Annotated in this window: 67 protein-coding genes and 41 pseudogenes (2 of these 108 cut by a window edge); 49 read left to right on the plus strand and 59 right to left on the minus strand. The window is 60.0% G+C overall.

Features of this window, described 5'->3' with window-relative positions:
* Window positions 1-159, plus strand: a pseudogene (locus HB777_37260) (hypothetical protein) (it extends 42 nt beyond the left edge of the window).
* A gap of 289 nt (window positions 160-448) precedes the next feature.
* Here the strand turns inward: HB777_37260 and HB777_37265 are convergent.
* Window positions 449-967 (minus strand): IS110 family transposase, encoded by a 519-nt coding sequence (locus tag HB777_37265; GenBank protein ID QND69373.1) that lies wholly within the window; start codon window positions 965-967, stop codon window positions 449-451.
* Here HB777_37265 and HB777_37270 point away from each other — a divergent pair.
* The gene (locus HB777_37270) at window positions 909-1,079 is read left to right on the plus strand and encodes a hypothetical protein (protein ID QND69327.1); all 171 of its coding nucleotides are present in this window, start codon (window positions 909-911) and stop codon (window positions 1,077-1,079) included. The two genes, HB777_37265 and HB777_37270, sit on opposite strands and share 59 nt — an antisense overlap.
* A 32-nt stretch (window positions 1,080-1,111) precedes the next feature.
* Here the strand turns inward: HB777_37270 and HB777_37275 are convergent.
* Window positions 1,112-1,578: pseudogene (locus tag HB777_37275) on the minus strand (IS6 family transposase).
* 35 nt (window positions 1,579-1,613) lie between these two features.
* On the opposite strand from HB777_37275, the pseudogene HB777_37280 reads away from it, so the two are divergent.
* Window positions 1,614-2,592: pseudogene (locus HB777_37280) on the plus strand (fumarate reductase/succinate dehydrogenase flavoprotein subunit).
* Between the two features lie 133 nt (window positions 2,593-2,725).
* Window positions 2,726-3,430, plus strand: coding sequence for an IS6 family transposase (locus tag HB777_37285; GenBank protein QND69374.1), 705 nt, complete (start codon window positions 2,726-2,728; stop codon window positions 3,428-3,430).
* Window positions 3,431-3,655: 225 nt separating this feature from the next.
* Here the strand turns inward: HB777_37285 and HB777_37290 are convergent, their stop codons facing one another.
* Window positions 3,656-5,014, minus strand: coding sequence for a dicarboxylate/amino acid:cation symporter (locus HB777_37290; GenBank protein QND69375.1), 1,359 nt, complete (start codon window positions 5,012-5,014; stop codon window positions 3,656-3,658).
* A 367-nt stretch (window positions 5,015-5,381) separates the two neighbouring features.
* Between HB777_37290 and HB777_37295 the strand changes: the two genes are divergently transcribed.
* Window positions 5,382-5,807 (plus strand): hypothetical protein, encoded by a 426-nt coding sequence (locus HB777_37295; GenBank protein ID QND69376.1) that lies wholly within the window; start codon window positions 5,382-5,384, stop codon window positions 5,805-5,807.
* Window positions 5,808-5,922: 115 nt separating this feature from the next.
* On the opposite strand, the pseudogene HB777_37300 reads toward HB777_37295, so the two are convergent.
* Together HB777_37300 and HB777_37305 are read right to left on the minus strand one after the other, a co-directional pair.
* Window positions 5,923-6,346 (minus strand): annotated as a pseudogene (locus HB777_37300) (DUF309 domain-containing protein).
* Window positions 6,347-6,654: 308 nt separating this feature from the next.
* Window positions 6,655-7,041: a hypothetical protein gene (locus HB777_37305; protein QND69739.1), complete on the minus strand. Its 387-nt coding sequence runs from the start codon at window positions 7,039-7,041 to the stop codon at window positions 6,655-6,657.
* 459 nt (window positions 7,042-7,500) lie between these two features.
* Here HB777_37305 and HB777_37310 point away from each other — a divergent pair.
* Window positions 7,501-8,264, plus strand: a protein-coding gene (locus HB777_37310; GenBank protein QND69377.1) for an IS5 family transposase whose coding sequence is annotated in 2 segments (ribosomal slippage) — window positions 7,501-7,836 and window positions 7,839-8,264 — 762 coding nt in all. Because the reading frame shifts where the segments join, the coding sequence is not laid out codon by codon here.
* Here the strand turns inward: HB777_37310 and HB777_37315 are convergent.
* The gene (locus tag HB777_37315; protein ID QND69378.1) at window positions 8,250-8,891 is read right to left on the minus strand and encodes a cold shock domain-containing protein; all 642 of its coding nucleotides are present in this window, start codon (window positions 8,889-8,891) and stop codon (window positions 8,250-8,252) included. The genes HB777_37310 and HB777_37315 overlap by 15 nt on opposite strands.
* Window positions 8,892-9,675: 784 nt before the next feature.
* Between HB777_37315 and HB777_37320 the strand changes: the two genes are divergently transcribed.
* Both HB777_37320 and HB777_37325 read left to right on the plus strand, forming a co-directional pair.
* Window positions 9,676-11,148, plus strand: coding sequence for an IS21 family transposase (locus HB777_37320; GenBank protein ID QND69740.1), 1,473 nt, complete (start codon window positions 9,676-9,678; stop codon window positions 11,146-11,148).
* Window positions 11,145-11,898, plus strand: a pseudogene (locus HB777_37325) (ATP-binding protein). The gene HB777_37320 and the pseudogene HB777_37325 overlap by 4 nt, the downstream one beginning before the upstream one ends.
* 942 nt (window positions 11,899-12,840) lie before the next feature.
* Here HB777_37325 and HB777_37330 read toward each other — a convergent pair.
* From HB777_37330 to HB777_37350, 5 genes are all read right to left on the minus strand, one after another.
* Window positions 12,841-13,437, minus strand: a complete 597-nt coding sequence (locus HB777_37330) for a methyltransferase domain-containing protein (protein ID QND69379.1) — start codon at window positions 13,435-13,437, stop codon at window positions 12,841-12,843.
* A 618-nt stretch (window positions 13,438-14,055) separates the two neighbouring features.
* Complete coding sequence (locus HB777_37335) at window positions 14,056-15,396, minus strand: IS1380 family transposase (protein QND69380.1); 1,341 nt, start codon at window positions 15,394-15,396, stop codon at window positions 14,056-14,058.
* Between the two features lie 101 nt (window positions 15,397-15,497).
* Window positions 15,498-17,456: an EAL domain-containing protein gene (locus tag HB777_37340; protein ID QND69381.1), complete on the minus strand. Its 1,959-nt coding sequence runs from the start codon at window positions 17,454-17,456 to the stop codon at window positions 15,498-15,500.
* A gap of 172 nt (window positions 17,457-17,628) precedes the next feature.
* Window positions 17,629-18,972: an IS1380 family transposase gene (locus HB777_37345; GenBank protein ID QND69382.1), complete on the minus strand. Its 1,344-nt coding sequence runs from the start codon at window positions 18,970-18,972 to the stop codon at window positions 17,629-17,631.
* A gap of 373 nt (window positions 18,973-19,345) precedes the next feature.
* Window positions 19,346-21,766 carry an EAL domain-containing protein gene (locus HB777_37350; GenBank protein ID QND69383.1) on the minus strand — a complete coding sequence of 807 codons (2,421 nt, stop codon included), beginning with the start codon at window positions 21,764-21,766 and terminating at the stop codon, window positions 19,346-19,348.
* 532 nt (window positions 21,767-22,298) lie between these two features.
* Here HB777_37350 and HB777_37355 point away from each other — a divergent pair.
* Genes HB777_37355 through HB777_37365 form a run of 3 tightly spaced genes read left to right on the plus strand, consistent with a single transcriptional unit; the run spans window position 22,299 to window position 24,666 of the window.
* Window positions 22,299-23,948 carry an MFS transporter gene (locus tag HB777_37355; GenBank protein ID QND69384.1) on the plus strand — a complete coding sequence of 550 codons (1,650 nt, stop codon included), beginning with the start codon at window positions 22,299-22,301 and terminating at the stop codon, window positions 23,946-23,948.
* Between the two features lie 39 nt (window positions 23,949-23,987).
* Window positions 23,988-24,236, plus strand: coding sequence for a DUF982 domain-containing protein (locus tag HB777_37360; GenBank protein ID QND69385.1), 249 nt, complete (start codon window positions 23,988-23,990; stop codon window positions 24,234-24,236).
* Between the two features lie 58 nt (window positions 24,237-24,294).
* Window positions 24,295-24,666 carry a hypothetical protein gene (locus HB777_37365; protein QND69386.1) on the plus strand — a complete coding sequence of 124 codons (372 nt, stop codon included), beginning with the start codon at window positions 24,295-24,297 and terminating at the stop codon, window positions 24,664-24,666.
* 674 nt (window positions 24,667-25,340) lie between these two features.
* Here the strand turns inward: HB777_37365 and HB777_37370 are convergent.
* From HB777_37370 to HB777_37385, 4 genes and pseudogenes are all read right to left on the minus strand, one after another.
* Window positions 25,341-25,937: pseudogene (locus tag HB777_37370) on the minus strand (methyltransferase domain-containing protein).
* Window positions 25,938-26,011: 74 nt separating this feature from the next.
* Entirely contained in the window at window positions 26,012-26,902 is an 891-nt protein-coding gene (locus HB777_37375; protein ID QND69387.1) for a pantoate--beta-alanine ligase, read from the minus strand.
* On the minus strand, window positions 26,899-27,393 hold the full coding sequence (locus HB777_37380; GenBank protein ID QND69388.1) for a hypothetical protein: 495 nt from the start codon (window positions 27,391-27,393) through the stop codon (window positions 26,899-26,901). The genes HB777_37375 and HB777_37380 overlap by 4 nt, the downstream gene beginning before the upstream one ends.
* A gap of 136 nt (window positions 27,394-27,529) precedes the next feature.
* Complete coding sequence (locus HB777_37385) at window positions 27,530-28,240, minus strand: hypothetical protein (GenBank protein QND69389.1); 711 nt, start codon at window positions 28,238-28,240, stop codon at window positions 27,530-27,532.
* 523 nt (window positions 28,241-28,763) lie between these two features.
* On the opposite strand from HB777_37385, the gene HB777_37390 reads away from it, so the two are divergent.
* The 3 genes from HB777_37390 (at window position 28,764) to HB777_37400 (ending at window position 31,923) form a co-directional block, all read left to right on the plus strand.
* On the plus strand, window positions 28,764-29,009 hold the full coding sequence (locus HB777_37390; GenBank protein QND69390.1) for a ribbon-helix-helix protein, CopG family: 246 nt from the start codon (window positions 28,764-28,766) through the stop codon (window positions 29,007-29,009).
* Window positions 29,006-29,299: a type II toxin-antitoxin system RelE/ParE family toxin gene (locus HB777_37395; GenBank protein ID QND69391.1), complete on the plus strand. Its 294-nt coding sequence runs from the start codon at window positions 29,006-29,008 to the stop codon at window positions 29,297-29,299. Before HB777_37390 ends, HB777_37395 begins: the two co-directional genes overlap by 4 nt.
* A 914-nt stretch (window positions 29,300-30,213) precedes the next feature.
* On the plus strand, window positions 30,214-31,923 hold the full coding sequence (locus HB777_37400; protein ID QND69392.1) for an ATP-dependent helicase: 1,710 nt from the start codon (window positions 30,214-30,216) through the stop codon (window positions 31,921-31,923).
* Here HB777_37400 and HB777_37405 read toward each other — a convergent pair.
* From HB777_37405 to HB777_37440, 8 genes and pseudogenes are all read right to left on the minus strand, one after another.
* Window positions 31,827-32,606, minus strand: a pseudogene (locus HB777_37405) (IS5 family transposase). The gene HB777_37400 and the pseudogene HB777_37405 sit on opposite strands and share 97 nt — an antisense overlap.
* Before the next feature lie 93 nt (window positions 32,607-32,699).
* A pseudogene (locus HB777_37410) lies at window positions 32,700-34,329 on the minus strand (IS1634 family transposase).
* Between the two features lie 144 nt (window positions 34,330-34,473).
* A pseudogene (locus tag HB777_37415) lies at window positions 34,474-34,707 on the minus strand (IS5/IS1182 family transposase).
* A 325-nt stretch (window positions 34,708-35,032) separates the two neighbouring features.
* Window positions 35,033-36,062: pseudogene (locus tag HB777_37420) on the minus strand (IS110 family transposase).
* A 96-nt stretch (window positions 36,063-36,158) separates the two neighbouring features.
* Window positions 36,159-36,767: a 4'-phosphopantetheinyl transferase superfamily protein gene (locus HB777_37425; protein QND69393.1), complete on the minus strand. Its 609-nt coding sequence runs from the start codon at window positions 36,765-36,767 to the stop codon at window positions 36,159-36,161.
* A gap of 291 nt (window positions 36,768-37,058) precedes the next feature.
* Complete coding sequence (locus HB777_37430) at window positions 37,059-38,411, minus strand: MATE family efflux transporter (protein ID QND69394.1); 1,353 nt, start codon at window positions 38,409-38,411, stop codon at window positions 37,059-37,061.
* Window positions 38,412-38,474: 63 nt separating this feature from the next.
* Window positions 38,475-44,919 (minus strand): annotated as a pseudogene (locus tag HB777_37435) (amino acid adenylation domain-containing protein).
* Between the two features lie 234 nt (window positions 44,920-45,153).
* Window positions 45,154-45,402: a hypothetical protein gene (locus HB777_37440; protein ID QND69395.1), complete on the minus strand. Its 249-nt coding sequence runs from the start codon at window positions 45,400-45,402 to the stop codon at window positions 45,154-45,156.
* Between the two features lie 220 nt (window positions 45,403-45,622).
* On the opposite strand from HB777_37440, the pseudogene HB777_37445 reads away from it, so the two are divergent.
* The 4 pseudogenes from HB777_37445 to HB777_37460 all read left to right on the plus strand — a co-directional run bounded on the left by HB777_37445 (window position 45,623) and on the right by HB777_37460 (window position 48,814).
* Window positions 45,623-46,158 (plus strand): annotated as a pseudogene (locus tag HB777_37445) (Spy/CpxP family protein refolding chaperone).
* A gap of 70 nt (window positions 46,159-46,228) precedes the next feature.
* Window positions 46,229-46,917: pseudogene (locus HB777_37450) on the plus strand (response regulator transcription factor).
* Between the two features lie 3 nt (window positions 46,918-46,920).
* A pseudogene (locus HB777_37455) lies at window positions 46,921-48,128 on the plus strand (HAMP domain-containing protein).
* 295 nt (window positions 48,129-48,423) lie between these two features.
* Window positions 48,424-48,814: pseudogene (locus HB777_37460) on the plus strand (hypothetical protein).
* Window positions 48,815-48,883: 69 nt separating this feature from the next.
* On the opposite strand, the gene HB777_37465 reads toward HB777_37460, so the two are convergent.
* From HB777_37465 to HB777_37475, 3 genes and pseudogenes are all read right to left on the minus strand, one after another.
* A complete protein-coding gene (locus HB777_37465) occupies window positions 48,884-49,795 on the minus strand; it encodes a LysR family transcriptional regulator (protein QND69396.1) in 912 nt (303 codons plus the stop codon).
* A 17-nt stretch (window positions 49,796-49,812) separates the two neighbouring features.
* Window positions 49,813-50,190 (minus strand): annotated as a pseudogene (locus HB777_37470) (3-methyl-2-oxobutanoate hydroxymethyltransferase).
* A 295-nt stretch (window positions 50,191-50,485) separates the two neighbouring features.
* Window positions 50,486-50,714, minus strand: a pseudogene (locus HB777_37475) (fatty acid desaturase).
* A gap of 232 nt (window positions 50,715-50,946) precedes the next feature.
* Between HB777_37475 and HB777_37480 the strand changes: the two are divergent.
* Window positions 50,947-51,978 carry a LacI family transcriptional regulator gene (locus tag HB777_37480; GenBank protein ID QND69741.1) on the plus strand — a complete coding sequence of 344 codons (1,032 nt, stop codon included), beginning with the start codon at window positions 50,947-50,949 and terminating at the stop codon, window positions 51,976-51,978.
* A gap of 84 nt (window positions 51,979-52,062) precedes the next feature.
* Here HB777_37480 and HB777_37485 read toward each other — a convergent pair.
* From HB777_37485 to HB777_37495, 3 genes and pseudogenes are all read right to left on the minus strand, one after another.
* Window positions 52,063-52,404: pseudogene (locus HB777_37485) on the minus strand (IS5/IS1182 family transposase).
* Between the two features lie 48 nt (window positions 52,405-52,452).
* Window positions 52,453-52,953: a PIN domain-containing protein gene (locus HB777_37490; GenBank protein QND69397.1), complete on the minus strand. Its 501-nt coding sequence runs from the start codon at window positions 52,951-52,953 to the stop codon at window positions 52,453-52,455.
* A 3-nt stretch (window positions 52,954-52,956) separates the two neighbouring features.
* Complete coding sequence (locus tag HB777_37495) at window positions 52,957-54,021, minus strand: ImmA/IrrE family metallo-endopeptidase (GenBank protein QND69398.1); 1,065 nt, start codon at window positions 54,019-54,021, stop codon at window positions 52,957-52,959.
* 213 nt (window positions 54,022-54,234) lie between these two features.
* Here HB777_37495 and HB777_37500 point away from each other — a divergent pair, with 213 nt between their 5' ends.
* From HB777_37500 to HB777_37525, 6 genes and pseudogenes are all read left to right on the plus strand, one after another.
* Window positions 54,235-55,179: a nucleotidyltransferase gene (locus tag HB777_37500; GenBank protein QND69742.1), complete on the plus strand. Its 945-nt coding sequence runs from the start codon at window positions 54,235-54,237 to the stop codon at window positions 55,177-55,179.
* Window position 55,180: 1 nt separating this feature from the next.
* Window positions 55,181-55,675 carry a hypothetical protein gene (locus tag HB777_37505; protein ID QND69399.1) on the plus strand — a complete coding sequence of 165 codons (495 nt, stop codon included), beginning with the start codon at window positions 55,181-55,183 and terminating at the stop codon, window positions 55,673-55,675.
* On the plus strand, window positions 55,672-56,568 hold the full coding sequence (locus HB777_37510; protein ID QND69400.1) for an AAA family ATPase: 897 nt from the start codon (window positions 55,672-55,674) through the stop codon (window positions 56,566-56,568). The genes HB777_37505 and HB777_37510 overlap by 4 nt, the downstream gene beginning before the upstream one ends.
* Complete coding sequence (locus HB777_37515; GenBank protein ID QND69401.1) at window positions 56,568-57,734, plus strand: hypothetical protein; 1,167 nt, start codon at window positions 56,568-56,570, stop codon at window positions 57,732-57,734. Before HB777_37510 ends, HB777_37515 begins: the two co-directional genes overlap by 1 nt.
* Window positions 57,731-58,285, plus strand: a complete 555-nt coding sequence (locus HB777_37520) for a 3'-5' exonuclease (protein QND69402.1) — start codon at window positions 57,731-57,733, stop codon at window positions 58,283-58,285. The genes HB777_37515 and HB777_37520 overlap by 4 nt, the downstream gene beginning before the upstream one ends.
* Before the next feature lie 135 nt (window positions 58,286-58,420).
* Window positions 58,421-59,759, plus strand: a pseudogene (locus HB777_37525) (IS1380 family transposase).
* Between the two features lie 170 nt (window positions 59,760-59,929).
* Here the strand turns inward: HB777_37525 and HB777_37530 are convergent.
* From HB777_37530 to HB777_37550, 5 genes and pseudogenes are all read right to left on the minus strand, one after another.
* On the minus strand, window positions 59,930-61,276 hold the full coding sequence (locus HB777_37530) for an alkyl/aryl-sulfatase (protein ID QND69403.1): 1,347 nt from the start codon (window positions 61,274-61,276) through the stop codon (window positions 59,930-59,932).
* Window positions 61,277-61,350: 74 nt separating this feature from the next.
* Window positions 61,351-61,610: pseudogene (locus HB777_37535) on the minus strand (ABC transporter ATP-binding protein).
* Window positions 61,611-62,047: 437 nt separating this feature from the next.
* Window positions 62,048-63,393: pseudogene (locus HB777_37540) on the minus strand (hypothetical protein).
* Window positions 63,394-63,501: 108 nt separating this feature from the next.
* Window positions 63,502-65,021, minus strand: a pseudogene (locus HB777_37545) (malonyl-CoA synthase).
* A gap of 21 nt (window positions 65,022-65,042) precedes the next feature.
* Window positions 65,043-66,437, minus strand: coding sequence for a malonyl-CoA decarboxylase (locus tag HB777_37550; GenBank protein ID QND69404.1), 1,395 nt, complete (start codon window positions 66,435-66,437; stop codon window positions 65,043-65,045).
* 195 nt (window positions 66,438-66,632) lie between these two features.
* On the opposite strand from HB777_37550, the gene HB777_37555 reads away from it, so the two are divergent.
* Entirely contained in the window at window positions 66,633-67,283 is a 651-nt protein-coding gene (locus HB777_37555) for a GntR family transcriptional regulator (protein ID QND69405.1), read from the plus strand.
* Window positions 67,284-67,520: 237 nt separating this feature from the next.
* Here HB777_37555 and HB777_37560 read toward each other — a convergent pair whose 3' ends face one another.
* A complete protein-coding gene (locus HB777_37560) occupies window positions 67,521-68,015 on the minus strand; it encodes a hypothetical protein (protein QND69743.1) in 495 nt (164 codons plus the stop codon).
* A gap of 135 nt (window positions 68,016-68,150) precedes the next feature.
* On the opposite strand from HB777_37560, the gene HB777_37565 reads away from it, so the two are divergent.
* Entirely contained in the window at window positions 68,151-68,354 is a 204-nt protein-coding gene (locus HB777_37565; GenBank protein QND69328.1) for a hypothetical protein, read from the plus strand.
* A 200-nt stretch (window positions 68,355-68,554) separates the two neighbouring features.
* On the opposite strand, the gene HB777_37570 is transcribed toward HB777_37565, so the two are convergent.
* Window positions 68,555-69,693 (minus strand): IS3 family transposase gene (locus HB777_37570; GenBank protein QND69406.1). Its coding sequence is split into 2 segments (ribosomal slippage): window positions 68,555-69,444 and window positions 69,444-69,693, totalling 1,140 coding nucleotides; the frame shifts between segments, so codons are not numbered across the junction.
* 164 nt (window positions 69,694-69,857) lie between these two features.
* Between HB777_37570 and HB777_37575 the strand changes: the two are divergent.
* A pseudogene (locus HB777_37575) lies at window positions 69,858-70,161 on the plus strand (IS6 family transposase).
* Here HB777_37575 and HB777_37580 read toward each other — a convergent pair.
* Together HB777_37580 and HB777_37585 are read right to left on the minus strand one after the other, a co-directional pair.
* Window positions 70,159-70,631 (minus strand): annotated as a pseudogene (locus HB777_37580) (transposase). The pseudogenes HB777_37575 and HB777_37580 sit on opposite strands and share 3 nt — an antisense overlap.
* 151 nt (window positions 70,632-70,782) lie before the next feature.
* Complete coding sequence (locus tag HB777_37585; GenBank protein ID QND69329.1) at window positions 70,783-70,959, minus strand: hypothetical protein; 177 nt, start codon at window positions 70,957-70,959, stop codon at window positions 70,783-70,785.
* Between HB777_37585 and HB777_37590 the strand changes: the two are divergent.
* Window positions 70,894-71,154 (plus strand): annotated as a pseudogene (locus tag HB777_37590) (IS6 family transposase). The gene HB777_37585 and the pseudogene HB777_37590 sit on opposite strands and share 66 nt — an antisense overlap.
* 1,114 nt (window positions 71,155-72,268) lie before the next feature.
* On the opposite strand, the gene HB777_37595 reads toward HB777_37590, so the two are convergent.
* Entirely contained in the window at window positions 72,269-74,188 is a 1,920-nt protein-coding gene (locus tag HB777_37595) for a potassium transporter Kup (protein ID QND69407.1), read from the minus strand.
* A gap of 282 nt (window positions 74,189-74,470) precedes the next feature.
* On the opposite strand from HB777_37595, the gene HB777_37600 reads away from it, so the two are divergent.
* Window positions 74,471-76,078 (plus strand): hypothetical protein, encoded by a 1,608-nt coding sequence (locus HB777_37600; GenBank protein ID QND69408.1) that lies wholly within the window; start codon window positions 74,471-74,473, stop codon window positions 76,076-76,078.
* Window positions 76,078-79,424: pseudogene (locus tag HB777_37605) on the plus strand (hypothetical protein). The gene HB777_37600 and the pseudogene HB777_37605 overlap by 1 nt, the downstream one beginning before the upstream one ends.
* 115 nt (window positions 79,425-79,539) lie before the next feature.
* Here the strand turns inward: HB777_37605 and HB777_37610 are convergent.
* Window positions 79,540-80,484 carry an IS5 family transposase gene (locus HB777_37610; protein QND69409.1) on the minus strand — a complete coding sequence of 315 codons (945 nt, stop codon included), beginning with the start codon at window positions 80,482-80,484 and terminating at the stop codon, window positions 79,540-79,542.
* 130 nt (window positions 80,485-80,614) lie between these two features.
* On the opposite strand from HB777_37610, the pseudogene HB777_37615 reads away from it, so the two are divergent.
* The 7 genes and pseudogenes from HB777_37615 to HB777_37645 all read left to right on the plus strand — a co-directional run bounded on the left by HB777_37615 (window position 80,615) and on the right by HB777_37645 (window position 84,852).
* Window positions 80,615-80,866, plus strand: a pseudogene (locus HB777_37615) (transposase).
* A gap of 41 nt (window positions 80,867-80,907) precedes the next feature.
* Window positions 80,908-81,204 (plus strand): hypothetical protein, encoded by a 297-nt coding sequence (locus tag HB777_37620; GenBank protein ID QND69410.1) that lies wholly within the window; start codon window positions 80,908-80,910, stop codon window positions 81,202-81,204.
* On the plus strand, window positions 81,204-81,434 hold the full coding sequence (locus tag HB777_37625; GenBank protein ID QND69411.1) for a hypothetical protein: 231 nt from the start codon (window positions 81,204-81,206) through the stop codon (window positions 81,432-81,434). Before HB777_37620 ends, HB777_37625 begins: the two co-directional genes overlap by 1 nt.
* A gap of 463 nt (window positions 81,435-81,897) precedes the next feature.
* Window positions 81,898-82,194 (plus strand): DUF2604 domain-containing protein, encoded by a 297-nt coding sequence (locus tag HB777_37630; protein QND69412.1) that lies wholly within the window; start codon window positions 81,898-81,900, stop codon window positions 82,192-82,194.
* Window positions 82,187-82,804, plus strand: a complete 618-nt coding sequence (locus HB777_37635) for a hypothetical protein (GenBank protein QND69413.1) — start codon at window positions 82,187-82,189, stop codon at window positions 82,802-82,804. Before HB777_37630 ends, HB777_37635 begins: the two co-directional genes overlap by 8 nt.
* A complete protein-coding gene (locus HB777_37640) occupies window positions 82,801-83,289 on the plus strand; it encodes a hypothetical protein (GenBank protein ID QND69414.1) in 489 nt (162 codons plus the stop codon). The genes HB777_37635 and HB777_37640 overlap by 4 nt, the downstream gene beginning before the upstream one ends.
* A gap of 3 nt (window positions 83,290-83,292) precedes the next feature.
* Window positions 83,293-84,852, plus strand: a complete 1,560-nt coding sequence (locus tag HB777_37645) for an E2 ligase fold family C protein (GenBank protein QND69415.1) — start codon at window positions 83,293-83,295, stop codon at window positions 84,850-84,852.
* 63 nt (window positions 84,853-84,915) lie between these two features.
* Here the strand turns inward: HB777_37645 and HB777_37650 are convergent.
* Window positions 84,916-86,886 (minus strand): annotated as a pseudogene (locus HB777_37650) (relaxase/mobilization nuclease and DUF3363 domain-containing protein).
* 5 nt (window positions 86,887-86,891) lie between these two features.
* On the opposite strand from HB777_37650, the pseudogene HB777_37655 reads away from it, so the two are divergent.
* Window positions 86,892-87,161 (plus strand): annotated as a pseudogene (locus HB777_37655) (DNA-binding protein).
* Window positions 87,162-87,276: 115 nt separating this feature from the next.
* Here HB777_37655 and HB777_37660 read toward each other — a convergent pair.
* The 7 genes and pseudogenes from HB777_37660 to HB777_37690 all read right to left on the minus strand — a co-directional run bounded on the left by HB777_37660 (window position 87,277) and on the right by HB777_37690 (window position 93,527).
* Window positions 87,277-88,266, minus strand: a complete 990-nt coding sequence (locus tag HB777_37660) for an IS5 family transposase (GenBank protein ID QND69416.1) — start codon at window positions 88,264-88,266, stop codon at window positions 87,277-87,279.
* A 325-nt stretch (window positions 88,267-88,591) separates the two neighbouring features.
* The gene (locus HB777_37665) at window positions 88,592-89,617 is read right to left on the minus strand and encodes an IS110 family transposase (GenBank protein ID QND69417.1); all 1,026 of its coding nucleotides are present in this window, start codon (window positions 89,615-89,617) and stop codon (window positions 88,592-88,594) included.
* Between the two features lie 589 nt (window positions 89,618-90,206).
* A pseudogene (locus tag HB777_37670) lies at window positions 90,207-90,936 on the minus strand (isopentenyl transferase).
* Window positions 90,933-91,532, minus strand: coding sequence for an isopentenyl-diphosphate Delta-isomerase (idi, locus tag HB777_37675; protein QND69744.1), 600 nt, complete (start codon window positions 91,530-91,532; stop codon window positions 90,933-90,935). Before idi ends, HB777_37670 begins: the two are co-directional and overlap by 4 nt.
* Before the next feature lie 250 nt (window positions 91,533-91,782).
* Window positions 91,783-92,080 (minus strand): annotated as a pseudogene (locus HB777_37680) (hypothetical protein).
* 33 nt (window positions 92,081-92,113) lie between these two features.
* Window positions 92,114-92,446, minus strand: a pseudogene (locus tag HB777_37685) (group II intron reverse transcriptase/maturase).
* A gap of 380 nt (window positions 92,447-92,826) precedes the next feature.
* Window positions 92,827-93,527: pseudogene (locus tag HB777_37690) on the minus strand (IS6 family transposase).
* 628 nt (window positions 93,528-94,155) lie between these two features.
* Between HB777_37690 and HB777_37695 the strand changes: the two are divergent.
* The 4 genes and pseudogenes from HB777_37695 to HB777_37710 all read left to right on the plus strand — a co-directional run bounded on the left by HB777_37695 (window position 94,156) and on the right by HB777_37710 (window position 97,140).
* Entirely contained in the window at window positions 94,156-94,671 is a 516-nt protein-coding gene (locus tag HB777_37695; protein ID QND69418.1) for a DUF2285 domain-containing protein, read from the plus strand.
* Between the two features lie 628 nt (window positions 94,672-95,299).
* Window positions 95,300-95,944 (plus strand): hypothetical protein, encoded by a 645-nt coding sequence (locus HB777_37700; GenBank protein QND69419.1) that lies wholly within the window; start codon window positions 95,300-95,302, stop codon window positions 95,942-95,944.
* A gap of 554 nt (window positions 95,945-96,498) precedes the next feature.
* A pseudogene (locus HB777_37705) lies at window positions 96,499-96,975 on the plus strand (IS256 family transposase).
* 51 nt (window positions 96,976-97,026) lie between these two features.
* A pseudogene (locus HB777_37710) lies at window positions 97,027-97,140 on the plus strand (IS6 family transposase).
* 53 nt (window positions 97,141-97,193) lie between these two features.
* Here HB777_37710 and HB777_37715 read toward each other — a convergent pair.
* Window positions 97,194-97,910: an IS6 family transposase gene (locus tag HB777_37715; protein ID QND69420.1), complete on the minus strand. Its 717-nt coding sequence runs from the start codon at window positions 97,908-97,910 to the stop codon at window positions 97,194-97,196.
* A 42-nt stretch (window positions 97,911-97,952) separates the two neighbouring features.
* On the opposite strand from HB777_37715, the pseudogene HB777_37720 reads away from it, so the two are divergent.
* The 3 genes and pseudogenes from HB777_37720 (at window position 97,953) to HB777_37730 (ending at window position 101,516) form a co-directional block, all read left to right on the plus strand.
* Window positions 97,953-99,074, plus strand: a pseudogene (locus tag HB777_37720) (ISKra4 family transposase).
* Window positions 99,075-99,129: 55 nt separating this feature from the next.
* On the plus strand, window positions 99,130-100,599 hold the full coding sequence (locus HB777_37725) for a hypothetical protein (protein QND69421.1): 1,470 nt from the start codon (window positions 99,130-99,132) through the stop codon (window positions 100,597-100,599).
* A gap of 200 nt (window positions 100,600-100,799) precedes the next feature.
* Window positions 100,800-101,516 (plus strand): IS6 family transposase, encoded by a 717-nt coding sequence (locus HB777_37730; GenBank protein QND69422.1) that lies wholly within the window; start codon window positions 100,800-100,802, stop codon window positions 101,514-101,516.
* 53 nt (window positions 101,517-101,569) lie between these two features.
* Here the strand turns inward: HB777_37730 and HB777_37735 are convergent.
* The 3 genes and pseudogenes from HB777_37735 to HB777_37745 form a co-directional block, all read right to left on the minus strand.
* A pseudogene (locus tag HB777_37735) lies at window positions 101,570-101,747 on the minus strand (IS256 family transposase).
* A 353-nt stretch (window positions 101,748-102,100) separates the two neighbouring features.
* Window positions 102,101-103,159, minus strand: coding sequence for a class I SAM-dependent methyltransferase (locus HB777_37740; protein ID QND69423.1), 1,059 nt, complete (start codon window positions 103,157-103,159; stop codon window positions 102,101-102,103).
* 49 nt (window positions 103,160-103,208) lie between these two features.
* A pseudogene (locus tag HB777_37745) lies at window positions 103,209-103,362 on the minus strand (insulinase family protein).
* Between the two features lie 552 nt (window positions 103,363-103,914).
* On the opposite strand from HB777_37745, the gene HB777_37750 reads away from it, so the two are divergent.
* Window positions 103,915-104,301: a transposase gene (locus HB777_37750; protein ID QND69424.1), complete on the plus strand. Its 387-nt coding sequence runs from the start codon at window positions 103,915-103,917 to the stop codon at window positions 104,299-104,301.
* A 257-nt stretch (window positions 104,302-104,558) separates the two neighbouring features.
* Here the strand turns inward: HB777_37750 and HB777_37755 are convergent.
* The 7 genes and pseudogenes from HB777_37755 to HB777_37785 all read right to left on the minus strand — a co-directional run bounded on the left by HB777_37755 (window position 104,559) and on the right by HB777_37785 (window position 114,051).
* Window positions 104,559-105,071: pseudogene (locus tag HB777_37755) on the minus strand (IS6 family transposase).
* A gap of 133 nt (window positions 105,072-105,204) precedes the next feature.
* On the minus strand, window positions 105,205-105,906 hold the full coding sequence (locus HB777_37760) for an IS6 family transposase (protein QND69425.1): 702 nt from the start codon (window positions 105,904-105,906) through the stop codon (window positions 105,205-105,207).
* A gap of 186 nt (window positions 105,907-106,092) precedes the next feature.
* Entirely contained in the window at window positions 106,093-106,611 is a 519-nt protein-coding gene (locus HB777_37765) for an autotransporter domain-containing protein (protein QND69426.1), read from the minus strand.
* The gene (locus tag HB777_37770) at window positions 106,527-109,424 is read right to left on the minus strand and encodes a S8 family serine peptidase (GenBank protein ID QND69427.1); all 2,898 of its coding nucleotides are present in this window, start codon (window positions 109,422-109,424) and stop codon (window positions 106,527-106,529) included. Before HB777_37770 ends, HB777_37765 begins: the two co-directional genes overlap by 85 nt.
* A gap of 615 nt (window positions 109,425-110,039) precedes the next feature.
* A complete protein-coding gene (locus tag HB777_37775; GenBank protein QND69428.1) occupies window positions 110,040-110,954 on the minus strand; it encodes a transposase in 915 nt (304 codons plus the stop codon).
* Between the two features lie 874 nt (window positions 110,955-111,828).
* Window positions 111,829-112,582: pseudogene (locus HB777_37780) on the minus strand (ATP-binding protein).
* Window positions 112,579-114,051, minus strand: coding sequence for an IS21 family transposase (locus HB777_37785; protein QND69745.1), 1,473 nt, complete (start codon window positions 114,049-114,051; stop codon window positions 112,579-112,581). Before HB777_37785 ends, HB777_37780 begins: the two are co-directional and overlap by 4 nt.
* A gap of 486 nt (window positions 114,052-114,537) precedes the next feature.
* Between HB777_37785 and HB777_37790 the strand changes: the two genes are divergently transcribed.
* Together HB777_37790 and HB777_37795 are read left to right on the plus strand one after the other, a co-directional pair.
* Window positions 114,538-115,125, plus strand: a complete 588-nt coding sequence (locus HB777_37790; GenBank protein ID QND69429.1) for a hypothetical protein — start codon at window positions 114,538-114,540, stop codon at window positions 115,123-115,125.
* Window positions 115,098-115,343 (plus strand): annotated as a pseudogene (locus HB777_37795) (ATP-binding protein); it runs 99 nt beyond the window's last position. The gene HB777_37790 and the pseudogene HB777_37795 overlap by 28 nt, the downstream one beginning before the upstream one ends.

Here is a 115,343-nt window from a genome sequence, read left to right on the forward strand (position 1 = left end):
GATCTCCAGGCCGCCATCAACCGCTTCATCACGGAGCACAACCAAGAGCCGAGGCCCTTCATCTGGAAGGCCGATCCCGACGAAATCATCGCCGCCGTCAGGCGCGCGAACTTCGCGCCAAAACGATCGCCTCAAGCCGCGTCCTGTCCGATGCCGTAACGTCGATGCCGATACCTGTGCGCATCCCGGCAGCCTCGCATGCCACGCTCCAGGATGGAATCCCCGCCGGACTCTTTTGTCTCGATCAATCCACTCTCATGATTGCTGACAATGGCCTTTGATAAGCTGCGGCCAGCCGATCCGATCGGCGGTCGAGGCCCATGTACGGCGGATATGAGGTGCAAGAGGCGGGACTTGAACGTCGGTCAACAATCTCTCATCCGCGGGTCGGGCCCCATGACCTGGTTTCGTTTGGGGCTGCCTCTGTCTAGGTGGCGAGCGTCGAGGCTCATAGTGGAGACGAGGGCTCCCCGGCATTGTCCCACCTCCAGCGCCGCATATCGCGCCGAGGCTGATCTTGGGGTTTGCATCTCCTCTGCTGGCTGTCTGTCAAATAGCGGTCACGCCGCCTTTGGCGCGGCTTGAACCGTGCAGGCGATCGACCAGATGAAGCCCACCATCTCGCGTGCGATGGCGACGGTGACGACGTTGGCGTTCTGCCGCGCGCACTCAGCCGACGGTATCGGGTGCACAGCCGAACCTGCGCTTTCCATCCGATGTCGCGAACGACTTTTGGCAACGCCTCGATCCGGTCGACCTTGTGCCGGCCGATGCGTGCCCTCATCCGGTAAGCCCAGGCGCCTTCGACCAGCGCGCGCCGGGCATGGGTGTTGCCGGTCTTGGTGATGCCGCCGCGCCAGACGGTCTCGCCACTCAATTGCTCACCAGGGACCAGGCCGAAATAGGCCATGAGCTGGCGTGGGCTTGAGAAGCGTGTGAAGTCGCCGACCTCCGCGACCAGCACCACGGCATTGATCAGCGCGATGCCGCATTGCCTGCAAGGCATCAACGACCGGGCGCTGGTCCCATTCTGGGAGCAGGCTGAGTATCTGTTCCTCGGGCGTTGTCACGTTGTTTGAAATGTGGCCGCGTGAGGCCGACACCGCGCTTTTCAGGCAGGCCGTGCACTCACGGCCTCCCACGCGGCCATTGCCTGGCGTCGATGGATTCGAATTGTGCTGCGGAGCGGTTGGTCTGGGATGGGACGAAGAGATTTCGGACGGCGGAGAAGATCGACACGAAATGCTGCAATGAGCCGACCGACCGGAAACCCTGTCGCGTTCGTTCCCGTTTTCGGAACGGCAGATGAGAATTCTCCGCCCGGTTGTTCAAGCCTTTATGCGAGCGGTGTTCCAGGTTCGGCATGAGCTGGCGTTGGGCCGCCCCGTAGGAGCGCAGTTTGTCGGTGATCATACGCTTTGGCGGCAGACCCTGGTTCTTCAGAAGTCGCGTCAGCAGGCGCCTGGCGCCCTTGGTGTTGCGGCGCGTCTGGACAATCTCGTCGAGCACATATCCGTCCTGATCAACCGCTCTCCACAACCAGCATTTCTGACCGTTGATGCGCACCGCGACTTCATCGCCAAATCGCCGATTCTGAGGCTTGAGGAACGAGAATGGATAATTTTGTCGAAGGGCTGTCGGAAGTCACCTGCGATGTGCTGGTGATCGGCGGCGGCACAGCCGGACCGATGGCGGCGCTCAAGGCAAAGCAGAAAAATCCCGCTCTGAGTGTCGTCCTGCTCGAAAGGCCAATGTGAAGCGTTCGGGAGCTATCTGCATGGGCATGGACGGGCTGAACAGCGCCGTCGTCCCGGGATATGCGACGCCCGAGCAATACACCAAGGAGATCACCATCGCCAATGACGGCATCGTCGATCAGGCGCCGGTCTTCAAATATGCCTCGCGCTGCTATGACATCGTCCAGGAACTTGACCGTTTCGGCATCCGTTTCCAGAAGAACGCCAATGGCGATTTCGACCTGAAGAAGGTCCACCATCTGGGAACCTATGTGCTGCCTATGCCGAATGGCGATACCGTCAAGAAGGCGCTCTACCGGCAGATCAAGCGCGAAAGGATATTGGTCTCCAACCGCTTCATGGCAACGCGCCTGTTGACCGCCAACGACGGCAGGATCGCGGGCGCCACTGCTGTGAACACGCGCACGGCTGAATTCCTCGTGCTGCGTGCCAAGACCGTGATCCTGTGCATGGGCGCGGCGGGCCGGCTCGGATTGCCGCATTCCGGCTATCTCTTCGGAACCTATGAGAATCCGACCAATTCCGGGGACGGCTATGCCATGGCCTACCATGCGGGTGCCGCGCTCGTCTCGAATGCTATCAGATCAATCCGCTGATCAAGGACTATAACGGCCCGGCTTGCGCTTACGTGGCCGGTCCGTTCGGAGCCTATACCGCCAACAGTGAAGGCAATCGCTTCATCGAAAGCGACTACTGGTCGGGACAGATGATGCAGGAATTCTACAACGAACTACAGTCCGGCAAGGGGCCAGTGTTCCTGAAGCTCAACCACCTTCATGCCGACACGGTCGGCGAGATCGAAGAGATCCTGCACAAGGTCGAGCGCCCGTCGCGCGGCGGGGCTCTGTCGCAATTCCGGGATGTGGACGGGAAGAGCGTCGCCTGGGAGCATTGATCAGGCGGTGAGCATTTCGAATGGTGGTGTCACATTGATTGAGCGGTAAGGAAATTGAGGTAGCAGCGGGCCCATGACCGTGAGTGCACCGACCTACAAGAACCACCGCTATCCGATCGAAATCGTGGCCCGTGCTGTCTGGCTCTACTTCCGCTTCAATCTGAGCCTGCGCGATGTCGAGGAAATGCTGCTCGATCGCGGGATCGTCGTTTCCTACGAGACCATCCGCCGATGGTGCCGAAAGCACGGCCCTGATTATGCGCGCCGCATACGCCGCAAGGCACCAACGAAAGACGATGTCTGGCATCTGGATGAAGTCGTGGTGCGCATCAACGGTCAGAAGTGCTGGTTGTGGAGAGCGGTTGATCAGGACGGATATGTGCTCGACGAGATTGTCCAGACGCGTCGCAACACCAAGGCCGCCAGGCGCCTGCTGACGCGACTTCTGAAGAAGCAGGGTCTGCCGCCAAAGCGTATGATCACCGACAAATTGCGCTCCTACGGGGCGGCCAAACGCCAGCTCATGCCGAACGTGGAACACCGCTCGCATAAAGGCTTGAACAACCGGGCGGAGAATTCTCACCTGCCGTTCCGAAAACGGGAACGAACGCGACAGGGTTTCCGGTCGGTCGGCTCATTGCAGCATTTCGTGTCGATCTTCTCCGCCGTCCGAAATCTCTTCGTCCCCTCCCAGACCAACCGCTCGGCAGCACAAATTCGAACCCATCGACGCCAAGCCATGGCCGCGTGGGAAGCCGTGAGTGCACGGCCTGCCTGAAAAGCGCGGTGTCGGCCTCACGCGGCCACATTTCAAACAACGTGACAACGCCCTCGGCATGCCCGTGGTCGACATCATTATCGTGGACAGCACTGCGAGCGCGTATCAGAATACGATTCGGTTTGCTTAGGCCACTTATAATATGCACTCACCGCTTTTAACGCTCCTGATGGCATTTAGCGGCCAAGCGCTTTTTCAGGCCAGCGAGGCGATCGTTAGATCTAGTCACGGGCCCGGCCACTTAGCAGGCGCGCTGGGCGCACGATCGATCGGCCGGTTTAATGTCTCCGCAAGCTGATGACCGGAGAAGGCGGCTTCCAACTGCGCTTTGTCCAATTCGCCCTCCCAGCGGGCGATGACGAGCGCTGCCACCGCGTTGCCGACCAAGTTCGTCAGCGCTCGGCACTCCGACATAAAGCGGTCGACGCCAAGGATAAGAGCGAGGCCAGCGACGGGGACACTGGGTACTACGGCGAGCGTAGCAGCAAGCGTGATGAAGCCCGCACCTGTTACGCCTGCAGAACCCTTTGAGGAAAGCATCGCAACGAGCAGCAGGAGCACCTGATCGACGATCGACAGATCCGTGTTCGTCGCTTGTGCTATGAAGAGGGCGGCCAGCGTCATATAAATATTGGTGCCGTCCAAATTGAATGAATATCCTGCCGGGATGACGAGACCCACGACAGAACGTTTGGCGCCAGCCCGCTCAATCTTCTCCATGAGCGAGGGGAGCGCGGCCTCCGAAGAGGACGTTGCCAGAACAAGCAGCAGCTCTTCCTTGATGTAGCGAATGAGAGAAAAGATGGAGAAGCCGTTGTAACGGCAGACCGCGCCGAGCACCCCGAACACGAATAGGAACGCGGTGAGATAGAACGTCGCCACCAGCATGGCGAGGTTGACCATCGAACCGATTCCATATTTGCCGATGGTGAAGGCCATCGCGCCGAAAGCCCCGATCGGTGCGGCCTTCATCAGAATGCCGACCAGCTTGAACACCGGCGCGATGAGCGCCTGGAGCAGAGAAAGCACAGGCTTCCCCGTCTCTCCACCCTTTGCCAGGGCGATGCCGAACAGAACCGAGAAGAACAGGACCTGCAGGATGTCGCCCTCCGCGAAGGCACCGACGACCGTTGACGGGATGATGTTCATCAGGAAGCCGATCACCGACTGCTGGTGCGCCTTTGCGGCATAGGTGCTCACCGCCTGGGCATCGAGCGAGGCCGGATCGATGTTGAGGCCGGCCCCGGGTTGAACGACATTGGCAACTATGAGGCCGACGATCAGTGCCAGCGTCGAGAAGGTTAGGAAATAGAACATCGCCTTCCCGGCGACCCGGCCCAACTTCTGAAGATCGTTCATGCCGGCGATGCCGGTCGCAATTGTCAGGAAGATGACAGGCGCGATGACCATCTTGACGAGCTTGATGAATGCATCTCCGAGCGGCTTCACGCTTTCGCCGATCTCCGGATAGAAATAGCCAAGTGCGACGCCAAGCGCGATTGCGGCAAGCACCTGCACGTAAAGCCGCGCAAAATGGGGTTTATGAGGGCCTGCGTTCGCGCTGCGGATCTCTGGAGCTAACACTGTCTCTCTCCCTGACCGGGTCGGGGCGGGCGCTTCCTCCCTTCCCAGGCTTCTCCCACGCGGCGCCCCGGTCCAGCGCTGCTGCCATCTCGGTCGCAAGTGCCGTGCCAAATGAAAACCTTCGCCAGACGCCCCTCAGGCTTGCGGTTTTGCCAGCAGTTGGATGTGTGATCGTCGTCGATCTTGCTGAGAGCCGGTCAAGAGATCGGGAGCGCGGGCCCGGGCGCCGGCGGTGACCCGCTTGAGTCGTGGCTTGGACGGCGGAAACGTCTCCGAAACCGTTGGAAAATGCGTGGCGGCGGGTGGACAAGGGCGTAGCGATCGGCCTAGACGACGTTCGCAACTCCCTGAAATCCGCGAGAACACTATGAGGCAGCAGAAGCGACCCTTTGTCGTCGAGATCAAACAGAAGCGTGGGCTCGTGAAGCGGCCACAGTCGATCTGGGGCGGCATCGACCTGGCCACCATCTCGAGCGAAGTCGCGGAAGCGAAGACGGAAGATGCGATCGCTGAACCGACGCCGCAGCCGATTTTCCCTGGTGAAGATGTTCGTTCTGAGCCCATGCTCGCCATCGGTGAAGCAGAAAGCGACGTTAAGCACGTGATCACGCCCGACGCGGCGCTTCCCGAGCCGCCAACGGTTGAGGAAGCGCCGGTTCCAGAGGCATCGAATGCACCGGGTGGAGACAGACAGACCCGCAGGAAGAAGCGGTGGCAGGACGATGTGCCTTTGCCGCGAGGTGAACGATGGAAGCGGCGCCTACCATGGGTGCTACGCCAGCGCCGGCGTTAGCGCCAGGATCGACTGCGTCAGGATTGAAGCTGCCTTTATCGAACTGCCTATGACAGGCCGCGAGTGCTACAATGAAATAAGGAAGGGCTTGAAGGGTACGGAAGGGGTTTGCCTATCAGCCGCTCTGGGATTTTGGTGCGAGAATGAAATCGAAAACTGGCTCAGGCTGGCCAAGGCATCGACTCCCGCAAAACAGCCGGGGAAGTTATGGCCGCTTCGGCATATACTGCAAGCGCGGCAGGTTTCATTCTGAGTGCGGCCTCAAAGTCCCGGTTCGGCAAATCAATCACCTGGCGAAAAAGCGCTGCAGCCCTTGCCGCATGGCGCGCGGCAGCGACCCGCTTTGCCTCGCGGATTTTCACCCCGGCCGCGCTAACAGAATCAATCCCTTAAGAGCAGGCGATGCTGAGCGCTTTTTTTCGCAGCGTGCCAAATGGGCTCCCAAGCCTCGTGAGCTTCCCAGTAATACCGTCGTTGAAAAGGTCGATACCCCATCGAAACTCGTTTGAGCTGAGTGCTTCTGTCGTACTGTGACCCAACGGGTCGCGCACAGGATGCGGATGTTTGCCAGGCAGGTATGCGTAGCTCGGGAAATTCTTTTCGGGCAGCAAGCGAGAACGTGACCTAGACCCATAGCTGCGCACGCCCGTTCCACAGGACGTATCTCCCGCGGCGCCCCCTCCTGGCGCTTAAGCTGCGAGATCGAAGCGGTGACATGGTCAGCGAGCACGAAAAACTTGCGGCACGCACGTGGAGATCAAGTCGCAGTTTGGTCGATATACCTCCATCGCGCCCTATAGGAGTCGAGCAGGAATTTGGCCGCCAGGTAAGAGCAGCGCCGGGCCGGCTAGAGACGGCCGAAGTGACCTGAGCGACGAAGCTTCGCTAGCAGGATGCTGGCCGTTCCGGAGTGATCAAGCCTCGCTTGCTCACTCAGCGGAGACGCATTCCAGGCGGCCAATTCTGCTACCAGAAGTGCGGTGTCTCCGTTTATCGATGCGCATCTAAGGTGTCCGTTCTTCTCCATCACTATTATCGCCGTGCCGGTTTCGCCATAGCCAATCGCAGCCATCCGCTGGACCCAGGTATCGCCGTCGACGCGAACATCGAACAGAACCGACCCTGCGGTTTTTTCTGCGGCGTCAGCCACACGATCACAGAAGGGTCGATTGAGGCCCTCGATATTCCCGAGTGACTGCTCAAACAGGGCCAATTCAACATGCTCCGCCACCATGGCTGCGAGAGTGCGCGCCGGCTGGCGCAATCGGCAAGACGCCAACGCTGATTATCCACACACCAGCCGCCTACCCGGCCTTTTTTATAGTCAACAACAGGCGCGCCTCCGCGTAAGCACCGTCTTGCCGGCGACCGAGAGCAATAACCGCTCGACGTGCTCGAAATGGGTCAGGGCCCACGACAATCCCGTCGCGACACTGCGCGCGATCGCGGAAGCTCAGTCTCTCGGATCGGCAACAGGCAGATTGGTGCCCGCGGACATCTGGAAACACAGCGCGACACATCCTCGAGCGATTTTGCGACCAGCTCGCGGGCGTCTGGCGTCGAGACCAACCCGTAAATTGTGTATTGCAATATCTTCGTACGGGCCGTGGCAATGCGCCGTCTAGGACGTGTGGACTCTTGGGATTCCCAAGTGTGAGGGTCTGTGATTCAAAGCTGTCTTTTGGAGGCAGCGATGGGTGTTTTGGACCGTCTGATTCTTCGGGACGATCAGTGGGAGCGGATTTCGCCGCATATTATTGGCGACGAGCGAACGCGTGGCTCGTCTGGCCACGATAACCGGATGTTCGTGGAAGCGGTCTTGTGGATCGTGCGTACCGGATCGCCGTGGCGCGATCTGCCCGATGTCTTCGGCGACTGGAACAGCGTGTTCCGCCGCTTCAGCCGCTGGAGCCATAAGGGTGTCTGGTGGCGCATCTTCGCGGCGATGTCGGACGATCCGGACTTCGAGTATCTGATCGTCGATTCCACGATCATCCGCGCCCATCAACATGCTTCGGGCGCCAAAAAAGGGGGTCTGAAGATCAGGCCCTTGGCCGTTCCCGCGGCGGCCTGAGCACCAAGATCCATATGGCCGTCAGAGGTCTCGGTTGCCCGGTGCGCTTCACCCTGACCGCCGGCCAACGGGGAGATTGCCCACAGGCTTATGCCCTGATCGACGGCTTGCCCGCCAAGGTCGTCATGGCCGACGCTGCCTACGACGCCGATCGCCTGCGTCAGGTGATCGCAGACAAGCACGCCGTGGCTGTCATCCCCAACAACCCGTCGCGGGCTCGAAAATACCCTATCGACAAGCACCTCTACGCGCAGCGCCACCTGATCGAATGCTGCTTCTCAAAACTCAAACAGTTCCGACGCGTCGCAACACGCTTCGAGAAAACAGCGAGGAACTACCTCGCCGTCGTAACCCTCGCCGCTACAATCCTATGGATCAGATAAGTGTCCACAACTCCTAGGGCGAATGCTCCGGACTTCCAAGCCTTTCTTGCCTTGCCCGCATTCGACAAACACCTTTTGTCCCTCCACCAGCACGCTGAGCCCTGAGCGGGTCAGGGTGCTGGCATGAACGAAGACGTCCTTCTCACCGTTGTCAGGGGCTTGGAAGCCGAAACCCTTTTCGGGTTTGTACCACTTGACCGTGCCCCCGCTCTCTAGCTGCGCACCCGTCTCGACCATGGTCCCTCCGGCGACGCGCGTATGTGACGGAGTGTTCGCGATCTCATCGCCGATCTCCAGCACCTGCGCGACTTGATGACCTTTTGGACTTTTTTCGACCGTGACCTTCAGAAGCGTGCCCTCGGCAACATCTCGGCTTCCGGCCGCCTCCAACACTCGGACGCGCAGATAGGCCTCCGTGCCGTCCGACAGTTTGACGAAGCCAAAACCCTTGCTGACTGTGAACCACAATACCTCGGCGTCGACGGGGTGGACGGTCACGGTCGCCGGGCGCTGAAAGTAGCTTGGCTCGGAGGTCCGTTCCGAAAAGGAAACGGGGTCATCGTCATGGCGGTGTCCGCGTGGCTCGCGATGGTCTCGATAATTGCCCATGATCATCTCGACTGGCATGGATGGCGAACTACGCTACCGTCAAGACAATCTCAATCGGGCGACGCGTTTATGTCAAATGGCCGTGATGGCCGCAGCTGTGCCCAGCCTATCGGTCGAACCCTTTGAAACTAGATTCATTTCACCTGAAACAATAGTGCCGGCGAGTCGATTTATTGACTCGCATAGGCTGTGCTGGAGTGCGCGTGCGATGATGGCGGCGCGGGCGAACTGGCAGGGCCTTCAAATTCGGAGAGGTTGCCGGCGCGTTGCGCCATGCGCGAAGCCAAGCTGTTTGTATTCGAGAAGCTCCCGAAGCAGCCATATGACAGCGAATGACCGTTTTGCAGTGGTTTGCCGATCACTCGCAACGGCTGGGCTGGCGACCTCCCTTCGCCAACGAAAGCGAGTTCAAGCGCTTTGCAAGAACCGGAAGGGCTCCCGTTTCCTTTTTCGCGGTCCGCGGAAAGTCTTCAAACACGACTATTGTGGTTCGCCTGTCGTATTTCCCAAGGCCATCGCACGGTAGAGTGACGGCGCTTCGCCGCTCCCGTCTGCGCGGCGACAATTAAGTTGGCCAGTTCGACGACAATTATCTTGGCCGGTTAGGGCGTCCGCCAGCGCCGTTTGAAGGGAGGGGCGGAGCCCCGACCGGAAAGCGGCACTGGCGGACGGCGGCGATTTCAAGCCCCCCTTCAGGGTGGGCCAGCCGTTCGGCGTCGAGGGTGGTATCGCAGCTCAATCAACCAACGATTTGAGCTCGATGCCAAACCTTCATGTGACCGACTGCCAGGTGATGCTCTACATGACCTCCCGTTCCCGACACCAAAGCAAGGATGCCGCCGCAGCCAGCGCCGGCTTTAGCGCGCGCACCGCACGCCGCATAGACAAAGACCCGCGTTTGCCGTCTCAAAAGAAGCAGCCGCGAACCTGGCGAACTCGCACCGACCCACTGACGGACGTCTGGCCCCGGGTATTGGAGATGCTGGGGATACCAGGTGTCATGGCCGTGACGATCTTCGAGGACCTCCAGGATGAACTCGGCCTTGACGCTCTTCCCGACAGCGTCCGCCGCACGCTGGAGCGTCGCATCGCCAAATGGCGCGCCCTTCACGGCGAAGACAAGGAGGTCTTCTTCCCTCAGCGCCATGATCCCGGCCGCCAGGCGCTGTCCGATTTCACCGTCACGGACAGCCTCGGCGTCACCATTGCCGGCGAGCCTTTCCCGCACCGCCTCTATCATTTCCGGCTGGCCTGTAGCGGCTGGGAACATGCGCGAGTCATTCTCGGCGGCGAAAGCTTTTCAGCTGTCGCCGAAGGCCTGCAGGATGCGCTTTGGAAGCTGGGCGGCGTCCCGCGCGAACACCGGACTGACTCGCTGTCGGCTGCTTTCAAAAACCTCGACCGCGACGCCGAACGCGATTTTACCAAGCGTTATGGCGACCTGTGCCGACACTACGGCATGGAGCCCACCCGCAACAATCCCGGCGTCGCCAATGAGAACGGTAGCATCGAAGCCGCCAACGGCCACATCAAGATCCGCCTCGACCAGAGGCTCCGGCGCCGCCGAAGCCGAGATTTCGACAGCCTTGAAGCCTATCGAGCCTTCGTCAGTGGCGTCTGCGATCGTCACAACGCCCGCCGCGCCAAGGCCGTCGCGGCCGAGCGCGAGACGCTCAAAACTCTGCCCAAGCGCCGAACCACCGACTTCGCGATGGTGACGGCGAAGGTGACACGCAACAGCACCATCAATGTCGATCGGATCCTCTATTCCGTTCCGTCCCGGCTCATCGGCAACAAGATCGAAGTGCGTCTCTTCGATGACCGGCTGGAATGCTTCCTCGGCCCCGACCCGGTCATGCGCATGACCCGCGCACGGACCGACCGAGCACGCGGCCACTCGATCGATTATCATCATCTGATCGGTACACTGCGGCGCAAGCCGCAAGCCCTCCGATACCTCGTCTACCGCGAAGCACTCTTCCCGCGCGCAGCCTACGCTCGCGCCTGGACCGCTCTGGACGAAGCCCTGCCGCCCAGAGACGCCTGCCGGTCAATGGTCGCTTTGCTGGCAATGGCCTCGACCTGCGAAGCCATTGAGATCACCTTGGCCGATCGTCTCGACGCAATCCTGGACGCCGGCCGGCTGCCTGACCTCGCCAAACTTGAGATCGAGTTCGCGAGCAAACCGAACTCGTCGAGCGAGGTCGCCATCCCAGAGCCAAATCTTGAAGCCTACGATCGGCTTCTGCCCTCGGCTTGCGAGGTACGGCCATGACCGACGCAGCCCTCCTCTCCTCCTTGCTGACCGAACTGCGCCTGCCCAGCATCGTGCGCAATTGGCGGCGCATCGCCGACACTGCCGACCGCGACGGCTGGCCAGCCCAAAAAACCATCGCTGCGCTGATGGAGATCGAGGTCGCCGAGCGCACCTCACGCCGCATCCAGCGTCATCGCGATCAATCCGAAGCGCCGGCTGGCAAAACCTTCGCCAGCTTCGATTTCGACGCCGCACCAGGCGTGCGCAAACAGCAACTTCTGTCCCTCGGCGCCGGCGGAGACTGGATCAAGAACGGCGAAAAGCGGCACAGGCAAAAGTCACGCTATCGCGGCCATCTGCCATGCTCTTATCGATGCTGGAAAGCGGGCCTTGTTCACGCGTACCATCGACATCGTTCAAAGGCTGCAGACTGCGCGTCGCGACCTTTCCCTGATCGGCGCCCTTGAGAAGCTCGATAAGTTCGACCTCATCGTACTCGACGACCTTTCCTATGTCAGGAAGGATCAAGCCGAGACCAGCGTCCTGTTCGAACTCATCGCGCATCGATACGAACGGCACAGCATCGCCATCACCGCCAATCATGCATTTTCAGCATGGAGCACCGTTTTCCCGGACGCCGCCATGACCGCGGCGGCGGTGGACAGATTGGTCCATCACGCCACGATCATAGAAATGAATGGCGAAAGTTATCGAGAGCGCTCCGCCGCCCGGCGAGCCACCAACGAGGAAACTCCCATCTTGGCTTAGGCTTTAACAGCAACACATCATCGCATGGGCTGTAATCGTCGCTGGGACAATAGCTAGCGACAATTACTCACGCCACTATCATAAACAGCCAGCGACAATTAAAATGATTGTCGCTAAGACTCCCCCTTGTCAAACGACAATTAGAAAGATAGACGTCTTGTCGCTACTCGGCGACTGTCCAAATATGCCAGTTTAATTGTCGATAGACGGACACCGTAATTGTCGCGTTGCAAGCGCGGGCAGGGAATGGCAGAATGCCATGCCAAGCATGGCAAGACGGCGTAGACCGTCACGCTCTTCAAGCAAGAATATTCGCCAGGGGATTGTCATCATTGATCCGGCTGTCGGAAGGCTCGGACGGCTGAAAGAGGGCGATGGCTATGATATGGTCAGGAACGGAATCGCATTGTTTCCGCCAGGTACCTGCGCGGATCACCTCCCAAAAATGGGGGCCGGTCCGGGCACCGTCGCGGGATTTTCGCGGCCGGGGTGGCTGTCTGTCGCCCGCAGGGCGAAGCGCAGCCGATGAGGACCTCCCGGAGACTCAATGCGACCGAACTGTGCATGCTCTATAAGAGACATCGGCTGAGGTTGCCGAGTTTGGCAGCGATGCCGAAAGCGTAGTGCGGCGACCACCGTCTTGCGAGCGAGCTTGTCGAGCTCCCCCTGATCCGTGACGCCGAACCCCCTAGTGATAGATGATTTCGGATGCATGCTGCTCGCGATCCGCCTCGGTTTCGTTCGAAACGCCAGTTTGATCAAATACGCGCCCGAGGAGCGCGATTTCTTCGGGAGTGAGCACCTCCCCGCTAAAGGGCATAGGGCCTCCTCAAAACAGGTGGCAGTGACAAAGGCGCCCTTGATGCGAAGCTATGACGACCACCGTCCTGTCCTTCGGCATGATTTTGCGAAGGCCCGCGGTCTCCCGCGCGTCGGGCGCCGTCAGACTGCTCGTCGATATGTCCAGAGCTGTGCGGGCGGGATATTGCGGACCACGAAATCATAGTGAGACACGACGTAGCGGTCGGGCATTTTGATCACCGGGGACAAAGGTCCGTAGGTGATCTGAATCACAGGTCTGCCAGCAGGAATGCGGGCTAGCAAATCCTCGAGCAAGGCAATGCGCTGTTCCATCGGAAAGCTCAACATCGGCACCGCACTTATGACACAGTCGAATTGCTCCCCGCTCCGCTCGGCAAGCACTTCCCCCAGCGCGAACGCATCGCCCAATCGAAAGTCCACGCCTGGAAAGCCTCGCGTCAAGCGATGATAGAAATCTTTCGAATATTCGACCGAAATCAGCTGATGCGGCTTGATGCCCCTTTCCAGGATAGCCTTGGTGATGACGCCAGTTCCGGCACCAAGTTCCAGAACCGGCAATCCGGATGCTGGGTTAATTACGCTTGCCATACGGCGCGCGGCATGCACGGACGTTGGCATGAGCGCGCCCACTCGTTTCTTGTCCTTCTGCCAGCCCTTGAAGAATTGCACTTCCTCTTCAAACTTCCTGCCGAGCCGCTCCTTCAATCGAAAGACCATATCCACTCCCTGCTACCACTATTTGTCTGGGTCGTGACGACGCACGTTTGTACAAGCGTTGCGGCATTTTCAAGCCCGGGTACGAGGGATTCCCTCTCCTGAGAGCGGCAATTTCTCTAATGAGCTGCCTGTTGGCATAGACTCCGCGGCTCTGCCCTCTCCGCAAAAGCTGGCTCATATGAATGCCGGTCGATCGCGCGACCAAACACTGGCCCCGGCCTCAACGTTGCTGCGACCAGCCGCCCCCCTCTCCTCCCGAGACCAGCTTCGGCGCTGCTCGACCGACGTGATCACCTCGATCAGATGCTTCGTCACAGGGCTACTCCCAGTGCTTGCACTAGGACTTGCAGCCTTCAGCATACCCCAGGAAGGCGGCCGTCACCGTCGGAATACGAGACAACCAGACCATCGCCCCAAAGTGCCGGTTCGGCTATTCAAACACCTAGCCGCCTTGATGCACAGCGATGAGTTGTCGGCGGCCTGAAGCTACGATTTGGTCGCGATGTGGGTGCATTTTGACAAGCCTGGTCGGGCGGCGGGGCTGATCCGTCGGTGATGGGAGGCGGGGTTTGCGGGTTGATGTTGGCGGGTTCGGTTCGGGGCATCTTGGCCCCGTCGCTATGTCACGAGTTGGGGGATGCGATCGAGGACGATGCGCAGAATACGCTGGTCGGGGCAGGATGTCGGCAGGTGCAGGCGGATTTGCGTTTTCATCTCGACCACCCGCGCGGCGATTTTGATGAGGCGCAATCGCAGCGTGTCAAATTGGGCGACGGCAAAGCTCGAGCGCCTCGGCATCGCGGCCCGCAAGCCCCACATCAACCAGTAAGCACCGGCATGCAGGAATAGCCGGAACTGGTTGGCCGTCGCTCTGGTGCAGGATGTGCGGTCGGCGGCAAGATGCGTCTTCCACGACTTGATGTGGTTCTCGGCCGCGCCGCGCCGGCAGTAGACATCCTCGTAGAGCGCCTTGGCCTTCCCACCGGCAAGGTTGGTGACGACGAAGCGGGTATCGGCACCTTGGGCGCCGACCTCGACCCGCGCGATGATGCGCTCGACGCGGCTCCAACTAGCGGCGCCGTCAACGAACTCCTTGAACCTGCGGACCTTGCCTGTCTTGGCCGACACTTCGAAGCGCGCCGTCGTGCTGGCCTCCAGATCCGCGACATGCTTGCGCAGGGTCGTGGTGGGCGCGAGGCCAAAGATGAAGTCGACGTCGTTGGCGCGGCACCAGTCGATGACCTGCGGGCTGCAATAATGGCTATCGCCGCGGAGCAGGATTCGAATGTTCGGCCAGTTGATCCGGATCGCCCGCACCAGACGGCGCAGGTGGGGGCGGATCTCAGCCCCACTCGGCCGCTTGGCCGGTCGCAGGATCGCGCTGACGAACCGTCCCGCACCATCGAACACTACGATCGGCTGGAAGCCGTACTCGTCATGGTGGGCATTGAACAGGCGAAGCTGTTGGCCTCCGTGCACAGCGTCGAAGGTGTCGTCAATGTCGAGTACGATCCGCTTCGGCACCTGCCGGAACGAGGCGCAATAGAGATCGACCATCGCCCGCCCCATCGCAACCAGCTCCCGCACGCCGGGCAGGTTCTCCAGCCGGCACAGCGTCGATTGCGACGCCAGATCCCGACCCGACGGCAGCGCATCCTGGGCCATCTTGAAGACCGGATCGCGGCGCAGCCGGTTGGCGTCGTTGCCGTCCTCGTAGCCGGCGGCAATCATCTTCATGCGAAAGCCGATCATGTCCGCCAGGCTGTGGACGACCTGGTCCGGGCAGCGCGGATCGTCGATGCAACGCGCCAGACGCTCGGCCACCCGCAACCGCTTTTCCACCTCGGCCAAAGCCAGAACGCCGCTGTTGGACGACAGCATGCCGCCGTCGAAACGGGCGACGACGGACTTGCCGCCGACTGATGACAAACCGCTCAGCGGCAGCGTAAGATCGTTCATGGTGGGTGTGGTCTCCGGGAAATGGTTCGGATCGGCTTAAGCAACCAAATCCTAAGTCATTTCAACGGCTTGCGCCACATCCACCAACCCCCATGAATTTTTCAGGCTAGCTCCTGACCAAACTGCTTCGCAGCAATGCCAGGAATGTCGCCGATCCCGACAGGTTTCCCGATTAAATAGCCTTGAGCTTCATCGCATCTGACGCGGCGCAGATAGTCGAGCTGTTCGGGAGTTTCTACGCCTTCGGCCGTTACCTCAATTCGAAGCTCATGCGCCAACTCAACCAATGATCTTACAATCGCGGCGCAGTCCGCATCGGTGAGCATATCCTGGACGAAAGATCGGTCGATCTTGAGCCGCGAAAGAGGCAATTTACGAAGATAAGTGAGTGATGAATAGCCGGTGCCAAAATCGTCAAGAGCAACTGTTACGGATAGAGAACCTAACGATTGTAATAATGAAATCGTTTCTTCAAAATTCGAAATCAGCACAGTTTCTGTGATCTCGACCTCCAGTCTTCGGGGCTCCAAACCGGCTTCAGCCAAGGCCACCACAATTCCATCCAGTAAGGCTTTATTCTTAAGCTGTACTACCGACAAGTTGACGGAGACCCGCAAGTCGTGCGGCCAACGGGCAGCCGCCAAACAAGCCGTTTTGACGACCCAGTGTCCGATGGAGTGAATCAAACCCGTTTCTTCAGCGATAGATATGAACTCCGACGGTGGGATCGCGCCAAGGGTCGGATGGTGCCACCGCAGAAGCGCTTCAAAACCTCGGATGCGATCGCTGCTGAGGTCGAGAAAGGGTTGAAATGCGAGCGAAAGCTGGCCATTGGCCAGCGCAGATGCCAGATCGCGTTCAAGGGCATGGCGCCTTGCAGCAGCTTCATCGTCGCTTCCGCTGAAAAACTGGATGGAGCCCGCCCCCAGCGTCTTAGCCCTGTACAGCGCGGTGTCGACGCACCGCAAGAGTTGGTTGGCATCCAAACCGTCCGTGGGCGCCAAAGCGATACCAATAGAGGCCCTGCAATATATTTCGCGCCCTTCGATCAAGAAAGGCGCGCGCACGGCATCTATGATCTGTTTGGCTAAAGACCCGATTTGATCTGGCCTGATATCGCGCGTAGCGATTATTGCAAATTCGTCGCCCTCCAATCTCGCAATGCCGTCGCTCTCCCGTGTCGATTTCCGAAGTCTCGCAGCCACTTCGACCAAAAGGACATCCGCTATTGCTCGGCCAAAACGATCGTTCACCTCGTCGAAATTGTTAAGATCGAACAAAAGTAGCGCAAAGTGCTGGTCAAACTGCCTTGCGTCCACCAACGCGCTGTCCAGCCGCTCATTGAAGCTGAACCGGTTTGGCAAACTCGTTAGAATGTCCCTGCGAATGGCATTTTCGCTTTCCGCTTGCAGAATGAAGCGTTGGGTAAATTCGAACGCGTGAGCAAGCACTGCACGAAATAGCGTGATGGCGTAGCTTACTATCAGGATTGCGACGGGCAGATTGACGGCGTCTCCCACCCACACAATCGCCACCGCCGAACCGACGAAGATCGGTAGCGTATACGCGACGGCCGCAATAGGAATTGTGGAAAAAGAAGCGGCACCGCCTGCGATCATCCCCGCACTCAGGCAGGTAATGACGACCTGGGCTGCGCTTGTTGCCCCGCTGAAGAACAGAACGGGAAGTGCTCCCCACCAAGTGCCGAACAAGAAGGCGTTGCGCACCAGGTTTTGCGTTGTCCGGCGAGACACTGACCTTGGTTTGACTGACTGAAACGATGATCTCGCTCTTAAGCCTACGACAGCTGAGGCTACGATGATAACACTCGCCCAGAGGACGGCATTCGTTTGGTCGGGCGAGCCCCAAAGCGCCATAACAAAAGTGGCCGCATTGAGTATGTTCGCAACCATGCCAAGAGGCGTGTTGCGAAGAACGAGACTGACCTGCTCCGCCCTGATTCGGCTGGCAAGGGGTTCGATTGTCGAGGGCCCGCCAAAAACTCGCAGGTCTCCCGCCAGAAGGTCACCGAACCTTGCGGCAGAGAGACGCTGCCTCACTCTTTCACTCCCCCGCCCTAGCCCGTCCTATTCACGAGCGGCCTGGTTCCTTGCCGCTTGGCGTTCGGTCATGAAGGTGTGAGGCGTCTTTTTCACCGCAGCTGAGACTGGACTTTGGAACGCGCTGGAGGGTCAAGGTATCGGGTTCGGTGGGGCTTTGATGCCCCGGCGCTCATGGCCCTGCGGGCTGCAGCGTGATGGCGATCGTTCGGAACAGACTTGCTTCGGGACAGGCGGCGGCGAAGGCCAGACGGATGCGCGAGACGGTTTCGGTGACGCGGGCGCCGAGCTTGAGAAGCCTGAGCCGCAGTGTAGAGAACTCGGCGTTGCACAGATGATGGGTCGTGGGCACTGCCTCGCGCAGGGTGAGCATCAACCAGTATGCGGCGGTGTGCAGGACGAGACGGACCTGGTTGGCAATCGGTGAGCGGCAGCTGGTGCGGTCGGAGGCGAGCTGGCTCTTGTGCATCTTGATCAGGTTTTCGGCCTGGCCGCGGGCGCAGTAGATCACATCGTAGACATGCTCGGCGGAGCCTTTGTCGAGATTGGTGACGACGAAGCGGATGTCGAGGCCGAGGGTGGTTGCCTCGATGCGGGCGCAGGCGCGGCGTTCCGTCCTCCAGGATTTCGCCTTGTATCGGGTCTCGGCATAGCCGCGCAGCACCGGCTTCTGCTCGAGCGCGCGGCGGGTGCGGATATCGTCGGCGGCTTCATCAACGAGACGCTGGAGAACCTTGTTGCCGGGCAATCCGAAGAGGTAGTCGACCGCATTGTCCTCGCACCATGCCATGACTTGCGCCCGGCCATAGTGGCCATCGCCGCGGATCAGAATGCGGGTGGTCGGCCAGCGGGCGCGGATGCGCCGGACAAGCCGGCGCAGATGGCCGCGGATCTCCTTGCCCGCCGGGGTCCTGCCAGGACGCAGGATCATGGCGACCGGGCGTCCTGTCGCGGCGTCGTAGATGTGGATCGGCAGGAAGCAACGCTCGTCGTAATGGGCGTTGAACAGCGAGAGCTGCTGATGGCCGTGAACGACATCCACCGTGTCGTCGATGTCGAGCGTGACGCTTTTGGGCGGCGCGGCATAGCTCGACAGCCACAGATCGACCAGCACCCAGCCGAGCCGGATGACGGTGCGCAGGTCGGGCAGGTTCTCGAGGCGCGAGCATGTCGGCTGCGAGCACAGATCAATCCCGCTGTCGGGCAGCCGCCCGCAGGCGAGCTTGAAGGCCGGGTCGGTGCGCAGCCGGTCGAGATCGTTGGCATCCTCGTAGCCGCATGCGATCGCAAAGATGCGGGCGCGCACAATGTCGGCCATGGCGTGCGTCACCCGCGCTGGATCGCGCGGATCGTGGATCGCGGCGGCCAGCCTGTCGGCCAGTTGCAGGCGTCGCTCGGCCGCTGCCAAAAGCATGACGCCACCATCCGAGGTGATGCGTCCGCCGTCAAACGCAGCTGTGATCTTCTTGCGTCCAACGGCTGGAAATGAGAGCGGCAGCAACGTATCATCGGTCATGGCGGGTGTGGCTCGCGAGAGGCGGTGGCAGGGTTGGCTTAGACAACCGAATCCTACGCTAAATCAATCGCTTAGGCTACATCCGCCAACCTCTCAGACGCAACGTCGTGCATAAGACGGGCTAGAGTAGTAGCTGCGTGTTTGTTCCCTAGCACAGAACAATTCGGAAAAAAGTAAATTTCAACCGCAAAATTTGGACAGCTCAGTTGGGAAGCCAAGGGCTCCCTAATTCGAAGATAGCGAAACGCGATGCTCCCTTAGGACCTCGCTGCCGTATTGCGCCGCCATCTCGGCATAGCGGTTGACCTGCGTAACACTGCACCATCTACGAACGCTCGCGAGTATTACCACGAACGTGCGACCCGCTTCCGCACTAGGCCGCGCTGTTCTTGACCACGCGCAGTTCGTGGTTGCTCAGCCGTCGGGAAGCGGGCGTCCGGCCTTTGCCGCTCGTATGCTGAGCGAAGTCGGAAATCGGGCAGGGTCGGCCAAGTAGGTAACCCTGGATCGCATCGCAGGCTTCTTGCCGCAGGAAGGTCAGCTCCGCGTCCGTTTCGACGCCCTCTGCCAGGACCGGGAGCTTGAGGCCCCGAGCGAGGCCAAAGACCGCACGCATGACGGCAGCCGCCTCATCACTGGTATCCACCGCCCGGACTAGAGACTGGTCGACTTTGATCTTATCAAACGGGAATGCCCGCAGATTCGATAGCGACGAGTATCCGGTGCCAAAATCATCCATGGCGATTTGAACCCCAAGGCTTTTGAGCTGACGCAGGGCAGAGAGCGCCCGCCCGATATCCTTGATCAGGCAAGTTTCGGTAATCTCCAGCTCGAGGCGGAACGGATCGAGACCGGTTTCTTTCAGCACTGCCCCGACCAGCTCGGGCAAATTCCCGCCGTGGAGTTGCATGGCCGAAACGTTGACGCTGATTGCTAGCGGTTGTTGCCAGCTTGCCGCTTCGGCGCAGGCGGTCCGCAGCACCCATTCACCGATCTTCAGAATGGCGCCACACTCTTCCGCGATCGGGATGAACACGGCCGGCGGAACGGCGCCGCGTTCCGGATGATCCCACCGGAGCAGCGCTTCGAAACCGAAGACCTTGTTGGACAGGAGTTCCGCCTGCGGTTGATAGACGAGGCGGAGTTCCTTGCGCGAGATCGCGTGACGGATGTCGTGCTCGAACTGGCGGCGATCGCGCAGGTGCTCACCCATGGACGGCTCGAAAACGCAATAAAGGCCACGGCCCTGCATCTTGGCCTCATAAAGCGCAGCGTCGGCATGGCTCAGAAGGGTCTCCCGATCGGGTGCATCGTTCGGGAATACAGCGATGCCTATGCTGGTGCCGATGGTGACACCGGCGGGCAGGTTAGCGCCTGTGTCGTTGAGTGCGTCCAGGATGGCTTCAGCAGTGCGCGTCGCATAGCCCGCGCTCGGCAGACCGGGAACAATCACAGCGAACTCGTCGCCGCCCAAGCGCGCAACCATCTGCCCTGGCTTAAGGACGCCCCTGATCTTCTCGGCCACACACTGCAGCACGGCGTCTCCGACGAGATGGCCGAAGAGGTCGTTGATCTCCTTGAAGCGGTCGAGGTCGAGGAAGAGGACGGCAAGGCACCGCTCAGCGCCGCGATGCGTCGTAAACTCGGCCTCCAGCTTTTCGTTAAAGCTCGTGCGGTTTGGAAGCTTGGTCAAGGGATCGTGGTGGGCAAGGAAATGAATCTCTTCCTCCGCCCGCTTGCGCCCGCGGATATCGCGCACGGCAAGAACCTGGTGTTGCTTGCCGGCATAGAGGATGCTGTGCCGGATCAGCTCAACCGGGACCGTGCTGCCGTCCGTCGCGCATAGTCCCACCTCCAGCGGCGTTTGCGTAGTGCCCGAGAGCTCGCCTTGGGAAACCGTGGGAAAGAAGGACGCGAGCGGGCGGCCGGCCGGCTGAGAGCCGTCGACGCAGGCAAGCGCGGCGAAACTGCGATTGGCTGCCACGATCTCGGTTTCGTTGCACACGATCAGCCCCTCGACGGCCGCGTCGGCCAGCTCCTGCATGCGCGCTGCTTCGCCGGCGCGACGGAGATCGCGCACATCGAGGGCGAGGCCGATGATGGCCAAAAGGATGATGACGATCGAAACGAGGGCTACGCCAGCGGCCATCCAGTCCGCGGGCAACGCCGTTGCGGAAATGACAATGCGCGGGTCTGGCATGATTGCGGCCGCGCCCATCGCCGTGAAATGGTGGCTGCAAATCGCTACCGTCAGCACGAGGGCGCCGAGCGCCTTCCACTTGACCGTGTTGGCGTGAAGGGCAACCGGCAATGCGGCCGCGCCGAACAGCCCACCAAGAATGATTGAGGCGGCGACGAGCGGCACATCCCAGACGACGCGGCCCGCGATCTCGAATGCGGCCATGCCAGTGTAGTGCATCACCGCGATGCCGCCTCCCACGATCGCACCGCCGATCCAGCGTCCATGTGGAACGCGTGGCGAGGTACTGATCGTGAGACCCGTCCCGGTCAAAGCGATCGCGGCCAGCAACGACATGATCGTCAAAGCGATGTTGTAGCCGCTCGGTACGGCGGGCTGGAAGGCCAACATGGCTATGAAATGCGTCGCCCAGATGCCGAAGCCGGTGGCGACCGCGGCGATGGCTAGCCAGATCCGTCGCATTTCGCTTTCACTGCGCCCGACATGGTGGAGGAGGTTCACGGCCGTGAAGGAGGCCAGGGCGCAGATCAAGGCCGCTAGCGCGACCAGACGCAGATCATGCTGCGTCGCAATGCAAGTGTAGACTTTCAACATGCTCTTCCCCCACGCAGGACGATCACCCGCTTGGGGAGAAATCTACGGCCAAAACTTGAATAAAGCGCTTAAGCGGAAAATCCGCTTTGATCATCGTTACCGAAGGTCGTGAAAGAACCCTATGGCCCTGGCTCGCTGCAGAATGGGGCGGGCCGGTCGCGCCATATATGGGAACGCCTGATTGTAGGCTTAGGGCCAAGACTCACGAGTGATTCCTCGACCGCAACAACGGTCACCGGGTCGCTTTGATAACTGTGACCCAAGGGGTCGCGAACCGGATGTGGATGTTTGCCAGGCAGGTATGCGTAGTCCGGGAAATTCTTTTCGCGAGGACGTGACATAGACCCACCAATCATGAAAGCGCGTTGGTGGCAATTCCAGATGAAGTAATCGCTTGCGCCAGAGTGCCAGCGGTAAAGAAATATCTTGCGCTGCCCCGACAAAATGCGCTCATGGTGCCATTCCTCCATGGGCACGTGCGCCGGGAGGGCACCTCTAAAACGACCGATAGACCGAGGGAGGGCTCAACCCAATGAGCAGGGTGCCGCGCGCAGATGCGAGTCCAGCTTCGTCGGCGACATTTGCGCCGCTCGAGAATGCGACCTTTCGATCGATCTGGCTTGGCACCCAGGTCGCCAGCCTTGGCTGGCTAATTCAAACTGTCGCCATCAGTTGGCTGATGGCGACCATCTCGACTTCGGACGTGATGGTCGCCTTGGTTCAGGCTTCGACGACACTCCCCATATTCGTCCTGTCGATCATCGCCGGGGCCCTGGCGGACAATTACAGCCGCCGCAATCTCATGTTCGCTGGCTGGTGCATGATAGCGTTATCCTCGGCGATGCTGACTGTTCTTGCGGCCCTCGGGATTTTCATTCCATGGATGGTTCTCGCATTCAGCTGTTTGGCCGGAGCGGGTGCCGCTTTCACCGATCCTGCTTGGCACGCGTCGGTGGGCGATATCTTACGAAAACGCGAAGTCCCAGCCGCGGTCACGCTCATCTCGGTTGGATACAACGCCATTCGAAGCGTCGGCCCGGCGCTCGGTGGCATCGTCGTTGCCTCCTTTGGACCTCTGACAGCTTTCGCTGTGGCGACACTGACCTATGTAGCGCTGCTGTGGACCCTAGGGCGCCGCAAATGGGATGTTCGCACCTCACCTCTCCCGCGCGAGCCTTTGACCACCGCCATCCATGACGGAGCGCGCTTCACGGCCCTGTCGGCGGAGATCAAGGCGGCAATCGCGCGTGGAGCGCTTTTTGGCCTGACCAGCATCTCCATACTCGCGCTGCTGCCTCTCGTTGCCCGCGATCAACTAGGGGGAGGACCAATCGTTTATGGTATCCTGATGGCCGGCTTCGGGACGGGCGCCTTGTGCGTCGGCATTTGCAACAATGTCTTGAGGCGGTCGCTATCCCAGGAGCGGCTTACAACACTGGCATGCATTGCCTGTGCGGCGTGCTGTCTATCTCTTGCTCTCACTACTTCAGTGGCGGTGGCGGCTATTGCGCTGGCGCTCGGCGGAGGGGGCTGGGTCGTCACCTGGACGGGGCTTGACGTGAGTGTCCAATTGGCAAGCCCAAGGTGGGTCGTTGGTCGCACGCTCTCGATCTACTATGCCCTTTCGTCGGGCGGTATCGCAGCCGGCAGTTGGCTGTGGGGCACAGTGGCTGAGAACTATTCGCTTACCTTAGCCCTCGAGGTTTCCGCTGGCGCGCTCGTAGTGGTCGCGGCCACCGGCTTCCTGATGCCTATCCGTCAATGGCAAGACTCTGATCAGGATCCTTTTGGCTTCGAAACGCCACAGCTCGCTCTCGACCTGAAGCCGAGAAGCGGGCCAATCGTCGTCAAGATCGAGTACTCAATACCGGAGGCGAACGTCGAAGCTTTCCTGGACCGGATGCAGGAACGACGGCGAGTGCAAAGCCGTGTCGGTGCTCGGCACTGGAATCTCCAACGCGATCTTCAAGATCCTTCGCTTTGGACAGAAACCTTCCGCACGCCGACCTGGATGGACTATCTGCGCCTGAACCATCGCCTCACGGCGGCGGACAAAGCGTTGGACCAACATCTGCTCGAATTGAACATGGCAAATCCGCCTCGTACCAAGCTCTCGATTGAACGACCGACCGTGGCAACCCGCAGGCGGGATCAGTCGACGCGATTTTTCTTCCGGCTGTGATCGCCGGCTTTGGGTTGGTAGAGCTTGGGGGACAGCGAGATGACCGGTTTGGTGAGATTTGAGAGGCAAGTCGTGGTCCAGATTGGCCGCCACAGCCCAGAACGTGCCGTATTCGATGTCAATGATGCGGCCGCCATCTTGCTGCAGGTTTCTGGTCGTCAGACGGAGAAGCGCAGGGCAGCGATGGACGCCTGTTTGAAGGCACTACGGGGTAAGGCTCATCCACCCGCCGCCCGAAGAGCCTTCGTCGCGGCCGCGCGCGAAGCAAATATCCTACGCGGCGATTGACAGGTCAAAAATCGTTCGACGCTGACCGAAGCGGCGAGAAAATATGTAAAGAGCCGCTTTGGCTGACAAGAATGCACCGGTCTACGTCTTCAGCAACGCCGGCAAGCAGCGTAAAGTCTTCGCCCGAAATCAGGTGGTATCCGATCTCCAGGGTGAACGCGCCGCTGGCCGCCGGGCCGCAGGTCCTGCTGATCAAGGGCGGCACGCATCGGGACATCGATCAACCGATGTTCTGTTGCGCTTCGATCAAGAACCAATCCGCTTCGACACACCGCGCCTGATCTCATCGATGCGCGGGACGGGTTGCATGCTTGCCAGCGCGATTGCGGCGCATCTGGCCAATGCGAGATCGCTTCAAGATAGCGTGCGCGAAGGCAAGCTGTTCGTGTTCGAGAAGCTCCGGAAACATGCAGCCGAAAACAGCGAGTGACCGTTTTGCGGCGGTTTGCCGACCACCACATGGGAGCGTCTGACGAGCGATCTCCCTTCTCCAAAGAAAGCGAGTTCGAGGGGCCTCTGAAGGAGCGGAAGAACTCGCGTTTCCTTTTTTCACGGTCCGCTGAAAAGTCTTCAGCCTAAACATGACTATTGTGGTTCGCCTGTCGTATTTCCGAACGCCATTGCACGGTAGAGTGACCGAACCTCACTGGCGTGGCACGGAAGGCCAGGAGGCCATCGTACAAGCTGAGGCATAGGACGGCGCAGACCGTCCGCTCTTCAAAGAAGAATATTCTCCAGGGGGATCGTCATCATTGATCCGGCTGTCAGGAGGCCTGGGCAGCTGAAAGAGGGCGATGGCTATGATATGGTCAGGGACGGGATTGCATGGTTTGCGTCAGGCACCTGCACGGATCACCTCTCAAAAATGGCAGGCCGGTCCCGGCATCGAAGCGCCGTCGCGAGATTTTCGCGGCCGCGGTGGCTTCGCTGTCAATTGTCCGCAGGGCGAAATCCGCAGCAAATGAGTGTGCGCTAAAAGGCATAGCCGCCTCCGCAAGCGGAGGCGGCTACAAAAGCGCAATCGATGCGAATTTCGTGACGATCACCGTCGTGTCCTTCAGCAGGATTTTGCAGAATGCCGCCACTTTCCGCGCGTGCTGCGGCTCAGACTGCTCGTCGGTAAGTCCAGAGCTGTGCGGGCGGGATGTTGCGGACGACGAAATCATAGTGAGACACGACGTAGCGGTCGGGCATTTTGATCACCGGCGACAAAGGTCCGTAGGTGATCTGAATGACAGGTCTCCCGCGAGGAATTCGGGCAAGCAAATCCTCAAGCAATGCAATGCGCTGTTCCATCGGAAAACTCAGCAACGGCACCGCACTTATCACACAGTCGAATTGCTCCCCGCGCCGCTCGGCCAGCACTTCCTCCAGCGCGAACGCATCGCCCAATCGAAAATCCACCCCTGGAAAGCGTCGTGTGAGACGATGATAGAAATCCTTGGATTATTCGACCGAAACCAGCTGATGCGGCTTGATGCCCCTTTCCAGGATTGCCTTGGTGATGACGCCAGTTCCTGCGCCCAGCTCAAGAACCGGCAATCCGGATGCCGGATTGATAACGCTTGCCATACGACGCGCGGCATGAACGGACGTTGGCATCAGCGCGCCCACTCGTTTCCTGTCCTTCTGCCAGCCCTTGAAGAATTGCACTTCTTCTTCGAACTTCCTGGCGAGGAGCTCCTTCAATCGAAAGACCATATCCACTCCCTGCTACGCTATTTGTCTGGGTCATTTTGACGACGCACGTTTGTCCAAGCCTTGCGGCTGCTCAATCATGCGGCATTAGCTGCCGCGAGCAGCTCGCCTTTGCGCTGCCCGGGCAGAACGCCGACGTTATCGATAAGCCGCGTCCCGCCGAGCCAGGCGGCGACGATCAGGCGGGCCGGTCGGTCCGCGGCGGAAAGCGGCGACAGGTCCTGGTCTGCTCTCAGCTCGAGATACTCGACTTCGTCGTAACCGGCAGCGCGGATCGCTTGCCTGGCCTCGGCAAGCACAAGCTCCGCCGGCGCTCCCGCCGACAATCGCCCGGCCGAGGTGGAGAGGACTTCGGCGAGCCTTGGCGCTGCCAAGCGCTGTTCGGCCGAGAGCCTGACATTGCGCGACGACATCGCCAAGCCGTCGGCTTCACGTACCGTTGGACATGCTACAATCTCGATCGGAATCTCGAGATCGCGGACGAGCCGGCGAACCACGTGCAGTTGCTGGAAATCCTTCTCGCCGAAGAAGGCGAGATCAGCACGCGTCTGGAGAAAGAGCTTGGCGACGACGGTTGCCACGCCGTCGAAATGGCCGGGACGGAACGCGCCGCACAGGCCCCTGCTCACCCCACTCACCGAGATCGTAGTGGCGAAACCTTCCGGATACACGTCCGCTGCATTTGGCGCGTAGAGCAGATGAGCGCCAAGCGGCGCAAGCTTGGCGGCATCGTCATGCTCAGTGCGCGGATAGGCCGCGAGATCGGCCGCGCTGTTAAACTGTTTCGGGTTGACGAAGAGCGTCACGATAACCCGGTCGGCCTTGGCGAGCGCGGTTCGCACCAAGCTCAGATGGCCTTCATGCAAGGCACCTATAGTCGGCACGACAGCGACCTTCAGGCCCTTCTGACGCCATCCGGCCACAGCCATGCGCAACTCGGCGACGGTTCGTGCGATCGGAATGATCATCCGGCTTCTTCTCCATTCACGGACCTTGGCGCATCGCCGAAGACATGGTCGGATCCCGGAAAGCGGCGGTCGCGCACTTCCTGCGCATAGGCCGCGATCGCCTCCCCGGCGATCTCACCGAGTTCGGCACAGCGCTTGACGAATTTGGGCCGGAAGTCGCCGAAGGTGCCCAACATGTCGTCGACGACGAGAATCTGTCCGTCACAGGCTGCCGAGGCGCCGATACCGATCGTCGGGATCGCCACCTCTGCGGTGATGGCGGCGATCATCTTCATGCGAAAGCCGATCATGTCCGCCAGGCTGTGGACGACCTGGTCCGGGCAGCGCGGATCATCGATGCAACGCGCCAGACGGTCGGCCACCCGCAGTCGTTTTTCCACCTCGGCCAGAGCCAGAACACCGCTGTTCGACGACAGCATGCCGCCGTCAAAACGAGCGATGACGGATTTGCCGCCCACTGATGACAAACCGCTCAGCGGCAGGTAGATCATTCATGGCGGGTGTCGTCTCCGGGAAATGATTCGGATCGGCTTTAGCAACCAAATCCTACGTCATTTCAACGGCTTGCGCCACATCCGCCAACCACCCTGAATTTTTCGGGCTAGGTCCCTCGGTATGGACCGAGCATCAATCAACCGATACTTGAGACGCTTTCCAATGCCAGTCAGGCAGCTGCCAGCTAGGAAATCCGTGCAGCATGCCGGCGACGGCCTCCGTCAGCGCCATCCGCTTTATGTGCCGGCCTCTGCCGAATCTGACCGGTGGCAAAACATCGGGGTAAGCGTCCTTTCCCGCGAGTTCTATTGCAAATGGCACTAACTCCTCGCAATCGCATAAGACCTCGCCAGTCTCCCGGCGGTACTGGCTATTTTTGTAACTGAGGGCCTTTGTCAGACGCCACGCGACGGGCCTCTCAGACATGATCCAACAACACGTGACACCAGAGCGCCGATAGCGCTCCGTCCTGGTTAGGAAATCGTCCAAGTGCTGGCTTGAGAGTTGAACCTCGAATGCGACCCGCCTGCCGTCAGCCAGAAACACCAGCACGTCTGCTATCCATTCGGCGCCTGCTCCGTCTGTCCCCCAGGCCTCAAGCTCCGCCCGAAAGCCCATTGCCCGCGCAGCCTTGACCACATCAATCTTCAGGCGGGTGTGTGCGTAGCTCTCCGGGCCAGGAAGCTGACCTGTAAATCCAGGTGCGTGCGCGAAGAATCGTAGACCCCGGATTGACGTTTTGGGCACCGCCGGCCAGGCCGTGCGCGGCATTCGCCATGTCCCGAGCGGCGCATTGCAAATACTCAGCCAAGCGGCATCCGAGGCCGAGAACGCTTCGGTCATGTCCCCTATCGCCGCGTTGTACGCGATCTGCCCCAATTACCCGAACCCTCTCACATAATCATATCGTTGAGTCTTTATACTACCACCACCAAAGCCCCTGCGGCGCGGTAGATCAACCGACTTTGGTAGACTGGCGTGTCTCGGCTACATGAAAGTTACATGAAAGAAATTTAACGAGATTGGATTGCGTAAATTATTGAAAAATATGGTGGGCGGTACAGGATTCGAACGACCCCTACCGTGTGAAAGCGTTTCGTCCCCCGAGAATCGTCTTGTTGCGCAGGGGCGCTTTTTTGTCTCAAGGCTCAAGCAGCTTGGAAATGCTGCTCGCTAAGTAGTCGACAAGCCGTCCCACGCCGAGGTGGTCCGGAAACCGACATGCGGGCAGTTTTCACGTCGATACCAAGGGCTCGATGCAGGCCAACGGAATTGATTATCGTTCGAGATTCAAGCTAATCACAGACTTGACGAACCAGCTTGGTTCAACAATAATCATAGTGAACCAACGAAAGTTATACCCCCCATGACCGCCTTCACCGTCCGTGTGCCGGACGAAACCGCAGACAGGCTGGACCAACTCGCCGAAAAGCTTGACCGCTCACGCTCCTATGTGGCCGCACAGGCCATTGAGGACTTCGTGGCCCGGGAAGAGTGGCAGCTGGCTGAAATAGAGGCCGGGTTGGCCGAGGCCCAGCGCGGCGAATTCGCAAGTGACCATGATGTAGCTGCCGTGGTCGGAAAATACGTCAAGTCCGCCCGCCAATCATGAGCCGTAAAAGAATCCGCTGGACCCAGCGGGCGTTGCGGCGGCTTGACGAAATCGGCGCCCACATCGAGAAAGACAGCTCCGATGCCGCCGGCCGTGTCGTAGCGCGCATTGTGTCAGCGGCCGAGCACCTGGCCGAGCAACCGGCCATGGGTCGCATCGGACGCATCAAGACGACGCGGGAGCTCGTTTTGGCTGATATACCCTATATCATCCCCTATCACGTCAATGGCGAGACTGTCGAAATCCTGACTGTCATGCACGCCGCCCAACAGTGGCCGCAGGCCCTGTAAAGTCGCTGCACCAGCAAATTTCCGGCCGTCACGCCAGAATCGTATTGATGATTTTGGGGCGCTTCCGCCATTCTTGAATTACGCAACGATAAGCCCCTGGCGTGAACCGGGGGCTTATCGTAATCAGTCGCGGACGATCTGTCCGCCGACATCCAAGCCGTCGGGCAGAGCGATAAGGCCCGTGCCACCGAAGAGGTAGAGGTCGTCCCGACCTTCGGCCCGTCCGGCATGGCGGCGAGGTCCGTGCGGCCGGAGAGGTCGAGATTATCGGGGGTAGACGAAATAGACATTGAGGATTCTCCTGTGTCGGCCCTCCGTCACGCCGGAAGGCGGGTGCCGGGGGATCGCTACGAGGAGCGGAAACGGGACATTGGAAATGTCGCCGGTTCAGTATGGGCGAGGGAATGCCGTTTGCAAAGGGGACCAAAAATAGCAGATTCAGGCAATGCCATAAGCCCTCCCCCGTTACGGCCGGCAGTAATACGAACGGCCGTTGCGGCTTCGCCGCTCCGGCGGCATCCTCTCAAGGCGGCGAACCGGTCGGCCAGCCGGAGTGGTGGCGTGTTCAGGTTCTCTTCGCCACCCTCGCCGCATGGGGTTCTGCTGCTGCCAGACCTGATTCTCTTAGTCTAGCCCAATAGCTTCTGCGACCGGGTCTGCCGCACTACACGCCGGGTGGGGGGAAATGGAATGAAGCGACCCTATAGTTCGTTGAGCATCGACCAGCTTGAGGCGATACTGGATAAAGCCACGGCAAGTGGTGATACCAAGGCTGTCAAAGTCATCGCGCGTGAAGCTGCAGTGAGGACCACAGCTCGGGCCGGGAGGCTTCTGGTCCGCGCCAAATCCGCATTGAACGTCAAGCAAGCGGACCTCTTCGACCGAAGCGCCCAGACGTCTAGGAAGCGGCCGCCGTGGTGCACAAGAAAGCGGCGGCGAAGCCCGTGGGTCGTAAACCCACGACGGAGCAGCAACAGGCAATTGACGCTTTCCTGTCCGGTGGCTCGCTCCGCATCAATGCTTATGCGGGCACCGGCAAGACCTCGACGCTGCAGTTCCTTGCCCACGGCACTCGCAGCCGCGGCCAGTACATCGCCTTTAACAAGGCGATTGTCGGAGACGCCCGTGAGAAATTTCCTCCGACGGTAAATTGCTCCACCACCCACAGCCTAGCGCTGAAATCGCTGCACTCAGACTACAAAAAAACCAAGGACAAGTTCGCCGGCAAGGTCGGCACGAAGCAACTCGCTGAGATACTTGGATTCAAGAAGGCCTGGCGAGTTGACCGTGACCATTCTCTACAGCCAGTGTCACAAGCTTATTTGATCCAGCAAACAGTTAGACGGTTCGCTCAAAGCGGCGACGAGGAAATCTCTGACGCGCACGTGCCTCGGCACGGATCGCTGCTTACGGCCAGCGAAGATACTCTCAAGGCAGTGAAAGAGTTTGCGTGCAACAATGCCAGGCACGTATGGCACCGCATGTGCGACCCAAAGGATGCGATCCCGCTGGGTTTTGACGGGTTCTTGAAGCTTTGGGGGCTATCCAAGCCGCAGATCGCAGCCGACTACATCCTTCTAGATGAAGCGCAGGACACCAATCCCGTCGTACTCGAGGTGCTGCGGCGGCAAAACGCCCAGCTTGTCTACGTTGGCGACCGCTACCAGCAGATATACGAATGGCGTGGCGCGGTGAACGCGATGGATGCGATCAAGACTGATGCCATCGTTAGCCTGACCCAGTCGTTCCGGTTCGGTCCCGAGATCGCCGGCGAAGCATCCCGCATCCTGCAGCGGCTCGGTGAGAGCGTTCCGCTGACCGGCAATCCCGCTATGCGGAGCCGGGTCGGTAGCTGCAACCCCAATGCCATCCTTGCCAGGACCAATGCGAACGTCATGACGGCGCTAATCCAGTGCCTCGATGAGGGTCGCAAGCCGCATCTCGTTGGCGACAACAGGGACCTCAAGGAGCTGCTGTGGGGAGTGCGGGACTTGAAGGAGGGGCGTCCAACCGATGTCGCCGATTTCTTCGGTTTCACCAGTTGGGAGTCGGTGGTCGACTTCTCCAAGACCACCGAGGGCGAGCACCTGACCATGTTCGTCAACCTGGTGCAGAGCAAGGGCGAGAAGCGCCTGCTGTGGGCAATCAACCAATCCGTCAGCGAGGAGCAGGCTGAGATCATCATCTCCACAGCACACAAGGCCAAGGGTCGGGAATGGAAAAATGTTCGACTGATGGACGACTTCCTGAAGACCCGCGAAGCACGGACTCCCGCGGAAAAGGCCAAACAAGAGCAGGAGGACGCTGCGGAACTAAGGCTTTTCTACGTCGCCGTTACACGCGCGAAGGAGGCGATCGAGATACCGATCATGGGCAGCAAGGGTGAGCCGCCTCCAGCTTCGGCACTCCTAGCAAAGTATGAGGAGCAGGCGCCGGCTAAGACCGCTGTCGCGCCACCGGTCGACTGGCAGGAGGCGTTGGTGCATGGGTCCGGACTTGAGGGGATGTCGATCTTTGAAGCGGCAGACTATGCCGTGGCCGCCTTGCGGCGGGCGGATTTCGGGCGTGCGCAGGCAAGCATGCGGTTGAGGACGGCGCAGCCGATGGCGACTTCGGTCTGCTGAACTGGAAGCGACCGTGCCCGCAAACGCCGCCCGATGGTGGACTTGTATCGCCCTATGGCGGTCTCGACCAGCGAGCGTTTGCCATAACCGTTGGAGACCTGCCATTTCATCCGGCCGTCTCTGCCGATTGCGGCGATATGCTGGTCCCTTTGGCCGGCAGGTCTATCGTCGAATGGTTCGACCGCGTTGACGCGAGGCGGAATGACGATTGCGGCGGCAGCGCTGTGATCGATGACTGCGTCGTAAGTCGGTTTTCCGTCATAGGCGCCGTCAGCAGTAAACTGTCCGATCGGACCGCCAATCTGGTCGAGCAGTGGCTCAACTTGAGACACATCGCCAGTGTCCTGATCAGTCAGGGTATGGGCAATGATCTCGCCGCTGTCGGCATCCAGTGCCAGATGCAGCTTGCGCCAACTGCGACGGGATCTGGCGCCGTGCTTCTCCTCCAGCCACTGACCCGCGCCGTAGACCTGCAGGCCGGTGCTGTCGACAAGAACATGCACTGGTCCCTCCGGCGCAACCCGGCGATCATGCCGTTTGTTGGGCGATTGCCATGTCCGCGCCCGACGGCTCAGGGTGGTATGATCGGGGACAGCGAGCGCCAGCCCCATCAGTTGCAGCACCGATTCCAGCAAGCCTTCTGCCTGGCGCAGCCGCAGGCCAAACACAAGGCCCAGCGTCAAGCCCCACTTAAACACCGCCTGTAAGAATATGTTATTATATCAGCACGTTAGGCGCGCGCCGGCGCGTGTTACCACTACATTTTGGGGATGATATCAGGCGAGTTGTTCGTCGAGGTTGTGTGGCAGAGCGATGCCAGCTGCCTTGAAGACGTTGCCCACTTGGCCCGTAACGTGGGTTCTGGTGGTGACGATGCGACCATCCTTTTCGATGGTGGCTTCCTGGAGGCGGTCGAGATCGCGTAGGAGCGGCTGCCATTCGGGCGTCAGGCCTTTGGCCCGGCAGAGGCGGCGCAGTTCCTTGCTGAGTACGAGCCCCAGGAACGAGCAGAACACATGCCCGCGGATGGCGGCATCGGATTGGTGGAAGATCGGCCGGGTATTGAAGGTTGCCTTGGCGGCGCGGAACAGGCTCTCGACCTCGAGCAAATCGCGATACCGCAGCACGGCCTGGAGCGGGGTCACCTTCGCGTTGGTCCGCACCACGGTGATGCCGTCGTACCGGGCTTCCTCGGCAAGCTTGCCGACATCGATCTTGAAGTTCTTGCCGCTGGCCTTGAGGTAACGCCGGTAGGCCGAGTTGCCGACCAGTGCCTTGTCGCCCTTCTTGAGCTGCGCCTCGAGGCCGGCGATGATCGCCTGGCGGTCGGCCTTGTCCTTCTCGGGCCTCGGCGTCATTGCGGCTGACGATGTAGCGGTCTTTACCGACCTTGACCTCTTTGACCCACAACTGAGTTTCACCGCGCTGGCGCTCGAGAACGAGCGGAACCATCGGTGCCGCGTCATTGAGCACGACGTTGTGGATCACGCTGCTCGAGCGTTCGCGGGCCCCCAGAATGTATTCCATGCCCAGCTTTTCGAGCGCGGCGATGGTATCGGCGCTGATCATGCCGCGATCGGCGACAACGCAGGCGCGTGTGACGCCGAAGCGCGTTCGCAGCCGATCGACCACCGGCAACAGGACGGTCACGTCAGCGGTGTTGCCGGGTACCATCTCGGTGCAGATCGGCCGGCCCTCGGCATCAACGACCAGCGCCAGGATCATTTGCGCCAGATCGGGGCGGAAGTCCTTGGAATGCCCGCGCTTGCCCAGCGTCTCGCCGCCCGCGCCGTAGAAGGATAACGAGGTGGTGTCCATGAACACAAGGCTGAGGTCGGTGAACAGGTCCTGCCGGCGCGCGAAGAGCTTTTCCTCGATCACGTCTTTCACGCAGCGCGCCACCAGCGCGCCTTGCGCCTTTTCGCCGAGTTCCTCGCCCAGCCACGCCATGGCCCGGTAAAAGTGATGGAGCGCCAGACCCTCGGCGCCCTCGATACCATAATCGGCCATCCAGTTCGCGCAGTCGCGGTCCGAGCCCGAGACGAACAGCCGATGCAGCGTGCCAACGAACACCGCCCGTTCCACCGCAAAGCCGAACTGGCGCCCTTCCAGCACCTCTTCCAGCACCTCGCCGATCCCGAGCCGCTCCCACAGCCGCCCGAACAACAGCGGACCGCCGATGCGGCGAGAGGCAATTCGCCCCGCGTCAATGTCGGACAGGATGAGGCTGCGTTCGCCATGGCGCGCAATCGAGGCCGCCAATCTGTCAAGTTCGCCGCTGGCAACCAGCGCATCCTTGCGGCCCAGCGCCTTTATCGTGCGCTGGCGAACGGTTTTGCCGTCGCGGACACTTTCCACGAGGTAGAGATAGCGGTGGCCGCGGGCGACTCTCTCAACGACAAACATGCCAGCGTTGTTAGCGAATAAATGCCATAAAATCCATACAACATGCGGCTAGCAGATCAAATGTTGTTACCACACATTTTCGCGCCGAAAACTCACGGCGAGTGAATTCAATAGCTTAACGGACAGCGTTCGCCATCCGTTCACCTCCAACTGTTCAAGTCGGGCCAAGGTGGTCTCGATTGCCAGATCAGAATAGCGGTGCTGGCCGCCACGTGTCTTGCGTCTTGGCGCTTGCCACCTGGACAGGGCTTCCGGCGTCACCCACAGGGTCAAACTGCCGCGATGACGAAGTCCTGCCTCATATTCTGGCCAGTTCGTCACCCTGAACTTCATCTTCTCAATATGATGGCGGCCGCTGGTATTGTGTTTGAAAGGCATGGCTACGCTACAAAGGCTATTGCGGTGACCGCTTGCCTAAACCCACACCAATAAAAGATCCGTGCACCATGTGTAGACGCCCGTTTGGCAAGAGGAATCTTTAGTTGGCATTGCGCGTTGTCGGGTGCTGACATGTGTCCGGCCTGTGATGCGGCTTTCACACATGCCGCGGGCCCTTATGGTGTTCGCAGGTCAGGTCCAAATCAACGCCGCGTGCTCTTGAGACACTTTGGTGCACACTGGTTTTCCTGATCCCGTCTCACGACCGTTGCGCCATACTTCCGATGACCTCTCTCGCTGCGACGTCCCCTCGGTTACGTTGGCTTTAGACCGCAGCAACCGGAGCTCTGTATATTCCTCCCTTGGCCATGATAGCCCAGATCATTCGCGCCATCTTGTTGGCAAGCGCCACCCTCACCAGCATCGGTGGTTTATGCGCCAGCATCTTGGCCAGCCACGTGCCTGGTGTTGCACCCTTGCGGGCGGGCGCGCCACACAAGCTCGCTATTGGCCCCTATGATCAGGAGCCGCCGCAGAGATCGATCCCCCATCTTCGTCGTGGAGCCGAGACGCTGTTTGCCGCCTGTCGAATGTTGTCGCGGCACAAGCCCAAGCCATGCGGCGAAGTCCCGCCCACGTTTGAAGGTTTCAGGCGATGGCGCCAGAGCCACCAGTGCGGTGGCAATCAATGGGCCAATTCCGGGAACTGTCATCAACCGGCGTGCGGTCTCATCTTCACGAGCCCGGCGCACAATCTGTGCATCCAGCACGCGAATCTGATCATTCAGTTGGGACAAGCTTGCTGTCAGAAACCGCAGAGCAGTCCGCGCAGTTTCTGGAAGAGCCGTTTGCGGATCCTCAATCATCGCAATCAGTTTCGAAGCGAAGCTTAAACCCTGCGGCACGACTTCACCAAATTCCGCAAGGTGGCCGCGCAGCGCATTGATGGTCTGCGTGCGCTGCCGGATCAGCAGATCGCGGGTGCGCAACACCACTGCTGCGGCTTGTCTTTCTTCGCTCTTCACGGCAACAAAGCGCATCGTTGGTCGTTGCGCCGCCTCGCAGATCGCCTCAGCATCAGCCATGTCGTTCTTCTGCCGCTTCAAAAAGGGCTTCACGTAGGCCGGTGGGATCATACGGACTTCGTGTCCCAAATGCCCTATCTCACGCGCCCAGAAATGCGAGCTTCCGCAGGCTTCCATCGCAACCAGGCACCGTGGCAGGCCACCAAAGAATTTCAAAACCCGCCCGCGCCGCAATTGCTTGCGAAACACAACAGCACCTGTTTCGTCAGCCCCGTGGACCTGAAACACGTTCTTGGCTAAATCCAAACCGATCGTACGAACTTCGCTCATGATGCCCATCTCCAATGGTGGTTTAAACAACTCCACTTTGCCACACACTGCGGTCGTCGCGGGCGTCTACACCATCAACGCCCTGCTGCGGCCGAGTCAAGCGCGGCCGAAGATGATGCCCCATTTTGATCGGGGCCCCGTAACGAAGACTGCAGTGAGTATCAGTCCATTGGAGATGATGAACCGGCCGCGAAGCTCCCACGCATGATCTTCGGCCGGCAGGAATGTGTGGGGGAGGCGAGCATGAAATGTGCCATCGTCGGGGATGATGGTGACCACGGCGTCCTCGAAGCCTAGCCATTCACGTGTGAGCGGGAACCATGCCTTAAAGATGCTTTCCTTAGCACTGAAGAGCAACCGGTCCCAATTGAGGCGCCCGGGTGCGTTGGCCAGCCAATACCGTTCCTCGTCAACCGAAATGAGCTCCAATACGCCGGATGGCAACTCCTCGTCGACTTCTGCATCGATTCCAAGCGCAGCGTAGTCCCCATGCTGAGCGACGGCGGCGGCACAGAATCCAGCACAATGTGTTATGCTGCCAACCACACCAGGTGGCCAAAGCGGCTCACGGTGAGGTCCACTTGGGATCGCGCAGGGAGGAAAGCCGAGCTTGGACAATGCCGCTCTGGCACAGGCACGCCCGATCGAGAATTCACGCCTTCTGCTCTCGGCCGCAGTGGCGATTGCACTCTCTTCTTCGGCCATCACCAGGGCACTGCTGAGATCTCTTGCTCGACAGGTTTGCACAGCAACGTTTGGGGGGAACAGCGTATCCAAATGTCCTCGCTCTCTCGACCGCGATCCGCTGCTGGCCGGCTCATGCAGGTCGCGCTGCGGCCAACACCCGTCCTTTGTCCTCGCCGTGCCGGATTGACCATTCGTGCGCCCGGTCAAGCATGCACGGATGGGTCCTGTATTGGATCTGGCTCTTCAACCACGATCTGCGGGCAGAACCGAAATGATCGCCTTTCACGTCAGCAGCGTCGACCCGATTCCCTAGCTCAGCGAGGGCATTCCTTTAAGAACGCCGATCTGCCCGCGAATTACAAACAGAGCAATCAGCCCCGCCACCAACTCAGCAACTGCCTGGCAGGCCAACAGTCCGTTAAAGCCCCAAATGACTGGAAACAGTAGTATGGCGGGTATGAAAAGGTAGCCTTGCCTGGCAAGGGAAACGACGGCACTGAGGCGTACTCTCCCCAATGACTGAAGCAGGGTGATCGCAACGTACTGAACACCAAAGAGGCCGAAGAAAAGATGGAAAACAATACAGGCAGAGACGGCGAGATCGATTACATCCTCGTTATCGCTGAAAAGCGAAACCATTGGCCGAGCAAAAATCAGGACCACGGCGGAAAAGCTGACTGAAAATGCGACGGCTATGAAAAGCATGAACTTCGCGGCCTTCTCTACCCGGGCGAAATCCTGTGCTCCCCAACCGAAACCGAGAACCGCCTGAGAGCCTATGCAGAAGCCGATAATTGGGAGTGCCCCGATCGTTGACAATCGCACGGCTATACCCACAGCGGCAACGGAAGCGTCGCCGAATGGTGCAGCAGCACGGTAGAAGAGCATGAATGCAACGGCAGACAAAATACTGGTGATAGTTGCCGGCGCTCCAATGGCGGCGATCTGTTTGATGCGGCCCACCCTGAAGGTAATGTAAGAAGTTCCGATACGAACAATCCCACACTTCTTTAGGAAATATGCGATGTAGACGCTGATAGCGGCGATCTGAGACAACAGCGTCGCAAGCGCCGCTCCTCGAACGCCCAGATCTAGCAAGAAAATGAAGATAGGATCGAGCACGGTATTCAGCGCGAAAGCCGTAATCATGGTCCACATGCTGAATCGTGTATTGCCCTCGGCCCTTACGATGAACCCATTGACAATGTTCAGCAGCATGAGAGTGTAGCCGAACAAGAGCGTCGATGCGTACTCAAGCGCGGCCGGCATGATTGTCGGACTGGCGCCAAGCATAGCGAGAATCTTGCGCAAAGACAGAAACAGACCGACAGTAAGACCCACTCCGATCGGAACCGCGAGAGCGAGCGCCAAGCTCGCGCCGCGACTCGCCTCAAGCGAGTTGTCAGCGCCAAGATGGCTAGACACGAATGATGCTGTGCCTACGCCGAGCCCCTGTCCGACTGCCAAGAGGAGGACAACGATCGGGAAAGTCATGCTGACGGCGGCGATAGCCTGTGCCCCGAGCGTGCCAACAAAGATCGCATTCACGAACTGCTGAAGCGCATTGATCGACAAGCCAATAATCGAAGGAATGGCGAGTCGCATGATGAGGCGGGAAAGTTTTTCGTCCGACAGATTAATGTGTTGTTCCGGTGCTGCCATGCTTCTGATTGCCCCCTCTTCCTCAACCCCCTACCCCGGACTTATCGTCGGTTGACAGGTCGGCTACACATCTTCAGATGTATTGATTATCTGGAGCAGTTCCTGGCGCAAGATTGTGCAGAGGTTGCGGGTCGTTCCATAGCCAACTTGTCTTGGATCGTATCTCACTTCGATTTGTAGCTCACCAGCTTCGTATCCGACACGAAACCAGAAGAGGTAGTTCATGGCGGACTGCTCCATATCTTCGCCGATCCAAAGTGAGTGCGGATCTCTGGCTAGCAGACGCCGTGGATAATGGCGTTGCAGTCGTGCTCGATAGTTCAGTCCGATCCTAGGCAACGGCAAATGATCGATCCGCTTCCGCACTGCCGGATCCCGATTCAAGAACTTCATCGCCCGAAAACCGATCCCCCGGCGCGGCAGCGCGTTGCGCTGCCGATATATCGAACGAGCGCGATCCGGACGAGACTCCTTCCCAGTCAGATATAAGGGAAGCGGAACCAGCTCGCCGACATAGCCGATGATCTGAGACGGATCGATGTCGTCGAATAACTCACCTCTGGTCGATGTGAGGCTGTCGATCCAGAGCGAGTAATTCCCGAAAGCGCGGCCAAACGCCCCTGACACAGCCGCAAGGAATATATCAAAATCCTCGCATTGCGCAGACGTCGCCGAGACATTGAGAAGTCTGGCCGTCGCCTTCTCGCCGATCGTTACGCAATATTTGGCCTGATCTTCCCAAAGTTGGCTGCAATATTCTTCATTTACCAATCCCTCCAAGCGGGCATAATGGAGCCTTCTTGCAGTTTCATCTAAAAATTCCGCTGTACCCGAGCCAGCATCGCTCACATGCATATCGAGCAGATCATATCGAACCCCCTCCCAATATTCGAGTTCGGTTGGCGCTTCGCTATCTGCGTAATGGCCCAATCGCTCCAGCCACTGAGAGAGAGGCGTCGTCTCTGGATCCGCAATGGTCCCCGCCTGCGGCTAGCGTATTGTAGGCTGTTTCCAGTGCATTTAGGAACAGTCGGTACCCAGTCCCGTCAGCTACAAAGTGATGCATCAAAACAAGCAGATAGTAGTTGCCGCTCTCTGATGTCCGGAAGGCTGAAAGCCTGACGAGGGGTGTCTGACCGTCAAACCGAAACCTGGTTTGACGCTCTGCGCAGGCGCCTTCGATGACCGTCAGCTGTTTTGCCGTGGCCATGCCGACCAGGTCTATTTCTTCCACGAGGGGATTGGGTACCGATCCGATTGCCTGAGATAGGCCGCTCTCGGTTTGGACTATTCGAAGTTTCAGTCCTTCGTGCCGACCAATGACATGAGCAAGGGCGCCTTCAAGGATTGATAGATTCAAGAGACCCGCGGGCAGGAAGAAAAGGTCGCCAAGGTTGTAGTGCTCGCCTAATCCGACAAGGCTGTTCCAAGATGAGACGGCGGGAGTCACTAGCAACGGTCCATCGGGAGCCTCATAGGCAGAGATCGTCGTGGCCGATGCGATTTCCTTGGCCAATTCCCGAATGGTCGATGTTCTATACAGTTGGCCAACGGTCAAGCTCAGTCCGGCTTTACGCGCTAATGTAACGCAACGCACACTCAGAAGAGAGTTTCCGCCGATATCAAAGAAGCTGTCATCGATCCCGATGGATTTGGCGCCCAACAGATCTTGCCAGATCTCGGCAAGAAGTCTCTCCCGCTCCGTGCGCGGCTCAGTAGATTGGGCATTCCGAAGCTCGCGGGATCGGACAGAAGAGAGGCGACGACGATCTATCTTCCCGCTCGCCGTCAGTGGCATACGGTCCACCATGCGAAAATCGGATGGAATCATGTAGGGCGGCAATTCCTGCCGTAGGTGATTCACAATGTCTCCTGCGGTAAGGCCATCGTCAGTTGGGACCACTATGGCCACCAGTCGGCGATTGTCATCCACTCCCCGAACGACTGCGGTGGCCCTGGCAATTCCAGGATGCACTTCAAGGGCGTTTTCGATTTCCTCCAGCTCAATTCGGAAACCCCGGAGCTTGATTTGGTTGTCTGATCGACCGCAAATCTCCAGAAGACCTTTGGCTGAGACGCGGGCGATATCGCCACTGCGATAAACAAGGCCGTATTGGCAGTCATCATATGGATTGGGCACGAAACTTTGCTTCGTTCGCTCTGGGTCCCGCCAGTACCCCGTGCTTACGCAGCGTCCCGCGACGCAGAGTTCGCCTGCTACCCCGACGGGAACCCGCTCCAACTGTGCATTGAGCACATAGATCTTCACATTGTCGATTGGGCGCCCGATCGGCACAGCTTTAGAGCCATCGTCCGCCTCCGATGTTGCGTAGACTGCCGCATTAGACGCGCATTCCGTGGCGCCATAAAAATTCCATAGCGGCACATCTGGAAAGCTCTGTCGCCAACGAGAAGGAAGCGATGGCGGCATCGGTTCAGCACTGCTTGTGACTAGGCGCAAGCTGGTCGTTTCCGCATGTCGTTTTTGAGAGGCGATCAGACCGGACAGAATGGGCGGGGAAGCGAACAACCGAGTCACGCGATGCCTAGTCAAGGCACTCAACAAGAGGTCGGGGTCGAGCAACTGGTCATCGGTCAGGATCAGCGTTGGGACCCCCTTCAGGAGTCCTCCAAAATACTCCCATGCTGCGGCAACAAGTCCCGCCGACTTCTGAACAACGATCACGTCGGCGCCATCAAACGGAAAGCATCGCCACATCCAGTTCAGTCGATTGAGTATTGCGGGCTCAGGTATGAGAACGCCTTTCGCCTTACCCGTTGAGGATGAGGTGTAGATCAGGCTGGCTGCGCTGTTATCAGGCTGCTCGACCTCGCAGTGCATTGCCCGAGCGGGGTAGTATCTCGCCTGCAGGAAAGACAAGCTAACGGACGGCACACCGAAATCGATCTCTTCGTCCGCGCTGGCGTGAATTAGGAGCTTTGCACCGCTATCTCTTACAACGTGGCTGATCCGTTCCTTCGGGCAATCTGGCGATATAGGCACGACGGTCGCCTGCATTGCCCGGATAGCCAAAGTTGTAGTGGCCACTTCAGGTGACCGGTCGATCAGCATGGCGACCATGTCGCCCGGCCCTACCTCGCCGGTACGCAGAGCGGACTGGATCGCCGCCATGCGTTCGCGCAGTTGGCCGAACGTGACTTCTCCGAACTCGCCGAAATACGCCACCCGGTCGTTCTTTGCGCTGACCTGATCGAAGGCTTCCACGAGCGAAGGTTCGTTCTCATGTACCTGCTCAGCGCCCCTGAGCGCGTCCAGCATGGCGACCTCCGAGGGGCACAGGCAAGTCAGGGCGACAATCGGCTCAGCCGGCCTCTCGACACAGGCAGCAATAAGATGGCGAAGATTGGCGGCCATGCGAGCGATCACGTGACTTGAAAAAATGTCTTCCGCATATGCCAGTTGCAGCGCAATCTCATCGCCCTGGTCTTGCGCATACAGGGTAAGGTCGAACTTCACATAGCCTGTGTCATATTCACGAAACGTCAGATCCAAATCGCGTTCGGCCGGTGGCTCCTGGGGTTCGGAGTACATGTTGAACATGACTTGGAAGATCGGTGATCGACCGGCTTCGCGGTACAATCGGGCGTCCCTCACCATCCAACTGAATGGATACGCCGAGTTCGCGATGGCATCGCTGACAAGGGCTTGCACATGAGTTACGTGAGCCACAAAGGACTTATTGACATCGATAGTGGTTCGGATTGGTAGCATATTGAGGAAAAAACCAACGATCTCCTCCGTGCCTGTTTGGTCGCGCACGACGTGCGGTATACCGACGATGACATCGTCCTGGCCGCTATACATCCGCAACAGGAGCTTAAAGCATGCCAACAGGATCGTGGATGTGGTGCACCTGTGCCGACGTGCAAAACCCCTCACTTGATCGGACAGTTCTTCACCAAGGGGAACCGCATGCGAGGCCCCACGGTAGGAATTCCCTTTCGGCCGGGGTCGATCACTCGCTAGCAAAAGCGCGGGCGGATTGTCGCCAATCTGCCCACGCCAGTAGCGCCGCTGCTCAACCAGCAAGTCCGGTGTAACGTGTACACTTTCCCAGAGCGCATAGGCCGAGAGTGACACACGATGCTCTGGAGAGAACGGGGCAGCATTGGTGTATCTCGTTCGCAAGTCTCTGAGCAAGACGGAGATCGACCAGGCATCTATGATAATTTCGTGTGCGGTTATCAGTATTAGATGGTCATCCGCGGCAAGGCGGATCATGCGCGCACGAAACAAATGGCCCTGACTGAGATCAAAGGCGTCGTTGAGCTCGGTCTGCCGCATCTCCGCCACAAGCTCCTCAGCCTCCTGTTGCGTAAGGTGAGTGGTGTCAACCAACTCTAAATTGGCGTAATGCGGATCATCAAAAATCTGGACCGGCCCATCTTCGTCGCTGAAACGTGCCGAAAGCGCGTCGTGGGCCCTGACGACATTGATCCAAGCTTCATTGAAAGCAGTCAGATCGATTGCTCCTCGTATACGCAGGCCACCTTGAATGACGTAGTTTTTCGCATCCGGATCGAGCTGCCAGAGGAACCACAGGTGTTCCTGCACCCGTGTCAGCGATGATCGTCCGTGCTTCCGGCCCGCTGGAAGCACGTTCTGTGTCGTCTCGGATTGGCTTGATAGCGATGCCGCCAGCGACCTGACGGTCCCATTTAGCACCAGCCTGAAATCCACCTTCGCCCTGAGCTGCCTCTGCAGCTGGGCTAATATAAGCATCGCCCGGAGCGAGTCCCCGCCAAGGTCCATGAATTGGTCGTTCACGCCGATATCTTTGATGCGAAGAACGCTGGACCAGATACCTCGCAGCTTGCCTTCGAGCTCCGTCTTTGGTTCCTCGAACGAATTCAGCATCTGAGGGCGAATGGTCGTCGGATCCGGCAAAGCTGCAAAGTCTACTTTCCCGTTTCTGGTAATTGGAATGCCATCGACATGAATGATACGCTCCGGGACCATGTAGGCAGGAAGCGTTTCGGCAACAAAGCTTCGGAGTCCACTTTCCAAGACGTCGGGAGGAGCCGATACATAGGCCACTATTCGTCTTGGCCTGATCCCTCCGTCGGCCTTGGTTATGTCTCTTGCTGTGAGCTTCACGCCTTCATTGACGGGTGCTACGGCGACGGCGCCACTTACCGAAGGATGGGTGCAGAGCCGAGACTCAATCTCTCCAAGCTCGACCCGGTGCCCCCGGATCTTGACTTGACGGTCTCGCCTGCCAAGACATTCCAGCAGGCCGTCAGCTCTGAAGCGTCCGCGATCGCCTGTCTTGTATAGGCGCCGATGGGATGGATGGTTGGAGAACGGGTTTGGAAAAAAAGCATCTTTGGTACGCGCGCTATCATTGATGTAGCCAGCAGCGACACCGACTCCGCTGACACAGATCTCGCCGACTTCACCCGTCCTGCACAGCCGCCATCCATCGGCGACATAGACTTCAAGATTGGAGATCGGCCGACCGATCGGTACATAGGCGTCAGCTGCACTAGGCGGGACAGAAACCACATGGTGGGTAACCCCATCCGCACATTCTGTCGGGCCATAGTGATTGAGAATTGGGACTTGGGGATACAGTGCCAGCCAGGCGCGCGCCAGGGCAGGCGTCAGCGGCTCGCCGACCGTGGAGATCATGCGTAAGGCACTGAGAGGGCGCTCGTCTGCCGCGAGTGTCTGCAGATACTCAACAAATATGGCAAGCACCGATGGGACGAATTGGACAATTGTGACGCCTTGTCCCTGCAGCGCCTTAAGAAGAGCGATCGGAGATCTAAGCGTGGCATCGTCTATGATCGCGACGCGGCTTCCAACGCATAGCCCTGCCAAGAGCTGCCACAGCGAGATGTCAAAGCAATGCGATGCAGTTTGAGCGATGCAGTCCTTCTCGGTCAGCTCGAGCGCATCGATCTTGGCTATCAAATGGTTGTTTAGTCCGGTACGCTCGACCATCACACCCTTGGGCCACCCCGTCGAACCGGACGTAAACAAGATGTAAGCGAGACCGCACTCAGCCGAAGAGGGCATCGCAGAAGAGGCACGGTCCCCAAATAACGCGGTCTGCACCGTCATGAATTCTCGGGTGCCGTGGCTGTTTTCTTGAAGCAGACCGAGGGCTTCCGGCCGCTCTTGCCCGATAATCAGAGTGCATCCACTCTGCTCGACCATGAATGAAGTGCGTGAGGCCGGTAAAGATGGGTCGAGCGGCAAATATGTTGAGCCGCCCTTCAGAATTGCGATTACTGTAGCGGCCCAATTGGGATTTCGTTCACCACAATAGCTCACGATCGTTCGCACCGCGCAGCGCTCTCGTAGAGTGCTCGCGATTCTAGCCGACATGACTCGCAGCTCACCATATGTGAGTTCCGCCGCGCCATGCGTAATCGCGATTCTGTCCGGAAACGATGCCCCGATTTCATCGATAGCCGCGATTACATCGGTGAGCCGACGTCCGTCCAGCTTGTGCTTCTCACGTGAATTTTCGTTAAACATGCGCATCCAGCCTACAATTTTTGGGGCTCCCTCACTCCAGAGCCGATTCCAGGCCTGGAAGTTTGTGAGGGGCTCGCCACGCCGGGGGCTCAATCTGCAAGACCATGTTGCTCCAAAGCTATTGCCAAAGGTTGCGCGACTTTATGCGCAAGCTTGTTTACCTCTTAGAGACGAGGCGCCGGGTTCAAGGGAAGTTTCTGCGTGCAGTCAGCCCTCACTCAATGTCGCTGCATCTCATTCAGCAAAGGCCGTGCCAGCGCGCTCCGCGCGCGGGATGCGCATGATTACGCGTGGAAAACCTCCACAGTGCCCAAGATGTGTTTTGAACCTGACATGTTTTCTGACGATGTCAGGTTTTGGACACGCATCACGCGCTTCGCGCTGCCAGAATAGCATGGCCAACCGCATGCTTGCCTGCGCACGCCCGAAATCCGCCCGCCGCAAGGCGGCCACGGCATAGTCTGCCGCTTCAAAGATCGACATCCGCTCAAGTCCGGACCCATGCACCAACGCCGTGTTCAGTCAGAAATTCCACTTATAACCCCCGTCCAAATTTCCCGAGCCAGCTCTCTTCCGCGCTTCCCCGCCGCAATAGCGCCTTGCCGGCTTCACACAACTTTACATTCGCCCGCAACAGCCGAAACATTACGCTCGTAGTTTCGCCCAGTCGCGGCAGAGATGCCGCATTAGCGAAAGGACCATCATGGAAACGAACCATCAGGAACCGGCCAGCCTCTCCGGCACCGCGCAGAAGAAGAGCTGGGGCAAGCGAATCGCCATAGGCGGCATCGCGATAGTGGCGCTTGCCGGCGTCGGCGTCCCTGGCGCGCTCAGCCAGGATTACGGGCGCATGCAGCGCTCGGCATGGGCGGGGGCCACCGCGGACCCGACATGCACATGCAGGCCAACTTCCGCGACGGGATGGGGTTCGGCGGGCATAACTTTGAGTGCATGTTCGGGGAGGTCGACGCCACACCCGAGCAGGAAGATAAGCTGGAGGCGATCATGGACAAGTTCCGCGACGATGTCCGCCCGATCAAGTGCGGCTTCCGCGATACGCGAGACGATGTCGCCAAGCTGCTCGGCGCCGCAACCATCGACCGCGAGGCAGTGGAGAAGCTGCGCGCCGAGCGTATCGCGGCGGTCGACGAGGTCTCGCGCAAGCTGACGACGGCGCTGCTCGACGCCGCCGCGGTGCTGACGGCCGAGCAGCGGGCGGAGCTGGTCGAACTTTTCTAGGATCGCAGCTGGCACCGACGCTGGTAAGCTCTGTACCGGCACAGGTTCGAATCGGAGTAGACAAACGAGCATGGCGGACCAGGTTCTCATCGTCGACGACGACAGGCGCCTGTCCGCCATGCTCGCGGAATATCTGACGGGCAACGGTTTCGTGTGCGAACGGCGGATACAGCGGGCGCAGGCATTGCCGATATCGCGCGGCTGTCGCCCGATGCCGTGATTCTCGATGTCATGCTGCCCGACATGGACGGCTTCGAGGCGCTCAAGCGCATCCGCGCGAACTCCGACGTGCCGGTTCTGATGCTGACGGCGCGAGGCGACGAGACTGACCGCATCGTGGGGCTGGAAATAGGCGCCGACGATTATCTGCCGAAGCCTTTCAATTCGCGCGAATTGCTGGCGCGGTTGAAGGCGATCCTTCGCCGCCGCAACGCCGGCTCCCCGCGCATCCTGCGCTTCGGACGGCTGGAGATTGACCCTTCGTCGCGCTCGGCCCGCGTCGACGGGCGCGACTGCCCGATGACCAGCTACCAGTTCAACCTGCTGGTGGTGCTCGCCGAAAATGCCGGGCGTACGCTGTCGCGCGTGCAGCTCATGGACATGGTCAAGGGCGAAGAACTGGCGTTCGACCGGTCGATCGACGTGCATGTCTCGCGCATCCGCGCCGCGATCGAGACCGATCCGAAAGATCCTCGCCGCATCAATACGGTACGCGGCGCGGGCTATTTCTTTGCCCGTTTCCAGGACGGTGACAGATAAGCCATGCGCAACAGCCTTTTCGTCAAGATCTATCTCACCGTGCTCGTCAGCTTCGCTGCAGTGGTGATCGCCAGCGCGACCTTCCTGCACATGAGCCGGGAACGCGACCATGCCGCGTGCGACGCCTTCGCGGCGATGCCGCCGGCGGACTCCGACCCCGCTCTGCTGCAGGCGACGGCCGAGCGGGTTCGGCGGCCTTCAATGCCGACATCTCCGTCTTCGGCCCGCAAGGGGGGCTGGTTGCAGAGATCGGCCGGCCGATCTCCCCGCAAAAGTTCGGATCCCCGCGCAGGATCCTCCCCGGCGGGCATCACCTGCTGATCAGCCGGCAGTTGGACGGAAGTGTGATCGCGGCGCGGCTGAGAATGCCGCTCGGCCAGGCAGGCTTTCTCGCGCTGATCGCCGCGGTGATAGGGCTTGCCGCCTTTCCAGTCGTGCGTCATCTCACACACCGCCTTGAAGCAATGCGCCAGGGCGTCGATCGCTGGGGCGCAGGCGCTCTCGACAAGCGCGTCGCCGTGCGCGGCAGCGACGAGGTGGCGGCGGTGGCGGCGAGCTTCAACCGCGCCGCCGAGCAGTTCGAGCGGCTGCTTGCCGCGAATAGCTCGCTGCTTGCCAATGCCAGCCACGAGTTGCGCTCGCCGCTTCCGCGGCTGCGCATGGCGATCGACCTCATCGCCAACGAACAAAGCGGCCCGATGCGCGACGAGATCGTGCGCAACCTCGCCGAACTCGATGCGCTGGTGGAGGAAATCCTGCTTGCCGGCCGGCTCGACCATATCGAGAAGCTGGAGCCGGTGGATCTGCTGGCGCTCACGGCCGAGGAAGGCGCACGGTCCGGCGTCGACGTCTCAGGCGAACCTGGCGTCGTGTCGGGCGACCCGAAGCTGCTCACGCGGTGGTTCGCAATCTCATGCAGAACGCGCAGAGACATGGCTGCCCGCCGGTTAGCGCGCATGTGGGGATCGAAGGGGCGGCTCGGTGGTGCTCAAGGTGTGCGATCACAGGCCGGGCCTGCCGGAAGGAACCGGTGAGCGCGTCTTCGAGCCCTTCTTCCGGCCACAGGGCCGCAGCGAGACGGCCGCCGGCTGGGGCCTCGGTGCCTGTCGCTGGTGCGCAAGATCGCCTTGCGTCACGGCGCAACCGTGCACCACGAATCACCATCCGACGGCGGCGCCTGCTTTGTCGTCACGTTTTCGGCAATATCTTGATACGGCGGGCGCATATCCTTGTGAAAGCAGGGCGGAAGGAGAGGTATGATTAACGCACGAATTCCCGACGGGTACTGGTTCCGCGAAAAGATCAGCAGGCGCGGAGGGCAGCGAACCTCGAAGGAGGACGGATTTAATGAACGATCCGGCCGTCCGTCGGCGGGAGCAGGCCTTGGCGAGGCTGACCGCGGCTGAATAACGCTGGTCGCTCCGCCGTTCCCAGCACGTCGCGAACAAGCTGTCGAAGCTCACATGGGCAGTAATAGGACGTGAGGAACCAAAGGGAAAACGTACAATGATCACCTCACCAAAAGGCCTCTCGAAGCCCTCGACGAAAACTCTGCTCGGCCGCCAGACAGGCGTTTCGCGGGAAACAATCTTGGCGGTGGCAATGGCTGGTCGGGCTCTGCCACCGCTCTTGCTGCCACTGCGCGAAAGGGCCAAGCGCAACCGTTCGACCTGGATTCAGTATTCCCCTTTTTGCCTCGCCGACGACGAGGCTCTGTATTTTCGTCGGCAGTGGCGACTGGCATCGCGTCTTTTCTGCTTCGTGCACGGTTGCGGCCTTCGGGATCGATGTCCCGCCTGCCGCGGCGGGATTGCCCCCTTCGATCAGACGGAGCTGATCCCGCAGCATTTCTGCCCCGCGCTGCTACCTCAATTTCCTTACGGCTCAATCAATGTGACACCACCGTCCGGACCCATGCACCAACGCCGCAAAGCGCCGCTTGATCAACCCAGTCACCCAAATTCCGTCATAGCTCTGGCCGAGATGCCTCCTGCATCATTATCTCTCGCATCCAGATGCTTGCCGGATCGCTATTGTGGAGAGCCGGCCACTGGGCGGCTTCGGTGAAACCGGGAAGCGGCAGCGGAAGTTCGACAACCTGAAGGGGAAACGTGTTTTCGAAATGCCTGACCAGCCGGAGGGGCACGGTCGCTATACGAGCTGTGCCGGACACCATGGGCGGGATCATGCTGAAGCTCTGCACGACGACTTCGACACGTCTTTTAAGACCATGCTCAAGCAAGAACCCTTCCTCGATGGAGGGCTTCAGCAAACGTCGGAACCTGACGCAGACGTGCCTCATCGACATGTATCTCTCGAATGTAAGGTGCCGTGGCAGCTGCTTGTTCGTGGGACAGCCTACGCATACGAGCCTCTCGTGGAAAAGCGCCACTCTTGGATGCGCGTTCGACATGAACACATCCGGAGTGATCAAAAAATCGACCTCACCACGCCGGAGGACCTCATCGGGGCTGCCGTCGAGAGGCATCAATTCGAAGCTGACGGCGGGGGCTTCCCGGGCAACACGCTCCACGACCGTTTCAAAAAACACGAGCGCGGCGAAATCGGAAATAATGATCCTGAAGCGGCGATCGGATCGAGCAGGGTCAAACGGATCCGACGACATAATCGAGGACTGGATGTTTAGGAGAGTCTCGCGGACTGCGGGGCCAAGTGCTGCCGCACGTGATGTCAGAATACGTTCTCGGCCGCTCATGCTGAACAGTTCATCGCCGAAAAAATCGCGCAGCCGGGCGACGGCCGCACTCATGGCCGGCTGACTGAGGTTGATGCGGCGTGCCGCCGCCGAGAGATTGCGCTCGGCCAGCAGGGCGTCGAGCACGACGAGAAGGTTCAGATCAAGCCCTTTGAAACGCATGTCTGCGGCTATCCATCCGTCCAGGTGGCCCGCGATGGGATCAACCCGACATGGCCGATCACCGGAATGGCCTCGTCGGAGAGCCGCTCCACGGTCGCCAGACTGGCGCTGCAATAGACGGCGTCGGCGCTCGCCTTGTAGAGCGCGAAAGCCCAGCGCACAAAATCGTCCGCCATGCCGACCTCGAAGAAATTGACGCCCGGCACCGCAAACAGGCTTGGCGCAACCTCGCGGAAATGCGGAAGAACCATGATCTCAGGCGGCACCGAAACCATGTCGACGCCGGCCCTCTCGGCAGCCTCCAACTCGTCCAGCGTCTCCACGCGGATCATCGTGAACTGATACTTGTCTTTCAAGGCGCGGATATCCGCTACCGTGGGTCTCTTCCTGCTCATCGGCTGCACCTCACATTTTGCGCGATCATGACGCCAGCAACGTCTTGAGTTTCACGTCGGGCGACATCAGTTCCGAGGGTCAGGCCGCGCCCGCCTCGCGATCAGCATGTCGGCCAGGCGAATGTGCGGGCCACGGCGTTGCCGGGACCGATGCCGCTCGCCAAAAGCAGATGTCTGTCCGCGGCCGGCGCCGCAGGCCTCGATCCAATCCGTCACTTTCATCTCCGTGGATCTTGTCTGATCGAAGTCGGAGGCGGCGGCGGGCCGCCGCCTCCGTAGCCTTGGGAGGCTGTTGTTCCGCGGCAACCTTGGTTTCGGCGTGGAACTCTTCGCGATACGGCCGCGCCGTTGGCGGCAGCTCGCGCTTGACGAAGTAGTCCTCGTTGCGCAACTGGCGCAGGAAGGTCGGGATCATTTCGCCGGTTGCCGGCGATCGACGGCGACGGCTGGTCGTGCTTGACCAAACCGTTCAGCTTCAGCAGCGCGTGGTACGGCACCATCGGGAACCTGTGGGGCTTGATATGCTCGACGGCGCGCTGCCCGTAGCGCCCTATCAGACTGTAGTCGCGTTTCGTCTGCCTATAGTCGTCGGCTGCGGCAGTTGCGCTCATCACGATCTTCCTTTTTCAGGCTAGGACCAAGGCTGACAAACCGTCATGCAACAGAACTACCATATTCAATCATTTACCTCAACAGATCTTGCAATTTTTCTATCATCCGCTATCATTCCTTCGAAACCTCAAAAGGAGGCTAGCCTTGGCCAAGCGACCAACGGTTTCGGATTTGGCTCGGGCATCCGGGGTCAGCGTGGCGACGGTCGACAGGGTTTTGAACAGCCGCCTTCCGGTGCGCGAGGAGACGGCGCAGCGGGTCTACGAGGCGGCGACCGTCATCGGCTACCACGCCGCGCCCCTGATCAAGCAGCGGATCCGCCAGGATCTCCCGGAATACCGGCTGGGCTTTCTTCTGCAGAAGCCCGAGCAGCATTTCTATCAGGAGTTCGCGCGCGAGTTGGAGGCCGCGACGACCCATGCGTCGCGGTTCCGCGGCGTTGCGGTCATTGATTTCTGGTCGAGCCAGGCTCCCGAGGACATCGTCGTCCATCTGGAGAAACTGGCAGCGAAGACGAACGCCGTCGCATTGGTCAGCCCCGATCATCCAACGGTCACGGTCGCCGTGGAGAGCTTGAAGGCCCGCAGTATTCCGGTGTTTTCGCTCCTGTCCGATTGCGCCTCCGGCGTACGGGAGGGCTATGTGGGCCTCGACAACCGCAAGGTAGGACGCACCGCCGCGTGGATGATCGCGAAGTGCGCCAGGCGGCCCGGCAAGGTCGCGGTGTTTGTCGGCAGCCACCGCTTTCACGGCCAAGAGTTGCGCGAGATCGGCGTGCGCGCCTACTTCCGGGAACACGCACCGGACTTCATAGTACTTGAGACGCTGGTCAATCTCGAGACGGCCGATTTGACTCACGATGCAATGCTCGACCTGCTCGAGAGGCATCCCGATCTCGTCGGGTGCTACATAGCCGGGGGCGGCATGGAGGGAGCTATCACGGCGGTGAGAATGGCCATGCCTGCCCAGCCTCCGGTCATGATCTGCAACGAGATAACGCCTGAGTCGCGCGCTGCACTCGCCAACAACATCGTCACCATGGTGCTCGCAACGCCGCTGGCGCGGCTGAGCAGCGATCTCGTCGATCTCATGGCGCATACCATCAAGGACGGCGCCGCCAACGCGCCGGGACAGACCTTCCTGCCCTTCGACATCTACCTGCCGGAGAATATCTAAGCGTCTCTGCGATAAAATCTATCATAGATGGGCGTTGGTGCATGGGTCCGGACTTGAGCGGATGTCGATCTTTGAAGCGGCAGACTATGCCGTGGCCGCCTTGCGGCGGGCGGATTTCGGGCGTGCACAGGCAAGCATGCGGTTGAGGACGGCGCAGCCGATGGCGACTTCGGTCTGCTGAACGGGAAGCGACCGTGCCCGCAAACGCCGCCCGATGGTGGACTTGTATCGCCCTATGGCGGTCTCGACCAGCGAGCGTTTGCCATAACCGTTGGAGACCTGCCATTTCATCCGGCCGTCTCTGCCGATTGCGGCGATATGCTGGTTCCTTTGGCCGGGAGGTCTATCGTCGAATGGTTCGACCGCGTTGACGCGAGGCGGAATGACGATTGCGGCGGCAGCGCTATGATCGATGACTGCTTGCCAATGCACCTAACTGGAGGGTAGTGGCAACTCGATGCCCATCTTTGACGCCTAACCAATTCCTTGAGCGAAGCGGACCAATCTGCGTCGCACGTCGTGCGCGGGGAGCCGACATCTTGGATGAGTGAAAATGATGTTCAGACCTTGATGGAGCCGTTCAAGGGCAACGTGGTTTCCATTGGCAAGTTGGTCGAACAACCACAGGACGCCGTGCATGTTGATCCGCTCTGCCTGAGCAAGTTCGCGTAGGCCGGCATCACCGGTGAGAAGTGTCCATTGACGAGATTTAGCAATGGCGAAAGCGAATGTATCTGGTGTAGACAGGCGGGCATTTTGCCGCCGCGCCATCGTCGCCCGAGCCAGTTCCGTTGGCGTCAGGACTTCAACGCGAAGTCCCAACGCCACCAGTTGTTCGCCGAGCGGTCCCGCGAGTTCCCTTGCATAGAGTAGGTCGGGAACGGCGAATTCGAAGGGTAGACGAAACATCTCCTCCAGAAGCTGGCCTCGCTCCAGGTCGATCAGAACCGACGTGTCTGAGACGAGAACCGGCACGGATCAAGCCACCACCTGATCCAGCCTGGCATCGAGCTCGCGGACGGAGATGCCCAGCAACTCCGCAGCGCGCGCCTCACCGATGACACGCTCGGCAAGTGCCCGATAGCACAATCGCTCGAAACGTTTAGGCTCCTCCAGTTCCGGCAGCATCGTTTCCGGTTCCTCGAATGGTGCTGTTCTCCATCCTCGCTCGGCGAATATCTTGAACAGGCGACCAAAGGCCGCCTGATTGATGATGCCGAGATCCTTGCAGCGATACGTCAGAGCCTGAATGCTGACGCCGAAGCGCTTCTTCAAGACGACAAGTTCCCCGAGGCTGATCGACGAGCGATTGGCACCGACCTCCGCGCGCAGGGCATCTGCGGGCATCAAGAAGGCGCCGGCAAAGCGGTGCGCTGCTTTTTCCTCGTCGACGCCGCCAGACGGTGCGATCACCATATGACCAAGCTCATGCGCTAGGTTGAAGCGCTTGCGCTCCGACCAGGTGCTGCGTTTGATGACGATGACGCGCGCGGCATTGCGGTCCTTGCGCCGCACTTTCGCGGCAAGGCCATCAATATCGTCGAGATCGAGCGACAGGATCTTGATGCCGCGCTCCTCCAACAATTCGGCGAGCTGTGGAATGGGGTCGTTGCCGAGCCCCCAATCCTCGCGCACTGAACGGGCTGCGTCCTCGGCATCACGCATGTCTGCGACCGGGTGGGGAGCGCTGCGTGGCTGCTCCCAATCGACGCTGCGCATTTGCAGTAAGTCTTCTATCGTCAGGTAGCGCTCGAGCATGTGAATCGCTCGCGCCTCCAGCGCAGCCTCCTCGCGCGATGAGGTGCCGGCCTTCTTGCGGAAATCCACACCTTCCAGGGCAAGTTCGTCTTCGCTGAGGAGATACTCCTCCGTGACGTTGAGGGTGGCCGCCATTGCCATCAGGATGCGCGAACTCGGCATGTCCTCATCTCTCTCATATTTTCCGATGGCTTGGGCTGAGACGATACCGCCCATGGCATCGGCAAGGGCGCGCAGCGATAGGCCCGACGCCGACCGGGCCACTTTGAGCTTGCTTCCGATCATGGCGGCCTCCTTGCGATCGTCGGTTTCCATCTATAGAATATAAGAATTTTTGTAAACTGAAATCCCTTGAAAAGGCCTGAATTGGCTCATATCTGATAGTCGCACTGCCAAGATTTCCAGTTTTGTAAACCGAACAGATGAAGCGCACCACTGAAACGGCCCGCCGATCATAGGCGGGTGATAGGCAGGCGCCGAGCGAGAAAGGTCGGGACGATGGCGTTGAGCAATACGGAACTGCGTTACTACGACAGTAATGTCCTGCGCCTGCCGTCGGACAAGAGGAAGGAATATCACGAACAGGTTGACCGCTTGATCGTCGAATTGTGCAAGAGCGTCCGCGACAAGACCGAGATCAAGATTACCAAGGTGGTGAAGGCTGGGTCGTTCGCCAAATTTACGATCCTGCGCAAAACCAGCGTCGATCCGGTCGACGTCGACATCGTGTTCTACATTTCCGGTCGCGACGCGAACAAGGAAACGCTCGATAGCCTCAACAACACGATCTATGACCTGCTGATGAAGCAATATCCGAGCAAGTCCGTCGAAGATTTCGAGATCCAGCGCAAGGCCGCGACGGTCACCTTCGTGGGGACCGGACTGAGCGTCGACATCGTCCCGGTGATCGAGGACGAGAACCGACCTGGCTATGGCTGGCAGTTTGACATCCATGATGGGTCGAAGATCCAGACCTGCGCGCCATGCCAGATCAAATTTGTCCGGGACCGCAAGATTGAGGACAGCGATTTCCGCACGCTGGTGCGCATGGCAAAAAAATGGCGCAATCAAGCGGAGATCAAACCGCTCAAATCCTTCGCCATCGAACTGATCATGGCGCATGTCCTGGCGACGCAGGGTAATTCGGGGAGCATCGAACAGCGCTTTCGGAACTTCCTTCTCTATATCGCTCAATCCGGCCTCAAGGATCAAATCAGTTTTCCTGAGAACACGGCGCCCTTCACGACGTTCTCCGACCCTGTGATCATTCTCGATCCCGTTTACAGTCTGAACAACGTGACCAGCCGGATCTCTGAGGCCGAGCGCAAGGAGATTGTCGCGTCGGCTGAGGTGACTTGGGAAACCGCCAATTTCGCATCTGCCGAAAATGACAACGAGGTCTGGAAGGAAATCTTCGGTCCTCGCTTCAACACGGAAGACTGAGATGAGCCAGACCAGAACAGCAACTGCTACCTACACGGTCGTCGACATCGAAAATGTCGTCCGCCGTGTGAAAGCCGATCTCGCCATGATCGCCGACAGTACCGGCGCCTGGACCGCGGCGGAAGCTGCCAACTATGCATATGACATCGAGGTGCTGGCCAAGGCTGGATATCTCAAATGGGTTGACGTGACGCTGCTCAGCAATGGCGTCGAGGTGAAAGCCGTCCGCTTTGATGTCGATACCGACGCAGGCTCACTCACGTCGAGCCGGCCGGGTGGCGTCCTCTGGCCAAAGGTGTCGGGTGCGCATCTGCGTATCGTGCTCAGCTACACGAATGCTTATACGAGCGAGGCGCGCGAGGCGACAAAGGGCAAGCTCAAAATCGGGTGGGTGCCGACTTACGACGACACCAGCCATGCCAGCCTGATGTCGGCAGGTGGCCGCGGCTACGCGAGCAACGCCTATGGCATGCAACGAAAGGATTGGGCAGCGTGAGCCAGCCGAGCATCTTTGACAGCGAAACGCCGCTTCCCAGTGTTACGCTCACCATGCGCCAGAGGACGCTGTTGGGGTTCGAGGCGCGCTACGCCCACGTCCATGATCAACTTCGCCTTCTGCTTAATGTCGGCGGCCTCGGTGAATGGAACCGGAAACATCACGGCGGCAAGCTCGCCATCTGCGATCTTGTCGCCGAACAATATCCGCTGGTGATCTTTTACGGTGACGTCGGGACTGGAAAGACGGCTATGGCCGAATGCATTGCCAACAAGCTGGTGGCGGAGGCTAAGAGCGAAGATTCCATTCTTTTCAAGCTCTCCAATCGCGTTCGCGGCAGCGGCATGGTCGGCGAGATGGGCACACTGATCGCCGAGGCGTTTCGCAAGGTCGTTCAATCCGCTGGCAAACATCGCCGTGCGATCCTGGTGATCGACGAAGGCGACAGCCTCGGCGCTTCGCGCGCGCAGGATCACAGTCATCACGAGGACAAGGTGGCCGTTAACACGCTGATCCAGGGCGTTGATGACCTGCGCCAATATGGCGGCCGCATCGTTGTGATCCTTTGCACCAACCGTCTCTCGGCACTGGACGCGGCACTTCGCCGGCGTGCCGCAATCATCGAGGAGTTCAAGCGCCCCTCCGATGAGGAACGTCGCCAGCTCCTCACGATGGACCTGGCCGGTCTTGGCCTGGCGCCAACACAGTTCGACGAACTTGTCGCGGCGACGGGTGCGCGCGCTGGTCATCCAACCTGGACCTATTCGGACATTCGCACTCGGCTATATCCGGCAGCGCTAGCGAAGGCCTATCCGCAGGAGCCGCTGCGCTTCGAACATCTGAAATCTGTGGCGGCCACCCTGCAGGCGTCGCCGGTGATGGAGGATAAGTGATGACTCGCTCTCCGCTGTTCGGCCGCCGTATCCATCTCGCCGGCAGCATCGTCGAAGATGTTGCGGTCGCGGCGGCTGGTGATGTGAATCAGGCGCGGGAACTGGTCTCCGCTCTGGTAAAAGAGCTGGTCAAGCGCGGCGCGAATTTCGTTATCGCTGTTGACGCTGACCCAGTGCGCAAGAGCGACAGCTTGCCGATCTGCTTCGATTGGCTGGTCTGGAAGACGATCAAGGACAATCTGGCACTGCGTCCAGCGAATGCATCGGGATCACTCGCGGTGGCAGTCCAGCACCATAAGAGTGAGGATCAAATTCCGGCGGAATATGCCGGCCTCTGGGACGAGCTGCGCGCTTCGCCTTTGGTGAGAATCGAAAACGCCGCGCATTGGAACATGAATAGCAAGCGCATGGAGGCGCAGGCGCGGTTCGGAGATATTCTCGTGGCCTTGGGCGGGACTGAGGGCGTGCTCTATCTCGCCAATCTCTATCACGATGCAGGCAAACCAATCGTGCCGCTCAACCTTCCGCTCTGTCCCGAGACGACAGGTGCGCGCCGACTCCATAATTATGGGCTGACCAGCACCCAGAGCCGGCGGCTGTTTCAGATCGCCGACGATGGCGATGCTCATGACTGGATCAACAAGATTCGTTTTCCTTCACGACAGTCAATTCCCGATCGCGTCTCCGTGCTTGTCGAACTTTTGGAAGCGCTGGAGAGGCCAAAGGCCTTTGCCGTGCGGCTGCTCAATCCAGATCTACCCGACTATGCCGATGTGCAGACCTTCTTCGACACGGTGGTTCAGCCCGTAATCGAAGGCGAATTTGGCTACCGCCTCGTCGTGATCGACGGTCGCCAAGCCTATGAGCATGCCCGGATTGATCAGGAGATATTCGCGAAGCTACATCGCAGCAGCGTCGTTCTTGCTGACATCACCGGGACACGGCCGAACTGCTTCCTTGAGCTTGGCTATGCTCTTGGCCGTGGTCTTCCAACCATGGTGATGGCACGCGAAGGATCCAGCCTGCCGTTCGATATTACGACTTTCTCAGGTCTCCATTGGAAGACCACGGGAAGCGCGGAGGACAGGCGGCGAGCGTTCCGAGAGCATTGGCAGTCCATCCGCAACCGTCCTTCCCTCGTCCCGGCGGAGCCCCTGATCTCATGAGTGGAAAGCGAGAAATCTTCGTTTCGGTCGATGTGGAAACGGCCGGCCCCATCCCCGGCGAGTTCAGCCTTCTATCGATCGGTGCCTGCGAGGTGTTCGCCCCAACGAACACGTTTGCTTGCGAACTGAAGCCGATCAATCGCAATGCAGATCCTAAGGCTCTTGAGGTGTCGGGCCTTTCTTTGGACGAACTCGCCCGAGCAGGATTGGACCCCTCGGAGGCAATGCGACGCTTCACGGACTGGCTGGCGATGGCGGCGGGTGTCGACGGAAGTGTCGTCTTTGTTGGGTTCAATGCCCCTTTCGATTGGTCGTTCGTGAACTACTATTTCCATCGCTTTGGCGGAGGAAATCCGTTCGGATTCACAGCGCTCGACATCAAGGCCATGTATATGGGGGCGACCGGTTGCAACTGGGCAGACACGCGATCGAGCAAAATCGCGAAGGCTTTAAGGCCTCGCTTGGAAGGAGATCATGATGCTCTACATGACGCACAGTACCAGGCAGAGCTATTCCGTCTGATCCAATCTCAATTGATGCAGCATCGGTAGAATAGCCCGCCTTCGAGCTACCTGCTAGCCCGAAAAATTCACGGCGGGTTGGCGGATGTGGCGCAAGCCGTTGAAATGACGTAGGATTTGGTTGCTAAAGCCGATCCGAATCATTTCCCGGAGACCACACCCGCCATGAATGATCTTACCCTGCCGCTGAGCGGTTTGTCATCAGTGGGCGGCAAGTCCGTCATCGCTCGTTTCGACGGGGCATGTTGTCCTCCAACTGTGGCGTTCTGGCTCTGGCCGAGGTGGAAAACGACTGCGGGTGGCCGACCGTCTGGCGCGTTGCATCGATGATCCGCGCTGCCCGGACCAGGTCGTCCACAGCCTGGCGGACATGATCGGCTTTCGCATTAAGATGATCGCCGCCGGCTATGAGGATGGCAATGACGCCAACCGGCTGCGCTCCGATCCGGTCTTCAAGATGGCCCAGGATGCGCTGCCGTCGGGTCGGGATCTGGCCTCCCAGTCGACGATCTGCCGGCTGGAGAACCTGCCCGGCGTGCGGGAGCTGGTCGCGATGGGGCGGGCGATGGTCGATCTCTATTGCGCTTCCTTCCGGCAGGTGCCGAAGCGGATTGTGCTCGACATCGACGACACGTTTGACGCCGTACATGGCGGCCAGCAATTGCGCCTGTTCAACGCGCATTACGACGAATACGGCTTCCAGCCGATCGTAGTGTTCGACGGTGCGGGCCGGTTCGTCAGCGCGATCCTGCGACCGGCCAGGCGGCCGAGCGGGGCTGAGATCTGCCCCCACCTGCGCCGCCTCGTGCGGGCGATCCGGAGCAACTGGCCGAACATCCGGATCCTGATCCGGGCCGACGGCCACTATTGCAGCCCGCAGATCATCGACTGGTGCCGCTCCAACGATGTCGACTTCATCCTCGGCGTAGCGCCCACCACGACCCTGCGCAAGCATGTCGCGGACCTGGAAGCCCGCACGACGGCGCGCTTTGAAGCGTCACCGAAGACGAACAAGGTCCGCAGATTCAAGGAGTTCCTGGATGGGGCCGCCAGCTGGAGCCGCGTCGAGCGCATCATCGCGCGGGTCGAGGTCGGCGCCCAAGGTGCTGACACCCGCTTCATCGTCACCAACCTCGCCGGTGGAAAGGCCAAGGCGCTCTACGCGGATCTTTACTGCCGGCGCGGCGCGGCCGAGAACCACATCAAGTCCTGGAAGACGCATCTCGCCGCCGACCGAACGTCCTGCACAAGAGCGACGGCCAACCAGTTCCGGCTCTTCCTGCATGCCGGCGCCTACTGGCTGATGTGGAGCCTGCGCGCTGCGATGCCGAAACGCTCGAGCTTTGCCGTCGCCCAATTCGACACGCTGCGATTGCGCCTCATCAAAATCGCCGCGCGGGTGGTCGAGATGAAAACGCAAATCCGCCTGCACCTGCCGACATCCTGCCCCGACCAGCGTATCCTGCGCATCGTCCTCGATCGCATCCCCCAACTCGCGACATAACGATGGGGCGCAGACGCCCCGAAACGAACCCGCCGACCGCAACCTGCAAACCCCACCTGCCATCACGACGGATCACCGCCGGCGCCTGACGAGGCTCGCGGAAAAGCGCCCAACAGCGGCCACATCGCCGCTTCAGGCCGCCAAAACCTCATCGCCGTGCATCAAGGCGGCTAGTTGCTTTTCTTCGACAGGTACTGCGCCGAGGTCAAATAGTAATTCCGGGCCGTGGCATTGATCTGGCGTTCGCCCAGTTCGGTCAGCGCCCGGGCCTTGAGTTCCTTTGCCGCCCCGTGTTCAGGGTCGAGGGCCAGCACATAATCGACTAGTTCGGCCGCCCACTGGAACTCCTTGGCCTCGACCGCTTCATTGGCTCGATCGAGCATCTTCGCTGGTCCACCGGCTAGCTTGAGCATCTTGCGGGCGCGCTCGGTAGGAGGCAGCGGGTATAAACTGGTCGCGTTGCCATCGAACCATCCCACATAGTCGGCGTAGATACCCCGTACGGCCCAAGCCACGCTGCCATAGTATTCCTGAAGGTAGGGGCTGTTTGCGAGTTCGGTAGGAAGCTTTACCTCCTGGACAAGTTCGTCCGGTGTCTTGCCCTGCTTGATGCCTGCGAGGGCCTGGTCGAGGACGGTCTTGATCCCGTCCCGGTAGTCTGTGAGTGCCTTACGCACCTTGTCCTTCCCGAGGATTGGACGCATATGCCCCTGCACCATGTAGGTGGCCTCCAAGGTAAGCATCTTGTCGAGGCTGGCGATCCACTTCTCCGGCGACCTCAGTTTAAGGCCGCGGATCGGTGAGAGATTCGGGTAGGATTTCAAGAAATCGTCGCCTGGAATGAGCACGCCCTTTGCCGCCAGCCAGATAGCCGTGTTCTCGGGAGATTCGCCCGGCGTATGGATAAGCTGCATCTCGGCGCCCGCCACCTCAATCGTCAAGCTCTCGCCGCTGAAGGTGCGCGTCGGAGGCAGGTAGCCTTCCCGCGTGTGCGGCGTCACCCGACCGTATTCGAGTTGGGTGCCGGCATTGATGAACAGTTCGTCGGGCAGCTTTGTGCCAAATGCATCGCCGCCGTCGCGCTGGCCTCTGCCGAGCTCTGGACCGGCTTCCACCAGCGTCTGGTGACTATAGATTTCGGGGTTGTCATTTCCGGAAAACACATTCGCGCCGCCGGAATGGTCGGGGTGATTGTGCGTGTAGAGAATTGCTCGCACGGGCCGCACCAGGCGATCCCCGAATGCACCTATGATGGCCTTCGCGTCGACAGGGTTTGCGGACGTATCGACAATGATCGAGCCATTGTCGCCCTGGATAAGCGTGACATTGCTCGCCGAATAGCCGACGGCCGCAAAGACGCCGTCGGTGATTTGAATGACTTCCTTCCTGAACTCGGCGGAACTCGCGCGGAGTTGCTCACGGCCGGCAAAATCGTCTGCGTAGGCGGGCGCCGATTGATCTAGAGCCGATCCATAATCGAGCAGAACATCGGCGTGGCGACCGCCGTGTCGAACCATGTCGCCATCATCGTCAGCGGCGGAGTATTTATGGTGGAGGTGCGAGGATTAGCTATGGTGGTTAGGCTGGGCGCTCAGCCATGCTTGCCCCCGAGATAGTTTTCCTGGACCTCGGATCGGCTTCGATCTCTTGCGGCGTGCCTTCCTTGAACAGGCGGCCATTGTGCATCATCGAGACATATTCCGACATACGCAGCGCGACATCCAGATCGTGCTCGATGATGATGTAGCCGATATGCTTCGGCGGCGCGTTGAGGATCGCGACGAGGTCGCGGCGCTCGGTCGGCGAAAGGCCGGCCGTGGGCTCGTCGAACAGGATGAAGCGCGGTGCGCCTGTCTGGAAACGCGCCGGACCCTACGACCTACTCCCAGGGCTGCCAGCTGATCGCATGAACGAGGCGGTCGTGCAGTTCGTGCATGAGCGGCGGTCAACTGGCCAATCTACGATCCGGCGAGGCGGACGACCGCTCTGATCGGCGAACGGCTTGTGCTGTCGGAAGACCCCGGCAGGATAATGTTCGGGCTGCTCGACGGGCAACGCATCAGTCGACAAGGCACGAAACGGCGGCGAAAGGTGCTGCCATGACGGGTCGGAATCGCCTTGCGCGCAACCGAACGCCCGGGTGCAGCGTGTTGGCGCCGCGACAGTTCGCTTGACGAATATGACCCGCGCGGAGGGCTGCACGAGCGCGGTCCTGAGACAGTCCAGCCGCCGCTCCAATAAAAGGCGGCGGCTCGACCTGGGTGATTCAGCTGGGAATCGTGGCTTACTCAGACCAGTCCTGAGACCACGAAGACCAGGGCGATGATAGGTCCGATGATGGCGATGAGCGCGCTGTAGATCAGCAATGTCCGCAACACGCTGTCGCGCTCGGATTCTTGCGCGTTGGCGACGACAATGGCGCCGTTTGTGGAGAACGGGCTGGTGTCGACGATGGTCGTTGAAATGGCGATTGCCGCAACGACGCCGATGGCGCTGATGTGGCCCTGCAGCAAGAACGGAACGGCGAGCGGAATGATGGCGCCGAGCAAGGCGGTGGACGAGGCGAACGCCGATACGATCGCGCCGGTGAAGCAGAGGAGGAGTGCAACCAGCAGCGGCATACCGAGGCTCGAGATGCCTTTCGCGACGTAGTCGATCGTACCGATCTTCTCCATGAGGCCGACATAGGTGATGATGCCGGCGATCAGCAGCACTGTCGACCAGCTGACCTTGTCGATCGCTGCCTTCTGGGTCTTCGGTGAGAGGAGCGCCAGTGCGACGGCCACCGTGATCGCCACCAGCCCGACATTGAATTTGAAGACGAGTGCGCCGACCGCGAGTGCCGTAAGGCCAATCAAAGTCGTCAACCTTTCCGTAGTCAGGCTGGAAAGCGCCGACACATTTTTCGTCTGCTCCTCAAAGACGCGATGGCTGATTGGCACAGCCGGCGTGCCGCCGTGGCCGATGATTGGCTGCGTCACGCCCTCAGGGTGGAGGTCGGGCAGTGGGCCTAATACGATCGAATGCTTACGCAACACCTTCGAGCCGCCGAAGACGAAGAAGACGAGGACGGCGATGGCCAGGTTGAAGAAGAAGCTGGAGAGGAACAGTGATGTCGGTGCGAACGGCAACCCCGCCTTCTCGACTATCTGGTTGGTGATGCCACCATAGACGCTGATCGGAGAAAAGCCCCCGCCTGTGCACCGTGAATAACCATCAATCCCATCATGACCGGATTGATGCGATACTGGAACGCAAAACCCAGCGCCACCGGGGCCAAGATGGCGACGGCTGCAGGTCCGAGGCCACCGAAGCCGGTGATGACAGCGGCGACCAGGAACATGACCCAGGGAATCCACGCCACATGTCCGCGCACCAGTTTGACTGCGCCCTCGACCAGCCAATCGATGGTGCCATTGATCTGGGCGATGGCGAACAGATAGGTAATGCCGACCAATGTCAGGAAGAGGTCGCTCGGGAAGCCGGCGAATATTTCCGCCGGCTTCATAGCCATGATGAGGGAGCCGACCACAAAGGCGCAGGCGAAGGCGAGTGCGCCCATATTGATCGGCTGAATGGTTGCGATCACGAACATGCCAACCAGCAGGGCGATCGACAGAATCTGTATGTTCATAGCTTCCTCCCTCGGGAACCGCATTCAGGCGCCCGTTCTCATTTCCATCGGTTAGTAGATCGGCCTGCGTCGGTCTCGCTCCCAAGCACCAACGCGGGTCGTGGCCTCCTATGAGGCGGGCATGTAAAGGTCGCTGTACCGGTCGCGCAGAAGGTTCTTCTGCACCTTTCCCATGGTGTTGCGCGGAAGGTCCTCGACGAAGATGACCCGTTTCGGCTGCTTGTAGCGCGCGAGGCGGGCGTGCAGCGCGTTGAGCACGGCCTTTTCGTCCAGCCGGGTGCCGGGCTCGAGGACCACTATCGCCGTCACGCCCTCACCGAAGTCGGGGTGCGCAACGCCGATCACCGCGCTCTCGGCGACGCCGTCGAGCTGGTCGATCTCGTTCTCGACCTCCTTCGGATAGATGTTGTAGCCGCCGGAAATCACCAGGTCCTTGCCGCGTCCGACGATGTGGACATAGCCCGCCTCATCGATCTTGCCGAGGTCGCCGCTGATGAAATGACCGTCCCTGCTGAACTCCGCCGCCGTCTTTTCCGGCATCCGCCAGTAGCCTTTGAAAACGTTCGGCCCTTGATCTCGATCATGCCGGTTTCGCCTGGTCCAAGCGCCTCGCCCGTGGCTGGATCGGTGACCTTCACCGACACGCCTGGGAGTGGAAGGCCGACTGTCCCGGCCCTTCGCTCGCCTTCATAAGGGTTTGAGGTATTCATGTTGGTCTCGGTCATCCCGTAGCGCTCGAGGATGGCGTGACCGGTGCGCTGCTCGAATGCGGCGTGTGTTTCGGCAAGCAGCGGCGCCGAGCCTGATATGAAAAGCCGCATATTGGCAACGGCGTCACGGTTAAGGCCCTCGTGCTGAAGCAGCCGCACATAGAACGTCGGCACGCCCATCATCAGCGTCGCGCGCGACATCAGAGGAAGGATTTCTTCCGGCTCGAACTTTGGCAGCAGAAACATCGAGGCGCCCGCGATGAGCGTGATATTGGTCGCCACGAAGAGCCCATGCGTGTGAAAGATCGGCAGCGCGTGGATCAGCCGGTCGGCTGTCGTCACGCACCAGCACTCGCGCAACGCAAGCGCATTGGACAACAGGTTGTCGTGCGTCAGCATTGCGCCCTTGGAACGGCCGGTGGTCCCCGATGTGTAGAGGATCGCAGCGAGATCGTCAGGCGCGCGCGCGGCGTCGAAGAAGTCGACAGACTCCTCCCTTGCCAACTCCATCAGCGATCCAGCGCCGTCGGCATCGAGTGTTTCGACGATTGCGCCGTGGCGATGCGCGATCTTTTCGACTTCAGCCCGAGCCCTTGATGAGACGACGACCAGCCGCGGTTCGGCGTCACCGATAAAATAATCGAGTTCGGCCAACGTGTAAGCGGTGTTCAATGGCAAATAGACCGCCCCGCAACGCAAGCATGCAAGGTAGAGCATCAGAGCCAGCGGGCTCTTGTCCACCTGGACTGCGACTCGGTCGCCAGGGCGAACACCAAGCACGTCGACCGTGCTGGCGATCTGTCCGGAGAGCCGCAGCGCATCTCCATAGGTCCAATGCCGACCATCGATGGTCTCGATGAAAATGGACTCGCCTGACTTGGCGGATGCTCGCATGGCGTCGAACAGGTGATTGCTCATTGAACTCCTCCCAATTGCTTATTAGGTTTTCTGTATTTTGGTACGGCGTCGATGAACCGGGGCGCCGAGACTGACGTCGGCCGATTCGGTCTCCGCCAGTTTCATCACCTCCGGCGAAGCCGCGACCTCGCCATGTTGCGCCAAGGCTTCATGGTTCGCTTCGATGTCGTCCAACTTGTAAAGGTAATTGACCATCAAGCCGTGGGACTGCCGCATCGCCTTGGCGGAGTGATCGGCGAGGAAGTTCAACCGTTCGAGGCGAGCGCCGTTGCCCAAATGAAAACGCGCCACAGGATCGACCGGCCGTCTGCCGGCGGCACGTTCCTTCACGAAATAGCGTGCAGCGAGTGGGAGGAGTACACCTTCGACGGCCCGCGCCTTCTGTGGATCATTCGCCCAGCTCGGATCGTCCAGCAGGTCGAGCGTCTTGATCGCCTGGTCACCGAGGCGCGAATCGGTCGCCTTGCGCAGTTTTGCCAGCCAGCCGGCGAAAGCAGGAGCCGGCGACAGCGTCACGAAGGTCTTCAGACTTGGAAGCTCGCGGCGCAAATCCTCGACCACCTGCTTGATGAGAAAATTCCCGAAAGAGATGCCGCGCAGTCCGTCCTGGCAGTTGGAAATCGAATAGAAGACAGCGGTGGTGGCGTCCTGGGCCGTGATCGGGGAACGGTTCTCGTCGAGCACATCCGCGATGGCGGAGGGAATCGCCTTGGTCAACGCAACCTCGACGAAGATCAGCGGATCGTCTGCGAGACGCGGGTGGAAGAACGCAAAGCACCTGCGGTCGGCAGGAGCCAGTCTCCGTCGCAGTTCCTCCCAGCCGGCGATTTCGTGCACAGCCTCGTATTTGATGATCTTCTCAAGGATGTCGGCTGGCGTCGACCAGTCGATCGGACGCAGGGTCAGAAAGCCGCGGTTGAACCATGAGCCGAACAGGTGCGCGAAGTCGGCATCGACGGCGCGAAACGGTTCCGTCGCATCCTTCATGGCTAGCAGGCGCTCGCGCATCTCCACCAGTCTTGCCGTACCTTTGGGGGCAAGGTTGAGCCTGCGCACCAGTTCCTGGCGACGCGGCTCGGCGGCTTGATGCAGTTCGATGACGGCATCCGAACTCCTGTCGCTGCGGTAGCGCTCGATGGCTTTGTCAAGCTTGGCGATGTCTGGGCCGAACTGTTCGTGCAGCATACGCACGAAGTCTTGCTGACCGGCCGCGTCCAGTTGCGCCCAGCGCTGATGGATCTCGGCGGCCAATGCCATGCCCGAGGCTTCGCCCCGGCTCGACAGCAGCATGTCGCAGAGTTTTTCGATATTGGTCTCAGCTGGGACCGGCCCGCTGCGCGCGCCTACCGCAAGCAGCCTACGGCCGCGATCGGTGATGCTTTGCACCATATCGCTGAAGAACGAGATGCCTTCCATGTCGGAGTCCCCCTGGCAACGTCGAATCGGCACAAATAGGGCCGTCCGCGCGCTCTCGATGCTTGCTGTTGCTCGGATGCGTTCGCCCAATTGTGTGCGACTTGCCTAATGTGGTATGGTTCCTAAACATTCTTGTGCGCAAAGTCAAGCATCTTGCATACAAGAATTGACCTCTTGCATTGAAAGGGCCCAAAGATGTCGGAGAATGTCGTTCAACGCCTGCGAGACGAGATCGAAAACAGCATAATCTCGAACGACTTCGCCCCCGGTGCGCGGCTAGACGAGGTGCAATTGGCCACACGCTTCGGCGTGTCGAGAACGCCGGTGCGCGAGGCGCTGATGCAGTTGAATGCGATCGGGCTGGTGGAGATCCGGCCGCGCCGGGGTGCCGTGGTGATCGATCCGGGACCGCACCGCATTTTCGAAATGTTCGAGGTGATGGCGGAACTTGAGGGTCTGGCCGGTTCGCTGGCCGCGCGACGGTTCACCGATGCCGATCGCACAACCATCTTGGCCGCGCATGCAGACTGCGAGCGTTCGTCCTCTGCTGGCGACAGCGACCTCTACTACTACGACAATGAACGCTTTCACAAAGCTATCTATGCTGCCAGCCACAGCGGTTTCCTCGCCGAGCAGTGCGTCGCACTGCATCGCCGTCTGCAGCCTTACAGGCGTCTCCAGCTTCGCGTGCGCAACCGCGTTGCCACCTCGTTCGCCGAGCATGGCGCGATCGTGGAAGCAATCCTAGCCGGCGACGCGGAGCGGGCGCGCACGCTCCTGCGCCAGCATGTCAGTATCCAGGGCGAACGTTTCAGCGATCTTGTAGCGACGCTGGCGAGCAGATAGTCGATCGTCCGGTGGTTCCACTGTGCTGTCCAGAATTATCTGTCGTTGTCCGGAATTAAGCCGGGCTTCGGAGGTCGTGCGCGGTACTGTGCGCACCATGGCAAACCGTGGGTCTACGCAGGCGGCCTTGCGGCTGCCGGTCGCCCGCATGCAACCATGGATGGCTGATTGAGATTGGAACCTGGTCATCTCCGAACCGCTGCCCGGCGGCTCGTATCTCAAGTGTCTCTCAGTATTCTAACGCGACAACAGGGTTTCCCCGTTCGCGCGCTTACTTCTCCTGGTCGCCTGCGGTTGGGGCTGACGGTCGTTTCGGCGCTCGTGCAGAAGCTTGAGTACATCGCTGGCGCACGACATGCCGCGAAGCGTGGTCTCGATCCGGGGAAGACGAATGCTGCCGAAGCCGCTGGTGCCGGCAGCGCAGTTCTGGAGAAGGTAGCAAAGCGCTCGTAGGGAGGTGTTCTCACCGTAGATGGCAATCGCTTCGTAGCTGTCGGTTCCCTCAACGTTGTGTTCGGCGCCTATCCTCACGCAGTCCTCCCGCGTCGGCTGGCCGATCTCGAAACGCATGCCGATACGGCTTTCGATCTGATCCATAGCGTGGGTGTCACGCCTCGTGCTCGCTAACCGATGGGTGTTACCCGCGAGCAGCAACGGGAAACCGCAGCGCTCCTGGAGATGCAGCAGCTCCCGCAGCACGGTGGGCGTGAAGTTCTGATATTCGTCCACCAGCAACGGGCGCGTTGGGCCGTACCGGCCGCCCAAAAAGTTCATGCAATCCTTCGCAAGATCGTATGTGTGCTTGCTGTCCTTTTGGACGCCGTAGGCGTCGTGCAGCATCTTGAACATTGGCCTGATGGCCCTGGTATGCTGCGCAACCTCACAGTAGGCAGCTCCACTCTGGTCGGCTATCCACCTGAGCGCTACAGTCTTTCCGAGTCCGGCTTTGCCGACCGCAAGCACTGGATATCGCATCTTGACCGCCACATCGAAGGCGGCGCGCATGATGAGCGCAGCGCGGGTTTCAACGAACATCGTCATCCCACGATCCTCTTCACCAAGTCCATCTGAGCGGCTATGCGCTCGTCCTGTTCGCGACGGCGCTCTTCGGAGCTCGAAGGCTTCTTCGGCATCACGATCCGGGCCGGCCGCTCAGACGGGTCGAGCAACATTTTGCCCGTCGGCTGGTTGGGGATGACGACAGGTTGATCCCGACCAAGAGAGCTGGCTCGGTTTGTTTGAACAGGATTTCCCGATTTATAAGTGGAATCCTACCTGTGTTTAGGCCGCTTCGGGAGCGTCATTGGGGTGAAGTAGGCCTCATCGGGCGTTCTGTCGTCAAGGCTCGAATGAGGTCGTCTCTGGTTATAAAAAGTCAGGAATTTACCGATGGAAGCACGTGCCTGGCTGACGCTTTCATAGGCATGGAGATAGACCTCGTTGTATTTGACGGTTCGCCATAGGCGCTCGACGAAGACGTTGTCGCGCCAGGCGCCCTTACCATCCATGCTGATCTGGATTTTCTGATCGAGCAGGATCTTGGTGAACTCGATGCTGGTGAACTGGCTGCCCTGGTCGGAGTTGAAGATTTCCGGCTTGCCATATCGGGCGAGCGCCTCCTCGAGTGCTTCAATGCAGAACGCCGTGTCCATCGTGATGGAGAGCCGCCAGGACAGAACCTTGCGCGTAAACCAGTCGACGATGGCGACCAAATAACAAAACCCACGTGCCATCGGGATATAGGTCAGGTCTGTCGCCCAGACCTGATTGGGCCGGGTGACCGGCAGTTTGCGCAACAAATAGGGATAGATTTTGTGCCCATCCCCGGGCTTGCTGGTGCGCGGTTTGCGATAAAGCGCCTCTATGCCCATGCGCTTCATCAAGGTTCGCACGTGTAAGCGGCCCGTTTCATAGCCCTCCCGCTTCAGGAGTTTTTGCATCAGCCGGCTGCCGGCGAACGGATAATCCATGTGCAATTCGTCGATCCGGCGCATCAGCTTCAGATCGGCGGCTGACACGGGCCGAGGCAAGGCGTAGACGCTGCCCCGGCTGATCCCCAATTCGGCAGCCTGCTTTGTAATCGGCAAGTCATGGTCGCGATCAATCATCGTTTTACGCTCGCCAACAGCCCGGCCTTGTCGAGCGCCGAGCCTAAAAAATCATTGGCCAGCGTCAATTCGCCGATCTTGGCATGAAGAACCTTCACATCGACCGCTGGTGCCGCTTTCTCCCCACCGTTAAACACGCTCGCGGCTCCCTCAAGAAGCTGTTTCTTCCAATCCGCGATCTGGTTGGGATGCACATCGTATTGCTGCTCCAATTCCGATAGCGTCTTTTCCCCTTTCAGGGCCGCAAGCGCCACTTTGGCTTTAAAACCAGCAGCATGGTTACGGCGAATTCGTTTCGGCATTTCAGCTCCTGTTCGTGAGCCACTCTGGCTCAGCTCAGGCAGAAATTCCACTTAAACCCCTGTTCAATTTTGAGCCAGCTCTGAAGCCGGGCTTGCAGGCGATCCATCGCGTGGGTGCTGTCACATTGATTGAGGGGTAAGGAAATTGAGGTAGCAGCGCGTCCATGACCGTGAGTGCATCGACCTACAAGAACCACCGCTATCCGATCGAAATCGTGGCCCGTGCTGTCTGGCTCTACTTCCGCTTCAATCTGAGCCTGCGCGATGTCGAGGAAATGCTGCTCGATCGCGGGATCGTCGTTTCCTACGAGACCATCCGCCGATGGTGCCGAAAGCACGGCCCTGATTATGCGCGCCGCATACGCCGCAAGGCACCAACGAAAGATGATGTCTGGCATCTGGATGAAGCGCCTGCTGACGCGACTTCTGAAGAAGCAGGGTCTGCCGCCAAAGCGTATGATCACCGAGCATAGCCCAAATCGTCCTGGCCATCTTGTTCGCCAGGGCGATCGCCACCAGCATACGTGGCTTCCTTGCCAGCATCTGCCCCAGCCAGGATCCCTTGGAGATCGACTTGCGCCCTAGCCAGTTCAGCCGTGACATCGCCCCGATGATGAAGCAACTGGCGAATGTCGGCTTGTCCTTCCTTCGAAACCCGTCCGAGCCTCTCCTTGCCCCCTGAGGAATGTTGCCGCGGGACTAAGCCCAGCCAGGCTGCGAAGTCACGGCCACGTTTGAAGCTTGCCATATCGGGTCCGAAAATTCTCGGTCGCCAGCGCCGTCAGCGGGCCGACTCCCGGCATTGTCTGCAGCCGTCGCGCCGTACCGGTCTGTGACGCCAGCTTCTTGAGCTGGCCCGTCTTGGCCTCGATCCGTTCCGTCTTCTGGGCAATCTGGTCGATGAGGTCCCGACACTCTTCCCGGACCAGCTCGGGCAAGATCCAGATCTGTTCGATCGTTGCGCCCATTCGGGTCGTCGCCTTCTCACACCCCCTTTACCGACGTCAGGCTGTTTCGTTCTGCACCTCAATCATGCAGCTACGGCCAACGCCGGATTCCGATAATCCTCTTTCTTGGTACCTCTGCGGGTCAATCGACCAACAGAGGACCCGCCAATGCCGGCTTGCCGCGATCCGCAGCTTCTTCCACTTCGTGGCCACCAGGGATCCCGCATCGATCGCTCAATGCGTCGAAATCCTTCAGCTCATGCCGAACTTGGAACACCGCTCGCATAAAGGCTTGAACAACCGGGCGGAGAATTCTCATCTGCCGTTCCGAAAACGGGAACGAACGCGACAGGGTTTCCGGTCGGTCGGCTCATTGCAGCATTTCGTGTCGATCTTCTCCGCCGTCCGAAATCTCTTCGTCCCATCCCAGACCAACCGCTCCGCAGCACAAATTCAGATCCATCGACGCCAAGCCATGGCCGCGTGGGAAGCCGTGAGTGCACGGCCTGCCTGAAAAGCGCGGTATCGGCCTCACGCGGCCACATTTCAAACAACGTGACAACGCCTTTCTTCCTTGTTAGACACGAATTGCGCAGGAAGTCGCGGCGGACGACGGTTGAACGTCTGGCGCTACCTCTGTCGCCGCGAGCTATATGGATCCGACCGCCCGAGCAAGCCTGCTGACGACACACACCCTGAACAGACCGGTCCCTATGAGCAGGCAGGCTACTCCATCTCGGGTCGTGTCCCATAAGGTTCTCTAATCGCCTTTGTCAACGGGCTCCTTTCTCCTCGTTGATGCAGCGCGTGCCGGGCTCAGGGTTCTCTCCGGGGTCGATCGCAAGGATCGCCGCATGTTTGCGTTGGAACGGGTGGGTCGAAGTGGTGTTCGCGGTTCCGTTGGACCGCATGCGTGGTAGCGACCTCATCCGTGCAGCGTCCCGGCAAGGACGCATCTCGGGAATTGGAGTTGTTAGGGAATCGAAAGCTCCTCCTCAGGCTGCAGCAGCAGAGTGGCGGAACGGCTCGTTCGTCTTCCACATGGCGTGGAGGATAACGGCGAGCTTGCGCGCCACCGCGATCTTCGCCTTTTTGAAGCCTGCGCCCTTGGCGGCGAGTCTTGATAGACCGGAATGCCGAGCTACCGGAGCATATCAAAGCCATTGCCCGCTCCGACCGAATATGTGCGGCGATGTGACGATCCAATTCTTGCGCGTCCGAGTTCTTCGCGCTCACACTCGCGCAGGCGCCAACGATCATCAAGGATGTCGCCACGGGACTGCGATCTGGGGCGATGTTGCCAAGGCGGTGGCCGCCCGATCGGTAGATGAACCCGAGGCGGGCGCGCCTTGATGCGTGATGATCTCAAGAGGGCATTGGCGCTGTAGGCCTCCTCCGCTATTTCGGACCACCAGGGGCCAATCCCGGCTCGGCTGCTGCTAACGTTGATATCAAAATCTTGATGATGGGCACCGACACTGACCGTTCAGGAGGGTGGCCATCCCTCGTCTGAGTCGCTCACCATTCCATCATCTTGAATAAGGTGTCGCTATCCGATGCTGGCCTCCGCCCGCCAGCATTTACACCCTCGTGAATTCCAATTTGATTCTGCTCAACCGCAGCATGCCCTAAATCGCCACCTGCGTCCCGATCTCGACGACACGTCCGGTCGGGATCTGAAAATACTCCGTTGCGTCGGCCGCCGTGCGCGCCAGTCCGATGAACAGCTTGTCCTGCCAAACCGGCATGCCGGAATTGGGCGAAGCCTTGAGCGAGCGCCGCGACAGGAAGAACGATGTCGTCATGATGTCGAACTTCCAGCCCTGCTTGCGGCAGATCGCCAGCGCGCGCGGGATGTTGGGCTGCTCCATGTAGCCGAACGTCAACGTCACTCGCATGAACAGCTCGTTGACCGTTTCCATCGTGACGCGCTCGCTGTCGGGCACGACAGGCTGAGGTGCCGTCACCACCGAAAGGATGACGTTCTGCTCATGCAGCGCCTTGTAGTGCTTCAGGCTGTGCATCAGCGCGGTCGGTGCACTGAGCGGGTCGCTGGTCAGGAACACGGCGGTGCCGGACACCAGCTGCGGCTTCTTCTTCAAGAGATTGCCGGCAAGGAAATCGAGCGGGATCTCGTTGCGACGGGTCTTGTCAAACAGATAGCGGCTGCCCCTCAACCACGTCCACATAGCCAGCACAATGGTGAAGGCCGCGGCCAGCGAAGCCCAGCCGCCCTCGAACACCTTGACGATGTTGGAGGCAAAGAAGCCGACATCGATGAAGCCGAACAGCGCCGTCAGCGAGACTGCCAGCCACAGCTGCCATTTCCAGATGCGCGTCATGACGACATAGAGCAGCACGGTCGTCACCAGCATGTTGCCGGTCACCGAAATACCATAGGCCGACGCCAGCTTGCTGGACTCACCGAAACCGACGACCAGCATCATCACCACCAGCGCCAGCAAGAGGTTGACGCGCGGCATATAGATCTGGCCGGACTGCCTTTCCGATGTGTGCAGGATTTCCAGGCGCGGCAGCATGTTGAGCTGCACCGCCTGCCTGGTCAGCGAAAAGGCGCCAGAGATGACCGCCTGGCTGGCGATCACCGTCGCGGCCGTTGCCAGCACGACCATCGGGATCAGCGTCCAGCCCTCGTTCATCTCGAAGAACGGATGGCCGACCACGCCGTTCTTTGCCAGCACGAAGGCGCCTTGCCCGGCATAATTGAGCAGCAGGCAGGGAAACACGATCGCCAGCCAGGCGAGCACGATCGGCTTGCGGCCGAAATGGCCTAGATCGGCATAGAGCGCTTCGGCGCCGGTGACCGCGAGGAAGATGGCGCCGATGGTAACGAAGGCGACGTCGGGCGAATTAATCAGAAAGGCGACGATGTAGTGTGGGCTCACCGCCCACAGGATTTCAGGATCGGCGATGATGTGGTTGAGACCGGAAAGGCCAATGGCCAGGAACCATACTGCGGTCACCGGGCCGAACACCAACCCCACCCCGCCCGTGCCAAAGCGCTGCACCGCAAACACCATGGCAAGGATGACCAGCGTCAGCGGCACGACATAAGGCTGGAAGGTCGGCGTGACGACATTCATGCCCTCGACCGCCGACAGCACCGAAATCGCCGGCGTGATGACGGCGTCACCGAAAAACAGCGATGCCCCGACGATGCCGATGCCGAGCATCAGCGCCGAGCGCTTCGGAAAACTGCCCTGCGCCAGCGCCATCAGCGACAGCACGCCGCCCTCGCCGCGGTTGTCGGCGCGCAGCACGAACATGATATATTTGATGGTGACGATGATCGTCAGAGACCAGATGATCAGCGACAGAACGCCGAGAATATCGGCGCGCTGGGCGACATTGCCGCCCGACGACGCCACCAGCGCCTCGCGAAAGGCGTAGATCGGGCTGGTACCGATATCCCCATAGACGACACCGAGCGCGCCCAGCATCAGAACCTTGGTGCTGTGCTGCTCGACTTCCGAATGGCTCGATTGTTCGACGGGTTCTGCCTCACTACCAGTATTGGTAAGGGCCATGGACGACACTCCGATAAGCGCGCGGTCCTCTACGCTTGCTGCACTGCAATATCAAGTGCCGTCGCGTAATGACTCCGTTCTGGCATTGCCAGTCTTCCGCTTGGCAGACTCATCAACCTCGAAGAGAGCGTGAGATCATTGTGAGACCATACTAAAGCTGCGGCTAGGACGCGCTCACCATGCTGTCTTGGCGGGCACGTTGTCGTCAGGTTCTCGACAGCTTCCCTATGTCAGATCCAAGCCCAGCTTCAAACGGGCTTGTATTGCTGAAAGTGAGAACGGATGGATTTCACCTCGACCAAGCGGGTGCGCGGACAATCGAACAGGACCGGCCTGCAAGAGAGCTCACGTGCGGCTCCGTCCGCAGGTGCGGCGGCATTTGAGCGGCAACTGAGCGAGATCGCCAATTCAGGTGGAGGTGGTGGAGCAATGCCGGCCGGCTCGGCGCCGCAGACGGCTCAGTCAACTCGATCCAGAAGGCTCAACAAGCGCCCTCTTCATCCCGAGGATGCTCTGCTTATTTCGGGGTTTGAGGAGGCCCTCATCAAGAGCAACGCCGCCGAGGGCACTGCCAGGACCTATGTAGGTACTCTTCTCAGCTTTGGCCGCTGGCTCTTCGCAAACAACAAAGATCCCATTAAGGATCGACTCGACAAGCAGTCATTGGCCGATGATGCGCGCGAGTTCATCGGAAAGGGCGATCCCGTGAGACTCCTTACGGCAATAGGTCATCTCCGGACCTCGCAGTCGACGGGGAGCGTCTTGCCGATCGCAGGCCGCGCTAAGTTGACTCCATATCCTCAAGACGCGGCTCTCATCGAAGAGTATAAAAACGAAGCCCCGACACATAGTAGCAGGAGGAATGGAACTGCTCTTAGGAGCTTCAGTGACTACCTGCGTCAAAACAACAAGAAGGGCATTTCTGGTCGGCTTTCCGACGGGGCGTTGGATGGAGATGTCAAGGGCTATAAAAAGAACGCCGATGATCAGAGCATCGGCGCCGCACTCGCCCATCTCCGAAAATCGCACGCCGGCGCTAAAGCGATGGCGCTCGAGCGCCATATTCCCTCCGTTCCTGATCCCGAGGACGCGGCGCTGATGGAGCCGAGGCGGGTCGGCGAGGCGATTGCGCAGCACAGCGCGTCGCCCGAAGCTGGCATTTGGCCAAAGGAGCTTGCTGCGGCAGCCCACGATCAGGATGTGCGTTTGGAGCTGATTGATGAACCCGGCCCGTCGTCTTCAGCGCCGCAGCCGGCTCAGTCAGTTCGGCTTCGCAAACAGCCTCTCTATCCCCAGGATGCTCCGCTTATTTTGGGGCTTAAGGGCGCCCTCCTCAAGGGCAATGCCTCTGAGCACACCGGCAAGAATACCGTACGGTCTCTTCTCAGCTTTGGCCGCTGGCTCTTCGCAAACAACAAAGATCCCATTAAGGATCGGCTGGACAAGCAGTCGCTGACCGATGATGCGCGCGAGTTCATCGGAAAGGGCGATCCCGCGAGACTCCTTACGGCAATAGGTCATCTCCGGACCTCGCAGTCGACGGGGGGCGTCGTGCTGATCCCAGGTCGCGTTGAGTTGACTCCGTATCCGGAGGACGCGGCTCTCATCAAAGAGTACAGGGATAAAGCACCGACGCAGATCGGCAAAGGTGATGCAAACGCTCTTAGGAGCTTCAGTGACTACCTGCGTCAAAACAACAAGAAGGGCATTGCTGGTCGGCTTTCCGGCAAGGCGTTGGATGGAGATGTCGAGGCCTATAAGGAGGACGCCGATGGTAATCGGAGCATCGGTTCCGCACTGACTCATCTCCGAGAATCGCACGCCGGCGCTAAAGCGATGGAGCTCGAGCGCCATATTCCCCCGTTCCTGATCCCGAAGACGCGGCACTGATGGAGCCGAGGCGGGGCGACGAGGCGATTGCGCTGCACAGCGCGTCGCAGGAAGCTGGCAGTTGGCCAAAGGAGCTTCCTGCGGCAGACCACGATCAGGATGTGCGTTTGGAGCTGATGGACGAACCCGGCCCGTCGTCTTCGGCGCCGCAGCAGACTCAGTCAGCTCGGCTTGGCAGGAACCTGCCTCTTTATCCCGAGGATACTTCTCTTATTTTGGGGCTTAAGGACGCCCTCATCAAGGGCAACGCCTCCGCGCTCACCGCCAGGGACTATGTAGGTTCTCTTCACAGCTTTGGCCGCTGGCTCTTCGCAAACAACAAAGATCCCATTAAGGATCGACTCGACAAGCAGTCATTGGCCGATGATGCGCGCGAGTTCATCGGAGAGCGTAATCCCAAGACCCTCTTTCTGGCAATAGATCATCTCCGAACCTCGCAGTCGACGGGGGGCGTAGTGCCGATCGCAGGCCGCGCTGAGTTGACACCGCATCCGGAGGACGCAGCACTCATCGCCGCTCTCATCAAAGAGTACAGAGCCAAAGCAGCGATAAAGACCGGCAAAAGGAATGCAACTGCTCTCAGGAGCTTCAGTGACTACCTGCGTCAAAACAATAAGAAGGGCATTGCTGGTCGGCTTTCCGGCAAGGCGTTGAATGGAGATGTCAAGAGCTATAGGAAGGACGCCGGTGGTGATCCAAGGATCGGTTCCGCACTGAATTATCTGCGACAATCGGACACCGGCGCTAAAGCGATTGAGCGCGAGCGCCACATTCCTCTCGTTCCTGATCCCGAGAACGCGGGATTGATCGAGCCGACGCGGGTCGGCGACGCCGCTGCGCAGCGCAGCGCGTCGCAGGAAGCTTTCAGTTGGCCAAAGGAGGTTGCTGCGGCAGCCCACGATCAGGATGTGCGGTTGGAGCTGATGGACGAACCCGGGCTGTCGTCTTCGGCACCGCAGCCGGCTCAGTCAGCTCGGCTTCGCAGGAAGCAGCAGCCTCGGCCGCAGCCGCCTCTCTATCCCCAGGATGCTTCTCTTATTTTGGGCCTTGAGCAGGCTCTCATCAATGGTGGTGTCGCCGAACTCACCGTCAAGAATAATGTAAGTATTCTTCGCCGGTTTGGTGGCTGGCTCTTCGCAAATCACAAACCGAGCCTTGTTGCTCGGCTCGACAGCAAGTCGCTGAGCGATGGCGGTGAGGTGCTCGAGTTCATCGGAAAGGGTGATCCCAGGAAACTCGTTGCGGCAATAGGTCATCTCCGGACCTTGCGGTCGACGGGCGTCGTGCCGATCGCAGGCCGCGCTAAGCTGAATCCTCCCCCCAGAACGTGACGCTCATCAACTCCGAAAACGCGGCACCGATGGAGCGGAGGCGGGTCGGCGACGCCGCTGCGCAGCACAGCGCGTCGCACCGGGCTGGCAGTTTGGCAAAAGAGCTTCCTGCGAAAGCGCACGATCAGGATATGCGTTTGGGGCTGATGGACGCACCTGGCCCGTCGTCATTTCTAGAGCCCGCCGCGCGCCATGACCAGGCACCGAATCCCGGAGAGTCCAATCACCAGCGGTCCCGGAACGAGCTGATGGGTGCACCTGCCTGGAGCAACCTCCTGCCAAGCGAGGAGGCCTTCATCGACGATGAGCATGACACAGCTGGGTTGAGGCCAGCGAAGAGGCAGAGGACCCTGGACGTTCCGCAAGGCCTTGCTGCAGAGCCGCAGCTGAACGGGATCGCTAATTCAGGCGGTCGCCTGCTGACGCCGGGCCCCACCCATCAACTGGGTGCATCGCCATGGGAGGCACGGCCGATGATGCAGGGGAGCGGGTACGAAGACGCCGCGGCGCCGCATGCGGTCGCGACGGCCGTCGGGGACGCCGCTGCGCAGCAGGGACCTGCTATTTGGCCATTGGTCCGCCCGGAAGGTTACGATCAGGATCTGATGGTTGAAGACGGCCCACCATGGTCCGGGGTTCCCCCTGAGCTGGCGCAGGACATAATCCAAGCTGGACGGCAGGAACCTGCCAGGTCCACGTCAACCTGGTCGCTGCAGATGCCGCTCAACATTGATTGGAGTATGTGGCCAGCGTCGGAAGCAGCGCCAGTGCACTATGTCAGGGCTCGCTCAGACGCCTACGGCGATTTTGAGGCAGCGGTTAATCCCAATCCGCCCGGGCCAGTACCGGGTCATCACCAGGGCGCTCGACAGCCCGGCTCGCCGCTGGCGCTTTCTCCGCTGCCGGCCTCCTCGGACGACGAAGCTATGGCGTGGTTGAGCGAGGAGTTGGAGCGGCGGCAGATGCTCCGCGAGACGGAGTGGCAGCCCATGATGCAAGGGACAGGGTCCGCCGCCGTCTTCAGGCCGGGAGGGCCCGATGACGTTCAGCTCATCCATCGCGGGCAACTTTCGCCGATGAGTGAAGCTGCGCCAGCGGCAGCGCCACCGGCAAGAACTACCCAACCCGCCTCGCCAGCAACCGCTAGGCTGCCAGAAACCTACCGCGGTCTTCCAGTGGTTGATCTGACGAGGCCAACCACCACCTCCTCCGATGCCCAGATCGGGGCGTCGCATCCGACAGCCTCTTCCAATGTCCCCGTGGGGTCGGTGCTTGGCGCCGACGAGTGGCTGAGCACCGACCATATCCAGAGGGATTACGATTTGCTGGAGGAGCGGCTGCGGGGGATCGATCCGAGGCTCGCCGGCCAGACGCAGTTGGTGGATCCCCTCATAGCCAATGGTCCCCTGCGCTTGCGCGGTTTCAGCGAAATCGATAGGGAATACGCATTGCACCGCATTGTCTATGATCAGGATGGCAACGACACAGCCGATTTCCTGTTCCTGCCCGTGAACAATGCCACTGAGCATAGCCTCGGCACCCATTGGTCGCTGCTGCTGGTTGATCGCAGCAACCGGGAAAGGCCGGTCGCCTATCACTACGACTCCCTCCAGCGAGAGGGATACAACGACGCGCCTGCAAGACAGCTCGCAGGGCTGCTGAACGCCACCTTGGCGCCAGCCCGCATGGCCAGACAGCCGAACCGTTATGATTGCGGCGTCTTTGTGGTGGACGGCACGCGGGCGCTGGTTCAACGACTGGTGGACGGGCAGCGGCCGGACCACGAGCCGCTGCACCTCGACAACCTCGTCGCCGATCGGCAGGCGCTGCAAGACCGGCTGAGCTTGCCGCCGGAGCTCCGGCCGCTGTTGGCATTCGAGCCAGCGGAAATCTGGCGACTGTTGGATGATGAGCCTGCCTCCCCTTCGCCGCCAATTAGTTCGACCTCACATGCGCGAACGGACGGTGTTCATCAGCCGACCCAGGCGCCGTGGCTCCCTGAACGCAAAAGATAACTATTAACCGCGACCATGCGCGTCCTGGTTCGCATGCTCGGCTTTGATTGGCCTCCGGAGGGGCGTTGGTGCATGGGTCCGGACTTGAGCGGATGTCGATCTTTGAAGCGGCAGACTATGCCGTGGCCGCCTTGCGGGGGGCGGATTTCGGGCGTGCGCAGGCAAGCATGCGGTTGAGGACGGCGCAGCCGATGGCGACTTCGGTCTGCTGAACGGGAAGCGACCGTGCCCGCAAAGGCCGCCCGATGGTGGACTTGTATCGCCCTATGGCGGTCTCGACCAGCGAGCGTTTGCCATAACCGTTGGAGACCTGCCATTTCATCCGGCCGTCTCTGCCGATTGCGGCGATATGCTGGTCCCTTTGGCCGGCAGGTCTATCGTCGAATGGTTCGACCGCGTTGACGCGAGGCGGAATGACGATTGCGGCGGCAGCGCTGTGATCGATGACTGCGTCGTAAGTCGGTTTTCCGTCATAGGCGCCGTCAGCAGTAAACTGTCCGATCGGACCGCCAATCTGGTCGAGCAGTGGCTCAACTTGAGACACATCGCCAGTGTCCTGATCAGTCAGGGTATGGGCAATGATCTCGCCGCTGTCGGCATCCAGTGCCAGATGCAGCTTGCGCCAACTGCGACGGGATCTGGCGCCGTGCTTCTCCTCCAGCCACTGACCCGCGCCGTAGACCTGCAGGCCGGTGCTGTCGACAAGAACATGCACTGGTCCCTCCGGCGCAACCCGGCGATCATGCCGTTTGTTGGGCGATTGCCATGTCCGCGCCCGACGGCTCAGGGTGGTATGATCGGGGACAGCGAGCGCCAGCCCCATCAGTTGCAGCACCGATTCCAGCAAGCCTTCTGCCTGGCGCAGCCGCAGGCCAAACACAAGGCCCAGCGTCAAGGTGGTCTCGATCGCCAGATCAGAATAGCGGTGCTGGCCGCCACGTGTCTTGCGTCTTGGCGCTTGCCACCTGGACAGGGCTTCCGGCGTCACCCACAGGGTCAAACTGCCGCGATGACGAAGTCCTGCCTCATATTCTGGCCAGTTCGTCACCCTGAACTTCATCTTCTCAATATGATGGCGGCGGCTGGTATTGGGGTCGGAACAAGATGGGGTGGTTGCCGCCCTCCCCAGACGGCATCGCAGTGTGCCAGAGTTGTGATCCATAAAGGTCACACAGCGGAGAGGACGGCAAATGAAGAATATAATGATCGGGATTGATCTGGCAAAAAATGTTTTACAGCTCCACGGGGCGTCGATGACGGGCGAGGTACTGTTTCGCAAGAAGTTGTCGCGCGGGCAGTTTCTGCGTTTCATGCAGAGCCAGCCGACGGCTGTTGTCGTCATGGAGGCTTGCGGCAGCGTCCACTACTGGGCACGCGAGTTGATGTCGCTGGGCCATGAGGTCAAGCTGATCGCACCACAATATGTGCGCCCTTTCGTGAAAATATGGTCAGGTGAGCATATACTGCGGCAGTGCAGATCGCTATGCGCGGTCTGAAATTCGCGGGCCACAACTCCCTCGTCCGAGTACGTGTGGCACCGTCGCTCCTAGAGGCGGTCCGCAACCGGTTAGACGAGATCCCCCCGACCGCGACATCGCGCGCCGTCGTCGACCTGATCGCCGACGCGCGCGTAAAGGATGCGGGATGCATTCTCGAGACCGATGCCGGACTGGTCGACGCCACGATCGAGAGCCAGCTTGCGGCGATCGAAAGCGGCCTGCGTAGCGCCCTACTAGACTCTGCAAAGCCAAACCATAGTGATGTCGGAACACCAAGGTGATGTCCGAGCCAGCCGAGCCGACGGACGCTATTTCCCCCGAGCACGAGAACATCGATCGTTTCTTCCAGCTCGCAAAACGAGCAGTTGCGCAGGCTTCGACAATGCACGTCCGCGGCCGTGTCCTCCAGATCGTTGGAACGGTTAAGCGTGTCTGTGATTGCTGCGCCGTCGGCAGCGACGATTTCGCAGGCCCCACATTCGCGGTGACCGGCAGTGTTTTGTGGCTGTAGCGACGCGGCGCCCAACTCGCGGCCATTCTCAAGGTTATCGCCACGCGCAAGTCAGGTTTGCCCATGACTGCATTGACCGCTGCCGTCATGTCCTTCTCAGCCTTCGCGTGGGTCAGGCTGCCGCGCTTGAAGCCTTGAATGACAGTGCGCTCGTCTGGTTGGTCGTCGAACGGACGTGTGCCGATGGTCAGTGGAGCAGGCGAGTGAGAGAGAACATCAATAGGCGTGTCGCCAATATTTTCGCAATGCTCTAATCGATTAGAGTTGTGAAGAGCAATTTTAGCCCGTTTACTTGCGGCTCAAGTCACGCATAAAAGAAGGTGGCACCGAATCGGTAGCTTATCCCCTGTCTTTTGCGTACCCGCGGTCCGTGGCGCCGAGTGGACGATTGAAGACCGCCGGTCTCACTAGCAGGTGGGCACAAGGGCTTGGGGCCGGTTGGCAAGCCACAGGAGTAGGACAAATGTCGAAGGATTCGGGTAAGGGCGATAATCACGGCGGCGGGCCAGGCAAGATCGAGATCACGGTGGTGGTGAACGGCCAGCCCACGCAGGTCGAAGCCAATCCCAACCAGCCGCTTCACGTCGTTCGTACCAAAGCCCTTGAGAACACGCAGAACGTCGCCCAACCGGCCGAGAATTGGGAATTCAAGGACGAGGCCGGCAACCTGCTCGACGCTGACAAGAAGGTTGGCGATTTCGGTTTCGCGAGCATTGTGACCCTGTTCCTCAGCCTGAAGGCGGGTGTAGCAGGTGCCTGAAATCCAAACTGTGGACCCTGCGGTCTCGCGAGCGAAGTTCGATCGGCAGATCGGCTGGTTCCAAACACAAGCAGGTGCTTACCGGGCTCAGGGTTGTTTCCTGATCGAGGCGAGCTTCCCTACGGCCTTCTTCATCTTCGCACCGCCCAAGATAAAGCCCCAGATAATCGGTGCAGCTGTCCAGATTGACTTCTCCAATTACGACCTCCGACCTCCGTCGGTGGTCTTCGTCGACCCCTTTACGCGCCGGCCGATTGCCCGGAAGGATTTACTGTTAAGGATGCTAAGACGACCGCATCTACCCGGAACCCCACCGGATATGATTTCGGTCCTCATGCAGCAGAACGCTCTGTCGCTATCGGACTTCATCCAGGCCAATAGTGCGGAACACACCCCATTCCTGTGCATGGCAGGCGTCCGGGAATACCACGACAATCCAGCCCATTCAGGTGACTCATGGCTTCTCCACCGGGGTTCTGGCGAAGGCTGTTTGGCCTTTATCCTGGACAAGATCATCAAGTACGGGACCGGCCCCGTGGAGCAGCTTCAGTATCAGTTCCAAATCTCAGTGGGAGCCATGGTAGTACCCCTACCGGCCATCCCGGAATGAGCGCTTTGACGGATGTAACGACCGTGACTCTCCCGCGCGGCTGCATCTCGACCACGCATGCGCATCTGCGCTCGGTTGGTCGCGAGGGCAATGAGGGGATGGCGCTCTGGGTCGGCGTTCAGGAAGACCAGTATTTTGCCGTAACAGAGACGGTTATCCCGGCGCAGCGTCACATTCGGACGGGCGATGGTGTTTGCGTGATAGTTCCGGCCGAGGAACTACACCGGCTCAATGTCTGGCTCTACAAGAGCGGCCTGAAACTCTTGGCCCAGATCCATAGCCATCCGGGCCGAGCCTACCATTCGACGACCGACGACGCTTATGCGGTTGCTACCACGGTTGGGTGTCTGTCGCTGGTAGTGCCGAATTTCGCCCGCGAGCCTTTCGATTTTGCTCGGGTGGCCGCCTATCGGCTTGACGGAAAGGCCAACTGGAATGCGCTCCCTTCCGCGGCACTGTCGCGAATGATCACGATAACGAGTTGAACAATGGCATTCGCTAACTTCATCGACCGTGCCGCCACGGCGGCATCGCAGGTCCTGGCCAATTTTCATCTGGAAGACTTCAAAACAGCTCTTCAAAAGCAGGTCGTGGCCGTCGCCTTCGACGATCAGGCCGCTTCGTGCGCCGAAGGCCAGGCGACACTAGATCTTGCAGTGAGATTGCTCGCCAGGCTCTATCCCGTTCTGGCGATACTCCCGCTGGACCGCGCGGCGAGCTCTCAAGCCCAAGCGCTGGAGCGCTTGGCAAAGTCGATCAATCCAAAAATCGGCATCCGGCGTTCCGGCAAGTCTGCCACGGTCTGCGTAGTTGCAGGGGTGTCGCGCCCATCACTCCGGTGCCCGACCTTTTTCATGGGATCGGACGGTTGGGCGGCAAAGCTGTCGCTTACGGACCCGGTGGGCTCTGGCCCGAGTTTGCTGCCCTATGGAGCTGGCGCCGCCAGTTGCTTCGGCGCCGCCAACGTCTTTCGAACCATCTTCGCCGCCCAGCTGACCGGCGCCGAGTTGGACGAAAACATCGACCTCTCCTTATACAGCTACGACAAGACCAAAGCCGGCGAGGCAGGCCCGATCGACTTCCCTGTCGACCTTGGCGAAACGCACCTCGTTGGGCTCGGCGCGATAGGCCATGGCTCGCTTTGGGCCCTAGCGAGACAGCCCGGCCTGTCGGGTCGCCTGCATGTAATCGATCCCGAAGCGATCGAACTCTCAAACCTGCAGCGCTACGCATTGGCCGGCCAGGCGGAGATAGGCATGTCCAAGGCGGTCCTTGCAACCACCGCCCTTCGATCGACCGCCCTCAAGGTCGAGGCGCATCCGCTGACGTGGGCAGAATATGTTGCGCGCCGGGGCGATTGGGTCTTCGACCAAGTGGGTGTGGCGCTTGACACCGCCGCCGACCGTCTGGCTGTCCAAGGGACTCTGCCCCGATGGATCGCGAATGCCTGGACCCAGGAGCACGATCTCGGGATCTCCCGGCATGGTTTCGATGACGGCCAGGCTTGCCTTTGTTGCATGTACCTGCCGTCCGGGAAATCCAAGGACGAGCACCAGTTGATTGCCGAGGAACTCGGAATACCGGAAGCACACGAGCAGGTGAAAACGCTTCTGCAGACCAATGCCGGAGTTCCCAACGACTTTGTAGTTCGGGTGGCTACAGCGATGGCTGTGCCGTTTGAACCGCTAGCCCCGTTTGTTGGCCAGCCCATGCGCTCCTTTTATCAGCAGGCTATCTGCGGCGGTCTGGTGTTCCAGCTCAGCGATGGAAGTCGCCTCGTTCGAACCGTAGTTCCGATGGCCTTTCAGTCAGCGCTTGCCGGGATTATGCTTGCCGCGGAGATGGTCAAACATAGTGCGGGTTTTCCCATGAGCCCGACGACGAGCACTCGGGTGAATCTTCTGCGCCCGCTTGGCTCTCACTTGCACGATCCGAAGGCCAAAGATTCCAGCGGCCGCTGCATCTGTAGCGACGACAATTTCATTGCCGCTTACAGGCGCAAATACAGCAAGAGCGTTGAACAGCTAAGCGATGTCTCCGCCGCCTAAGCAGACGTAGACGTCTCTGTTGCCGGGGGGCGGCGGCTTGTGCGCGTTAGGATGTGGGCGCCACTATGACACGCTTGGCCCGCTCCTCTGGCGGCCGATGGTCCATGAAATCCCCTCCCCGCTCACGATCCCGGACACCTCCTTGCCTATGTGCCGCTCGAGCACGGGCCGCCATGGCACCAGTGTGAACTCGCGCGACTTTTCAACGACGGCATGTTTTCCGCTGGCAAGCTCTACAGAGCGGCGGAGAGTACCCTCTACTCGTTCTCCGGATCGCGCTTCAGCATAGGGCAGACCAAGTTCCTCCGACAGTTGGCCGGCAACTCGATTCAACTCTCGCTGGCGCAGGATCGAAAGCATGTTGGCGCGATAGACGATCCGATCCTGTTCCTCGTGCGCGAGGCCTTGCGCGATCAGCCACTGCCGCCGACGGGCTTGGGCATCTCTCACGTCACGGCCGAAGCCCGATCTGTGCAAAGGCTCGGGTCTCCCGGCAACCAGCTCCCGGTCCAGCCAGGTGACGCCGTCAAAACCGACCTGCCGCTCCAGCGGCATCGAAGAGAGCCTGCCGACGATTACCGGTTCAGCCTTTGCGCGCTGCCGCTCGTATTCCGATGCGCGCTCAAGGTGATCCGGCGCGATGATCCAGGTGCCGTCGGCCTGACGCTCCACACCGTTGGTTGCGCGGCGGATTGCTTCAAGCCGCCGCACGTGTGTTTCGGCGAAGCGTTCGGTGGCGGACGGGTGATGCTTGAGATGGATGTCGATGTTGTAGCGCCCGTCGTGGGCGGCGGCGATCTCGGCGACGGTCCGGTCAACTAGCCTGGGCTCGGTGTTCCTCGGCGTGACACGCACGATGCAGCCGTCGGGCATCGGTTCTGTCGCCTCGCCTCTGCCGATGTCGATCCAATGGCTTTTGCCGTCCACGCCGTCGACGATCAGGTAGTGCCGGTCGTTGATCTCGTCAGCCAGCCCGCGCGCGACAACGCGGCCGATGACCGGCTGGCCTGGCTCGCTGGATCGATCGTGGATCACACAGTCGGCGGCACTGCGGTCGAGCCCGTTGCAAGTCAGCTCGCGATGCATGGTCTTGATGATGTCGCCGCGCTCCCCGATGCGGCGCAGCGTGGGCTCGAGCTCATCATCCAGGCGCCAGCGGCCCGACCCGATCTCTTCGGCGAGGCCCATCCTCTCCAGCTTGCGCAGACGTCCCTGTTGCAAGGTCTGACGAAAGGCGTCGCGGCGGTCCGGCGAAACAAGCCCGTCGTCGCGCATGCGTATCAACTGGCGGTCGATGCTGGTGAAGCGTTCCTGCTCCGTCTCCTGGCGCAGGCGCTGCTCGATCTCGCGGTCGGTGCGGGGACCGAGGTCGAGGCTCACCAGCTCGGTCGCGCGCTCTCGCAGACCAGACGAAATATACTCCCGCGCGATGACGAGATTCTCACTGCGGTCGTCCTTGCCACGGACAATGATATGCGTGTGCGGGTGGCCGGTGTTGAAATGGTCGACCGCAACCCAGTCGAGCTTCGTGCCGAGATCTTCTTCAAATCTGCGCCATGAGGCGCCGCGTGAGCGGTTTGAGGTCGTCATACTCAATGCTGTCTTCGGCTACGACGATGAAGCGGAATTGATGGCGGTCGCCATCAGCACGGTCGAAGAAGTCCTTACCGTTGGCGCGATCGCTTTTGGCGCCATAAAGCTCGCCAGGCGCGCCTTCCCGGGTGACGCCATCGCGCTGGATGTAGCGCAGATGCGCACGCGCCCCGTCCTTGCCCTTGCCGGCGAGCTTGACGACCCTGGCCTTGACGACTACCCGCCGCTGCCGAAAAGCAGCATACCGGTCGCGTGATTTCAGCAGCGCGGCGGCCGCTCCACCTCGCCCCGTCCGGCTTCCGTTGAAGCGGCCTCCGCGCTTGGGCCGGCCGCCGGCTCGGTTGATCGCCGTCCGGATCTGGCCGGCGTAACGTTTGCCTGCCTTTGATCCGCGGGAGCCGATTTTTGCCCAGCTTAGGCGTGAATTTCGTCGTCCTGCATGCCAGAGGTTGAGTGGCGGCATGCGAGAACAGCTTTCGGTTCTGACCCGGCTGGCCTTCGCCCGTCTGCTCGCCCGCGACGGGCGACCCACACCGGGCATCCTCGATGACGCGTTGGTCTATTCCGATGACGATCGCATTGAGCGCATGTTCGACGCTTTGCATCGTCAATCACACGATCAGCAGATTCTCGTTTTCTCCTGCCGCCAACGCGCGTTCGCAAAACTCGGCGGAAACATTTTGCAGATGAGCGACTGGCAACCGGGTCGGTCATAAGCGGAGATCGCGCAGCCTCAGCTAGGGCGACGGCAGATCGTATCGTGTTACGATTGCAATGGGCGTTGGTGCATGGGTCCGGACTTGAGCGGATGTCGATCTTTGAAGCGGCAGACTATGCCGTGGCCGCCTTGCGGCGGGCTGATTTCGGGCGTGCGCAGGCAAGCATGCGGTTGAGGACGGCGCAGCCGATGGCGACTTCGGTCTGCTGAACGGGAAGCGACCGTGCCCGCAAACGCCGCCCAATGGTGGACTTGTATCGCCCTATGGCGGTCTCGACCAGCGAGCGTTTGCCATAACCGTTGGAGACCTGCCATTTCATCCGGCCGTCTCTGCCGATTGCGGCGATATGCTGGTCCCTTTGGCCGGCAGGTCTATCGTCGAATGGTTCGACCGCGTTGACGCGAGGCGGAATGACGATTGCGGCGGCAGCGCTGTGATCGATGACTGCGTCGTAAGTCGGTTTTCCGTCATAGGCGCCGTCAGCAGTAAACTGTCCGATCGGACCGCCAATCTGGTCGAGCAGTGGCTCAACTTGAGACACATCGCCAGTGTCCTGATCAGTCAGGGTATGGGCAATGATCTCGCCGCTGTCGGCATCCAGTGCCAGATGCAGCTTGCGCCAACTGCGACGGGATCTGGCGCCGTGCTTCTCCTCCAGCCACTGACCCGCGCCGTAGACCTGCAGGCCGGTGCTGTCGACAAGAACATGCACTGGTCCCTCCGGCGCAACCCGGCGATCATGCCGTTTGTTGGGCGATTGCCATGTCCGCGCCCGACGGCTCAGGGTGGTATGATCGGGGACAGCGAGCGCCAGCCCCATCAGTTGCAGCACCGATTCCAGCAAGCCTTCTGCCTGGCGCAGCCGCAGGCCAAACACAAGGCCCAGCGTCAAGGTGGTCTCGATCGCCAGATCAGAATAGCGGTGCTGGCCGCCACGTGTCTTGCGTCTTGGCGCTTGCCACCTGGACAGGGCTTCCGGTGTCACCCACAGGGTCAAACTGCCGCGATGACGAAGTCCTGCCTCATATTCTGGCCAGTTCGTCACCCTGAACTTCATCTTCTCAATATGATGGCGGCGGCGGGTATTGTGTTTGAAAGGCATGGCTACGCTACAAAGGCTATTGCGGTGACCGCTTGCCTAAACCCACACCAATAAACGATCCGTGCACCATGTGTAGACGCCCGTTTGGCAAGAGGAATCTTTAGTTGGCATTGCGCGTTGTCGGGTGCTGACATGTGTCCGGCCTGTGTTGCGGCTTTCACACATGCCGCGGGCCCTTATGGTGTTCGCAGGTCAGGTCCAAATCAACGCCGCGTGCTCTTGAGACACTTTGGTGGACACTGGTTTTCCTGATCCCGTCTCACGACCGTTGCGCCATACTTCCGATGACCTCTCTCGCTGCGACGTCCCCTCGGTTACGTTGGCTTTAGACCGCAGCAACCGGAGCTCTGTATATTCCTCCCTTGGCCATGATAGCCCAGATCATTCGCGCCATCTTGTTGGCAAGCGCCACCCTCACCAGCATCGGTGGTTTATGCGCCAGCATCTTGGCCAGCCACGTGCCTGGTGTTGCACCCTTGCGGGCGCGCCACACAAGCTCGCTATTGGCCCCTATGATCAGGAGCCGCCGCAGAGATCGATCCCCCATCTTCGTCGTGGAGCCGAGACGCTGTTTGCCGCCTGTCGAATGTTGTCGCGGCACAAGCCCAAGCCATGCGGCGAAGTCCCGCCCACGTTTGAAGGTTTCAGGCGATGGCGCCAGAGCCACCAGTGCGGTGGCAATCAATGGGCCAATTCCGGGAACTGTCATCAACCGGCGTGCGGTCTCATCTTCACGAGCCCGGCGCACAATCTGTGCATCCAGCACGCGAATCTGATCATTCAGTTGGGACAAGCTTGCTGTCAGAAACCGCAGAGCAGTCCGCGCAGTTTCTGGAAGAGCCGTTTGCGGATCCTCAATCATCGCAATCAGTTTCGAAGCGAAGCTTAAACCCTGCGGCACGACTTCACCAAATTCCGCAAGGTGGCCGCGCAGCGCATTGATGGTCTGCGTGCGCTGCCGGATCAGCAGATCGCGGGTGCGCAACACCACTGCTGCGGCTTGTCTTTCTTCGCTCTTCACGGCAACAAAGCGCATCGTTGGTCGTTGCGCCGCCTCGCAGATCGCCTCAGCATCAGCCATGTCGTTCTTCTGCCGCTTCAAAAAGGGCTTCACGTAGGCCGGTGGGATCATACGGACTTCGTGTCCCAAATGCCCTATCTCACGCGCCCAGAAATGCGAGCTTCCGCAGGCTTCCATCGCAACCAGGCACCGTGGCAGGCCACCAAAGAATTTCAAAACCCGCCCGCGCCGCAATTGCTTGCGAAACACAACAGCACCTGTTTCGTCAGCCCCGTGGACCTGAAACACGTTCTTGGCTAAATCCAAACCGATCGTACGAACTTCGCTCATGATGCCCATCTCCAATGGTGGTTTAAACAACTCCACTTTGCCACACACTGCGGTCGTCGCGGGCGTCTACACCATCAACGCTCATCATCGCTTGCCCCGAGGCTCCTGGAGGGACGTCTTCGCGAGACTCTTGTCTACTTGTGCAAGCTCACCACCAAGGCGATCGAGTTCACCGGCATGGCGAAGGACGACACGGCGCTGATCCTCGGCGAGCGGCTGAGCCTCCAGCCAAGCCCTGCCCCCTTGAGAACAGGGTGCCCTTGTAGGGCGGGATCAGGTTGGCGTGCAGAACGGAATGGATTCGGTTTTTCAGACGGGCCATTTGGGAGACGAGCTGCGTTCGTTCCGCTACCACGCGACGACGCGTCTCGGTTTCCTCGTCCGGCATCCACACTTCGGGCAGAAAGCCACTCGCATGGAGCTTCGCCAGCACTGACGCGTCGATCTTGTTCCGACCCCCGAGAGTCGCGGTCGAATGCGTCTGCGAAGGCCGGCCGGGTACGATGCTGCCAGCCGCCGGCGACGGCGACCAACTCGTAGCGCCGGTCGGCGAGCTCGTTCGCGGTTAGTCCTATATTTCTGAATTTGTTCAACTGCGCCTCAGCTCGACACCCTTCACGGTCCCGCTCGTCCACTCCGGAGGAACGCAGGGAAACTCGCGTTCCTGCCAGCGAGCATGCGCCAGATACTCAAGAGCGATCACCTGACAGAGGTAGTCGATCTGAGGTGGCTGGATCGCACGCGGGAGTGCGTCCAAGGGAATTCCTAGGCTTTCGGCATACGCAATGACCGTCCGATAGCCATCCAGTCCCCGATGCGAGCGCGGATCAGACCACACTTGAGCAATCTCGTTCAGCATCGAACGGGTACCATCTACGGGAGCCAGCATTTCACGGACGCGCGACCTCGCTTTCGCGATGTAGTCTGCGCTTGTCGTCAGGTGGAGGCGCTCGCAAGTCCAGTGGTGCGCTTTCCAATTCGGATCGGCGACCATTGCCCGCAGCAGTGAAACCGAGCCGCCTTCCAGGATAAGCAGCGGCGCGCACCGACCAAGTTGCGCTACATGATCGTGCAGCAAGGAGTTCGCCTCTGCGGCGGAAATCTCTCCAGCAATGACCGCCCGCTCGGCAAGGTAGATTCTACAGGTCAACCGCAGTTCAGCATCCGAGGGTCGGCCGCTTCCTACCGCGAGTTCGGGATAGCATTGAATTCGGTCGAGAACGAGCACCGGCGCGCCCGTACGCTGAGCGAGCGCGATGGACCCGGGCGGTTTTGCCGGTCGTCGTCGGTCCGATGATGAGGTGGAGCCGTGGCTTCATAACTGCGTAACTACAGAGAGATGATTTCGGACGTGCGCAAAAGCGTATGGTAGCCATGCAGTAAATTCGGAAGGTTTCTCGCTCAGACATCGGGAAAGTGTCGGAGGAGGAACGTAGGTCCAGTCACTCACCTCAGCCGGGTTGGGCACCGGCATTTCGTTGCATACAGCGACGAACAAATGGTCAATCTCGTGCTCGATCAGTCCAGGCTCGACGCGCGCCCGATATTGAAAGACCCCGGCTGGCCGCAGTCCGCAATCAAATCCCATCTCTTCTTCGAGCCGGCGGTGAGGGGCAGCCAACGCGGCCTCACCTCGTCGGGGATGACCGCAGCACGTGTTGGACCAACAACCCGGCGAGTGATAATTCACCACGGCACGACCCTGCATTCGGATTTCACCCAAGGTGTTGACCACAAAAGTCGAGAACGCTCGGTGCAGAAGCCCTCTTTCATGCGCTTCCAGTTTAGGGGCCGTACCGATTACCTGGTATTCTTCACCCAGGAGCACGACGTGCTCCTGGCACTCGTAAGAGCCTATGGTGTCCATCGCCGATACAATCGGTTGCTTGAAGCCACCAGTAGGTCCAACTCTCATTATCTGTACCGTGCGATCGACAAACACGGCAACCCGGTTGATTTCCTGCTGCGAGCTTCCTGACGGTTATTGGACCGGCCGTTGGCTCCAGCGGTGCCGCCTGGAACCAAGCATATGGGGCGGTGAAGTCGGTCAGCATGTTTGCGATGTGATGTATGTTGCGTGGGCCGGTCCTGAAGATACCAAGCGCAAACTGGATGAAGCCCTCGGGCCAATGCCAAGGGGATCACCCATTTAGTTCCCGGGACGATCAGGCCGCCTTGGCGTCTGTCAGCGCCTTCTCCAAGGCGTCCTTGATCGGCTTGGTGACGTTGGCCACCCCCTTGGTGTTGAGTGCCTGGAATTCCTTGGTCTGCTCCACACACATTTCGAGCCCTTTGCGCAACAAGTTCGACTGCAGCGCGATAACTGCCGACGGCAACTTGGCGCCAACCAACGCCTGTAGATGCGAGAGGTCTGCCTCGGCGTTCGCCCGCAATGCAGCGATCGTCTTCAGCGACAGTTCGTTGCCGACCGCTTTTGTGTTTTCGAAGATGGATTCTGAGCATTTTCCGGGCGTCTTCGGCACCCGACGCGAATTCGACAAGAGCACGTTGGACAATGCGGTCTGTCAGGGTCGGAATACCCAGTGGTCGTAGCTTGCCGTTTGATTTCGGGATATAGATGCGCTTCACCGGCTTGGGGCAATAGGTGCCCTTCAGCAGGCTCATCCGCAGGGCGGCCAGATGCTGATCCAGTCCAGCCTGCATCCGTTGCTTATCTATTCCGTCTATGCCCGGTGTTCGTGCGCCACTTGACGCCAAAACAATGCGAGCGGCCTCGGCAAGCCATTCTCTATCGGCAATGAGCCGAAGAAGTCGATCGAACCTTCGGTTCGGATCGCACTCGGCCCATGTTGCGAGCTTGTGCTGCATTTCGCTGATTATCAAAGGTCTTCACCTCATTTGGTCAGGTAGTTTGCACTTCAAGCAGTTTGAACTGTTCCCCTTCGCCATGTGACAGGCTTTCCCTGCCGCGGACTACTACGAGTCCGCCAACATGATGGACATCAGGGTCAACTCCCTTGCTATGCAGAACATCGTTGTCATTCCATCATGCCTTCCCTCGTTCATATGCTGGACGTCTTCGTATTGGTGAGGCTGCCGGTCGCAGTCTTTTCCCTTGCTTTCTGCAAGTCGATGCCGATGCCATGGTCTGGCTGCGTTCTCTCCATGGTCCCCAATAAGCGCCTTACGTATGCGCGGCGATGTCACGTTGTCTGGCTATGAACGCGCTGAGAGCTGCGGCGCTGTTGTCAGCTGACCATGGTTACGGCTTTCCATTCCGCCATGGCCTGCAGGCGGTGAATATGTGTGGCAAGAGCGGAGCGTTTTGAGCGAGGTGGAACGAAGAGGTTACGCAGAGCCGAGAAGATCGAGACGAAACGCTGCAGGCTTCCTGGCGACCGGAAGCCCTGCATCACCCGCTCTCGTTTTCGCAGCGGCACATGGGAATTCTCGGCGCGGTTGTTCAATCCTTTGTGTGACCGGTGCTCGACGTCCGGCATCACCTGACGCTTGCCGCTCCATACGAGCGCAGCTTGTCAGTGATCATGCGCTTCGGTGCGACGCCCTGTTTCTTCAACAGGCGCGTCAGCAATCGCTTGCCCGCCTTGGTGTTGCGGCGGTTCTGGACGATCTCGTCGAGGACATAGCCGTCCTGATCGACGGCGCGCCATAGCCAGTGTTTTCGGCCAGCAATGGTGATGACGACTTCGTCCAGGTGCCAGATGTCATCGCGGCTCGGCTGCTTGCGGCGCAAGCGGCGAGCATAATCGGGCCCGAACTTCTTGCCCCAGCGGCGGATCGTTTCGTAGGAGACCACGATGGCGCGCTCCAGCAGCATTTCCTCGACCAGACGCAGGCTCAAGGGGAACCGGTAGTAGAGCCAGACCGCATGGGCGATGATCTGCGGCGGGAAACGATGGCGCTTGTAGCTGATGGCAGGCATTATCATGCCGCCGTCCCTATGCCACAAATGCTGACGCACGGTTTACGTGACAACACCCGCCCGACACCACACCAACCTGCCGACAATCGTGTGCAATCCATCGCCCGTTTATACTGCGCCTTCACGCGACGTCCGGCGCGGGCCGCCGGAGCCGACAACAGCTATGAAGACGATTCTGTTGACCCGCTCACACCGTACTGTTTGTTGCTGCGCGTCGACGGCCAGTTTGCTGATTGCCTGCGTCTTCTGTCCTCGACACCGTCAATCGCGTCCGATTCGACAAAACGGCGCCACCGACGGCAGGTCGCATGATGCTTCAACGTTTTCCGGGTGGGGGGGGGAGCGGCAGTCATGCCAGTTTTTTGACTGACGCTGATCAGGCCGACTGGTGGGATGAAAGAGCATACGATTACACCGCTGGTCTGACGCCGCCCGAGTGGGCCTGAGAGTTCTTGCGCCGCAACCCAGCATTCCAGCATGACGTGACCACTGCAAGCCAGCAGACCAACACACTGTCTCCCCAACCGTTTTTCGACGTGGTCGCGTCGGCCGGCGACCTGTCGCGCTGGGGTGTCCTGTTTCGCCGAGTCTTACGGGCGCAATTCGCTCGTTTTCTACGCTCTGGTGCGTCCATGTGCTGCCGGTCATAGCAGAACAACTGTGTGCATCGTCGGCGACATCGCCGTTCAAGCTCTCGGCATTGCCATGTCGTGCGACGGTCCTGCTGGCGCCCGACAAGGACCAGCATGTTCTTCTTCGCAATGCGGAGCATACGCTCCAGCTCGCCGTCTCTGGCGCGGATATCTTGCACCCTGTCTGCCTCCGTACAGAGGCGATCTGGCCGGCAATGCTTTCGAAGCCCCGCCTGAGGGCGCTCCAGCGCCTCAATGCTCTAAGTGTGGGTCAACATCTGCCTGCCCGCTTGTTTCCGCCGGAAAGACGCGGTCCCCGTCTAACCTTCGTTCTTCGTGCGCTCGACGGCTCACTTGCCGGGGCGTCACATCGCGAGCTCGCCGAAGCGCTGATTGGTCACCGGCGCGTCCATGCCGACTGGAGGGATCCTCGCGATCATATGCGCGACCGCATTCGCCGCGCCGTCCCGCATGGCCGCGCCCTCATGAACGGAGGGTACAAAGAGTTCCTCACTTGAAAAGTAGTCCGCCCTGTGCGTCAGCCGGCGAATAGTTCGGAGCCAAAACCCGGTCAATACCAGTTCGCCCGGTCAACATGGCAGCGAACGACATTGCCGGTGCGGTCTGGTTCAAGCGTCCGTCGAGCCGCGAGGCAGGGTCGGTATTGTCAGATAGCCGACAATGTCGAGTACGCAACGTAAAGGAAGCTGACTCTCGGGTGTTTTTGAACGCTTTTTGCCTTGGCACGGAACATGCACACTATTCAGCAAAACGCACCGACTGAGTGGTCATGAGAGTCTCTGACTTACGCCACCTCCCAAGGCGTACCCGGCCCGGCAGGAGCTCAGTCTCCTGCCGGGCATACATTTCAGACGCTCGTGTTCAGAACTTCAAATGCGGGTCATGCAAAGGCGAACCACCAGTCAGACGCCATGCACGCTATCGATTCAGGGAGGTTCGAAGTGGGATCGGATGACTCACCAGCGGCTGCAGGGGGGCGGACGGTTTCTAGAAAAGGCCGATCAGGACCGTATTGGAGGAGTCCGCAAAGGCGTCGTCGCATCCGCGACCTATGTGGGCTGCTGCCATGAAGAACCTGGCCCATAGTGCATCCTTTGATTCGGAGGATAAACAGGAAATAACGTCATGATCCCAAAGAACGGTAACTTCAGTCCGGCGCCCCGGGCTTTCCCGCAGGCCCTGACGGGGCTCAATCCACCGCCCGCGGATCCGGTTAGCACGATCGGACTGGCCAGCTTTCCAGACAACGTGCCAGCGACGGATGGGCCCTCGCCGCAGAAGCCCTGGGGCATCCTCGGGGAGCAGTTGCCGGAGACAAGGTGGGAGTTGGCGGAGTCTTCGCTCGCCTTGGAGGAGGACTTTTCCGGACAGGCATGGCGGATCGTCGCGCAGTTCAGGGGAGACCTGCCGCCAGCGAGCCCGGACGAACACGATGCGCCCACTCGCGCCGGCAGCCTTGTTGTGCCGGCGGATGAGGACGCGGCCAGCGCGACATATCCGCAAACCAACGCGCATCCGCGGCAAGACCTCTCGTTGGACGCTATGGACGAGGCTCTGCCACGGGAGGGGGTACAGCAGCTTCTGGAGCTCTCCCCGCAGCCCCTTGCCGGCCCAAGCCACAGCACTGCAGGGTTTCCCGCCGTCGACGGGGGAGCACGTGAAAGAGCGGAAGACTACGAGCAGGCCCTGGGCATCCTCAGGAAGCACTTGCCGGAGACGTTTTTTGGGGTGGCGAAGTCTATGCTCGCCGAGGGGGGGGGACTGTTGTGAACAGGCATGGCGGATGGTCGAGCAGTTCCGGGAAGACCCGTCCTCAGCGAAGTTTGGAGAGGCGACAGGGTGGGAATGCGAGATGGCGCAGCAGAGGAACGGATATGACTGCGGTGTATCAGTGCCGGCGGCCACACACGAACTGGTGACCAGACTGGCGAACCGCCAATCGTCCGAGAGCGCATCGCTGGATCTTCGAGACGTCATCGCCGATCATACGGCGTTGCTGGCGCGGCACGGGGCGCAACCGGCAATCGCCTTGGAGGAGAGTCATACGGAGGCGCGGTCAAGCTCGAAAGGGAAACGCGGGGCTCGCAGGGCCGGCGGCGCCTGGGAAAACGCGGATGCGCTGGCGGAACTCAAGTTCGGCGGCGACACGTTCGGCAAGGGCGACATCGGTCGTGTCCCATCAGGTGGTGTAGCTCGGCGGTTACGAAGCCGCTCGCGAGCGCGCCGTTAGTAGCGCTGTAGCGAGTGAGCGGCGTGTCGGTGGTCATCGGCGCTTTCCGGTAGGGTTGGGTTGTTGACGCCAACCCGTTTCGGAAGGACCACCGATGACCGACGACATGATGAACCTGCGCACGCTCGTGGAGAAGACCCCCGACGCCGATATCTTGCGCGAGATGATCGGCTTTGCCGCCGAGCGGCTGATGGAGCTGGAGGTGGGCGCCGCCACCGGCGCCGGCTATGGCGAGAAGAATGCGCTTCGGCTGGCTCAGCGCAACGGCTACCGCGACAGAGACTGGGAGACGCGGGCCGGCACCGTCGAACTGCGCATCCCCAAGCTCAGGAAGGGCTCTTACTTTCCGGGCTTCCTCGAACCGCGTCGCATGGCGGAGAAGGCGCTGACCGCCGTCATCCAGGAGGCCTACGTCCAGGGTATCTCGACCCGCTCGGTCGACGACCTGGTCAAGGCCATGGGCATGAGCGGAATCTCCAAGAGCCAGGTCAGCCCGCTGTGCGAAGAGATCGACGGCAAGGTCAAAGCGTTCCTTGAAAGACCCATCGAGGGCGACTGGCCATACCTGTGGATGGCACCGTAACGTTAACCGGGCATCGATCAAAATGTGGGATCTGGCGGCATGACCAGATTTTCCCGTGACCCTCTTTATCGTCGCCACCGATTTCCGGCGCAGGTGATTGCCCATGCCGTTTGGCTCTATTTCCAGTTTCCGCTCAGCCTGCGGATGGTCGAGGGGCACTGTAAACTTAACGCTGTGAAAACAAGATCTGGGAGTGAGGCTTTGGTTCATTCGGCGTGAAGGCGCGCGATTTGGCGCCATGCTTGCATGGCAGTTGCTCGCAGTTCTCGATGGTGGGTGGATGGAATATCGTGGCGGGGAACGTTAAAGAGGTTGGCGATCGGGTCGTGGACGGAAACGAAACGCTGAAGATGTCGCGCTGACTTGAAGCGCTTCATGATCCTCTCCCGCCGTCGGACGGGTTGATGAGAGTTCTCCGCCCGATTGTTCAGGCCCTTGTGCGAGCGATGCTCGACGCCTGGCATGATCTCCCGCTTCGCCGCACCGTAGGATCGAAGCTTGTCGGTGATCATCACACGCGGCGAACGGCCTTGCCCTTTCAGAAGCTTTCGCATCAAGCGCTTTGCCGCCTTGGCATTGCGACGGCTTTGCACCAACACGTCGAGAACAAACCCGTCCTGATCAACGGCGCGCCAAAGCCAGTGTTTCTTTCCACCGATGGTGATGACAACCTCATCGAGATACCATTTGTCGCCGAGCTTGCCGGCCGATCGCTTCCGGATATCATTGGCAAAGTGTCTGCCAAATTTCTCAGCCCAAAGTCGCACGGTCTGGTGAGAGACGATGACGCCACGAGCTGCCAGCATATCCTCGACCATCCGCAGGCTGAGCGGAAACCGGAAATAGAGCCAAACGGCATGGGCAATCACCTGCGCCGGAAATCGGTGGCGACGATAAAGAGGGTCACGGGAAAATCTGGTCATGCCGCCAGATCCCACATTTTGATCGATGCCCGGTTAACGTTACGGTGCCTCCATGACTACCGATCTCGCACGGTCGACTCGCTCTTTGGCGTTTGCCGTATGCGCGTACCTCGCTTTCGCGGCTGCGCGTGCGACGGATCGGCGAATCCTGGCGAAGGAAGAACAGAAGCCCTGTTGAACGGCAGAGCCACGCCGGAGTTGCAGCGCATTCAGGCTGAACTCGGCTCCCGATTGTCATTTCGTGAAGCGGCGCGTGTTCTCGACCTTTTTGTGCCGGCCATGCGGCCGCACAATCATCGCACTGTAAGCAACCGGCTGGCGAAGGTCGCCGATCAGATCGAGAAATGGGACCTTGCAAGTCCCTATAGACTGAGCCGTGCCGACGGGTCGCCCATTTCCGTGTTCATTGATGGCGCCTACATTCGCGCGGTCCCCGGATACCAGAGCCGCCATTTCGAAATTGCCATGGGGCGGGTTGTGACCAAAGGCCGACCACCGCGTCAGTTCGCGGCCTCACCGCATGTTACCACCGGCAAGCACGACGTTGTTCGTGCGGCGCTGCGGGCGCAAGGGTGGGTGCCAGGCAGCGACGTCACCGTTTTCAGCGACGGAGACGTCGGGCTGCAGGGTATCGTCATCGGCGCAACACGCCAGCCCATCACCCACATTCTCGACTGGTTCCATCTGTCGATGCGGCTCCGTCACATCGAACAGGCGTGGGAAGGGCTCAAGAGCGTTGGCAATCTGAGTATCTACCTTCGAGACACTGCGCTTCATGTGCCGCGGCTTCGTCATCTCCTCTGGAGCGGCTACGTCAGGGAGGCGACGAGAGCCGTGAGGGATATGCTTTGCCAGTTGGAGCAATATGCTCGGCTGCCGGATGCCAGCAACAAGCTCAAGCGCTTCTTCGAACTGGTCAGCAATCTTCAGACCTACCTGATCCAGAACAAAACCTCCCTGGTCGACTACTGCCAACGATATTGGGCGGATCACCCGATCTCGAGTGCCCCGGCCGAATCCGCCGCCAACAGCCTCGTCAATGCCCGCATGAACAAAAAACGTCAGATGCGCTGGTCTCCCGCAGGGGCTCACAGGGTACTTCAGGTCCGCGCGGCGGTTGCCGATGGTCGATTGAAGCAAGCCAAGTTTGCCCTTGCGGCTTGACCCCAGCTTTTTCCCGCTCCCGAGAGCGCAGGACTCTTCTGGACAGGCGCGGCAGATGGTCGAGCGGTTCGGCCGAGACGGTTTCCCAACGAGTCTGGACGAACACCATGCGCTCGCTCCCGCCGACCTCCCTCAAATCTCTGCCAGCGCGGCATTGGAGGCCTATTGGAAGGTTCCGGCGCCGCCGGCCGAGCAGCCTGCCACCCTGAACGAGACCGTGGGGGCGCGCGATCGGGCGGGTGCCAAGCGCCGAAGGCCGGCCACCGAGCATAAGGAAGACGACAGGGCGGCTCAACGGTGGCGAATTGGCCCGCAACCGGCACCCGCGCGGGAGGAGAGTCATTCGGGAACGGCTTCAAGCTCGAAACTGAAAAGCCGGCGTCGAAGGGAGTTCCCTGATAATCTGAGGAAGTTGGCGACTGAAGCCAAGGGGACGAGATTTCAGCTGTCAGGCGAGGAGTGCCAACGCGTTGCCGATCACGGTGGATTGCTTGCTTTGAAAGCCTTCGTGGACAATGCGGAGGCGCTGGCGAAGCTGGAGTTCGGCGGCCATAACTTCAGCAAGGACGATATCCTCAAGATCCTGAGCCACAAAGGCGCCGCCCAGGCGGTGCAGGCCCTGCTGAAGAACGCGGAGGCGCTGGCGAAGCTGGACTTCAGCGGCCAGAAGTTGAGCAAGGACGATATCCTCAAGTTCCTGGGCAATGATGGTGCCGCTCAGGCGGTGCAGGCCCTGCTGAAGAACGCGGAGGCGCTGAAAAAGCTGGACTTCGGCGGCCATAACTTCAGCAAGGACGATATCCTCAAGATCCTGAGCCACAAAGGCGCCGCCCAGGCCGTGCAGGCCCTGCTGAAGAACGCGGAGGCGCTGAAAAAGCTGGACTTCGGCGGCCATAACTTCAGTAAGGACGATATCCTCAAGATCCTGGGCAACAACGGCGCGGCTCAGGCGGTGCAGGCCCTGCTGAAGAACGTGGAGCCGCTGACAAAGCTGGAGTTCGACGGCCAGAAGTTCAGCAAGGACGATATCCTCAAGTTCCTGGGCAATGATGGTGCCGCTCAGGCGGTGCAGGCCCTGCTGAAGAACGCGGAGGCGCTGGCGAAGCTGGACTTCAGCGGCCAGAAGTTCAGCAAGGACGATATCCTCAAGATCCTGGGCAACAACGGCGCGGCTCAGGCGGTGCAGGCCCTGCTGAAGAACGTGGAGCCGCTGACAAAGCTGGAGTTCGACGGCCAGAAGTTCAGCAAGGACGATATCGTTCAGATCCTGCGCAACTACGGCGCGGCTCAGGCGGTGCAGGCCCTGCTGAAGAACGTAGAGCCGCTGACAAAGCTGGAGTTCGACGGCCAGAAGTTCAGCAAGGACGATATCGTCAAGATCCTGGGCAAGAGCGGCGCGGCGAGGGCGGTGCAGGCGATGCTGCAAAATGCGGACGAATTGAAGAATATGCCTAAACCGCAAGTGTTGGCAGCGGCGAGCAACCAGCGGGGTGCTGCTGCCGCAATTAGAAAATTAAATAAATGACCCTTATTGCAACAGCATATCGTCAATATGCGTATTTTAGTAGATCCCGGACACCTTTTCCGGTAAGTCCCGAAGCTGTGGAGTAAACCCCTGGACTGAGACAGAGAGAATAGCGGACAGTTTGCTCTGTAAGCTTATGCGGCCATTTTCAGGCACCGTAACGTTAACCGGGCATCGATCAAAATGTGGGATCTGGCGGCATGACCAGATTTTCCCGTGATCCTCTTTATCGTCGCCACCGATTTTCGGCGCAGGTGATTGCCCATGCCGTTTGGCTCTATTTCCGGTTTCCGCTCAGCCTGCGGATGGTCGAGGATATGCTGGCAGCTCGTGGCGTCATCGTCTCTCACCAGACCGTGCGACTTTGGGCTGAGAAATTTGGCAGACACTTTGCCAATGATATCCGGAAGCGATCGGCCGGCGAGCTCGGCGACAAATGGCATCTCGATGAGGTTGTCATCACCATCGGTGGAAAGAAACACTGGCTTTGGCGCGCCGTTGATCAGGACGGGTTTGTTCTCGACGTGTTGGTGCAAAGCCGTCGCAATGCCAAGGCGGCAAAGCGCTTGATGCGAAAGCTTCTGAAAGGGCAAGGCCGTTCGCCGCGTGTGATGATCACCGACAAGCTTCGATCCTACGGTGCGGCGAAGCGGGAGATCATGCCAGGCGTCGAGCATCGCTCGCACAAGGGCCTGAACAATCGGGCGGAGAACTCTCATCAACCCGTCCGACGGCGGGAGAGGATCATGAAGCGCTTCAAGTCAGCGCGACATCTTCAGCGTTTCGTTTCCGTCCACGACCCGATCGCCAACCTCTTTAACGTTCCCCGCCACGATATTCCATCCACCCACCATCGAGAACTGCGAGCAACTGCCATGCAAGCATGGCGCCAAATCGCGCGACTTCACGCCGAATGAACCAAAGCCTCACTCCCAGATCTTGTTTTCACAGCGTTAAGTTTACGGTGCCCGAGCTTGACGTTGTGAAGGCTGCGGCGGGTCACCTTCAAACTCCGTCCAGATCCGCTCGACCTCCGAGGTGCCGATCTCCATGCCCAGACTTCGCACCGGCGGTCCGCTTTGGCGCCAGCCGCCATGATGGCGGCGACCCGAGACAATCAGCCCACCGCGGCGGACCTTCAGGTAAGTGGGTCGAGAAAGCCCTGGGCGGGACGCCGCCTACAGCGTGGCTGCTGCCTTGTGGCCGCAGCGATGGAAAGAATCTGCCCCCGGACATCGACGTCAGTGGTTTAGAGAAGGCGGCTCGGCAGGGATCTCTGCATAAAATCCCGGAAGCCCGGTGCGTGTCATTCGGATATCGGATTCTTTGAGAGCACCTTAGGCGGCGAGCTTGGCTGCGTGTGCCTTCTACTGTCGACGTCTACCAACTCCCAATCTGATATACGGGGTGAGTGACGCCTTGAAAAATTTGCCCGATAGCGTGCGTCCGAATTTGGCGGCGATCTTCGCCAAATGCGATGAGCTGCAATTTCCGGCGACGGCTAGGGGCGAGCCTCCAGCACCAAGTTGAATGGCGTCTCCGCGGCGCGACGGAATCGCTTGAAGCCGCCGCCGGTCACCACCCTGCGCAGCCTCGCCTCGCCGGCCTGGGCGCCAAGCCCGAGCCCAACTTCCTGTGACACGGACGCAGGCGTGCACAGGAACGTGGACGCGGCATAGTAGACGCGTCCGACGGGATTGAGGTTCGCCGCCAGATGATCATGCGCGAACGGCTCGACGATCATCCACGTGCCATCCGGCTTGAGCGACCTGTGGACATGGGTGGCGGCGCCGGCTGGGTCGCCCATGTCGTGAAGGCAATCGAAGAAAGCGACGAGGTCATAGGTGCCGGGATAGGTCTTGGCGGCCGCGACCTCGAAGCGCGTGTTGGCGCCGACGCCGGCCTCCTCGGCGGCCTTGCGGGCGCGCTCGATGGAAGGGGCGTGATAGTCGAAGCCGACGAAGCGCGAATTGGGGAAAGCACGCGCCATGAGCACGGTTGATGCGCCATGACCGCACCCGACATCCGCGACCGCGGCGCCGCGTTCGAGCTTCTCGACCACGCCCTCCAGAGCCGGTAACCAGGATTCGATCAGATTGGCATTGTAGCCTGGCCGGAAAAACCGTTCCGTGCCGCGAAACAGACACGCGCTATGATCGTGCCACGCGACGCCCTTGCCGGACTGGAATGCCTGCCTCACCTTTTCTTCATCGAGCCACAGCGCGGACAGGAACTCGAATGCGCCAGCCATGAAGGCCGGGCTATCTTCATCGGCGAACACCAGCTCCTGCTCGGCGTTGAGATAGAACTCGTCGCTCGCTTCATCGTAGTCGACGTAGCCCGCCGCCGCCTGCCCGGAAAGCCATTCCCTTACAAGGCGTTCCTGGGTGCCGGTGCGTGTCGAAAGTTCGGCGGCCGTCATCTTGCCGCCTTCGCGCAATGCCTTGAACAGGCCGAGTCTGTCCCCCAGCACGACTCCCGCGCCAGTAGCGATCGCACCGAGATCGCCGACCATTTTCCCTAAGAATGCGTCCAACTTTTTCTGACTCGCTTCAGACATTGGAATCTCCCTTTGGGTTCAATCTCTCCAGGCGATGGAGCCCTGCTCGTCATGAGGCGTGATTGGCCGTCGCCTTGAGCATCAGATGCTCGAAGACATGCGCGATGCCGGATTTCCCCCGCGGCTCATCCGCGCTGCCGATCCTGAACCAGACCATATGAGTGGCGACCGGCGCGGTGGTCGGAAATGACAACCACCTCCATGCCCTTTAAAAGCAGGAAATCCGTCACTTTGCCCTCGTCGGTAACGGGCGGAGCCGGAGCGTTCGTCACCGGGCAAGCGCGGTCGCAGTAGGTATCCTGGGCAGCCCGTCAGACATCGATGGCTCCGGTTGTGGTGGCGGGACGGGCGATAAGCAAGTTCGGGGCAAAGTGATTGTTCCGCGGCGGCTGTATGTTTTGGTGAGGTGATCATGCGACTTCTTGTTGGTCGGTCACGTGTTTGCGGATGACGAGCATGTACTGTGCCAAAGGAGAAACCATTCAAACGCAATCCAGTAGATCTGACTGTATCCGACATTGTCGGAAATTGGACATCGCCGAACGCGAAGCGTTCGGGGCGGCTTGTGACGATACTTGCGCATGCTGCTTCGGAGGAGGGATGCGCCTCGAACCGGCCGCGAGGCCTTCCTGCCATTTAAGGCGCCAGATCAATTGAACGCCCATACCAGTCAGCCGTCCTGTCGCTTAGGCATCCCCACGTAGCGTGCAGGCGGTTGATCGCTCATTTTCAGCATGAATCATGCGGAGAATCCTATGAGCGACAGTATGAGCCATCATCGAACATTCGAGATTTTGACGGCGGAGCCTGTGCCGTCCCGACGCAAGCCGCGCCATCGGTCGGACGAAGAGAAGGCACGGCTTGTCGCCGAAGCGTTCTCGCCAGGGGGCAATGTCTCGGCGGTTGCGCGTTCCGAGGGGCTGGACCCCTCGCAGCTCTATGCGTGGCGCCGCAAGGCGCTTTCGTCGGGCATGGTTGCGCCACTGACGGAGGGAGCGAGCAAGCCGGCGAAGTTCACGCGCTTTGAAGCGGTGGGCAGCGACACGGTGGAAATCGTCATTGGCGACGCAGTGGTGCGCGCCGGCGGCGATGTCGATCCCGATCGCCTGGCGAGGATCATCCGCGCGGTTCGTAAGGCATGATCGCTTCCGGTGTGGTGGTTTACGTGTCGTGCCAGCCGGTCGACTTCCGCAAGGGCGCGGCATCTTTGATGGCGCTGGTCAGGGATGGCGGCCTGGACCCATTCTCGGGGGCACTTCACGTATTCCGTTCGAAGCGTGCGGACCGGGTTCGCATCGTGTGGTGGGACGGCAGCGGGGTTTGTCTTTATTCGAAGACTCTGGAAGATCACAGCTTCTGCTGGCCGGGGATATCGGCCGCGCGCATGCGTCTCGACCATGTTCTCCGCCCGATTGTTCAGGCCCTTGTGCGAGCGATGCTCGACGCCTGGCATGATCTCCCGCTTCGCCGCACCGTAGGATCGAAGCTTGTCGGTGATCATCACACGCGGCGAACGGCCTTGCCCTTTCAGAAGCTTTCGCATCAAGCGCTTTGCCGCCTTGGCATTGCGACGGCTTTGCACCAACACGTCGAGAACAAACCCGTCCTGATCAACGGCGCGCCAAAGCCAGTGTTTCTTTCCACCGATGGTGATGACAACCTCATCGAGATGCCATTTGTCGCCGAGCTTGCCGGCCGATCGCTTCCGGATATCATTGGCAAAGTGTCTGCCAAATTTCTCAGCCCAAAGTCGCACGGTCTGGTGAGAGACGATGACGCCACGAGCTGCCAGCATATCCTCGACCATCCGCAGGCTGAGCGGAAACCGGAAATAGAGCCAAACGGCATGGGCAATCACCTGCGCCGGAAATCGGTGGCGACGATAAAGAGGATCACGGGAAAATCTGGTCATGCCGCCAGATCCCACATTTTGATCGATGCCCGGTTAACGTTACGGTGCCGGTCAAACTGCCGCGATGACGAAGTCCTGCCGGCGATGTCACGTTGTCTGCATATACACGCGTTGAGACCTGCGGCCGCTGATGTCAGCTGACCATGGCCACGGCTGTCCATTCCGCCATGGCCTGCAGGCGGTGAATATGTGTAGCGAGAGCGGAGCGTTTTGAGCGGGGCGGGACGAAGAGATTGCGCAGAGCCGAGAAGATCGAAACGAAGCGTTGCAGTGCTCCTGGTGATCGGAAGCCTTGCATCATCCGCTCTCGTTTTCGCAGCGGCACATGTGCATTCTCCGCCCGGTTGTTCAATCCCTTGTGCGACCGATGCTCGACGTCCGGCATCACCTGTCGCCTGGCTGCTCCATAGGAGCGCAGCTTGTCGGTGATCATGCGCTTCGGCGCGACGCCTTGCTTCTTCAGCAGCCGCGTCAGCCAGCGCTTGGCCGCCTTGGTGTTGCGGCGGTTCTGGACGATCTCGTCGAGCACATAGCCATCCTGGTCGACGGCGCGCCACAACCAGTGTTTCCTGCCGGTGATGGTGATGACGACCTCGTCCAGGTGCCAGACATCGTTTCGGCTGGGCTGCTTACGGCGCAAGCGGCGAGTGTAATGCGGACCGAACTTGATGCCCCACCGGCGGATTGTCTCATACGAAACCACGATCCCGCGCTCCAGCAGCATTTCCTCGACCAGACGCAGGCTCATGGGGAACCTGTAGTAGAGCCATACTGCATGGGCGATGATCTGCGGCGGGAAACGATGGCGCTTGTAGCTGACGATCGCGGTGTTCATGACATCGATCTATGCCGCAAATCCCTAAGTTAAGTTGATAACGCCACCTCGTTAACTGCAAAGCGACACCTCAAGCCGGCCACATCTGTCGATCCTTGACGGCAAGGTCGCTGCCGTCCGAGCGCAATGCCGCCGCTGCTGCCGATCCTTCACAAGGCTTTGGCGATGTTTTCGCCTCCTCTTCTGTCAGAACCGCACGCCAAGCTTTGCGGTGACGCCATGCTCTTGCACGGAGGACGCAATCTGACCCTCATAAGAGACCGCGAGACTGGCATTGGCCGCCAGACGGAAGTCCAGCCCGACCTCGAGGATGGCAGCGTCCTTGGCGACCGGCGTGCCGCTGATCGCAAAGTTCTGGCCGCCGGCGAAGCCATGCGCGGCCCGCGGCACCACATCGCCAAAGGCATGCCGCCAGCCAAGCGTCCCATATGACTTGACGGCCATGCCGCCAACGACGAAGTCGCTACCGGCATGAAGCCCCAGCGTGGTGTACGTCACGTCGCTGCTGCTGCTGCTGCTCGTTAACCCGGCGCCGTTCGTGTCCTTCTCGCGGTAGCCGTCCGTCTTGAGATGCACATGCGCCAGATTGGCGAAGGGCTCGAAGCGGGCAAACTCGTAGCTCAGCTCATAGCCTGCCTCGCCGAAGGCCTGCGCCGAACGGGCATCGTAGGAGGCTGTCGCCTTATCGGCAAAGCTTTGAAACACGACCCCCGGCCGGTGTCGATCGAATGCCAGCTATGCGCCGCCCCAAAATTCAAAGATAACGCCTCGATTCGGGTACCGGCATAAAGGGCAAGCGTGTAATTGTCCGCTTCGGCCGATGCGGCGCGCGCATCGACCTCGTAGGAGGAATGACCATAACCGCCCGCAAGGCCTAGCCGCCAATCGCCAAGTAAGACATCCCCGCCCGCCAAGAAGCCGCGCGCCGAGCGGTGATAACCGGCCGCATTGCCATCGCCGTCGGCAGTTCCCCAGGCGCCGTAGGCCTGGCTCCAAACAGCAAACCGTTGCGTATCGGCGCAAACCGGCTCCACCCCGTCCGGCCCATAGGCCATCACAGGCACGGATGAGGCCCCCACCCCGTCAAACGCCGCACGCAGACGCTCCATCACGGCATCGCGCGCATAAGAACTCTCCCCTATCAGCGCACCCTTAACCGTCGCATGAATCTCACCGGACAGCGGCGCCCAGGCGTGGCCGGCCGAGGCCTTGCTCAAATTGAGAACAGCAAGCAGCAGCGGATCGAGCGGGGTCGCCGGCAGAGCCTGTACAGTGGGCGATGGCGGCGCCAGCGCCAGTTCTGGCGTGGCGTCCGCCCGAGGCTCTCCCGCCGGCGTCGCTTGGCCGGGTGATGTCGGCGACGGCGTCAGGGGAAAGGCATTTTCCAGCGCCGCCGCAACCGCCATCTCGTTCGCCGTTGCCGCCGTCGAGGCCAGCGCCACCTGGTTGCGCGACAATGTCAGCCCGACATCATGGGTCCGGTGATCAAGCGACGGATCCAGAAACGCAAGGTCCGAGGTCGTTTTGTCGAATTGACCATTCATCCCCCCGGCCGCAGTCAGGATCTGATAGCGGGTCTCCGGCTTATAAAGCCATCCCGCCGGCACCTTGACCGTGCCGCCATTGACCGTGACCGTGCCGGTGGTCTCGATCCGGTCGCTTGCGCCGAGGGAATTGACCTCAACCGCATAGGTCGAGCCTTTCTCAAAGCGAACACCCACATCGCCAACCTTAAGCGTGCCGATCGGCTGCGTCACACTGCCCGGCTCAACCGTCCCGCCCGCTTTTGCAATCAATCCACCGATCGTGCCGGTGCCGCCAATCGTCCCGCCGGTCGTGCCCTGTTCGGTCTGCTTGTCGCCGTTCGGCGTATAGTATTCAACCTCTTTGCCAATGCCGCTGCCATCCACCGTCACCGTCGAGGTGATCGAACCATCCACCGACAGCTTGCCGCCGCGTACCCAAGTGCTGCCCGCATAGGTGTTCTTCCCAGTCAAAATGAGATGCCCGTCGCCAAGCTTCTCCAGACTGTCAACATAGGTCTTGCCCGTCACCGGATCCTTGCCGCGTGTCTGCATCGCTTTCTCGCGAGTGACGATGAGATTCATCAGGTTTTTTTTGTCATCCTCGGTGAATGCTTTACCATTCTCCCCCTGGCCGCTTTGTAGAAGTTGGCGCAGAGTTGCTTGTTCTTTTAGATCGTCATCCTTGCGCGCTCTGATCGCTTCATCGGAAATGTCGTTCGCCCAGGTGTCGGACATTCCCTTCGGCAAGCCCGCCGCAAAATGCCCGAATAACTGGCCGGGACCGGCCATTGCCTTCTTCAGGTCGGGAAGCCCCCAGCCGCCAAGTTCATTCGGAATCCGACTGTCGCCATTCTTCACCGCGGTAAGAAAATCAAAGGTCTTATCACCACGTTTGGGTACTTCGCGATCCGGATCGGCAATCTTGTTTTGAGCTGTCGTGAGCAGTGTTGTGACAGCCTCTTCGTTGCTCATATAGCGATATCGGCTCATGACAAGGGCAAGAGCCCCTGAAATGTGGGGGGAAGCTGCCGATGTGCCGTTGGCATTGTCCATGTAGTTGCCATCTGTCTTGGTCGAGCTCATGCCAGAGGGGCCCATGATACACCACCACTTTGCCACGCCGCATTTATTATAGACTTGGCTCCCTGTTTCGTCGTAGCCGGTAACAGCCAACCACTTCCTTTCTACATCCGGATTTAAAAACGGCTGACTGGCAAACAAGTCAGGATTAGCAGACTTGCTATGGTTGCCGTTGGAGACCACCTGAACAAAACCATGCTGCCTGGACCCATCGACCGCTGCATCAAGCCAGGTTTTGGTTCCTCCCGTCCGGAGCTTCCAGAAATTCCTGGAGGCAAAAACCAAGTCGGAAATGCTACCTGTACGTCTCTCCGAAAGAATAGCTGAATCGCTTCCCCAACTCTCATTGACCACTCTTACATTTTTTTTGCCGAGCGCATCGAACGTCGATTTGAAGAAGTTGAAGTCGAGGGCCGGATTGTTGGAGCCCTGCTGTAGATCGTCACGCCCGCCCGTATTGGCAACATAGAAGGGCGAACCGAAAGCGACGCCGTGCATTTTTTTGTTGTCGCGGCTCGCGACGATCAGCCCTGTCATTCCAGTTCCGTGATCATCATTGATTTCCGGATTGTACTCGCCGCTCATCCCAAATGGTTTGCCCTCCGTGGAAAACCCCTCGACGTAAATGAGATTAAGCCGACCACCCACGAACTCCTGGTGACTAGACAGAATACCGGAATCGAACACTCCAATTCTGACCCCATTTCCGGTAATGCCCAAAGCATAGGCACCGTCGGCGTTCATTGCCTTCAGTCCCCAATTGCCCTGGAATTCTGGGTCATCGCGCCAGCTTTGCATGGCGGCCTGTAGATCGTAGGTGCCGGTTCCGTCAGCATTGACATACGGCGGCGTTTCCTGCGCCAACGCCCCGGACGAAGCGGTCGCGACCAACAGCACCGCGGCGCTGCGCAAGGAGCGAAGCCTGGCCAGACGAGCACGGCATGGCGCGGCTCTGACCTGCATAGCTCCGGCGGACGCCAGCCTAGATTGCCGTGATCCTTTGCTTCCCCATACAACTCGACCCGTCTGCATCGTCATTCCCTATGTCCTCTGTTGTTCTTGACCGGCGGCACCAAACCCTCAAAGCCGAGCGCGGCGGCGGGCGGTGAGGAGGCCGCCGCCTTTCGGACGTCGTCACGTGCGCTCAAGAGATCGGACAGGCGATTTGGGAGGTTGAACGTGGGTTTTGCGCCGTTCACATCAAACCCGGCCAATTCTGTCTCTCTCATCAACTTTAGGGTCGGCCGCCAAACAGTAACCACGTGCTGAATCGGCCATCGTGCAGTCACCCTCACTCAGTGTTGCCGCACTTGTATGTGCAAAGCCTGTGCCAACGCGCTCAGCGCGCAGTAAGCGCCTGTTCGCTTTGAAAAACCTCCACAGTGCACAGATTGCCGGTGGTAATGAACCTGACACCAATGTTTGTTTTGAACCTGAGATTTTGTCTGCCGCTGTCGGATTGTGGACATGCATCGGTTCTGTCGGAAAACGGAATGACAAACGTAACCGGGGCAGATTACCGGGCAGTCAGGCTTGAGCGGCTTGCCTAACGAGATCCGGGAGCGGCGGAATCGACTCTTGTGTTGGTATGCCGAGGCGGTCGCCGAGATAGCGGAAGAATGAGACGTCGAGCTTGATGCAGGTCTTCATCAGGCCGAGCAGGACGTCGCGGGCGTTCTTGCCTGCCTCGCTGACGGTTCCGCCGGAGATCTTGCGCTTGGTGACGAAGGTGCGGATGTCGTTTTCCGAACCATTGGTGTGGAGCGGGATCTCGGGACGATCGAGAACGCGCAGGAGTTCATGCTTGCGGCGATGCAGCCTGGCAAGAAGCCGGTCGAGCATGACGTAGCCGGTTCGTCGTTTGAACAGGCGCTCGAAGCGGGCGCGCAGGGCCGCCGCGTGGCGCGGACAAGGAGCACGCTGGTAGCTCTTGAGGTCGCGATAGAACCACCAGATCAACTGGCGCATGATGTCGACGGCCTGACGTTGATCCGGGGTCACGGGTATCAATTTGTGGACGAGCCGCTCGGCGTGGACCCAGCACAGAGCATGGTCGCCGATGCGGAACTGGCCGGCATCATCGGACACGACCACGGTATCGCCAAGAAAGCCGTGGTGGCGGATCGCTCCCCACATCGCCCCTTCGGTGGCGATCCTGACTGGGTTGGGCCCCGCCCGGTCCAGCGTCACGCCGTAGAAGAAACGCAACGCACAGACCGTCTGGTTCAGCGCCGGCCAGGAAATGCCCTGCGACACCAGATAAACCTGGAACGCACGGACGTCCTCCAGCCCCAGCCGATCCGGCGACCGGCCGAAATAACGGCTGAACTTCGCCACCGCATGCAGATAGGATCGTTGCGTCGCGGGCGACAGGTTGCGCAAGCTCATGTCGTCGATCATGCGACGGCGCAGCGGGCTTACCGCTGTCGTGGCTTCAGCCATGGGATGGTCTCCTGGTCAGGGGTTGGTCTCAGCAACCAAACCTTCCCATCAGGAGACCATTCCAGCCAATGCACACGCCAATCCCGCGTCAGCGGGTTCGTTCAATCCTAAGAGTCCACACCGCCTAAGCCTCAAGCGTCAAGCGTTTCCTCCTCTCGCCGCATGCGGCACACCAGTGTCCTTGATTTGCAGCAGGAGCTATTCGGTCGGATTGCTGAGCGGCTCAGCCCGACCGATCTTCTGAGCATGTCGCAGACACATCCACAGATGAGCGAGGCCATTACGGGAATCGCGACGCTTCGAGAAAGGCGTAAAAGGGCTAGCCGGGTTCAGGCTATCTGGAACAGGTTGACGCAAGACCGCCCTGGCGTCGAGAATCGCCTTGCCCCGCTTCTGCATGGCGACGTGATCCAATCACTCGCGCCCAACTTCAATTACCTCACCTGGGCGCAGCAGGAGAACCTCGTCGCGCTAGCCGGGGAATCGCGGGGAAATCGAAGACATGACAAACCTGCCCATCGCTCACTTCAAATTGAATGATAAAGGCAACGGATTCGAGGCGCCGTAGCCTGCATCAATCATGCGCTTAATGAGCGGACAGCAATGTCTGTCAAGGGAAGAGGTCATTGTAATTATAGCGTGTGCAACGCGACAATTACGGTGTCCGTCTATCGACAATTAAACTGGCATATTTGGACAGTCGCCGAGTAGCGACAAGACGTCTATCTTTCTAATTGTCGTTTGACAAGGGGGAGTCTTAGCGACAATCATTTTAATTGTCGCTGGCTGTTTATGATAGTGGCGTGAGTAATTGTCGCTAGCTATTGTCCCAGCGACGATTACAGCCCATGCGATGATGTGTTGCTGTTAAAGCCTAAGCCAAGATGGGAGTTTCCTCGTTGGTGGCTCGCCGGGCGGCGGAGCGCTCTCGATAACTTTCGCCATTCATTTCTATGATCGTGGCGTGATGGACCAATCTGTCCACCGCCGCCGCGGTCATGGCGGCGTCCGGGAAAACGGTGCTCCATGCTGAAAATGCATGATTGGCGGTGATGGCGATGCTGTGCCGTTCGTATCGATGCGCGATGAGTTCGAACAGGACGCTGGTCTCGGCTTGATCCTTCCTGACATAGGAAAGGTCGTCGAGTACGATGAGGTCGAACTTATCGAGCTTCTCAAGGGCGCCGATCAGGGAAAGGTCGCGACGCGCAGTCTGCAGCCTTTGAACGATGTCGATGGTACGCGTGAACAAGGCCCGCTTTCCAGCATCGATAAGAGCATGGCAGATGGCCGCGATAGCGTGACTTTTGCCTGTGCCGCTTTTCGCCGTTCTTGATCCAGTCTCCGCCGGCGCCGAGGGACAGAAGTTGCTGTTTGCGCACGCCTGGTGCGGCGTCGAAATCGAAGCTGGCGAAGGTTTTGCCAGCCGGCGCTTCGGATTGATCGCGATGACGCTGGATGCGGCGTGAGGTGCGCTCGGCGACCTCGATCTCCATCAGCGCAGCGATGGTTTTTTGGGCTGGCCAGCCGTCGCGGTCGGCAGTGTCGGCGATGCGCCGCCAATTGCGCACGATGCTGGGCAGGCGCAGTTCGGTCAGCAAGGAGGAGAGGAGGGCTGCGTCGGTCATGGCCGTACCTCGCAAGCCGAGGGCAGAAGCCGATCGTAGGCTTCAAGATTTGGCTCTGGGATGGCGACCTCGCTCGACGAGTTCGGTTTGCTCGCGAACTCGATCTCAAGTTTGGCGAGGTCAGGCAGCCGGCCGGCGTCCAGGATTGCGTCGAGACGATCGGCCAAGGTGATCTCAATGGCTTCGCAGGTCGAGGCCATTGCCAGCAAAGCGACCATTGACCGGCAGGCGTCTCTGGGCGGCAGGGCTTCGTCCAGAGCGGTCCAGGCGCGAGCGTAGGCTGCGCGCGGGAAGAGTGCTTCGCGGTAGACGAGGTATCGGAGGGCTTGCGGCTTGCGCCGCAGTGTACCGATCAGATGATGATAATCGATCGAGTGGCCGCGTGCTCGGTCGGTCCGTGCGCGGGTCATGCGCATGACCGGGTCGGGGCCGAGGAAGCATTCCAGCCGGTCATCGAAGAGACGCACTTCGATCTTGTTGCCGATGAGCCGGGACGGAACGGAATAGAGGATCCGATCGACATTGATGGTGCTGTTGCGTGTCACCTTCGCCGTCACCATCGCGAAGTCGGTGGTTCGGCGCTTGGGCAGAGTTTTGAGCGTCTCGCGCTCGGCCGCGACGGCCTTGGCGCGGCGGGCGTTGTGACGATCGCAGACGCCACTGACGAAGGCTCGATAGGCTTCAAGGCTGTCGAAATCTCGGCTTCGGCGGCGCCGGAGCCTCTGGTCGAGGCGGATCTTGATGTGGCCGTTGGCGGCTTCGATGCTACCGTTCTCATTGGCGACGCCGGGATTGTTGCGGGTGGGCTCCATGCCGTAGTGTCGGCACAGGTCGCCATAACGCTTGGTAAAATCGCGTTCGGCGTCGCGGTCGAGGTTTTTGAAAGCAGCCGACAGCGAGTCAGTCCGGTGTTCGCGCGGGACGCCGCCCAGCTTCCAAAGCGCATCCTGCAGGCCTTCGGCGACAGCTGAAAAGCTTTCGCCGCCGAGAATGACTCGCGCATGTTCCCAGCCGCTACAGGCCAGCCGGAAATGATAGAGGCGGTGCGGGAAAGGCTCGCCGGCAATGGTGACGCCGAGGCTGTCCGTGACGGTGAAATCGGACAGCGCCTGGCGGCCGGGATCATGGCGCTGAGGGAAGAAGACCTCCTTGTCTTCGCCGTGAAGGGCGCGCCATTTGGCGATGCGACGCTCCAGCGTGCGGCGGACGCTGTCGGGAAGAGCGTCAAGGCCGAGTTCATCCTGGAGGTCCTCGAAGATCGTCACGGCCATGACACCTGGTATCCCCAGCATCTCCAATACCCGGGGCCAGACGTCCGTCAGTGGGTCGGTGCGAGTTCGCCAGGTTCGCGGCTGCTTCTTTTGAGACGGCAAACGCGGGTCTTTGTCTATGCGGCGTGCGGTGCGCGCGCTAAAGCCGGCGCTGGCTGCGGCGGCATCCTTGCTTTGGTGTCGGGAACGGGAGGTCATGTAGAGCATCACCTGGCAGTCGGTCACATGAAGGTTTGGCATCGAGCTCAAATCGTTGGTTGATTGAGCTGCGATACCACCCTCGACGCCGAACGGCTGGCCCACCCTGAAGGGGGGCTTGAAATCGCCGCCGTCCGCCAGTGCCGCTTTCCGGTCGGGGCTCCGCCCCTCCCTTCAAACGGCGCTGGCGGACGCCCTAACCGGCCAAGATAATTGTCGTCGAACTGGCCAACTTAATTGTCGCCGCGCAGCGTGGCTCAACGCAGTCTACGACGACACGAGCTCGATCCGGCATACGCTCCATGAGATCGCGCGTGGCTGTTTCGCGGGGGCTGGGTGCACGATCGAGGATGCGGATAAGTTCTACTCGGATGTCTGTCAAAAGGCGGCGGAAAAGTTTTATGGTGGCAGGAATGTCCGGAGGCCGGATACCAGACGCTACTAGCTTCGGAGACTAGGAAAAGTCCACGTTCAAAGGAGAGTGGTTTGAAACTCAATTCGATCGACCAATTCAGCATGGCTGCTTCGATGCAGGAGTACGCTGCCGTTCAAGAACAGCACCCAGGCACCTTGCAACTCATTCCGCCTGATGCGACGCCCGCAGATGACCATGGAGGGCACCCTGACATCGGCGGGTCGATGCGGATGCCGCCGCGATCCGGCCTGCGTAGCAGAGACGGTTCACTGTGGTCGCGCGTTAAGTCAGCAGTTAGGAAAGCGGTTGGAGAATGTTGCGTCGGAAAGCCTTCTAGCGGATCGGCGCAGGCGTCTGGCAAGGCGTCCTCGTCAGTTCTCCGCTCAGATGACATCGGATATCTCGTTGGCCCGTTATGGGACCACCACCACTGGGACAATGGCGGCCAATTAATGCCGCGTGAAATCATTCGTGAATTGGGAAAACTCGGGTTCCTACCGGGCCAGCGCAACCAAGAGCAGCCGGCACACTTCGAGATTAACGGTGAGCACTACACGGCCGAGGTGAAGCTAACACCGAATTCCAACGTGGTGTTTGGCCAATCCAGAGAAGTTTATCTTATCCATCACCCGCCGCGGACCGCGACGCCAAGCGCCTGATCGCTCGGCTGAAGTTCGCAGCCCTCCGGCAGTCGGCCTGCGTCGAGGATCTCGATTTGCGCACCGCGCGCGGCATTGACCGCGCCGTTATGGCCCATCTGATCGACGGCAGCTGGATCCAGCGCCACGAGAACCTGCTCATCACCGGTCCGACCGGCCTCGGCAAAAGCTGGATCGCCTGCGCGCTCGGCCACAAGGCCTGCCGCGATGGCCGCTCC

The organism is Mesorhizobium loti (genome assembly GCA_014189435.1).
GTDB classification, from domain to species: domain Bacteria; phylum Pseudomonadota; class Alphaproteobacteria; order Rhizobiales; family Rhizobiaceae; genus Mesorhizobium; species Mesorhizobium loti_G.

What these genes read in the sequence shown, in the direction of transcription:
- HB777_37760 (QND69425.1), bottom strand. Translation starts at nt 105,906, where the DNA reads ATGAACACCGCGATCGTCAGCTACAAGCGCCATCGTTTCCCGCCGCAG.
- HB777_37725 (QND69421.1), top strand. Translation starts at nt 99,130, where the DNA reads ATGGTCGAGCGGTTCGGCCGAGACGGTTTCCCAACGAGTCTGGACGAA.
- HB777_37320 (QND69740.1), top strand. Translation starts at nt 9,676, where the DNA reads ATGACCTCCCGTTCCCGACACCAAAGCAAGGATGCCGCCGCAGCCAGC.
- HB777_37315 (QND69378.1), bottom strand. Translation starts at nt 8,891, where the DNA reads ATGCCAGTCGAGATGATCATGGGCAATTATCGAGACCATCGCGAGCCA.
- HB777_37390 (QND69390.1), top strand. Translation starts at nt 28,764, where the DNA reads ATGACCGCCTTCACCGTCCGTGTGCCGGACGAAACCGCAGACAGGCTG.
- HB777_37375 (QND69387.1), bottom strand. Translation starts at nt 26,902, where the DNA reads ATGATCATTCCGATCGCACGAACCGTCGCCGAGTTGCGCATGGCTGTG.
- HB777_37785 (QND69745.1), bottom strand. Translation starts at nt 114,051, where the DNA reads ATGACCTCCCGTTCCCGACACCAAAGCAAGGATGCCGCCGCAGCCAGC.
- HB777_37740 (QND69423.1), bottom strand. Translation starts at nt 103,159, where the DNA reads ATGTCTGAAGCGAGTCAGAAAAAGTTGGACGCATTCTTAGGGAAAATG.
- HB777_37440 (QND69395.1), bottom strand. Translation starts at nt 45,402, where the DNA reads ATGTCGATCTTTGAAGCGGCAGACTATGCCGTGGCCGCCTTGCGGCGG.
- HB777_37385 (QND69389.1), bottom strand. Translation starts at nt 28,240, where the DNA reads ATGACCGAAGCGTTCTCGGCCTCGGATGCCGCTTGGCTGAGTATTTGC.
- HB777_37495 (QND69398.1), bottom strand. Translation starts at nt 54,021, where the DNA reads ATGATCGGAAGCAAGCTCAAAGTGGCCCGGTCGGCGTCGGGCCTATCG.
- HB777_37360 (QND69385.1), top strand. Translation starts at nt 23,988, where the DNA reads ATGACCGGTTTGGTGAGATTTGAGAGGCAAGTCGTGGTCCAGATTGGC.
- HB777_37640 (QND69414.1), top strand. Translation starts at nt 82,801, where the DNA reads ATGAGCGCTTTGACGGATGTAACGACCGTGACTCTCCCGCGCGGCTGC.
- HB777_37505 (QND69399.1), top strand. Translation starts at nt 55,181, where the DNA reads ATGAGCCAGACCAGAACAGCAACTGCTACCTACACGGTCGTCGACATC.
- HB777_37530 (QND69403.1), bottom strand. Translation starts at nt 61,276, where the DNA reads ATGGTTCGACACGGCGGTCGCCACGCCGATGTTCTGCTCGATTATGGA.
- HB777_37500 (QND69742.1), top strand. Translation starts at nt 54,235, where the DNA reads ATGGCGTTGAGCAATACGGAACTGCGTTACTACGACAGTAATGTCCTG.
- HB777_37295 (QND69376.1), top strand. Translation starts at nt 5,382, where the DNA reads ATGAGGCAGCAGAAGCGACCCTTTGTCGTCGAGATCAAACAGAAGCGT.
- HB777_37345 (QND69382.1), bottom strand. Translation starts at nt 18,972, where the DNA reads ATGACCGATGATACGTTGCTGCCGCTCTCATTTCCAGCCGTTGGACGC.
- HB777_37430 (QND69394.1), bottom strand. Translation starts at nt 38,411, where the DNA reads ATGGCAGCACCGGAACAACACATTAATCTGTCGGACGAAAAACTTTCC.
- HB777_37610 (QND69409.1), bottom strand. Translation starts at nt 80,484, where the DNA reads ATGAAGTTCAGGGTGACGAACTGGCCAGAATATGAGGCAGGACTTCGT.
- HB777_37335 (QND69380.1), bottom strand. Translation starts at nt 15,396, where the DNA reads ATGAACGATCTTACGCTGCCGCTGAGCGGTTTGTCATCAGTCGGCGGC.
- HB777_37425 (QND69393.1), bottom strand. Translation starts at nt 36,767, where the DNA reads ATGGCCGAAGAAGAGAGTGCAATCGCCACTGCGGCCGAGAGCAGAAGG.
- HB777_37660 (QND69416.1), bottom strand. Translation starts at nt 88,266, where the DNA reads ATGCCTTTCAAACACAATACCCGCCGCCGCCATCATATTGAGAAGATG.
- HB777_37520 (QND69402.1), top strand. Translation starts at nt 57,731, where the DNA reads ATGAGTGGAAAGCGAGAAATCTTCGTTTCGGTCGATGTGGAAACGGCC.
- HB777_37555 (QND69405.1), top strand. Translation starts at nt 66,633, where the DNA reads ATGTCGGAGAATGTCGTTCAACGCCTGCGAGACGAGATCGAAAACAGC.
- HB777_37700 (QND69419.1), top strand. Translation starts at nt 95,300, where the DNA reads ATGATCCCAAAGAACGGTAACTTCAGTCCGGCGCCCCGGGCTTTCCCG.
- HB777_37625 (QND69411.1), top strand. Translation starts at nt 81,204, where the DNA reads ATGTCCGAGCCAGCCGAGCCGACGGACGCTATTTCCCCCGAGCACGAG.
- HB777_37330 (QND69379.1), bottom strand. Translation starts at nt 13,437, where the DNA reads ATGGTCTTTCGATTGAAGGAGCGGCTCGGCAGGAAGTTTGAAGAGGAA.
- HB777_37565 (QND69328.1), top strand. Translation starts at nt 68,151, where the DNA reads ATGCTGCGCAACCTCACAGTAGGCAGCTCCACTCTGGTCGGCTATCCA.
- HB777_37715 (QND69420.1), bottom strand. Translation starts at nt 97,910, where the DNA reads ATGACCAGATTTTCCCGTGACCCTCTTTATCGTCGCCACCGATTTCCG.
- HB777_37305 (QND69739.1), bottom strand. Translation starts at nt 7,041, where the DNA reads ATGGTGGCGGAGCATGTTGAATTGGCCCTGTTTGAGCAGTCACTCGGG.
- HB777_37630 (QND69412.1), top strand. Translation starts at nt 81,898, where the DNA reads ATGTCGAAGGATTCGGGTAAGGGCGATAATCACGGCGGCGGGCCAGGC.
- HB777_37595 (QND69407.1), bottom strand. Translation starts at nt 74,188, where the DNA reads ATGGCCCTTACCAATACTGGTAGTGAGGCAGAACCCGTCGAACAATCG.
- HB777_37270 (QND69327.1), top strand. Translation starts at nt 909, where the DNA reads ATGAGCTGGCGTGGGCTTGAGAAGCGTGTGAAGTCGCCGACCTCCGCG.
- HB777_37550 (QND69404.1), bottom strand. Translation starts at nt 66,437, where the DNA reads ATGGAAGGCATCTCGTTCTTCAGCGATATGGTGCAAAGCATCACCGAT.
- HB777_37285 (QND69374.1), top strand. Translation starts at nt 2,726, where the DNA reads ATGACCGTGAGTGCACCGACCTACAAGAACCACCGCTATCCGATCGAA.
- HB777_37600 (QND69408.1), top strand. Translation starts at nt 74,471, where the DNA reads ATGGATTTCACCTCGACCAAGCGGGTGCGCGGACAATCGAACAGGACC.
- HB777_37465 (QND69396.1), bottom strand. Translation starts at nt 49,795, where the DNA reads ATGCGTTTCAAAGGGCTTGATCTGAACCTTCTCGTCGTGCTCGACGCC.
- HB777_37730 (QND69422.1), top strand. Translation starts at nt 100,800, where the DNA reads ATGACCAGATTTTCCCGTGATCCTCTTTATCGTCGCCACCGATTTTCG.
- HB777_37585 (QND69329.1), bottom strand. Translation starts at nt 70,959, where the DNA reads ATGAGAATTCTCCGCCCGGTTGTTCAAGCCTTTATGCGAGCGGTGTTC.
- HB777_37515 (QND69401.1), top strand. Translation starts at nt 56,568, where the DNA reads ATGACTCGCTCTCCGCTGTTCGGCCGCCGTATCCATCTCGCCGGCAGC.
- HB777_37645 (QND69415.1), top strand. Translation starts at nt 83,293, where the DNA reads ATGGCATTCGCTAACTTCATCGACCGTGCCGCCACGGCGGCATCGCAG.
- HB777_37750 (QND69424.1), top strand. Translation starts at nt 103,915, where the DNA reads ATGAGCGACAGTATGAGCCATCATCGAACATTCGAGATTTTGACGGCG.
- idi (QND69744.1), bottom strand. Translation starts at nt 91,532, where the DNA reads ATGAGAGTTGGACCTACTGGTGGCTTCAAGCAACCGATTGTATCGGCG.
- HB777_37620 (QND69410.1), top strand. Translation starts at nt 80,908, where the DNA reads ATGCGCGGTCTGAAATTCGCGGGCCACAACTCCCTCGTCCGAGTACGT.
- HB777_37380 (QND69388.1), bottom strand. Translation starts at nt 27,393, where the DNA reads ATGATCTACCTGCCGCTGAGCGGTTTGTCATCAGTGGGCGGCAAATCC.
- HB777_37395 (QND69391.1), top strand. Translation starts at nt 29,006, where the DNA reads ATGAGCCGTAAAAGAATCCGCTGGACCCAGCGGGCGTTGCGGCGGCTT.
- HB777_37775 (QND69428.1), bottom strand. Translation starts at nt 110,954, where the DNA reads ATGGCTGAAGCCACGACAGCGGTAAGCCCGCTGCGCCGTCGCATGATC.
- HB777_37350 (QND69383.1), bottom strand. Translation starts at nt 21,766, where the DNA reads ATGTTGAAAGTCTACACTTGCATTGCGACGCAGCATGATCTGCGTCTG.
- HB777_37355 (QND69384.1), top strand. Translation starts at nt 22,299, where the DNA reads ATGAGCAGGGTGCCGCGCGCAGATGCGAGTCCAGCTTCGTCGGCGACA.
- HB777_37665 (QND69417.1), bottom strand. Translation starts at nt 89,617, where the DNA reads ATGAGCGAAGTTCGTACGATCGGTTTGGATTTAGCCAAGAACGTGTTT.